The sequence below is a fragment of the Sphingobium anseongense genome (genome assembly GCF_037725245.1).
Classification (GTDB): domain Bacteria; phylum Pseudomonadota; class Alphaproteobacteria; order Sphingomonadales; family Sphingomonadaceae; genus Sphingobium.
In genome coordinates, this window is sequence record NZ_JBBJUL010000003.1 from 112357 (window position 1) to 224120 (window position 111764).

The window sequence follows — 111764 nt, forward strand, 5'->3', positions numbered from 1 at the left end:
GGTCAGCGCTTCGGTCGACTATGTGTGGAGCTTTGGCCTGTCGACCGGCGCGACCGTGACGATTGTCGGCGACAGCTTCGACAATCCTGCAAACACCCGCCGCCTGGACGGCTATGCGCTGGCCGGCGTCCGCGCCTCCTTCCCGATCGGTGACCATCTGGAAGTGTATGGCCGCGTCGATAATCTGTTCGACGAATCCTATGAGACTGCCTTTGGGTACGGTACCTACGGTCGGTCGGCCTATGGCGGCGTGCGTGTCCGTTTCTAGGACACAGGACGACCAGCAGGTTCACGCCGCCCGGATGCGAAAGCTCCAGGCGGCGCACAACCGGATCGTCGCGGCCAAGACGGTCGAAAAGGGGCTGGTGATGGTCCACACCGGCACGGGCAAGGGCAAGACCACCGCCGCGCTGGGCCTTGCCATCCGCGCCATGGGCCATGGCCAGCGCGTCGGTATCGTCCAGTTCATCAAGGGAGCGATGAGCACGGGGGAAAAGGCGATATTCGACGCCTTTCCCCATTCGGTAGAGTTCAAGCCGATGGGCGAAGGCTTTACCTGGGACACGCAGGATCGCGCTCGCGACATCGCGGTCACGCGCACCGCGTGGGAGGAAGTCAGGCGGATGATCACCGACCCGGCCTATGACATGGTGATCGCCGACGAACTCAATATCGTGCTGCGCTACGATTACCTGCCGGTCGATGAGGTGCTGGACGCTCTGGCGCGGCGGCCGGCGATGAAGCATGTGGTCATCACCGGCCGCAACGCGCCCCAGGCGCTGATCGACGCGGCCGATCTGGTGACGGAGATGACGTTGGTGAAGCATCCGTTCCGCGAACAGGGGGTTAAGGCGCAGGCGGGGATCGAATTCTAGTGCCTGCCCGGCGCGCCTCGACTCGCCTGACGGCGAAGCACGCGCATCTGCGCGATCAGGCTGCGTGCGGCGGTAACATAGCTCGGACCGCCGCAGACCGTCCACGCCTGCGGCAACGACAGGCGCGGGATCGCGTCCAGCGCCGGATGATGCAGCATTTCCGTGCCCTGATCGACGACCTTCTGCGTCGCGCTTTCGATGATCAGCCAGTCGGGGCGGGCCGCGACCATTTGTTCGAGGGGAATCTGCGCCAGGCCCGGCTTGCCAAGGCGCGCCGCAAGGTTGATCAGGCCCACCCGACCCATCAATTCGTCCACCAATGTGCCCGTACCGGTCATGTATCCGCGTCGCTGATAATAGGCCGCGACTCCGGCGTCGGGCAGCGGGCGCAAGCCGGCAAGATCGCGATCGATCCGCGCGATCAGCGCCTCCCCGCGCGCGCGATGGCCGACCGCCGCCGCCACCTGCCGGATCTGAGCGACGATGGCGGCATGATTTTCGGCGCTTTCCAGGCCCAGCATCCGGGTGCGCAGCGTGCGCGGCGCGTTGACGATGCCGCCCGCCCCGTCGGGATAGCCGATCAGCAGGTCGGGGCGGATCGCCAGCACCTCCTCACGCGCATCGCGCAGGATCGGCAGGCGCATCGCCTGGGTCGCGCCCGCCGACAGATCGGGGTCGCGCGCGTTGTGGCTGAGCGCCGCGATCTGGCCGGGGTCGGCCAGCGCCATGACATATTGATCGCTGCACAGGTTGAGCGAGACGATCCGGCGCGGCGGGGATTGGGGCGCAGCGGCGCCGATCAGGCCGAACGCGCCGAACGCAAGGAAGCAGGATCGCAATCGCATGGGTCGGCACTAGGCAGCCGCGATGGCACGCGCAAGCCATGACCGCGCGCCGCCATCCGCTGCTCATCCCCCTGCTCATCGCGCTGATCCTGTTCGCCGCCATCGGTTCGCTGGCGCTGGGCGCGGTGCCGCTGTCGCCCGCGCGAATCGTCGCCGCGCTGGTCGGCCATGGTGACGAGGTCGCGACTGCGATCCTGGTCGACCTGCGCCTGCCGCGGCTGCTGCTGGGCCTGCTCGTCGGCGCGATGCTGGGCCTCGCAGGAGCCGCGTTGCAAGGCTATCTGCGCAATCCGCTTGCCGAACCATCGGTACTGGGTGCGTCCAATGCGGCCGCACTCGGGGCTGTCGGCGCGCTCTATTTCGGCCTTGCCGCCTGGCATCCGGCGGCCCTGCCGGCGCTGGCGATCCTGGCCGGGCTGATCGCGCTGGCGCTGCTGTTCCTGCTTGCGGGTCCATCGGAAAGCCCGTTGACGCTGATCCTCGCGGGCATCGCCGTATCGACCATCGCGGGCGCGGGGATCAGCCTGGCGCTCAACCTCTCGCCCAATCCGTTCGCGGCGATGGAGATCATGAGCTGGCTTTTGGGATCGGTCGAAAATCGCAGCTATCCTCATGTCTTGCTGGCGCTGCCCTGCGTGGCGATCGGCGCGGCGATCCTGCTCGCCGACGGGCGCACGCTCGATGCGCTGACGTTGGGGGAGGAAGGGGCGCAGGCACTGGGCGTCAACCTGTCGGCGGCGCGGATCCGCCTGCTGCTGGGCGTCGCCATCGGCGTGGGCGGCGCGGTTGCCGTGTCGGGCTCGATCGGTTTTGTCGGGTTGATCGTGCCGCATCTGGTCCGCCCGTTGACCGACCGTTCGCCATCGGCGATCCTGCTCCCGTCGATGCTTGGCGGCGCGGCGCTGCTGACGCTGGCGGATATCGGCGTCCGGCTGATCCCGACCAATAACGAGCTAAAGCTTGGCGTGCTGACCGCCTTTCTGGGTGTGCCTGTCTTCCTCGTCCATCTGATGCGGGAGCGGCGGCTATGGTAAGCCTGCGCGCGAAGAATCTTTCGGTTCGCCTGGGCCGTCACGCGGCGCTGTCCGATGTCGATGTCGCGCTCGAACCCGGCAGCCTGATCGGCATCATCGGTCCCAATGGCGCGGGCAAGTCGACGCTGATCCGGGCGATGCTCGGCCTGTTGCCGGCGCAGGCGGGGTGCGTAACGATTGACGGGCAGGACGCCGGGCGCATGGACCGGCGCGCTATCGCCCGCAGTATCGCGTATCTGCCACAGGGCCAGACGCTGCACTGGCCGCTCGCGGTCGAACGTCTGGTGGCGTTGGGCCGGCTGCCGCATCTGGGACCGATGTCGCGGCTGACGGCGACCGATGCGGCTATTGTCGATGAAGCGATGGCGCGGGCCGACGTCGCGCATCTCAAGGGCCGGGTCGCCACCGAATTGTCGGGCGGCGAGCGCGCCCGCGTCCTCCTTGCCCGTGCGCTCGCGGTGGGCGCACCCGCGCTGGTCGCCGACGAGCCGCTCGCGGCGCTTGATCCGGGGCATCAGATCGACGTGATGGACATGCTCGCGCGGGAAGCGCGGGGCGGGGCGCTGGTCGTCACCGTGCTGCACGACCTGACAATGGCCGCGCGCTATTGCGACCGGTTGTTGCTGCTCGATGGCGGCCGCCTGGTTGCCGACGGCGCGCCGATGGACGTGCTGACGGCCGAAGCGCTGGCCGCGGTCTATGGCATATATGCGCTGGTCGAAGCGCGTGACGGTGTGCCGATGATCGTGCCGTCGCGGCGGATTTAAGCGCCCGCCGTCGCCGACAGCGCCAGCATCGCATCTATGTCCAGATGCTGTTCCAGCGCGGCGGCGATGTCGTCCAGGGCGCGGTCGATGGACGCGGCATAGTCCGCGCCGCCGGCCTGTGCGCCCAGCCGTGCCAGCAGCGCCCGGCGCATATCCGCGCTGGCGAGCAGGCCGTGGACATAGCTGCCCATCAGGCGGCCGTCAGTCGAGACAGCGCCGTCCACGCGACCGTCTTCCAAAGTGACGAAGGGGTGATTCGCGGTGCTCGTCACGCCCATATGCATTTCATAGCCCGAGAGGTTTGCGTCCAGCGCGCGGCCCCGCACCGCGCGCAGCGCCTTGACCGGTTCAAGCACGGTATCGACATCCAGCAGCCCCAGGCCCGCGATGCCGTCTGCGTTACCCTCGATCCCGTGGGGATCGGATATGGTTCGCCCCAGCATCTGATAGCCGCCGCAGATCCCCAGAACCAGGCCGCCGCGCCGGTGATGGGCAAGGATGTCGATGTCCCACCCCTGTGCGCGCATGAAGCCCATGTCGGCAATCGTCGCCTTTGACCCCGGCAATATGATCAGGGCCGCGCTTGCCGGGATCGGCTGGCCGGGTGGCACCATCACAAGGTCGACGGCCGGTTCGAGCTTCAGCGGATCGAGATCGTCGAAATTGGCGATGCGCGGCAGGATCGGGCTGGCGATCACGATCCTGTCGCCTGGCTGTTCCGTGGGCCGCTCCAGCACCACCGCGTCCTCGCTCGGCAGGCGGGCGGTCGCCGCGAGCCATGGCACCACGCCGAAACCGCGCCAGCCCGACAGCGCCTCTATCTGTGCATAGCCGTCCTCGAACAGCGCCGGATCGCCGCGAAACTTGTTGATGATGAAACCGTGGATCATCGCGGCATCGCCGGGGTCGATCACCGTGCGGGTGCCGACCACCGCCGCGATCACGCCGCCCCTGTCGATATCGCCGATCAGCAGCACCGGCACATGCGCCGCGCGGGCAAAGCCCATATTGGCGATGTCGCCGGCACGCAGGTTGATTTCCGCCGGCGATCCGGCGCCTTCGACAACGACGATGTCGCACCGTGCCCGCAGCCGGGCATAGCTTTCGAGCACTTCCTTGAGCAGCGGGCGACGCGCCTCGCGGAAATTGCGGCCCATCGTCCCGCGCACCTTGCCGTGAACGATCAATTGGGAGGAACTGTCGGCCTGGGGCTTGAGCAGCACGGGGTTCATGTCGCTGTGCGGAGCGACGCGGCAGGCGATCGCCTGTAAAGCCTGGGCGCGACCGATTTCGCCGCCATCCTGCGTCACGGCGGCGTTGTTCGACATATTCTGTGGCTTGAACGGCAGGACGGACAGGCCCCGGTTGGCCAATGCCCGGCACAGCCCCGCGACCAGAACCGACTTGCCGACGTCGGACCCCGTGCCCTGAAACATCAAAGCGCCCATGCGATTCCCCCGGCAATGGCCCATAGCAGGAGACAGGCGCGGCGATAGATTGACAGCGCGCGCCGGATATCGGCGGCGGTCGCGCCGGCGCGGCCGTCGCCTATCCAGCCCTTGTCATGCCACAGTCCGTCATAGGCGACCGGCCCGGCCAGGCGCAGGCCAAGCGCGCCCGCCATCGCGCTTTCGGTCCAGCCGGCATTGGGCGACGCATGCCGTCGGGCGTCGCGCAGCATGATTTCGAAGCCGCCCATGCCGGCAATGCAGATCAGCAGCCCGCCGATACGCGCCGGGATCAGGTTCAACAGGTCGTCGGTCCGCGCTGCCGCCCATCCGAACGCGCGCCAGCGTTCCTCGCGATGACCGATCAGGCTGTCGGCGGTGTTGATCCCCTTGTAGACCCACAGGCCGGGCAGCCCCGCGACGAGCAGCCAGAAGAGCGGTGCGGCGATGCCGTCGCAAAAACTCTCGCTCAGGCTTTCGATCGCCGCCCGCGCGACCCCGGCTTCATCGAGCGACGACACGTCGCGCCCGACGATCAGCGCCACCGCCTGCCGCGCGGCTGGCAGGTCGCCGGTTTCCAGCGCCCGTGCGACCGGCAGCACATGGTCATGCAGGCTGCGCTGGGCGAGGCCCGGCCAGGCAAACAGCGCGAGCAGGGGCCAGAAGCCCCCGGCGGCGACCGTCAATATCCAGCCCGCGCCGCTGGCCAGGGCGATCAGCGCCAGGACGGTCCCAACGCCCAGCAGGCGTCGCGCGCCCGCCGAGCGGCAATGGTCGTTCCAGCGGCGTTCGCACCCGTCGATGATGCGCGCGAAGCTGCCGACCGGATGGCCCACGCGACGGTAGAGCCAGACCGGCCAACCGACCGCCGCGTCGATCATCAGCGCGGCGAGCGCAACCGGTTCAGCCATGTGCCAGCGCCGCATCCAGTCGTTCGCGCGCGGCGTCATCGGCAGGCAGGCCGAGGCGCAGCCAGTCCGGCGCGTAGGCGAAGGGTCGGGTCAGGATGCCGCGCATCGCCAGCCGTTCGAACAGGGCGCCGGCGCCGGGGGTTTCGATCAGGCGAAACAACGGGCAGGCGCCCCGCGCGCGCAATCCGTGCCGCGCGAGCAGCGCGTCCAGCGCCGCCGCTTCGCCAGCCAGCCTGTCGCGCATCGCCGCGATCCACATCGTGTCGGCATAGGCGGCCGCGCCGATCGCCTGCGCTGCGGTCGACACAGGCCAGCTTCCAAGCCGCGCCCGCATGTCCGCAACGATGTCCCGCGGGGCGATCAGGAAGCCCAATCGCAGCCCCGCCAGCCCGAAAAACTTGCCGAACGAACGAAGGACGATCAGCCGCCGGCCGTCGCCGACATGGCCGGCCAAACTTTCGCCGGAAATGGCATCGGCAAAGGCTTCATCGACGATCAGCCAACCGTCCGAGCTATCCAGATCCTCAACCAGCGTGCCGGCGCGCCGCAGCCGACCGTCGGGATTGTTGGGATTGGCCAGGATCAGGCTGCGTCCGGGCCTGGCGCCAAGATCGGGAAAGGCGGCGGCATGGGTCGGATAGGCAGGCGCGACATGGCCGCCCGGCAACATCGCACCCAGCAGTCGCAACCCGACCTCCGACCCCGGCAGCGCGCAGACATGGGCCGGGTCCGCGCCGAAATAATGCGCCGCCGTTGCTTCCAGCGCGCGCAAGTCCCCTTCATCGGGCAGGGCGCGCCAATCGATCGCGATGTCATTCGCACCCGACCAGGCGTGGGGGTTGATCCCGGTGGACAGGTCGATCCATGGTCGAGCCGCGTCGGGGAACTGCAAGCGCGCCGCGCCAAGCCGTCCGCCATGTCCCGCAAAATGCTGCAACTCGATCGTCCTCGCCATGAATCCGATTGTCTGTCGCGCGCTGCACTGCGAAGAACAAGTCCATATGACGCTATCTGTCGAAAATAGTCTGCTGGTTCTGGGGGGCGCGCGATCTGGCAAGAGCCGCCATGCGCAGGCGCGCGCCGAGGCAAGCGCGAGCGAGCGATTGTTCGTCGCCACAGCGCAGCCGTTCGATGATGAAATGGCCGAGCGCATCGCCCGGCATCAGGCCGACCGCGATGCAAGCTGGCGCACGATTGAAGCGCCCGTCGACCTGGCCGGGGCGATCGCCGCCGATTGCCAACCCGGCCGGGTGATGCTCGTCGACTGCCTGACCTTATGGGCTTCCAACCTGATCTTCGCCGAGCGGGACGTGGATGTGGAAACCGATCGTCTGGCGCGGGCCGTCGCGGCGGCGCGTGGCCCGCTGATCCTGGTTTCCAATGAAGTGGGCCTGGGCATCGTTCCAGACAATGCGCTCGCCCGACGTTTTCGCGACGTGGCGGGGCGCATCAACCAGGCGGTCGCGGCAGCCTGCGCGCAGGTTGAGTTTGTTGCCGCCGGCCTGCCGCTGCGCCTCAAATAGCGTTCATTCACCAAAGCTGCGCGGTGCGGGGTCGACGACGACGACGCTGCCCGCGCCGATTTCCGACACTTCCAGCATCCGTTCCGCGACGCCGCTCCGGTTGAACCGGAACGCGCCGTCAATCCCCGTGTAGCCGCCCGCATCGCGCAGTCGCGCGGTCGGGAAGGCGGACCCAGGCTTCCAGTCGCGCGCGATCCGCACGGTCAGCAGCACTGCGTCATAGCCCAGCGAGGAGAGGCGGAACGGGTCCTTGCCATAACGGGCGCGATATTTGGTCGCGAGCTGGCGATAGAAGGCGTCCGACACGCTGGCGAACCATGCCCCGCGCAATGCGGGATTGGCGGCCAGCGCATTTTCGGTGTTCCACAATTCCGTCCCCAGCAGCCGCGCGCTTGCGCCGCCATTCTTGCGCACGATCGGGGCGAGTTGCACCGCGACCCGCCCGGCATCGGCGATCAACAGCGCGTCGTAGCTGGACGATTCGTGCAATTTCCTTACCGCCGCCGTCATCGACCCCATCGTCCGGTCGAACGTCTGCATCGATACGACCGTGCCGCCCGCCTGTTCGACGGCCCGCAGCAGCGCCGTGCCCGATCGTTCGCCATAGGTGCCGCGCGGCACCAGCGCGCCGAAGCGCGACAGCCCCTTTGCGCGCGCAAAGTCGACCACGCGCTCGATCGATTGGTTGGGGCTGTAGCCCAGCAGGAAAACGCCGCTGCCAGCGACGCTCATATCGTTGGAAAAGCTGATGACCGGCACGTTCGCGCGGGCCGCGATCGGACCGATCACGCGAGCATCTTCGGAAAGGAGCGGTCCCAGGATCAGGCGGTTGCCATCGGCCAGCGCCTTGTTGACCGCCGCCGCCGCGCCCAGATTGGTATCGTAGGTGGTGATGCGAAGCTTGTCCGCCTTGGTATCCATCAGCGCCAGCGTTGTTGCATTGGCAATCGATTGGCCGACCCCGGCATTGGTCCCGGTCATCGGCACCAGCAAAGCGACGCGATGGCGCGCGGTGTCAGTGGGCAGGCCGGATGTCAGGTCGGAGCCGCTCGGTTGGGTGGGGCCGGCCGGCGTCGGCGTGGTCGGTCCCTTGGGCACTATCGACTGGCAGGCGGCGACCAACAGTGCGGTCGCGGCGAAGGCGATGCGTGCACGGCGCTTGAAGAAGGCGAACATGTTCGCTTGCCGGGGGGCATCCGTCTCTGTCATCTGGCATCCTTATGGAAACAGCATCCGCCTCTGGGCTTGATCCCGGCCTATATATCGTCGCCGGTCCGATCGGCAACCTCGCTGACCTCAGCCCACGGGCGGCCGACATATTGCGCCGCGCCGACGTGGTCGCCGTTGAAGATACGCGCGTCAGCGCCCGTTTGCTGCGTCATGCCGGGTCCGACCGGCCGATGGTCCCCTATCATGACCATAGTTCGGATGCCCTGCGCGCGCGGTTGATCGAGCGAATGGCGGGTGAATCGGTGGCGTTGCTGTCGGATGCGGGAACGCCGCTGATTTCCGATCCCGGCTACAAGCTGGTACGCGACGCGCGGGTGGCGGGGCGGCAGGTGACGACGTTGCCAGGACCAAGCGCCGCGATCGCCGCGCTGACCCTGTCGGGGCTGCCGACCGACCGTTTCCTGTTCATGGGTTTCCTGCCCGCCAAGGCCAAGGCGCGGGGCGACACACTGGCCGAAATCGCGGGGTTGCGCGCGAGCCTGATCTTTTACGAAAGCGGGCCGCGCCTGTCCGACAGCCTGGCCGCCATGGCGCAGGGGCTGGGCGACCGCGATGCCGCGGTGTGTCGCGAAATCAGCAAGACGTTCGAGGAAACGGTGACGGGCACGTTGTCGGCGCTGTCCGATCGTTATGCCGATGCGCCACCCAAGGGCGAAATCGTGGTCATCGTCGGTCCGCCCGGACAAGCGCCTGTGGCAAGCGCAGAGGATGCCGACGCGGCGCTGCGCGAGGCGCTGACGCGGCTGTCGGTGTCGAAGGCGGCAGGCGAGGTGGCCAAGAAGTTGGGGCTGGATCGGCGCACGCTCTACGACCGCGCCACGGAACTCAAGGAGTGAGCCGGCAAGCGGCGGAGAAGCGCGGACGGCAGGCCGAGCGGATCGCCGGCTGGTGGCTGCGGCTCAAGGGCTGGCATATCCTTGCCCGGCGCGCGCGGACGCCGTTGGGCGAAATCGATCTGGTGGCGCGACGCGGCGCCATGATCGCCTTTGTCGAGGTCAAGGCGCGGGCGACCACCGCAGAGCTTGACCTGGCGATCGACGAAAGGCGGCTGGCGCGGGTCGCGGCGGCGGCCGAAATATTGTGGCACGACCTTGCCCGGCCGGGGGACGATATGCGAATCGACGTGATCCTCCTTGCGCCCGGTCGCGCGCCTCGCCATTTGACCAACGTCTGGCACGGGGGCTGAGGGCCCCTCCCCATTAGAAAGAGCCTTGCACCCATGACGCAACTCAATCCCCTGACCGTCGCCGTGCAGATGGACCCGATGGAGAGTATCAACATCGGTGGCGATTCGACCTTTCACATCATGCTGGCGGCGCAGAAGCGGGGGCATCGCCTCTATCATTATCTGGCGCCCGACCTGACCTTTCGCGACGGGCGGGTGCTGGCGAAGGCGCGGCCGGTCAGGGTGCAGAAGGTGGCGGGCGATCATTACGCGCTGGGAGAGGCCGAGATGCTGGACCTTGGCCGCGATGTCGATGTCGTGCTGATGCGGCAGGATCCGCCGTTCGACCTCAGCTACATCACCGCCACCCACCTGCTGGAGCGGGTGCAGGACGAGACGCTGGTCGTCAATGATCCGGGGTCGGTGCGCAACGCGCCCGAAAAGCTGTTTGTACTGGATTATGCCCGGTTCATGCCGCCGACCATGATCACGCGGGACATTGCCGAGGTGCGGTCGTTCCTGGCCCAGCATGGCGAGATCGTGATCAAGCCGCTGTACGGCAATGCGGGCAACGCCGTCTTTCATGTCGGGCGGGAGGGCGCGAATCTGTCCGCGCTGGTGGAACTGTTCAAGGCTTCGTGGGTCGAACCGTTCATGGTCCAGGCTTTCATTCCCGGCGTTGCCCAGGGCGACAAGCGCATCGTGCTGGTCGACGGCGAGGTCGCGGGCGCGATCAACCGCATTCCCGGTGCGGGCGAAATTCGATCGAACCTCGCGGTCGGCGGATCGGCGGCGAAGACCGAACTGACCGATAAGGAGCGCGAGATTTGCGCCGCGATGGGACCGGCGCTTCGGGCGCGCGGATTGCTGTTCGTCGGCATCGACGTAATCGGCGGCGAGTGGCTGACCGAGATCAACGTGACGTCGCCCACCGGCATCGTTTCGATCGAAGCCTTCGACGGCACCGACACCGGCGGCATGATCTGGGATGCGATCGACGTCCGCCTTGCGGCGCGGGCCGTGGGTTGAGCGCGTGACCGATTGGGTCGTCCACCTGATCGACGCCGGCGGCTATTGGGGCATTTTCGTCCTGATGGTGCTGGAAAACATCTTTCCGCCGATCCCGTCCGAACTGATCATGGGCATTGGCGGCATTCGTGTCGGTCAGGGACGGATGGACATGTCGTTGCTGCTGATGGCCGGGACGTTCGGGACGACATTGGGCAATTATGTCTGGTATCTCGCCGGGCGGATGCTGGGGTTCGAGCGGTTGAAGCCTCTGGTCGATCGCCATGGCCGATGGGCGACGATGGACTGGAAGGATGTCGAAGCGATCGACCGGCTGTTTGGCAAATATGGTCAGGCGGCCGTCTTCATCTTTCGCTTCATGCCGGTCTTTCGCACGATGATCTCGTTGCCCGCCGGTCTGTTTCGCATGGGTCATGTCCGGTTCCTGATCTGGACGGCGGCAGGCGCGCTGATATGGAACCTGGTGCTTGGCTATGCGGGATTTTTGCTGGGCTATCATTTCCAGCAGATCGACAAATATATCGGCCCGGTCTCGACCGCCTGCATCGTTATCGCGGTGATCGCCTATGTCTGGCGGCTGGCGACCTGGAAACCGGCGGCCGGCCGCGAGGTTTGAGCGGGTCATTCGCTACGCCCTGGCGCTACGCCCTGGGATGAGCGTTGCGATAGACGTCGAGCAGGTGCGCGGCGTCGACCTGGGTATAGACCTGGGTCGAGGACAGGCTGGCGTGGCCGAGCAGTTCCTGCAAGCTGCGGAGATCGGCGCCGCGCCCCAGCAGATGAGTCGCGAAACTGTGGCGGAGCGCGTGTGGCGTGGTGCGGTCGGACAGGCCGAGGCGACCGCGTGCGCCCTGCACCGCGCGGCGGATGAGCGCGGGGGAGAGCGGGCCGCCACGGGCACCGCGAAATAAGGGCTGGTCGCGCTCGATGGGATAGGGACAGAGCGCCACATAGGCGTCGATCGCGTCGCGCAGCTGCGGCAGCAGGGGGACGATGCGCGTCTTGCCGCGCTTGCCGGTGACGCGCAGCGTTTGCCCGAGCGGCAGCACCGCGCCGGTAAGGCCCAGCGCTTCGCCGATGCGAAGGCCAGCGCCATAGAGCAGCAGCAGCACCGCCCAGTCGCGCGCGCCGACCCATGGCGTGCGCGCGCCTTCGGCAATGTCCTGCGCCAGCGTCACCGCTTCGTCGGGCGAGATGGGGCGGGGCAGGCCGCGCTTGACCCTGGGACCTTTGAGATGGGGCACGCGGCCATTGTCGCCGCCGGTAAAGGCGAGGAAGCCACGGACGGCGGACAATTCGCGCGCCGCCGACAGATTGCCGATGCCATCGCCCCGCCGGTCGGCGAGGAAGGCGCGCAGGTCGGCCTGGTCGAGCCGCGCGAGCATCGCCGCCGTGACCGGTTCGCCCCGGTGCCGCTGGAGGAAGCCGACCAGCCGTTCGGCGGTTGCGACATAGGCGCGGACGGTGTGGACCGACCGTCGGCGGTCGAGCGCGAGATGGTTGGCCCAAGGGTCGATAAGGTCCGGTGCCATGGCTTTAACTTCGCACATTTCCCACCCGATGCGATATAAAAGAACCCGACGCCGACATAATCATGCGAGCGTGTCACAGCAGCGCTCGGGCGTGGCCCGCGCGATGCGGACAGGGTGTATCAGCACGAGCCGCCGTAGGACAGCGCCCGCTGCGGCCCTTGAAATGCAGCGCGAAATGGGCACATGGGAAGGATGGAACCTCCCTTCGATCCGGCCGAGATACCGACCGGCCTGTTGATGCCGCTGTCCCCGCTGGTGGGCCGGTTGCTGGCGCCCAATCCGTCGCCCTTCACCTACACCGGCACCCAGACCTATCTGGTCGGCGCGCAGGACGTTGCCGTGATCGATCCCGGTCCCGACGACCCCGCGCATCTGGACGCTATAGAGGCGGCGATCGGCGGGCGAACGGTGGTCGCGATCCTGTGCACCCATACCCATCGCGACCACAGCCCCGCCGCCAGGCCGCTGGCGGCGGCGACCGGCGCGCCGATCATCGGTTGCGCGCCGCTGACGCTGGACGATGACGGCCCGCGCGCCGACGCGGCGTTCGACGCCGGCTATCGCCCGGACCGGATCATGGCCGATGGCGACCGGGTGACCGGCACGCAATGGACGCTGGAGGCGGTGGCGACGCCGGGCCATACATCCAACCATCTGTGCTTCGCGCTGGTGGAGGAAGGGGCGCTGTTCACCGGCGATCATGTCATGGGCTGGTCGACCAGCGTCATTTCGCCGCCCGATGGCGACATGAGCGATTATATGCGGTCGATGCAGCGGCTGGCCGACCGGCCGGACGTCGTCTATTATCCGGCCCATGGCGAGCCGGTGCCCAATCCGCAGCGGCTGGTGCGCGGCATGATGGGGCATCGCAAGCAGCGCGAGGGCCAGATCGTGCGATTCCTGACGCGCAATGGCGCGAGCGCGATTCCCGACATGGTGGCGGAGATGTACAAGGGCATCGACCATCGCCTGCATGGCGCCGCCGGACGATCGGTGCTGGCGCACCTCATCGACCTGGACGGGCGCGGCGTCGCTGCCGCGCTCGGGGATGGCAGATGGCAGATGCGTTGAAACGCCATGCCGGCGCCGCCGCGCTCGCGCTGTTGCTGCTGATCGGGGCGGCGGCGATGCTGGTCGGCTGGCAGCGTTATCATCGCGACTATGTCGTGACCGTGGCGGACGATGGATCGGCGGTCACGACCGTGGTGGCCGAAAAGATCGCGGGCATGAGCAGCCTTAAAGTGTCGCAACTGTCAGGCACGATCCAGGCGACGGCGCGCGACGTGCGCGGCTTTGGCCTGCTCACGTCCGACCAGCTGGTGAAAATGCCCTTTTCGGTCGATTATTTCATCGACGTCGGCAGGATCGGGCCGGGCGACCTGGAATGGGACGCCGACAGCCGCACCCTGATCGTCAACGCCCCCGACGTGAAGCCCGCCCGCCCCAATGTCGATGAAAGCCGGCGCACGCTGGTGCGGACCGGCGGCGTTTTCGTCACGCGCCAGGCGGGCGAGGAATTGAGCCGCCGCGCGTCGGTTCATGCCCAGGCCCGCGCCGAAACGTCGGCCCGGTCGCCCGAACGCATGGCGCAGGCGCGTGAATATGGTCGCGCCGCGCTGGGCAAGCTGATGGCAGCGCCGCTCGCGGCGGCGGGGCAGGGCGATGCGCGCGTCATCGTCACCTTCCCGCCCGAACGGGGCAATCGCAGCCGGGATCAGTGGGACGTGACCATGCCGATCAACGAGGTGCTGGCGAACGACCGGCAAGGCCGCTAGGGCGGGCCGCAAGCAATGAACGTCGCGGACGTCAAGGAGTCAGGGTAGAATGAACGCACTTACAGGCATCCCCAAGGGGCTGGACCTGCGCGCCGAGATCGACCGGCTGCGCAAGGAGCGCAACGCCGTGATCCTGGGCCATTATTATCAGAAGCCGGAGATTCAGGACCTGTCCGATTTCGTCGGCGACTCTCTGGAGCTGTCGCGCAAGGCGGCGGAGACGGACGCGGACGTCATCGCCTTTTGCGGCGTGCGCTTCATGGCCGAAACGGCCAAGATATTGTCGCCGCAAAAGATCGTCGTGCTGCCCGACATGGATGCGGGCTGTTCGCTGGAGGACAGTTGCCCGCCCGCCCAGTTCAAGGCGTTTCGCGAGGCGCATCCCGACCATATTGCCTTGAGCTACATCAACTGTTCGGCCGAGGTGAAGGCGCTGTCCGACATCATCGTCACATCCTCGTCCGCCGAGAAAATCCTGTCGCAGATCCCCAAGGACCAGAAGATCATCTTCGGTCCCGACAAGCATCTGGGCGGTTATCTCAAGCGCAAGCTGGGCCGCGACATGCTGCTGTGGCCGGGCGTGTGCATCGTGCATGAGGCGTTCAGCGAGACCGAGCTGCTCAAGCTCAAGGCGCAGCACCCGGACGCGCCGGTCGCCGCGCACCCCGAATGTCCGCCCTATATCGTCGATCATGCCGATTATGTCGGGTCGACCAGCGGCATATTGGACTTTGCCAAGACGATGCCGGGCGACACGCTGATCGTCGCGACCGAGCCGCATATCATCCACCAGATGGAAAAAGCGGTGCCGGAAAAGACCTTTATCGGCGCGCCGGGCGCGGACGGCAACTGCAACTGCAATATCTGCCCCTATATGGCGCTCAACACGATGGAGAAGCTGTATCTGGCGCTGCGCGACCTGACCCCGCGCATCGAAATGGACGAAACGCTGCGGCTGGGCGCGAAGAAGAGCCTAGACCGGATGCTGGACATGGCCAGCGCCACGGTGGGGCAGGGGGATCTGGGCGCGCGGTGAGGTGCGTCAGCTGCGATATGCGAGCCGATGATCGCTGAGCAGCGGCTTGTGCCAGAGCGTTTCGCAAGGGAAAGCGTCGAACGCCGGGTCGCGCGTCAGCAGGGTCAAGCCCTCCAGTTCGGCCTGCGCCGCCAGCATACGATCGAAAGGATCGCGATGCGGCGCCGGATAGGCGCCGGCGCGCAGGCCATGGCGCATCGTCAGGTTGAGTTGCTGGAAGTCGGCATCCGCAACCGCCGCTTCGTAGCGATCGAGATAGGGTAGCAGTTGGGGCAATTTGCCCAAGCGCGCCTTGGTCGCGATTTCCCAGGCATTGACGCTGCTGACGAAAATCTGGTCGGCACCGCTTTCGATCATCGAATCGATCGTGTCGGGCAGCAGGCGCCGATCCGTCCACCACCAGATCAGCACATGGGTATCGAGCAACAGTCTCAATCGCCATGCCCTTCCCACAGCCGCAGTTCGTCTTCGGGCAATGGATCGAAAATCTCGTCGCCGACGCTGAAGAGGCCAGCAAATTGGCCGCCCCTACGCTTGGGACGGTCCCGCGTGGCGTCGATCGGGACCAGTTTCGCATAGGGCTTTCCTGCCTTGGCGAGGATGATTTCCTCACCGGCGTGCGCGCGCTCCAAAAGCTTGGAAAAATGCGTTTTCGCTTCATGGACATTGATAGTGGACGTCATGCCTCATATATGGACTTAGTCCATGGACTAAGTCAAGTGTCAAAACAGGTTGCGACGCGCCACATGGCCCGTCTAGGGAGGGGACCATGACCTTTTCCCTTCCCGGTTTCGACCTTGCCGCTTTCATCGCGTCCACGCTGGCCGAGGATATGGGGCCAGACCGGCGCGACGTCACCAGCGAGGCGGTGATTCCCGCCGATGCCATGTTCGAAGGCGTGATGGATGCGCGCGATGCGGTCGCTCTGGCGGGCATGCCTGTCGCGGTGGCATTTTTCCGGGCGCTCGATCCTGACGTGGTGATCGAGCAACTGCGCGAGGATGGTGACCAGGTCGCGGCAGGGACCGATATCTTGCGGATTCGCGGCCGGGCGCGGGCGATGCTGACGGCGGAGCGGTCGGCGCTCAATACGGTGCAGCATCTGAGCGGGATCGCGACGATGACGCGCGCCTATGTCGACGCCATCGCCGGGACGGGCGCGACGCTGCTCGACACGCGCAAGACGATACCGGGACTGCGTGTCCTTGAGAAATATGCGACGCGGATGGGCGGGGCGACCAATCATCGCATGGGGCTGTGGGATGCGGCGATGATCAAGGACAATCATGTCGCGGTCGCCGGGTCGGTTGACGAAGCGGTGCGCCGCGCGGTCGCCGCCGGGGTCGAGCGGATCATCGTCGAGGTCGACCGGATCGACCAGATCGAACCGGCGCTGGCCGCCGGGGCGACGCATCTGCTGCTCGACAATATGGATGTGGCGACGCTGCGCGCGGCGGTGGTGAAGGTCGACGGGCGCGTGCCGACCGAAGCGTCGGGCGGGGTGACGCTGGAGACGATCAGGGCGAAAGCCGGGACCGGCGTAACCTATATCAGCGTCGGTCGCCTGACCCAGTCGGCGCCGGCGGCCGACATCGGGCTGGATTTCGCGGCTGCCTAACCGTCGATGATGACCGTTGCCGGATGGTGGCGATCAAGATGGCGGCGGATGAGGCGCAGGTTCTTCGTGTTCGATTTGTAGAGAAAATCGAAGATGTCGCCCGCGAACGGGATCGCCCCCACCAGCGTGTCGACGCCGACATTGGCGGCCATGCGCGTGAGTTGCCATTTCGACATGCCCAGGTTGCGCGCTTCCCACACCATCCATGCGCCCATCGCGGCGGTGGCGAGGTCGCCCACGACCGGCACGAGGCCGACCAGGCTGTCGAGGCCGACGCGGCGGTTGGTGCCGGGGATGACGAACAGCCCTTCGAGCAGCGCTTCCATCGTTTCGACCCGTTTGCGGACCGACGCGGGATCGCGGCCGAAACCGGGCAGGTCGCGGGCGATGCGATCGAACTGATCCTGGGACATGGCCATGGCGCGTTGCTCCTTCCCGCTTCAGTTGGGGTCGCGCAGCAGGTGGTTCAATGGGTGGCGCGCGCGCGGCGAAGGCGTAAAGCCGGCAAGTCGACGCGACACCAGCGACCAGCGCACCGGCGCGCCCAGCGCGATATAGCCATTATGCGCGACCATCAGCGCTTCGGCCTCGGCAAGCAGCGCCAGCCTATCCGCCATGGTCGACGCGAGGCTGGCCTCCTGCATCTTTTCTTCCGCCAGCGGACTGCAATTGATCCGGCGCATGCAGCCGATGCGGCCCAGATACCAGATTGCGCTGTCATAGGGGGCGACTTCGTCGATCAGGCGCAGGTCGGCATTTTCGGCCGGCGCAACCCGCTGCGCCGTCAGGCCGATCTGCGCCAGGTCGGTGGCGAGCAGGCCGAACAGCAGCGTCGATCCTGGGCCGGAAGGCAGGGCGATACGCAGCGGCGGCGGCGCGCCATGGCCGTCGCGCCAGCGGACGATCGCGGCGCGGGCCTGGGTGCGGCGTTCTTCGATCGACAGCCCGGCCCAGGCGGGGGCGGTGGGCGGGCGGGGCAGGTCGAACTGCTGGGGCAGGAACTGGTCGCCGACCGCCCAGCGGCCAAGGCCGAGCAGCGCGGGCAACCGCTCCCGGTCGATGGCCATGCTGATGGCGGCGCGCACCGCGCCATCCTCGACCAGCGGGCCGGTGCGGGCAAAGCTGAGGCCCAGCAGGCCGTGGACCGGATCGGTGCGGATCGCGCGCGAATCGATCCGTGCCGCCTGCACCAGCGGCAGGTCCGAAAAGCGGCCGCCCAGCACCAGCGACACCTGTTCGGCGCGGAAGCGGACGACCGCGAGCGCCGCGCGATCGGCGCGCAATATCCGGCGATCGGCGGGCGGGACGATGCGGTCATCGCCGGTATCGGTGGCATCCCCGACCGGGGTCAGCATCAGCGCGCGCGCCCAGCGTTCCTGCCGATAGGGACCGGTGCCGCCGTCACGCGACAGGATCGCCAGCTGCGGCTGGGCGAGCAGTTGCAACAGCATCGGCCGCGCGGCGGACAGGCGGATCTCGATAACCTCGCCGGTCATCGGCACCACTTCCTGAACCGCGTCGAACGGGCCGTCCGGATCGAGCGCGCGGATCGATTCGATCCGCACCTCCAGCATGCGCGCGACTTCCTTCGCGGTCACGCGCGCGCCATTGGGCCAGGTCGCGCGGCGCAGGCGGAAGATGTAGCTGCGCCCGTCCTCCTCGACGATCCAGCGCTGGGCGAGCGCGGGCAGGATGTCGCCCGCCGCGTCGAACGCGACCAGTCCCTGCGCGGTCGATTCGAGGATCAGCTTTGACGCGGGGCTGGGCAGGCCCTTGAGCGGTTCGGCAAGCTGCGCGCGGGTGCCGATGACGCTGACCACCACCGGGCCGCTCTCCCGCTCCGAACAGGCGGCGAGCGCGGTAGCGAACATGAGGATGAGCAGGTGGGCGAAGGGACGCGGGGACATGGCGCAAGGGTAGAGGATCGCGGCGGTTCGGGAAAGCGCGGCGGATCAGTCCCGCCCGGCCAAATCATATAGCGGGCGAATTTCGATCTCGCTGGGTCCGGGCATGGGATTGGGGCAGCGTTTCGCCCAGGCGACGGCTTCGTCCATGTCCCTGACATTCCACAGCCAGAAGCCCGCGACCAGTTCTTCTGGCCGGGCGAACGGGCCGTCGATGACGGTGCGGTCGGGGCCGTCGAAGGCGATGCGCTTGCCCTGCGACGAGGGGGTCAGGCCGTCGGCCATGATCAGGATGCCCGCGTCGCGCAGCGCATCGTTGAAGCGGCCCATCGCATCCATCATCGCGGCGGATTGCGGCGTGGGGACAAAGCCCTGTTCACTGTCCTGCGTCGCTTTCACCAGCACCATCACGCGCATCGCCTGCCTCCCTTGGGATCGGAGGGCGCAATGTTGCCCGATTGCCGGCCGCCGGCAAGCGCGATCGGCGCGCGCGGGGCAAACAAAAGGGGGCGGCCCCTGCAGGCGCCGCCCCCCTTGTGCCGCCCGGCGGACCGGGCGAAGCCGCAGGAGCTTACTTGAGTTCGACGGTCGCGCCGGCTTCTTCAAGCTGCTTCTTGACCTTCTCGGCCTCTTCCTTGTTCACGCCTTCCTTGATCGCCTTGGGAGCGGACTCCACCAGCGTCTTGGCTTCGGTCAGACCCAGGCCGGTGATGGCGCGGACTTCCTTGATGACGTTGATCTTCTTGCCGCCGTCGCCGGTCAGGATGACGTCGAATTCGGTCTGCTCTTCAGCGGCGGGAGCAGCGGCGGCGGCCGGGCCGGCGACGGCGACGGCGGCAGCGGCGCTAACGCCCCACTTTTCTTCCAGCGCCTTCGACAGGTCGGCGGCTTCGAGGACGGTCAGGGCCGAAAGCTGTTCGACCAGTGCGTTGATGTCTGCCATGTGAAAATTCTCTCTTTCTGACGGGGCACGCGCCCCTTTGGACTATGATGGTGCGGGGAAACCTCAGGCGGCTTCCTTCTCCGCATAGGCGTTGAAGACCCGAGCGAGCTGCGAAGCCGGGGTCTGGATGACGGTGGCGAGCTTGGTTGCCGGCGCCTGTACGAGGCCGATAATCTTTGCACGCAGTTCATCCAGCGACGGCATCGATGCGAGCGCCTTGACGCCCTCCACATCGAGCAGCGTTGCGCCCATCGCGCCGCCAACGATCTCAAGCTTGTCGTTGGTCTTCGCGAATTCGACCGCTACCTTGGCGGCAGCGACCGGATCGGCCGAGGTGGCCAGCGCAACCGGACCGGTCAGCAGGTCGCTGATCGGTTCATATTGCGTGTCCTTCAGCGCGATCACGGCGAGCTTGTTCTTCGTAACCTTGAACGTCGCGCCGGCGTCGCGCATCTTTTGCCGCAGGACCGTCGACTGGGCGACGGTCATGCCAAGGTTGCGTGTGACCACGACAACCCCGATTTCGGCAAAAGTAGCGTTCAGCGTGGTGACGACCTCAGATTTCTGATTACGATCCATGCCATTCTCCACTTCATCCCCGCCGGACCATCCGACAGGGAAAACCCGCACAACGACGCGCAAGCGCCGACGCACGGGGCATTGGTCCGAAGGGGAGAGATCGACTGGCCCGCGTCCGAGTGTCCGAACAGGGCAGACCCGAAACGGCGGTCGGCCGTCCGGCAAAGAGCTTTTCCCCGTCTAGGCTGGGGATTAAGAAGGACATATTTCCTTCACCAGCGGTCTCGGACGGTGAACCCCGCAAGGGGTCCGGTGCCGCGCCGTTAGCCGATTGCGCCCGGCTTGTCACGTTGTTTTGTGGGGTGCCTGATCATGAACGGGTCGCCCATTGCGCGGCGGGGCGGCGCGTCCTAGATGCTCTGCGATGATCCGTTCGCGCCTTTTGCCCTCGCTTGCCCTGTTGCTGTCTGGATGCGTGGGCGCGCAGGGGGGCTATCCCTCGCTCGCCAAGCGGCCGATCGAGGGTGCGCCGATGGCGCAGCCCGCGCCGGTCGTCGCGCCGCCGGTCGCCGCCGACCCGGCACTGGCGCAGGAAGTCGCGCGCTATGCGGCGCAGGCGCAGGCGGGGCAGAGCGCGTTCGACGCGCGGCTGGACGCCGCCGACCGGGCGGCGCGCGCGGCTGCGGGCGCGGGCGTTTCGAGCGAGGCGTGGGTGGTGGCGCAGCAGGCGATCAGCGCGCTGGAGCAGGCGCGCAACGACAGCGTATCGGCGCTCGCGAGCCTGGATGTGCTGTATGTCGCGCGAGCCAATGCGGAGGCCGATGGCAAGGCGGTGGCGGGCGGCATGGATGCGATCGACACGGAGCGGGCGGCGGCGCTTGCGATGGTCGACGCGCAGAACGACCGGATCGACGCGCTCAAGGCCCGGCTGGCTCAGCCCTGAGGCCTGGTCCCGGCGGCCCCGACCGCGCGCTTGTGCGCCTTGCCGTTCTGGACATAATGATCGACGCCCTCGCGCATGTCGGCCAGCGCCGCGTCGGGCAGGTCGCGCATGTAGCGCGCGGGGCGGCCGGCCCATAGCTGGCGATGGGGCACGGTCTTGCCGGGCGAAAGCAGCGCGCCCGCCGCGAGCATGCCGTCGCTTTCGACGATGCAGCCGCTCAGGACGATCGCGCCCATGCCCACGAAGGCGCGGTCGCGCAGCACGCAGCCGTGGATCATCGCCATATGGCCGATCAGCACGTCTTCGCCGATGATCGTTGGCCAACCTTCGATCGGAGAGCCTTCGCCCGGCGAATCGCAATGGACGATCGAGCCGTCCTGGATGTTGGTGCGCGCGCCGATGCGGATATGATTGACGTCGGCGCGGATCACGCAATTATACCAGATGCTGACGTCCGGCCCGATTTCGACATCGCCGATGATGCGGCATCCGGGCGCGATGAAGGCGCTGGGGTGGATGACGGGCGCCTTGCCGTTGAAGGGCAGGATGGTGGTGTGCGGATGATCGGTCATGCTTTGCCTTCCAGCAGGCGCGCGGCGTGAAGCGCATGATAGGTCAGAACCCCGGTGCAGCCCGCGCGCTTGAACGCCATCAGCGTTTCGAGCACCAGCGCATCGCGATTTCCCGCGCCCGCGGCAGCGGCGGCCTCGATCATCGCATATTCGCCCGACACCTGATAGGCGAACACCGGAACGGCGAAGCGGTCCTTCACCCGGGCGATGATGTCGAGATAGGGCAGGCCGGGCTTGACCATCACGCTGTCGGCGCCTTCGGCCAGGTCGAGCGCGACCTCGCGCAGCGCTTCTTCGCCGTTGGCGGGGTCCATCTGATAGCTTTTCTTGTCGCCCTTGAGCAGGCCGCCGGAGCCGACCGCGTCGCGGAACGGGCCGTAAAAGGCGCTCGCATATTTGGCGGCATAGGCCATGATCTGCACATTGGCGTGGCCTTCCTCCTCCAGCGCATCGCGGATCGCGCCGACGCGGCCGTCCATCATGTCGCTGGGGGCGATGATGTCCGCGCCCGCCGCCGCCTGGTTCAATGACTGGCCGATCAGCACGTCGATGGTGGCGTCGTTGACGACATAGCCGGCAGGATCGAGCAGCCCGTCCTGGCCGTGCGCGGTATAGGGGTCGAGCGCGACGTCGGTGAGCACGCCGATGTCGGGCACCGCATCCTTGATCGCGCGGATCGCCCGGCACATCAGGTTGTCGGGATTGAGCGCTTCGGCGCCATCGTCGCTGCGCCGGTCGCCCTGGATATTGGGAAACAGCGCGATGCAGGGGATGCCGGCGTCGCGGGCTTCGCGCGCGCGGGCGACGATCAGGTCCACCGACCAGCGCGACACGCCGGGCAGCGATGCGATGGGCTGTTCTATCGCGGCGCCATCGGTCACGAACAGCGGCCAGATGAGATCGGCGGGGGACAGGCGATGTTCCGCATGCAGCGCCCGGCTCCACGCAGCGGCGCGGGGACGGCGCAGGCGAAGCGCGGGATAGGAAGCGTTGGTCATGGCGGCGGTTTAGGCGGGGCGGGGCGGGGGATCAAGTTTGGAAGGGCGAAGGCCCCAAGTCCGTCGCGGACCGGACATTGGCGGGTCGCGAGCATCGGTTCGTCGCAGGTCGAGGTCGAAGTAGCGGCGCAATCGCGGGCGCCATCATGCCGTTCATCTGTGAGAAAGGTTGATTTGAACAGGCATGGCATTCATGGTGGCCAGGCAAAACTCCGCATTGGCCGTCATGAGAAGCAAATGGAGGGGTTGTGACTGCCGCATACGCCATCGGTGGCCGGCGGTCCGACGATAAGCTGCGATCCGCAGGCTGACTTGTCGAATTTTGAAGGATTTGAAGTGAGAGCCATGTCTAAAACTCCAATGGCCGTGATGACGGCCGCCATGCTGGCAAGCGTTGCGTCAGGCAGCCTGTCCGCGCAGACGCAGGAAATGTCTGAGGGTCCTCTGGCCGTGACCGTGACCTATGCCAGCCCGCCGCCCAGGTCTGAAATGGCCCAAGGGCCGGAAGTGGAGGGCATCATCTCCGCGCGCAGCGGCGACAAGGTGCAGGTTACGGACGCGAACGGGGTCAAAACGGTGGTCATCGTCGACGATGACACCAAGATCAGCGCCAGCAAGGGCCTTCTGGGCCTCAGTCGCAGCAAGCTTCCGGCAACGTCGCTGCTGACCGGCCTGCCCGTCACCATCAAAACCCTGCAATGGTCCCAGGGGCTGCTGGCAAGCCAGATCAAGCTGCAGAACAAGGACCTCAAGACCGCTGCGATGATCCACAACGGCACGGACCAGCGCTTTGGCGAACAGACCGCCGCAACCGAAGCGTTGCGCGGCCGCATGGGCGATATCGGCCAGTATAATATCAAGGGCACGACCAACGTGAACTTCGATACGGGCAGGGCGGTATTGAGCGCGCAGGCAAAGAGCGACCTGTGCGCCGCGGCGACGGCCGCCGAAGGGATAGACAATGCTCTGCTGCTCGTCGTGGGGTATACCGATTCCACCGGAAGCCCGGAATTCAATCAGGTGCTGAGCGAAAAGCGGGCGGCCAGCGTGGTCAATTACCTCCAGCAGGCGTGCCGCTGGAAGCCCTATCGCATGCTGACTCCCACCGGCATGTCCGAAGCGGACGCGCTGGCGGACAATGACACGGTCGAAGGCAAGGCGCAGAACCGGCGTGTCGCGGTGAACATCCTGGTCAGCAAAGGCCTCGACGGTCTGTGAGGTGCGCGGGGTGGGCGGCGCCCACCCCGGATCATCGGGCTGGAGGCAGCCCTTCGCTCACGGCCCAATGGGCGGAAACCGGCATTGACGGCTATTGTGCAAACCGCTTGAAGAAGCTGTCGTCATTCCACGACGGTCGCGTTTTCGCGTTCGCGATCCGCATCGTCAGCGCCGCGACATAATTGTTCATGCGCACGGCCTGGTCGGTCATCACCGGCTGCTGCGCGTCGTCGAAGGGCGAATGGTAGATGTTGGCGCGCCAGGCCTTTTCCTTTTCCGCCTCCGCCGTGCCCGCCTTGAAACCATATTTGAAGAACAGCGCCGGAATGCCTTCGCGAATGAAGGCATATTGGTCCGATCGGATGAAGGTGTTGCGGTCGGGGAAGGGATCGGGCGCGATCGGCAGGCCCAGCGCCGCGCCGACGACTTCCGCATCCTTGCCGAGCGTGCTCTGGTCATAGCCGAGCGGGGTCACGCTGGTCAGCGGGAAGATCGGCAGCGCCATGTCGAAATTGAGGTCGGCGACGATGCTGTCCCGCGGCACGGTGGGTCGCCGCGCGAAATAGCGCGCGCCCAGCAGGCCCTTTTCCTCCGCCGTCACGATCGCGAACAGGATCGAGCGTCTGGGGCGGGCCTTCTGGCGGCGCAGCTGGCGCGCGATTTCGATCAAGGTCGCTACGCCCGAGGCATTGTCGAGCGCGCCGTTGTAGATGGCGTCGCCCCGGATCGGGGTGCCGACGCCCAGGCCGTCGACATGCGCGGACAGGACGACATATTCGTTTTTGAGGCGGCGGTCGGCGCCGGGCAGCACGGCGATGACGTTGGGCGAGGCAAGGTCCGCGCGGCGGGTGACGACGCTGGCCTTTAGCCGGACGGCGAGCGGGAAGGCGGCGACCGGGGCGGCGGCATCGGCGGCGGCGGCGATGGGCGCGAAATCCCGTCCCGATCCGGCGAACAGCAACGCGGATTTCGCCGGATCGAACTGCGCGCTCAAAAACGGCGTCGCGGTGTCGCGCATGGCCGGGTCGCTGAAATACATGCCGGGCTGCGAAGCGAGCGCCATGCGCCTGTCCCAGGGGATTTCGACCTGCCTGGGGGTGACCAGCTCAATGAGGCCGAGCGCCCCCCGGCTCGCGAGCCAGGTCGCGCGTTCCGAGCGGGCATGGGATTTGAGCGCGCCCGATATGGTGGCGGGGCCGCCCGACAGGACGACGACGACCTTGCCGGCAAGATCGAGGCCGGCGAAGTCGTCATGGCCCGCATCGGGCAGGTGCAGGCCGTATCCCGCGAACACCATCGGCGCGTCCAGCGCCTGCGGCGCTGCGCCGCCGCGCCCCGAAATGATGATGTCGCCGGGCACCGACAGGGGGCGCTCGCCCGATGGCCCGACCAGCGCGGCGCTGCTGCGGTCGGCGATCACCACCTGTTCGGTGAAGGCGATCGGCTGGCGATAGCCGTCGACTCCGGCGGGCTTGAGGCCGAGCGCCTGGAACTGTCCGATGACGTAGCGGACCGCCTTTTCATGGCCGGGCGACCCGGTCAGCCGCCCCTCCAGCGCGTCGCTGGCGAGATAGTCGACATGCGCCCACCATGCCGCGCCGCGATCTTCGGGCGGGGCGGCGGCGGTCGGCGCGGCGAGCAGGAGAAGGGGAGTAAGGGCAGCGAACGGGCGGCGCATGGCAAATGGTCCTTCGGTTTGAACGATCCTTGTCCGACCGCGGCAAGGCTTTGTCGAGGAATGACGAACGAACATGCGTCGGGCCGCCGTGCGACACCGGCTTTGCCTTTGCCGTGGCCTGCCGGTAATGATGGCCGCCATGATCGCAAGGGACGGGGCAATGCAGGGCGGCAAATCGGGAAGCGTGCTGGTTGCGGCGGCGCTGGCGGTCGCGGCGCCGGGGGCGGCGCGCGCGGATAGCCAGACCTTTGTCGTCACCAGTTTCGACACGTTGCGGGTCGAGGGGCCGGTGCGTGTCGAGGTCAAGACCGGCGCGGGCGTGGCGGCGCGGGGCGAGGGCGCGCGCGCGACGCTGGACCGGGTGCGGCTCGACCTGTCGGGGCGGATGCTGACGGTGAAGCTGATGCCGTTGCGGCCGGGCGAGAAGGCGGCGGGCGTGGCGACGCTGCGGCTGTCGACCGGCGAGCTGCGGCGGCTGGTGCTGGGCGGGGGCGGTTCGATCAGCGTCGACCGGATCAAGGGGATGTCCGCCGATATCGCGACGAACGGCAATGGCGACGTGCGGGCGGAGTCGATGGATGTCGACCGATTGACCGTTGCGCTGGCCGGCGGCGGTCGCGTGACGCTGGCCGGCAAGGCGGGCGTCGCCGATATCCGCGTGTCGGGGCCGGGGCAGGTGGCGGCCGATGGGCTGGTGGCGCGGCAGGCGCGGCTGTTCAACGACGGGCCGGGGACGATCGGCGTGACGGCGGCGGTTTCCGCGCAGGTCAGGGCGACCGGATCGGGCACCGTGACGGTGCTGGGCAAGGCCGCCTGCACCGCGACCAACAACGGCACCGGGCAGATACATTGCGGCGGCGCGAGCTATTGACGATCAGTCGGGCAGGCGCGCGACCTCGATCGACTGGGCGTTCATCATCGCCTGGCCAAAGGCGGTCATGAAGGCGATGTCGGTGGCGTCGCGGCCGACCGCGATGCGTATCATGGCTTCGAGCGGGGCGAGCCGGGTGGCGTCGACCAGATGCCAGGCGCCGTCGAGCCAGACTTCGACGACGGCGTGGAAATCGGGCGGCTCCAGCCCCCAGGCATAGACCGAGACGAGGCGGGCGGGGATATCGCGCGAGCGGATGAGGGCGGCGGTCAGATGCGCATAGTCGCGGCACACGCCCTGTTGCGAAACGAAGGTGTCGGCAGCGGTGGTGGCGCCGTCGGAACTGCCCGAAACATAGGCGAGATTGTCGTGGACCCAGTCGGCGAGCGCCTGCACCAGCGCGCCGCCCTCCAGCCCTTCGAAATGACCGCACACGAAGCTGACGAAGCGGTCCGCCTCGCAATAGCGGCTGGGCCAGATGAAAGGCAGCACATCTTCGGGCAGGCTGGCGAGCGGCGACTTGCGCAGCCGTTGCAGCACCTCTGGCCGGCGATCGACGGCGACGGTCGCCTTGTAGGTCGCGACCATGCGGCCGGGATTGGCGCGGGTCCAAGTGCGCAGGCCGATGCCGCTGCCGCCGCCAAGATTGGACAGCGGCCCCGAACCGGTGATGATGAGCGATTCGTCCGTGACCTGCTGATCGGCCATCTGCGCAGCGTTGAGCGCCAGCAGCACGTCGGTCGGCTCGGTAAAATCATAGTCGAGCACCGCGTTGATGCTGAGGCGCATGAAATATCCTTCCAGGGGTCTTTAAACGATCAGGCTACACCATATGACAGCGGAAAAGGACGCGGATGTTGCGGACAGCAAGCAAATCGCGCCGCCGATCGGCGATCATGTCCGGCGCACGGTAAAAGGCCCGCCGGGCCGATGCCTGCGACGGGCCTTTTCCAATGTGATGCGGAAAAAACGGAACGAATGACCACCGCCTGCCGGCTGTACGGGCCGGACAGGCCAAGCGCGGTCTATTCGCCGTCATCCTCCGCACCGGGTCCGGTCATCAGCGCTTCGGCAACCTCTTCGGTCTTGCTGCGAATCGCCTGTTCGAGGCGATCGGCCATGTCGGGATGCGCCTTGAGGAACGTCTTGGCGTTTTCGCGGCCCTGGCCGATACGAACCGAATCGTAGGAGAACCAAGCGCCCGATTTTTCGACGATGCCGGCCTTGACGCCCAGGTCGAGAATTTCGCCGATCTTCGAAATGCCCTCGCCATACATGATGTCGAATTCGACCTGCTTGAACGGCGGAGCGACCTTGTTCTTCACCACCTTGACGCGGGTCGCGTTGCCCACGAAGTCGTCGCGGTCCTTGATCTGGCCGGTGCGGCGAATGTCGAGACGGACGCTGGCGTAGAATTTGAGCGCGTTGCCGCCGGTCGTGGTTTCGGGGTTGCCGTACATGACGCCGATCTTCATCCGCACCTGGTTGATGAAGATCACCATGCATTTCGACCGCGAGATCGAGCCGGTCAGCTTACGCAGCGCCTGGCTCATCAGCCGGGCTTGCAGGCCGACATGGCTGTCGCCCATCTCGCCCTCGATCTCCGCGCGGGGTACCAGCGCCGCGACCGAGTCGATCACCAGGATGTCGATGGCGTTGGAGCGCACCAGCGTGTCGACGATCTCCAGCGCCTGTTCGCCGGTGTCGGGCTGCGACACGATCAGTTCGTCGATATCGACGCCCAGCTTCTTGGCATAGCCGGGATCGAGCGCATGTTCGGCATCGACGAAGGCCGCGGTGCCGCCCGCCTTCTGCGCTTCGGCAATGGCGTGGAGCGCGAGCGTGGTCTTGCCCGAACTTTCCGGGCCATAGATTTCAATGATTCGCCCCTTGGGCAGGCCGCCGATGCCAAGCGCGATGTCGAGCCCGAGCGAACCGCTCGAAATCGCCTCAATCTCCAGCTTTTCGCGGCTGCCCAGCCGCATCGCGCTGCCCTTGCCGAAGGCGCGGTCGATCTGCGAAAGCGCAGCTTCCAATGCTTTCTGTCTGTCCATGGTCCCTGTCTTCTTGGAATCGATGAGTGAAAGCATAGCGGTCATCTGCCTATCCCCTGTCAAGCGGGTCGCACCGGCGGGCGCCGGCGTCCGGGCATGATGTATCGCTTTTGTTCTATTAGAACAAGAGGGGAACGGAAATTTCCTATTCCGGGGTCAGCGCCCGTTCCAGCGCCCGTTCGACGGCGCCGATGGTGAAGGGCTTGGCGAGCGTCGGGCGCATGGCGTGGTGATTGGGCAGGTCGTCGGCCATGCCCCCGGTCGCGAACACGAAGGGAATATTCTGCTGCACCAGGATATCGGCGATCGGCCACGCCTTTTCGCCCTGGAGGTTGCAGTCGACCAGCGCCGCGTCGAAGCCGCCCTGGCGCGCATGGGCGCAGGCTTCCTCGACCGAAGTGGCCACGGCATGCAGGCGATAGCCCAGCGTTTCGAGATAATCTTCCAGCATCATGCCGATCATGGCTTCGTCTTCGACGACCAGGATGGATCTACTGTCGGCCATGGGGATTCGTTGCTCCACTGAAACAAGGCTGGCTATCGCATCGCATGAACCATGCCTAGCGGAAAAGCCTTGATCGAGATCAGGTCATTTCGATCCCGGTTCCGGTTCCGGCCCGTGGCCCGCGAGCGCATCGCGCGCGGCTTCGGCCAGCTGGTTGACCGAAAAGGGCTTGGGCAGGAAAGCGACATTGGCGATGTCGATCGAGCGGCGCAGCTGTTCTTCGGCATAGCCCGACATGAACAGCACGGGCAGATCGGGGTGAGTCTGGCGCGCATGAGCGACCATCGTCGGGCCGTCCATATTGGGCATCACCACGTCGGAAATCAGCAGGTGGATCGGTTCGTCGCCGGCCAGTTGCTCCAGCCCCTGTTCGCCATCGGCGGCGGTCAGCACCTTGTACCCCTGCCGCGTCAGCGCGCGCTCGGCGACGGTGCGGACCATATCCTCATCCTCCACCAGCAGGATCGTGCCGGTGCCCCAGGTTTCGCTGCGCCGCGCCGGCGCCCGGGGCTTTTCCGCCGCCAGCGCCGCCGCGGCATGGACGGGCAGGTAGATGATGAAGCTCGCCCCCCGGCCCGTTTCGGATTCGGCGAAGATATAGCCGCCCGATTGCTTCACGATGCCATAGACGGTGGAGAGGCCAAGGCCGGTGCCCTTGCCCAGTTCCTTGGTGGTGAAAAAGGGTTCGAAGATCTTGGACAATATGTCGGGCGCGATGCCGAGGCCGGTGTCCGACACGCGCAGCGCGGTGTAATCGCCCACCGGCAGGATCTGCTGGCGCATTTCGCGGACCTTGACGGCGGGGACGGCATAGGTCTGGATATTGACGGTGCCGCCATCGGGCATCGCGTCGCGGGCGTTGACCACCAGGTTGACGATCACCTGTTCGAGCTGGCCGGGATCGGCCCGCACCGCGCCCAGATTACGGCCGTGGCTGACCTCCAGCTTCACATTTTCGCCCAGCAGGCGTTTCAGGAGATTGGACACGTCGGCGACGATGTCGGGCAGTTGCAGCACCTGCGGCCGCAGCGTCTGTTGGCGGGAAAAGGCGAGCAGCTGGCGCGTCAGGCTGGCGGCGCGGTTGCTGTTCGACTTGATCTGGGTGATGTCGTCATAGTCGCTGTCGCCCGGCGTATGGCGCATCAGCATCAGGTCGCAATGGCCGATGATCGCGGTCAGGATATTGTTGAAATCATGGGCGACGCCACCCGCGAGCTGGCCGATCGCCTGCATCTTGGTCGCTTGCGCGACCTGGCGCTTGAGGTTGCTCTCTTCGCTGTTGTCCTTGAGGCTGAGCAGCACCGCCGCGTCGCCAAGGCCCCGGACCCCGGCCAGGCTGAGCGCGACCGGCTCGTCGGGCTGGCCGCGCATCCGCACCGCGATGTCGCCCGACATTTGCGGGCCGATGGCGAAACGGCGCACCGCGTCGGCCACCGCAGCCTGATCCTCGCGCACCACCAGGTCGCCGGGATAGCTGGGCGTTTCGCCGCTTTGCAGCCCGGCGACGCGCGCGAAGGCATTGTTGACGAACAGCATCCGCCCGTCGCGATTGGCCATGGCCAGGCCAAAGGGCAGCAGCGACAGCAGCGTTTCGATATAGGCGAGCGCCGAGGTGCCATCGCCCGCGCTGGTCGGTTCGTCGATCAGCAGGATGAGCAGCGGGCCGTCCTGCGCGATCGACTGCTGTCCCGGCCGGCGCAGCGGCACCTGGAGCAGGCGCAGCGGCAGCCCGCCCTTTTCCTCGCGCGCGAAAAACAGCCGCCCCTTGTCGTCGACGCGCATATGGCCGGCGAAATCGCGGCCGGTGATGTTGGCGTCGATCCGCCCGGCGGCGCGGAGGAGGAAGGCGGCGTTGGCGGCGCGGATACGCCCTTCGCCGCCGATCAGCGTGGCCATGATGCCCGCTTCGGTCAGGTGGCGACCGGCTTCGCCCGTGATCAGGCGATGGATGTCATCGACGGCGCTGGGCTGGCGCACCGGGCTGAACCGCCACAGCAGATAATCCTCCGACCGGCCGGTGCGGGTGATGTCGACGTCGAGCCGCAACGCGCCATGGCCGATCCCTTCCACACGCGCTTCGCCGTCGCGCCAGGCGGCGCGGCTGGCCTGGGCCAGGTTTTCAGGCGGCGCCGCGTCGCCGAACAGGCCGGGCGGGGTGGGGTAGCCGGGAAACCATTCGCCGAACAGGTCGCTGGCGCAGACCAGCCGGCCGGTGCGATCGGTCACGGCGATGGCGATGCCGGCGGCTTCGGCGGCGGCGCGCGCGACGGTCCAGTCGGGGCTGTGGTCGCTGCCCGCGACCGGGGTGGGGTAGAGCCGGCGGGCGAGCACGACCAGCGCGGCAAGGCCCAGCAATGTCGCGCCGAAACCCGCCGCAAGGGCCAGGTCGCGCACGGTGAACCAGATCAGCGCCGCCGAGCCGCACGCGGCGAGCAAAAGCAGGGGAAGGAAGGCGCGAGCGGGCGGAATGTCCCCCAGCGCGCCATATTGCCTGTCCGTGCGCGCAGCCATGGCTGGCGATCCCCCGTCAAATTCAGCCTTGCGCCTCCGTCAGGCGGGAGCGGTTTCCTCCAATGCGCTGCTTTCGTGCCGCTTGCCAATCCTCAATTTGCGCGCCTGCCATTTGCGGCCCATGCGGTGACGCCAGAACCAGTCGGCGATGAAGAAGCCGATCACCCCGGCGGCAATCGATATCAGCGCCAGGCCGACCAGCATCGCCGGCGCCGCTTCGGAAAACAGCCAGGCGCACCATTGGCGGATCGAGGCATGATCGTTGACCAGCGTCATGAAGCCCGACGCATCGGCGGTGCGGCCAAGCAGCCAGTTGCCGATATAGACCGACGCCCACAGGATCAGCGGCGTCGTCGCCGGATTGCTGAGGAAAGTCATCGCGGCGGCGACCGGGATATTGGCGCGGAAGGGGAGTGCGAGCAGCGCCGCGCCGGCGATCTGGATGCCGGGAATGAGCAGGAAGATGCCGACCAGCAGGCCGAGCGCCACGCCGCGCGGCACCGACCGGCGGGTGAAGCGCCAGAGCGAGGGTTCGAGCACGCGATGGGCGACGGGCGCGAGGAAGCGGTTGTCTTCGAGCGATTCGCGGGTGGGGGCGTTGGCATGCCACCAGCGGCTCAGGCGCCCGAACCCTCCATTGCCATCCATCAGCCGTGCGCCTTCATGATGCGTTGCTGGTCGCGCTTCCAGTCGCGATCCTTGATGACCTCGCGCTTGTCGTGAGTCTTCTTGCCCTTGGCCAGCGCCAGTTCGATCTTGGCGCGGCCCTGGCTGTTGAAATAGATCATCAGCGGCACCAGCGTCATGCCCTTGCGTTCGACCGCGCCATGCATCTTGGCGATTTCGCGTTCGTGCAGCAGCAGCTTGCGCGGGCGGCGCGGCTCATGATTCTCGCGGTTGCCGTGGCTATATTCGGGGATATTGCTGTTGACGAGGAAGACATGCTTGCCCTTCACCTCGGCATAGCTTTCGGCGATATTGCCCTCGCCGCCGCGCAGCGCCTTCACTTCGGTGCCCTGCAAGGCGATGCCGGCTTCGAACACATCCTCGATGAAATATTCGAACTTCGCGCGCCGGTTTTCGGCGACGATTTTTTTCTTGTCGAAGGTGGCGGGGCGGGGACGGGCCATAAATTCCTGAAATCAGCTCACTTCATCATATAGGGCCGTGGCCCGTACTAGACCAGACCGGCAATCTCCAGCGCCCGGTCCACCGCCGCCCGGCTCGATTCCGACGGCCAGGTGATCGGCAGGCGGACTTGTCCGGGCATGTCCGGGCGGACGCGCGAGAGCGCATATTTAATCGGGCCGGGTGAAGAATCGCTGAACAGGGCATCGTGCAGGGGATAGAGACGATCCTGGAGCGCCAAGGCGCCATCCCAGTCGCCGCCAAGGCAGGCTGCCTGGAAATCGGCGCACAGCCGCGGCGCGACATTGGCGGTGACGGAGATGCACCCCCGGCCCCCCATCGCGTTGAATCCGAGTGCGGTTTCGTCATTGCCCGACAATTGGCAGAAATCGGGACCGCAGGCGAGCCGCTGCGCGGTGACACGCCCCAGATTTCCGGTAGCGTCCTTGATGCCGACGATCGACTGATAATCCTGGCGCAAGCGGTGCAGCACCGGTACGCCGATGTCGGTGATGGTGCGGGAAGGCACGTTGTAGAGCACGATCGGCAGGTCGCAGCGTTCGGCAAGATAGGCGAAATGCTGGAACAGGCCGTCCTGATTGGGCTTGTTGTAATAGGGGGCGACGACCAGCGCGGCGTCGGCGCCGGCACCCTGCGCCGCGTACATATGGTCGAGCGCGATGCGGGTGTCGTTCGATCCGCAACCCGCGATCACGGGCACGCGGCCCGCCGCCTGGTCGACGCAGATGGCGACGACGCGATTATGCTCCTCCACCGTCATGGTGGCGCTTTCGCCGGTGGTGCCGCAAGGAACCAGCGCGGCGCTGCCCTGTTCGATCTGCCAGTCGACGAAGGCGCGAAACGCCGGTTCGTCAATCGCTCCGTCGCGAAAGGGCGTCACCAGAGCCGGAATCGACCCGGAAAACATGATTAAACTCCTTCAATTCTCCGGCTTTCCGGGGCATGATCGGTTGGCGGCGCGATATAGCGCGTCGTTCAGGGCCTGATAAGGATGCAATGCCGATAATGTCCAGCATGGTCACACGTCCGGCCCTCCAAAAATCAGCATTGGTTCGCATGTCCATCATTGCCCTGTTGCTTTCGACCGTTGCCAGCGCGCAGGATGCGGCACCCGTGGGACAGCCTGGCCCTGTCTATCCGGCCGGCGCCGTGGTGCAGCCGTTGCCGGCGCAGGGCCAGGCCACAGGCGCGTCGCAGTCGCCGCCCTGGAGCCAGGTCAGCAGCCGGGTGGGCGTATCGGCCGATGCGGCGATCAACGCGACGATCGGCCAGTGGCGCGCGCTCCAGCAAAGCGATGCGCTGGGCTTTTCGGCCTATGCCAGTTTCATCATCGCCAATCCCGGCTGGCCGGGGGAGGACAGGATGCGGCGGCTGGCGGAAACCGGGATCAGCGCCGACAGCTTCGATCCCCTTCAGGTGGTCGCATTCTTCGCGCGGTTCCCGCCGCGCACCGCCGTTGGCCATGCCCGCAATGCGCAGGCTTTGAGCGTGCTTGGCCGGCGGGGCGAGGCCCAGCTTGCCGCCCGCAACGCCTGGATCGGCGGAACGCTCGGCCCCATGGACGAAGCGCGGCTGTTCACGCTGTTCGGCTCCACCCTGACGCCGGCCGACCATGACCAGCGCGCCGACATGCTGCTGTGGAGCAACGATCTGGCGGGCGCGCAGCGGATGATGCCCTATGTCTCGCCCGCGCGGCGGCCGGTGATCGACGCGCGCATCGCCTTTCGTCGCAGGTCGCCCGATGCGGCGATGAAGATGCAGGCCGCCGAAGCCTATGGCTCGAACGATGCCGGTTTTATCGCCGACAAGGCGATGTGGCTGCGCGACAGCGGCAACTGGATCGCGGGACGGCAATATCTGGCCAACCGGCCGGCGCTGACCTTTCGCCCCGCCAATGTCGAAAAATGGTATGAGGTGCTGTTGACCCATGCCCGCGCGGCGGCGGCGGACAGCCAGTGGAGCTTTGCCTACAGCATCGCGGCCAAGCTGGACGATGCCTATGCGCCCGGTGTCGAGGTGCGCGAACGGCCGATCGGCGAGCGCGACGATTATACCAGCCTGGCCTGGCTGGCCGGAACGACCGCCTTCTACAATCTCAACCGTCCGAGCGACGCGGTGGCGATGTTTCGCAGCTATGCCATGGGAGCAAAGTCGCCGCAGACCCAGTCCAAGGGCTATTATTGGGCGGGGCGCGCGGCGCTCGCGGCCAATGATCAGGCGTCGGCCAACGGCTATTTCGCGCAGGCGGCGCAATTTGCCGACCAATATTATGGCCAGCTGGCGCTCGAACGGCTGGGCCGGCCGGTGCCGCCCCCGGCGGCGATGCGCGCTGTCGAGCTGTCACCTTCAGATCGCGCCGCCTTTGCCAGCCGGTCGGTGGTGCGCGCGGTCAAGGCGCTGGGGGCGATGGGTCTGTGGGAAGAGCAGAGCAAGTTTGCCCGCGCCATCGCCAACAATGCCGACAGCGACACCGAACATCTGTTGGCGACCGAACTGGCGCAGACGATCGGTCGCCCGGACATGAGCGTCATGGTCGGCCGGCGCGCCTTGTCGAACGGGCTGAGCGGATATGGCCATGCCGCCTTCCCGCGCGTGCCGGTGCCGCCGTCGGCGCAATCGAGCTGGACCATGATCCATGCCATCGCCCGGCAGGAAAGCCAGTTCGACAAGCAGATCGTCAGCCATGCCGGCGCGCGCGGGCTGATGCAGCTGATGCCCGGCACCGCGCGCGAACAGGCGGGCAAGATGGGGCTGGGGGCGGGCTCGCTCAACGATCCGGCCTATAATATCATGCTGGGATCGGGCTATTTCGAGCGCATGTTGAGCTATTATGGCGGCAGCTACCCGCTGGCGGTCGCGGCCTATAATGCGGGGCCGGGCAATGTGAACAAGTGGATCAGGGCCAATGGCGACCCCCGGTTGCCGGGCGCGGACATGCTGCGCTGGATCGAGATGATCCCGATCTTCGAGACGCGCAACTATGTCCAGCGGGTGCTGGAAAATGCCGTGGTCTATGATGCGATGAACCCGGAGCGGTCGCGGTTCCGGGGGACGACCGCGGTGCTGAGCCGCTATCTTGGCAAACAATCCCCCGGTTGAGGCGGCGTGACCCAAAAAGTGGCGTGGGGGGCGTGCGTTCAACCGCGTCTCGACTTCGACCGACCCGACCGGCTAGGGATGGCCGACGATGACCACCCCCTATCCCAACTACATCACGCCCGAAGGCTATGCGAAGCTGCGAGCCGAATATGACCATTTGCTGGGCACCGAGCGGCCGGCGATCGTCGAGGTGGTGAGCTGGGCGGCGGGCAATGGCGACCGCAGCGAAAATGGCGACTATCTCTATGGTCGCAAGCGGATGCGCGAGATCGACGGGCAACTGCGCCGCCTGGCCAGGAAGATGAAAGACGCCAAGGTCGTCGATCCGCGCGCGCAGCCCGACAAGTCGAAAGTCTATTTCGGCGCGACCGTCACCATCGCCGACGAGGATGACAACCGCCGCACCGTGACCATCGCCGGCAATGACGAGGCGGACGCCGATCATGGCCGCATCGGCTGGGGCTCTCCCATCGCGCGCGCCTTGCGCGGGGCGGCGGTGGGTGACCTGCGCCGCGTGGCGCTGCCCGCGGGCGAGCGGGAATATGAGGTGATGGCGATCCGCTATCCCGACTGAGCGGGATCAGCCGAGCGGCGCTGACGCCATCTGCCGCAGGCGCGCATAGAGCCAGGCGATGACGCCCGCGAAGAGCAGCAGCGAAAGCGGCACGCCCCACGGATTTTCGGCCATGATCGCCATCGGCGCATCGCTGTCGGTCGCGGCGACGATCCCGGCGAAGGCGACGCCGAACAGGCTTTCGCCGACGATGAAGCCGGTCGCCATCAACACGCCCATGCGCTCGGCAAATTCGGGATGCGCCTGTGCCCGCGCCCAGCGATTGTAAAAATGGCCGATCGCCGCGCCGACCGGGATCAGCAGGGTGAGCGCCATCGGCAGGTAGATGCCCATGCCGACCGCGAGCGGGGGCAGACGCAGCTTGCCCGCCTTGCCCAGCAATTCATCGACCAGCACGACCGCCGCGCCGATGCCCGCGCCGATGCCGATCAGGCCCCAGTCGAGATCGCCGCCCAGCACGCCCTTGGCAAGCGCGGAGATCAGCGCCGCCTGGGGCGCGGGCAGGGCGTTGGGGCCGGCCCCCGGCGCGCCGGCAAAGCCGAACGCGCTGTTGAGCAGGTCGAGCACCGGCGGGATCACCAGGCTGCCGAAGATGACGCCGAAGATCAGCGCGAGCTGTTGCTTCCAGGGCGTCGCGCCGACGAGCTGGCCGGTCTTGAGGTCCTGAAGATTGTCGTTGGAAATGGTGGCGATGCCGAACACGATGGCGGTGGTGAACAGCGCATAGGCGACCAGCGCCTCGCTTTGTCCCGGCGCGCCGCCCTGGCCATAGATCGCCGCGAGCAGCAGCGCCGCGCCCAGCACGGCGAGGATGCCGACGCCCGAAATCGGGCTGTTGGACGCGCCGATCAGGCCCGCCATATAGCCGCACACCGACGCGATGACGATGCCGGCGACCAGAATATAGAGCAGCGTGCCGCCGATCACGAGCGCGGGCTGATCGGCGATCGGGCCGCCGCGCGCGAAGCTCCACAGCAAGGCGCCGATGGGCAGCAGCGAGGCAAGGATGGTGCCGGCGACGATGCCGATCGGCAGGTCGCGCTCGCCAAGTTCGAGAAGGCCTGCGCCGCCTGCCTTGCGGACCTTGGCCGCCGCCATCGCCGACCGGATGCCGCCGACGATCGGTCCCAATATCTTGAGCAGGGTCCAGATCGCGGCGACGCCTATGGTGCCTGCACCGATGAAGCGCGCCTTCATGCGAAAGGTCGTGCCGACCAGATCGGCCAGGTCCGCGCCAGCCGGCAGGGGCGAGGTGAGAGTGGGCACGATGCCGACCCAACTGATGAGCAGGCCCACGAACATCGCGACGCCCACCGACAGCCCGACCAGATGGCCGACGCCGATCAGCGCCATCGAAAAGCTGGTGGACATGGCGGTGGCGCCCGTGCCCAGCTTGAAGAAGGTCGCCGCTTCCTCTGCCAGCAGGCGCGTCTTGGCGAGGATGGTGAAGCCGGCGGCGGCGAGCGTGCTCATGACGATGGCGGCAAGGCCGCGCCTGTTTTCCTCAAGCCCCTCGCGCGAGCCGGCGCCGACCTTGAGCACTTCGGCGGCGGCGACCCCTTCGGGATAGGGCAGGTCCGATCCGGTGACGAGCGCGCGGCGCAGCGGGACCGAATACATCACCCCCAATATGCCGCCGAGCGCGCAGGTCATCACCGATGTCCAGTAGGGGAAGCCCTGCCACCAGCCGACGATGACCAGGCCTGGCAGGACGAAGATGATCGCCGAGAGCGTGCCCGCCGCCGATGCGATGGTCTGGACGATGTTGTTTTCCAGGATCGTGCCGGTCGCGAACAGCCGCAGCACCGCCATCGAAATGACCGCGGCGGGGATGGAGGTGGCGAAGGTCAGCCCGATCTTCAATCCCAGATAGACGTTGGCGGCGGTGAACAGCAGGGTGATGAGCCCACCCAGGATTACCCCGCGCAGCGTCAGTTCGGCCATGGGCGCGGTCTTGATGGCGGCGGTCATGGCGGCTCCCCTGCGTGGATATGGGCGACGTTGCCAAAAGGAGTAATATTGTTACTCAAATTTGGAGCAAACGGAAAGTGCCAATATGCGAGCCTTCGGTCGGCGCGATCGCCGCACTCTGGCCTTCGTCACGCCGATCAGGGTTCAGACCGCCGTCAGCACCCCTGCATAGGCCGGGTCTTCCAGCGCCCGCCCCGCGCCCATCGCCACGCACACCAGCGCATCGGGCGCAACCTTCACCGGCAGGCCGGTCGCTTCGGAAATCGCTTCGTCGATGCGGCCGAGCAGCGCGCCGCCGCCGGTCAGGGTCACGCCTTCGTCGATGATGTCGGCCGACAGTTCGGGCGCGGTCTGTTCCAGCGCCGCCATCACCGTCGCCTTGATCTGGCCCACGCCTTCGCTCAGCGCCTCGGCGATCTCCGCCTCGCTGATGCGGATTTCCGCGGGCCGGCCATTCACCAGGTCGCGGCCCTTGACGCTCAGGATCCGGCCATCGCCTGCGGGCGGGCAGGCCGAACCGATCGCGTGCTTCACGCGCTCGGCGGTGATTTCGCCGATCATCAGGCTATGGTGGCGGCGGATATGGGACGCGATCGCATCGTCCAGCCGGTCGCCGCCCATCCGCACCGAATTGCTGTAGGCGATGCCGCGCAGCGACAGCACGGCGACTTCGGTCGTGCCACCGCCAATGTCCACCACCATCGCGCCGCGCGGCTCTGTGACCGGCAGGCCGGCGCCGATCGCCGCCGCCATCGGCTCGTCGATCAACTGCACCCGCGACGCGCCGGCATTGGTGGCCGCCACCCTGATCGCCCGGCGTTCCACCATGGTCGATGCGGTGGGCACGCAGATCACCACTTCATGCCGTCGGCGCAAGCGGCTGTTGCCGCCGATCGCCTTGGCCATGAAATGCTTGATCATCTGTTCGGCCACGTCGATGTCGGCAATGACCCCGTCGCGCAGGGGGCGAATGGCCTGGATGTTGGCGGGCGTCTTGCCCATCATCAGCTTGGCTTCGTTGCCGACTACCTTGACGCGGCGCACGCCATTTATGGTTTCGATTGCGATCACCGACGGTTCGTTGACCACGATCCCCCGGTCGCGGACGTGGACGACGGTGTTCACGGTGCCAAGGTCGATTGCCATGTCATACGCGGAAGACGAAAATAAACGGCTGATTTTCATGCAGGACTCAGGTTCGGCGGCCCGGGATAAGCGCGCGACGGTATTTGGCCGCGCTATCGCGCGTGTGGACGCCCCGCGTCAATGGCAGGTCGCCTGTCCGGCCTGATCATGCGTTCGTCGGAGCAGGCGGGCCATGACCGCGCATCGGGCAGGCGCGGGTCGGACCCGATAAATCATTGGCCGCCACACCGCGCGCGGGCTATCGTCAGGGCATGGACTTTGACGACCTGATGACCCGCTATTTCGCGACGAGCGACCCGGATGCGATCACGCCCGCGCTGATGGATGGGGGAATGGAGCGGATGCGGGTGGATTTCGGCATGGAAAAGGATGCCGGGCGCAGGTTCGGCCTGTGGGCGCTGATGCACATGCTGGGCGGAGCGCCCGACCTGGACGTTGCGTTCAAGGATGCGGGCGAGCGCGACGCTGCCCGCAATTTCATGGACCTGGTCGACCGCGCCGCCGACCCATGAACGCCTGTCCGCTGCGTCGGCGCGGGATCCACGGGATGGGGCAAGGGGGAAAGTGGCGGGCCTGTTTCATCCCGCCTTTTCCACATTCAGTCTTCCAGACCGAACGCGATTTTCAGAACCACCTGAAACCGCTCGACCTTCTGGTCGGTGATATTGCCGCGGGTTTCGACCACCTGAAACCATTGAAGGTTGTCGAGCGTCTCCGCCGCTTTTGCGATCGCGCCAGTGATTGCATCTTCGACGCTGGTTTCGGACGTGCCGACAACCTCTATGATCTTGGCTACGTGGTTGTTCATATCGCTCTCCTGATGATCGGCCGCGGATGCCGGCGGCCGGGCAATCAGTGTAATTCCGGGCGTTGTTGCTCGGTTCCCCCGCCCGGAAAAGAAGCTGTGCGAAGGCGGTTCGAAGCCCGCGCGCCTAGTCAGGCAAAGCGGCTCTTGGGCACATGGGTGATCCGGCAGGCAAGGTCGGCCTCGCCCGAGGCGACGATATAGCGGCCGGGCGCGCTGGCGCCATCATCGCCATCGGCAATGCCGGTGGTGAAGACGATATCGCGCAGATACATCTGATGTTCGATCGGCCGGGTGAGCGCGGGATTGGCTTCCAGCAGCGGCCGATGCCCGGTGCGCTTGACGCGGGAAGGATCGTCGGCGTCGAGCATCGACCAATAGGTGCGGTAGATGCCGACGATGCCGTTCGGTTCGACCCCGTGCCACAGGCTGAGCCAGCCATCGGCGGTGCGGACCGGCGGCGTTCCCCCACCCATGCGCGCGGTCGCCACGCCGTCCGCAGCGGGCCGGATGCCAGGTTCGCGATACGGTTTCCAGTGGCGGGCGTCCGGGGAGGTGGCGAGGTTGATCGATGGCCCCGCGCGCCACGGACTGCCAGGCGGATAGGCGAAATACAGGTCGCCCAGCGGCCGCGTCTGCGCCCAGTAGCGCCCGTCGATCAGCCCTTCGAAAATCAGCATGTCCTTGTTCTGGTGATCGAGCACGATATCCTCGAACCGCCATTCGATGCCGTCCGTCGAGCTGTAGAGCGTGGTCGAATGCCGCTCGGGACTGACCGAACAACTGGTCATCAGCCACTGGTCCGGCAGGCGGCTGATCCGCGCATCCTCTATGCCATAGCATTGATGGCTGCCCTGCGGGGCGATGGCCCGGTCATAATGGATCGCTTCGATTTCCAGCCCGTCGGGCGACAGCTCCACCGGCAGCAGCCAGGACAGCGAGGTCAGCGCCATCACCTTCCAGCCTTCGCCGCGCAGCATGAACTTGCGCGGATCGCTGGTATCGACCCGATCCAGCGGCCAGAGGTCGAGCAGATAGCGGCCGCCGGCCGGGGGCGCGCCTTCGGCCGGGTCGCCGGTCCAGCGGATGGCCCGGACCTTACTGTCGCGGATCGGATCGCGCAGCGCCTGCGCGACGCGCGCGATCATCATCAGATTGCCGTTGGCAAGCCGCATCAGGCCCGGATTGAACACGCCCAGCACATAGGTTTCAGCGTCGAGATGACCCGCGAGCGGCGAGCGCGCCAGATCGATATCGTCGGGCACCAGCACCAGCCGGTCGATGGCGAAGTCGCTCATGAGCCGCCCCGTGCCCTCAACCTTCCTGCCGCAACCGTTCGACCAGTTGCTGGATCTCGTTCGGTTCCAGCAGCCAGGTGCGCGTCTTGCGCCCTTCGCGATGCACCGGCTGGGTCAACAGGATGCGCGCCTGTTCCCTGGCGGCGGGCTTGAAAATCGCGAAATGCCGAGCGCAATCGCGGATCGTCCCGATCAGCGGCGCCTTGCCGTCCAGATCGATCATCGTCGCGGGCTGGTCCCAGGGGATCATGGGGCGCGTTCCTTCCTTGGCAATCGTCTAGAAATCGGGCTTCTCATAATGGGCGGGCGGCGTGATCACTTCCATCCGCTCCGACAATAGCGGGCGGAAGGATGGGCGCGACTTGAAGCCCGCATACCAGCGCTTGACCGTTTCATGGCCGTTCCAGTCGATCCCGCCCAGATAGTCCGCCACCGACAGATGCGCCGCCGCCGCGATGTCGGCGAGGCTGAGCGTCCCCCCGGCCATCCAGCTGCGATGGTCGAGCAGATAGTCCATATAATCCATGTGCGTGTTCGCGCGCTTCATCGCTTCGCGCAGGATGCGCGCATCGGGCGGCGCGCGCTCGATCAGCCGCTTCTTCATCCGCTCGTGCAGCAGCGGGCCGACGACGTCGCCATAGAAATTCTGGTCGAAAAACGCGGTCAGCCGCCGCACCTCCGCGCGCCCGGCGGCGGTGCCCGAGATCAGCGGGAATTTTTCCACCGTCTCCTCGAAATATTCGCAGATCGCCTGGCTGTCGATCAGCGCCGCGCCGGTCGCCTCGTCGACCATGACGGGTGTCGTGCCGGCGGGGTTGAGATCGAGAAACTCGTCGCGCATCAACCAGGGGGATTCGCGCACCAGATCATAGCCCACGCCCTTTTCGCCCAGCAGCAGCCGGACCTTGCGGGAAAAAGGACAAAGCGGAAATTGGAAAAGCTGCCACATGACTGCCCCTGTTAGGCGCGGGCGGCGTGAGGTGGAAGCGCCAAAATGTGCGCCTGGTATATGGCGCGCCGCATCCGGTCGGCACCGCCCCGGTCGCCCGGTCACGCCAGGTAAAAATTTTTTATCCTTGAAATTGCCTTCTTGCCTTTTGCGGGTGCCGCCTTTGTCCATGCGTCGCGCGTGGCGGAGGCGGTCGCCCGACGCGCCCCGATGCGGATCGAGTCTCTAATCTGTCATTTACCCTCTTGCGCGCAGCGTATGCTGTGGCACTATCGGTGGTATTGGAACGACGGGGGTTACCCAATAGATTGTATCGCAGTGCCGGAAGCCTTCTTCCGGCATCTGGGCGTTTTCGTCCCTGCGATCCGGTCGATTGAACCCAAAGTCAGTGCCGCCGTTCGACAGGCATGCTAGGATGGGCGTCTTTCGCGAACCGGTGTGGCCGACTCGAACGAAAACGGAACAAATGGGGTGGGTATATGGATTTTCGCGAGAGCCAGGGCACAGGGTCGCAAGACATTGGGTCGCAAGACATAGGACCGCAGGATATGGGAATATTGACCGAAGACAGGGCGCCGGCCGCAGCGGCGATTGCGGCACCGGCCGCAGCGCAGGCGCCGCGTTCATCCTCGTCGGTTGAGGCGCGTCGCTTTGCGGTAGTGACCGACGCTTCGCGCGACCAGCTCCTGACCGATTTCGGCAAGGATACGCTCAACGACCGCTATCTGCTGCCCGGCGAATCCTATCAGGACCTGTTCGCCCGCGTGGCGGCGGCCTATGCCGATGACGCCGACCATGCCCAGCGCGTCTATGATTATATCAGCCGCCTGTGGTTCATGCCCGCCACGCCCGTGCTGTCGAACGGCGGCACCGGCCGGGGTCTGCCGATCAGCTGCTATCTCAACAGCGTCGACGACAGCCTGGAAGGCATCGTCAACACCTGGAACGAGAATGTCTGGCTCGCATCGCGCGGCGGCGGCATCGGCACCTATTGGGGCAGCGTGCGCGGCATCGGCGAGCCGGTCGGCCTGAACGGCAAGACCAGCGGCATCATCCCCTTCGTCCGCGTGATGGACAGCCTGACGCTGGCGATCAGCCAGGGCAGCCTGCGTCGCGGCTCGGCTGCCTGCTATCTCGACATATCGCATCCCGAGATCGAGGAGTTCCTCGAAATCCGCAAGCCCAGCGGCGATTTCAATCGCAAGGCTCTCAACCTGCACCACGGCGTCCTGTTGACCGACGAGTTCATGGAAGCGGTGCGCGACGGCGCCGAATTCATCCTGCGCAGCCCCAAGGACGGGTCGGAGCGCGGCAAGGTGGACGCGCGCTCGCTGTTCCAGAAGCTGGTCGAAACGCGGCTGGCGACGGGCGAACCCTATATCGTCTTCAACGACACCGTGAACCGGATGATGCCCAAGCATCATCGCGACCTTGGCCTCAAGGTTTCGACATCGAACCTCTGTTCGGAAATCACGTTGCCCACTGGCCGCGACCATCTGGGCCAGGATCGCACGGCGGTCTGCTGCCTGTCGTCGATGAACCTGGAAACCTGGGACGAATGGAAGGACGAAAAGTTGTTCGTCGAGGACATCATGCGGTTCCTCGACAATGTGCTGCAGGATTATATCGACCGCGCCCCGCCCGAAATGGCGCGCGCCAAATATAGCGCCAGCCGCGAACGCTCAGTGGGGCTGGGCGTCATGGGCTTCCACAGCTTCCTTCAGGCCCGCAACATCCCGTTCGAAGGGGCGATGGCCAAGAGCTGGAACCTGCGCATCTTCAAGCAGATCAAGGGCCAGGTCGACGAGGCGTCGATGCAGCTGGCGATCGAGCGCGGCCCGTGCCCGGACGCCGCCGACATGGGCGTGATGGAGCGTTTTTCCTGCAAGATGGCGATCGCGCCGACCGCCTCGATCAGCATCATCGCCGGCGGCACCAGCGCCTGCATCGAGCCGATCCCGGCCAATATATACACCCACAAGACGCTGTCGGGCAGCTTTTCGATCAAGAACCCCTATCTCGAAAAGCTGCTGGTCGAAAAATCGAAGGATTCGACCAATGTGTGGAATTCGATCCTGGAAAATGGCGGCAGCGTCCAGCATCTCGATTTCCTGTCCCCCGAGGAAAAGGACGTGTTCAAGACCAGCTTCGAGATCGACCAGCGCTGGCTGCTCGAACTCGCCGCCGACCGCACGCCCTATATCGACCAGGCGCAGTCGCTGAACCTGTTCATCCCGGCCGATGTCGAGAAATGGGATCTGCTCATGCTCCACTTCCGCGCGTGGGAACTGGGCATCAAGTCGCTTTACTATCTGCGCTCGAAATCGGTCCAGCGCGCCGGTTTCGCCGGCGGCGTGGAAGCCGACAACACGATCGACGCGCCCAAGTTCGAGCTGGAAAGCACCGACTATGACGAGTGTTTGGCCTGTCAGTGATGTAATTCCCTCTCCTTTCAGGAGAGGGAGGGAGCCGCGCAGCGGCGGAAGGGTGAGGATGATGCGGAACTATCGCGATCTCGCCTCAGGCTTGGTCGCCCGCGTCCGCGCCCTTCGCCGCAATGCCACCGACGCCGAAAAGCGCCTGTGGTCCGCCCTGCGAGAAAAGCTGCCCGCGGTGAAATTTCGTCGTCAGGTACCACATGGCTCCTATGTCGCGGATTTTCTTTGCTTCTCGGCCAGGCTGATCGTCGAGGTCGATGGCGCGACCCACGCGGACAGCATCGAGCAGGATGCGGCCCGCACCGGCTATTTCGAGGCGCAGGGCTACCAAGTCCTGCGTTTCTGGAACCATGAAGTCATGGACAATATCGACGGCGTCGTAGCGGTCATCGCGGCGCGATTTTCGCCCTCACCCTCCCACGCCTGACGGCGCGGGCCCCTCCCTCTCCCGGTGGGAGAGGGGAAGAACAGATTGCTCGGAGTAACCCCATGCCCCTTCTTCAAGCCTCCAAGGTCTACAAGCCTTTCGAATATCCCTGGGCTTACGAATATTGGAAACGCCAGCAGCAGCTGCACTGGCTGCCCGAAGAAGTGCCTTTGGGCGAGGATTGCCGCGACTGGGCGCAGAAGCTGTCCGATCATGAGCGCAACCTTTTGACCCAGATCTTCCGCTTCTTCACCCAGGCGGACGTGGAAGTGCAGGATTGCTACCACGAAAAATATGGCCGGGTGTTCAAGCCGACCGAGGTCAAGATGATGCTGACCGCCTTTTCCAACATGGAAACGGTCCACATCGCCGCCTACAGCCATCTGCTCGACACGATCGGCATGCCCGAAAGCGAATATAGCGCCTTTCTCCAATATAAGGAGATGCGCGACAAGCACGACTATCTCCAGCAGTTCGGCGTCGATACCGACGAGGATATCGCCCGCACGCTCGCCATGTTCGGCGGCTTTACCGAGGGTTTGCAGCTGTTCGCGTCCTTCGCGATGTTGATGAACTTCCCGCGCTTCAACAAGATGAAGGGCATGGGCCAGATCGTCACCTGGTCGGTGCGCGACGAGACGCTGCATTGCGAGGGCATCATCAAGCTGTTCCATGCCTTCTGCGCCGAACGCAACTGCCTGACCCCGGCGGTCAAGGAAGACATCATGGACATGTGCCAGAAAACGGTGCGGATCGAGGATGCCTTTGTCGACCTGGTGTTCGAAATGGGTCCGGTCCCCGGCATGACGCCCAAGGACATCAAGAAATATGTCCGCTACATCGCCGACTGGCGGCTGGGGCAACTGGGTTTGAAGCCCATCTACATGATCGAGGATCATCCGCTGCCCTGGCTCGCCCCGCTGCTGAACGGCGTCGAGCACGCCAATTTCTTCGAAACCCGCGCTACCGAATATTCCAAGGGCGCGACCCGCGGCCAGTGGAGCGAAGTGTGGGACAGCTTCGACCGGCGCAAGAAGCTCAAGGCCAATGACAGCGCGCCCGAAGACGGCGAAGCCGACATGTTCAAGGCGGCGGGGATCGCGGCGGAGTAGAATTCCCGCACCCGGCGACGGTTCGAAAGCCCGACTTTGGCAATGGCGGCGCGGATATCCGCGCCGCCATTGCCTTTTGCCCGCCAAACGCCTAACGGCGAGCCTTGCTGTGGCGCTGACCCGGCTCAACGCGTTCATGCTCGATGATGGTTTCGGGTCGAACGCCCGCTATCGATCGAGACAACATGCCTTTCACGACCCTGCCAACGCTTCTGTCCGAAGCGCTCTCCGCCCGTGGCTATGCCGCGCCCACGCCCGTCCAGGCCGCCGTGCTCGAAGAGGAAGCGCGGGGCCGCGACCTCGTGGTGTCGGCCCAGACCGGATCGGGCAAGACCGTCGCCTTCGGCCTTGCCATGGCCGACGAACTGCTGGGTGAAGCGGGCCGCGCGGGCCATGCCGGCGCACCCATTTCCCTGGTGATCGCGCCCACGCGCGAACTGGCGCTACAGGTCAGCAAGGAGCTGATCTGGCTTTATGGCGGCGCCGGCGCACGCATCGCCACCTGCGTCGGCGGCATGGATGCGGCCAAGGAGCGGCGTGCGCTGAGCCAGGGCGCGCACATCGTCGTCGGCACGCCGGGCCGGCTGCGCGATCATCTCGATCGCGGCGCGCTCAACCTGACCGCGCTGCGCGTGGCGGTGCTCGACGAAGCCGACGAGATGCTCGACATGGGTTTCCGCGAGGAACTGGAGGCGATACTCGATGCGACGCCCGAAGGCCGCCGCACGCTGTTGTTTTCGGCGACGATGCCCAAGCCCATCGCCGCGCTGGCCCGCCGCTACCAGCGCGATGCGCTGCACATCAATACTGTGGGGGCCGAGCGCGGCCATGGCGACATCGCCTATCAGGCGGTGACCGTTGCGCCGTCGGATATCGAAAAGGCCGTCGTCAACCTGCTGCGCTATCATGACGCGCCGACCGCGATGCTGTTTTGCGCGACGCGCGAAACGGTGCGCCATCTGCATGCGAGCCTTACCGAACGCGGCTTCGGCGCGGTCGCGCTGTCGGGCGAACATAGCCAGAATGAGCGCAACGCCGCGCTCCAGGCGCTGCGCGATCGCCGCGCCCGCGTCTGTGTCGCCACCGACGTTGCCGCGCGCGGCATCGACCTGCCCAGCCTCAGCCTGGTCGTCCATGTCGAACTGCCGCGCGACGCTGAGACGTTGCAGCATCGGTCGGGTCGCACCGGGCGCGCCGGAAAGAAGGGCACCGCCGTGCTGCTGGTCCCCTATCAGCGCCGCCGCCGCGTCGAATCGATGCTCAAGGGCGCCAAGATCAACGCCGAATGGATCAACGCGCCGACGATGGACGATATTCGCGTCAAGGATCGCGAACGGTTGATGGCCGCGCTGCTGGAACCGGCCGAACTGGACGAGGAAGACCGCGCGCTGGGCGCACAGTTGCTGAGCCAGCGTCCGGCCGAGGAAATCGCGGCGCTGCTGGTGCGCTCGCATCGCGCGTCCATGCCCAATCCCGAGGAACTGGTCGATGCCAGTTCCGGCCCGCCGCCGCGCGAAGGGCCGCGTCCCGGTTTCGAGGATACCGCCTGGTTCCGCATGCCGATCGGCCGGCAGGACAATGCCGATCCGCGCTGGATCCTTCCGCTGCTGTGCCGTCGCGGCCATATCACCCGTGGCGAGATCGGCGCGATCCGCATCACCGGCAACGAAACCCTGTTCGAAATTCGCAGCGATAGCGCGGGCCGCTTCATGGCTTCGGTCAAGCGCACCGCGCAGGTCGATGGCGATCCCGAAGATGCGCTGCCGATCGAAGCGGTCCAGGGCGCTCCCCGCGACGAGGCGCGACAGAACCGCCGTGGCGACCGCGCCAATGACGGCCCGCCGCAGCGCCGTTACGACGCGCGCCCGACGCTTGGCGCGCGCCCCGGCGCGCCCGGTCGTCCCGCCGGCGCGCGGCCACCCTTCAAGGGCAAGCCCGGCGGCGGCAAGCCCTTTGGCGGCAAACCGTCGGGCGGCAAGCCCTACAAGGCCAGGCGCCCGGACTGAGGCCTGTCGCTGATGCCGCGCATTCTGGTCGATGCGGACGCCTGCCCGGTCAAGGACGAGATCTACAAGGTCGCCTTTCGCCATGAGGTGCCGGTCACGATCGTCAGCAACAGCCCGATCCGGGTGCCCGCGCACCCGCTGGTCGCGCGCGAGGTGGTCAGCGACGGCTTCGACGCCGCCGACGACTGGATCGCCGAGCGGGCAGGGAGCGATGCGGTCGTCATCACCGCCGACATCCTGCTCGCCGACCGCTGCCTCAAGGCCGGCGCGCAGGTGATCGGCTCCAACGGCAAGCCGTTCACCATGGCGTCGATCGGCGGCGCCATCGCCACCCGCGCGATCATGGCGGATTTGCGCGCCGGCGGCGATGCCATCGGCGGGCCGCCGCCCTTTTCAAAGGCCGACAGGTCGCGCTTTCTACAGGCGCTGGACGAGGTGCTGGTGCGGATGAAGCGCGGGCGCTGAGCGCGATTCATTCGTCGCCATAGATCGCCACGAACCGTTCGCCCGCGCTGGTGGCGACGCCGCGATAGAGACCCGGCGTGTTGAAATGGCAGGCAAAGCGCCCGTCCGGCGCGGCGACGATCACCCCGCCGACGCCGCCCATCGCCGCGATTTCGGCGAAGGTCGCCTGCGCCGCCGCCCGCGGTTCTTCACCCAGCATCCGCATGCGCGCGGCAATCTCGTGCCCCACGCCGACGCGGATGAAAAATTCGCCCGCGCCCGTCGCCGACACGGCGCAGCTTCTGTCGTCGGCATAGGTGCCCGCGCCGATCAACGGCGAATCGCCGATCCGCGCCCAGCGCTTGCCGGTCAGCCCCCCGGTCGAGGTGGCGGCGGCGACATGGCCGTCGCTGTCGCACGCGACCGCGCCGACCGTGCCATATTTCATGTCGACATCATAATGGCCGTCGCCGGGACGGGCCTTGAGCTCATCCAGCTGGCGCGCCCGTTCGGGCGTCATGAACCATGCCGGATCGACCTGTTCCACCTGTCGTTCGATTGCGAAGCGGTCCGCTCCCTCGCGCGCCAGCAGGACATGGGGACTGCGTTCCATCACCGCGCGGGCGAGGGTGACGGGGTTGCGCGTGGCGGTTGCCCCCGCGACCGCGCCGGCATCGCGCGTCGCCCCGTCCATGATCGCCGCGTCCAGTTCGATAGTGCCTTCATAGGTGAACACCGCGCCGCGCCCGGCATTGAAATGCGGATCATCCTCCAGCACGCGCACCGCCGCTTCCACCGCGTCCAGCGCGCTGCCGCCGGTTGCCAGCACGGCTGTCCCCGCATCCAGCGCGGCGTCGAGGCCGGCGCGCGCCACCGCGTCCTGCTGCGCGGTCAGGTTCGCCCGGCTCATCGACCCCGCGCCGCCATGGACGAGCAAGGTCCAGCCGGGGCCGGCGGGGGCAGGGTCGTTCATGGCGCATGGTTCCTTTACCGAATCTCTCTTGCCCGCCCTAGCAAAGCGGCGCCGCTGCGATAACCGGTCGTGACCGTTGCGGCCGCGTCGTCGACTGCGCGCTTCTAACCGGCGGGATAAGCGCCTATAGGGGCTGCCATGAAAACGGAGCTTCCCCATGTCCGAGCATAATCCCGGCCTGCGCCCCTGGCGCGACATCGCACGGCGGGCATGCCGGCAGATCATGGTCGGCAACGTCCCGGTCGGCGGCGGCGCGCCCGTCACCGTACAGACGATGACCAATACGCTGACCCATGATGTGAAGGCGACGATCGACCAGATTCGCCGGTGCGAAGAGGCGGGCGTGGACATTATCCGCCTATCCTGCCCCGACGAGGAATCGACCGCGGCGCTCAAACAGATCGTGCGCGCCGCGCGGGTGCCGATCGTCGCTGACATCCATTTCCATTACAAGCGCGCGCTGGAAGCGGCGGACGCGGGCGCGGCCTGCCTGCGGATCAATCCGGGCAATATCGGCAGCTCGCAGCGGGTCAAGGAAGTGGTGGACGCGGCCAAGGCCAATGGCTGCGCGATCCGCATCGGCGTCAACGCCGGGTCGCTGGAAAAGCATCTGCTCGAAAAATATGGCGAACCTTGCCCCGAAGCGCTGGTCGAAAGCGCGCTCGACCATATCAAGCTGCTCCAGGACCAGGATTTCCACGAATATAAGGTCGCGGTGAAGGCGAGCGACGTGTTCCTAGCCGTCGCCGCCTATGCGCAACTGGCCGATGCGGTCGATTGTCCGCTGCACCTGGGCATTACCGAGGCCGGCGGGCTGATCGGCGGGACGGTCAAGAGCGCGATCGGCATCGGCAACCTGCTGTGGGCCGGGATCGGCGACACCATCCGCGTATCATTGTCCGCCGAACCGGAAGAGGAAGTCCGCGTCGGCTATGAGATACTGAAATCGCTCGGCATCCGTACCCGCGGGGTCAAGGTGATTTCCTGCCCCAGTTGCGCGCGGCAGGGGTTCGACGTCATCCGCACCGTGCAGGCGCTGGAAGAACGGCTCCAGCATATCAACACGCCGCTGTCGCTGTCGGTGCTGGGCTGCGTCGTCAATGGCCCCGGCGAAGCGCGCGAGACCGACATCGGCCTGACCGGCGGCGGCGCGGGCAAGCATATGGTCTATCTGTCGGGGATTACCGATCACACCGTGCAGGACGAAGGACTGGTCGATCATATCGTCGCGCTGGTCGAAGCCAAGGCGGCGGAGATCGAGGCGGAGAAAGCCGAGGCCGAAATGACCGATGCAGGGACGGCGCAAGCGGCGGAATAGCGCCGCCAGCCGCATTTCATGCCGTCAATGTCCCGTACTCTTCCCTTCATCGTCTGCTGCGCGGGCGTCGCCCTGTTCGCGATGATGGACGCGGCGATGAAGGGCCTGAGCCTGTCGATCGGCCTTTATAACGCGCTGTTGTGGCGCGCGGTCGCGGGCAGCTTGCTGGGCCTTGTCCTCATGGTCGCGCTGCGGCAGCGCTGGCCTGCGCTGCCGGTGCTGCGCATCCATCTGTTACGGGGCACGGTGGTCGCCTTCATGGCGCTGTCCTTCTTTTGGGCGTTGATGCGGATGCCGCTGGCCGAAGCGATCGCCCTGTCCTTCATCTCGCCGCTGATCGCCTTGTATCTCGCCGCCCTGCTGCTCAAGGAGCGGGTGGGGCGCGGGGCGATCGGCGCGTCGCTGCTGGGGCTGGGCGGCGTGGGGGTGATCCTGTCGGGCCGGATGAGCGGCGGCTATGACGCCGACGCGCTGGCCGGCGCCGGGGCGGTGCTGTTTTCGGCGGTGCTGTTCGCATGGAACCTTATCATCCAGCGGCAACAGGCGCAGGTGGCAAGCCCGGTCGAGGTTGCCTGCTTTCAGCATCTGGTCATGCTGGGCGTGTTCGCGCTCGCCGCGCCGAAGCTGGCGCTCGCGCCGCCACCGGGCACGGTGCCGGTCATCATGCTGGCCGCCTGCCTTGCCTTTGTCTCGCTTGCCGCGCTCGCCTGGGCCTATGCGCGGGCGGAGGCGCAATTTCTGATCCCGGTCGAATATAGCGCGTTCCTGTGGGCGGCGCTGGCGGGATGGCTGGCCTTTGGCGAACGGCTGACGCTGACGACGCTGGTCGGTGGGGCGCTGATCGTCGCGGGCTGCCTGATCGCGGCGCGGGCGGGACGGCCGCCGCATGTCGAACCGGGCATCGCCTGACGCAAGCGTTGCAAGCGATATGGGCGCGGACTCTTGACGCCGAGTCCCCACTCGGCGACAAGTGGCGCACGGAACATTTGGGGGACAAGGGAAAGCCATGGCTGTCAGCCGCGGGGTGAAGCGCACGCCGGAATGGCGCGAGATGCTCAAGCGCAGCCTGATCCGCAGCGGTGCGTTGATCGGCGCGATCGCGCTGATGATCGCGACCCTGTTCCTGGCGCTCGCGCTGTTGAGCTATACGCCGAGCGACCCGTCGATCATGACCGTCGCGGGCGAAGGCGTGCGCAACGTCATGGGTGCGCCGGGCGCATGGGTCGGTGACCTGCTGCTGCTGCTGCTGGGCGTCCCGGTCGCGCTCGTCCTGCCGTTGATGGCGATCACCGCGCGGCGCATGTGGGGCGATCTCGACATGGCGGGATGGAAGGCGCAATTCGGCAAGTGCCTGGTGGGCATCGCGTTTATCGGCATCGCGCTGTCGCTGTTCCAGCCCGAACCGCTGGTGGGCCTGCCGTCGGGCTGGGGCGGGATGGTCGGCCTGGCGACCACCAAGGGCGTGATGAGCCTGACCGCGCAGGCGCCCCAGGCGTTGCGCGGCTGGATCCACGGCGTCGTCATCCTGCTGGCGCTGATCGCGGGCGGCTATATCTGGTATCGCAGCCTGGCGCTGGAAAAGCCGCTGCTGGAACTGCGCCGGCCGACGCTGCCCCGGCTGATGCTGCCGCGCCCCAGTTTCGGATCGGCGAACGTCGAGGACGACGACGAGCCGGTGCCGCAGGATCGGATCGTGGCGCCGCGCAAGGCCGTGTCCAACGAACCCAAGCCACCCATCACCATCCAGACTCCCAAGCCCGCCCCGGTGCAGCGGGCGATGGCGCCGGTCAGCCAGGACGACCTGTTCGGCAACAGTTCGCTGCCCTCGCCCGACCTGCTCAATCCGGTGCCGGTGAACCAGGGCATGAAGATCGACAAGGCGGCACTGGAGCGCAACGCCCGGCTGCTCGAAAGCGTGCTCGACGATTTCCATGTGAAGGGCAATATCGTCGAGGTCCGCCCCGGCCCGGTCGTCACCATGTACGAACTGGAGCCGGCGCCCGGCATCAAGGCGAGCCGGGTGATCGCGCTGGCCGATGACATCGCCCGCAACATGTCGGCGCTGTCGGCGCGCGTCGCGACGATTCCGGGGCGCACCGTCATCGGCATCGAACTGCCCAACGCCAATCGCGAGGGTGTGTCCTTCCGCGAGCTGATCACATCCGAACAGTTCGGCCAGGAAGCGACGCTGCCGATCATCCTGGGCAAGAATATCTCGGGCGAACCGATCATCGCCGATCTGGCGCCGATGCCCCATCTGCTGATCGCCGGTACGACGGGATCAGGCAAGTCGGTGGGTTTGAACGCGATGATCCTGTCGCTGCTCTACCGCATGACGCCCGATCAGCTGCGCCTCATCATGATCGATCCCAAGATGCTGGAACTGTCGACTTATGACGATATTCCGCATCTGCTCGCCCCGGTCGTCACCGCGCCGGACAAGGCGATCCGCGCGCTCAAATGGGCGGTCGAGCAGATGGAGGATCGCTATCGCATGATGGCGTCGATTTCCGTCCGCAACCTTGCCAATTACAATGAAAAGGTGCGCGCGGCCAAAGCCAAGGGCAAGCCATTGGGCCGCCGCGTCCAGACCGGTTACGACCCCGAAAGCGGCAAGCCCATCTACGAGGAGGAACAGCTCGATTTCCAGCCGTTGCCGCAGATCGTGGTGGTGGTCGACGAGCTGGCCGACCTGATGATGACCGCCGGCAAGGAAGTCGAATTCCTGATCCAGCGGCTGGCGCAAAAGGCGCGCGCGGCGGGCATCCACCTGATCCTGGCGACGCAGCGGCCGTCGGTCGACGTCATCACCGGCGTGATCAAGGCGAACCTGCCGACCCGGATCAGCTTCTTCGTCACCAGCAAGATCGACAGCCGCACCATCCTGGGCGAGCAGGGGGCCGAGCAGCTGTTGGGCAAGGGCGACATGCTGTATATGGCGGGTGGCAAACAGCTTACGCGCGTCCATGGCCCGTTCGTCAGCGACGACGAAGTCCGCATGGTCGCCGACCATTGGCGCGCGCAGGGCCAGCCGGACTATATCCAGGCGGTGACCGAGGAACCGGAAGAAGGCAGCTTCGCGCTCGACGGCGTCGACCTGGGCGACGACAGCCCGGACGCGCAACTCTATCGCAAGGCGTGCCAGCTGGTGTTCGACAATCAGAAGGCATCGACCAGCTGGCTTCAGCGGCAATTGCGCATCGGCTATAACAGCGCCGCGCGCCTGATCGAGCGGATGGAAGAGGATGGCCTGGTCGGCGCGCCCAACCATGTCGGCCGCCGCGAGGTGTTGCGCGACGAAAATGGCAATCCGCTGTGACAGTCAGGCCGCTGTGACAGTCAGGCCGCTGTGACAGTCAGGCCGCTGTGACAGTCAGGCCGATTTAGCAGGCAGGCGGCCGTAACAGGCCGAGATTATCGAGATGTCGCGACCGCCGTAACGGGCCGCTGCGGTCTGGTGCGGGGACGCCTTGGAGCAGCGTGCGAATAGTCGCGGCCACCTGATGTCCGTTCGGGCTGAGCGAGGGCGCTTCGCCTGCGGCTCAGGGAACGGGCATGATCAAAGGCCGGATGCGCCAGTCCCGCCCGATGCGAGGAGGAGGCGCGGCCCAGGCGAGCCGGGACCGCGCTTGCCTGCCTCAGCGCAGAACGAAAGCGTTCTTCTCACCGAACTTGTGTACCGACGAGGACCCGACAGGAAAGGCGTCGAAGATGCTGCGGTCGATGCTCATCCCGGAGAACTGCTCCATGAGGACCGGCTCGGTGCAGCATTCGAGCAGCTTGCGGTTATTCTCCTGGAATTCGGGAACCTGGCGAAGCTCCATCGCGACATCTTCGTCCCATGACGCGAAAACGACGAATTCGTTGGGATCGCGGGCCCAGCCCTGGAATGCGAAGATGCAACCGCGATAGTAGAAAGGCTTGGCTTCCTCGCAGACATTTTCGAACAGGTCGAGAAACTCCTGACGACGTTCGGGATTCACCTTCCAACGAACCAGGAACGCATTGCGGTCGCGAGTAAAGGGTGATTTTTCAGTCATGAGCTTCTCCTATTCTTGATTGCGACCGCTCGAAAGCAGCATCCCGGCGCGCCGCGTTCAGATGTCCGATCGTAATTCGAACCCGGCGGGAACACCATTGCCGGCGACCTCGATCATGCTCGGCCGGGCATGATGAAAACGCAAACTTTCTCCAGATCTAGGATATAGTATCTGCACTTCCATGCCGGGCTGGTCAACGCCAATCATGCTGCTGCCTGTTCGTCAAAAAATTCACGTACCGGTCGCGCACGCACCCCGGTCAGTGCCCCAGGCCCATATCCTGTTCGTCCGAAACAAGGCCGGGGAAAGTCCGAAGATAGGTAACGAATTCGCCGGTTACACCCTCTTCACGCAGAAACGCGACGGAAACCGGCTGCGGCGGGGACATATAGGCCGGATCGGCACGCACCCGCTCGGGAAAATCATGGCGCAAAATGCCCGCGCGGCCAATCGTCACGAAATCGCATCCGGCGTCGATCAGGCTCGTCGCCGTGGCGGCATCCATGATCTTGCCGGCCGCGCCGAGGCGGACATTGCCGCGTGGTATGTCAGTGAAATAGCTCAGCAGGCTGCGCCCCTGAAACGCTTCCTCATGCGGTTCCTTGGCCACGTCCCACAGCGACATGTCGAGATAGTCGATCTGGCCCTGCTGCATGATCTCGCCCGCCAGTTCCCGCACTTCGGCCAGTTGCATGCCAAACCGCTCGGGCGACAGGCGCAGCCCGACCTGAAAATCGGGGCGGCACCGGCGGCGTATGCCGTCGATCACTTCCAGCATCAGGCGGGCGCGATTTTCAATACCGCCGCCATAGCGGTCATCGCGCCGATTGATCGTGGGCGACAGGAATTGGGCGAGAATATAACCGTGCGCGCCGTGGATCTGGACGCCATCGCAGCCCGCCGCGTCGGCCCGCAGCGCCGCCACGATGAAATCCTCCCGCAGCTGTTCCACCTCATCCAGGCTGAGGCTTCGGGCGCCGTTGCGCGCACTGTCGGACGGCGCGACGGGGGTGCCGACCAGTGCCGCGTCGGCGCGTTCGCCACCATGGTAGAGCTGCACCGCCGAGACGCCGCCATTGGCGCGGACGGCGGCAGCGAACTGCGCCAGCCCGTCGACATGCATGTCGTCATAGATGCCAAGCTGGCCCGGATAGCCTTGCCCCACATGCTGAACCGGCGCGGCGGCGGTCATCACCAGCGCGAACCCGCCCGCCGCACGCATGGTCAGCCAGCGGATTTCCGGTTCGGACAGGCGGCCATCCGCATGGCTTTGCTGGTTGGTGAGCGGAGCGAGCATGAGCCTGTTCTTGAGGGCAGGGCCGCGTGCCATCGGCAGCGGCTCGAACAGCGTGCTATGCGACATTCCATTCTCCAGTCGGGATGACCATGGGGTTGTCCCGGTTCCATCTACATCGGTTGCGTCGGATGGCGACGACGCAAATATTCGGCCGTGCTGCTGAATCCTTCACGCGGCCGCCGGTCGCCCGTTCCTGATGGCGCCGGGCGATGCCGTCCGCCGCCGCCACTTAGGACATCCTGCCTGCCCCGACAAGTCGGTGCCGCCATTTCTGCTGCCGGCCCGCACGCTGGCCGCGCGAGCGGCGTGGGTCCCCCGCGTGGCGTCCCAGCCGCACGTCGGCGCGGCCGGAACCGTCCCCCCTTTCATGCGCCGATGAACTCGTCGGCGAAGTCCCGCAACAGCGTCATGCCTTCATCGACCGAATAGCATTTCGGGCTGAATATGATCTCATCGAGGCCGATCGCTTCATAGTCCGGCAGCGCTGCCTTGTGCTCGTGAAGCAGGGCGATGTCGGTTGCGCCCAATTGCCGGTAGAGTTCGGACATGGCGCGACCGCTTTCCGCCATATATCCGCTCAGTTCGTCGAGGATCTGGCGATATTCGGCCAATGTCTTCCAGTTGATGTAAAAGCCGTCCCCCAGTTTCGCGACCCGGCGAAGGGCAGGGGATGTTTCGCCGCCGATGATGATCGGGGGGTAGGGTTTCTGCGTTGGCAGGGGATTGATGCGTCCGCCGTTGAAGCTGGTGAATGTGCCCCGGAAAGCGTCCTCGCTCCCCGACCATAGCAGCTTCATCACCTCGATATGCTCGTCGGTGCGCTGGCCGCGCTCGGCAAAGGGAATGCCCAGAGCGTTGAATTCCTCGCGCATCCAGCCGATGCCGGCGCCGTAGAAAAATCGGCCGCCGCTCATGAAGTCCAGCGTCGCTATGGCCTGCGCCTGCTGGATCGGCGGACGGTAAGGCGTGACGGCAATGCCCGTACCCAGCCTGATGGTCTTGGTTGCGCCCGCGACGACGCCCAGGAAGACGAGCGGATCGTACCAAGGCGTCTGCGATTCGAATGCGCCCGCCGGATATACCGAATCGTCGAAATCATTGGGCATCAGCACATGCTCGCCGACCAGAATCGCGCTGTAGCCGAGGCGTTCGGCTTCCTGCGCGAAAATCATGACATCCGCGGCGGTGGGCGTGCGACCAAGCAACTGACTGCAACATATTCCGTACTTCATCATGAACCTCTCAATCTTATGATTTTCATGGCCAGGCCGGCGGGAGGGCGGTCAGCGCCAAGGTCGTTTATCGCCAGCGTGCCGCCTTCACAAAGCGATGGGGGTGCGGAAATAGGTGCGGACGATATAGTCGCGATGGTCGAGCAATATCCGTGGCACCGGCTGTTCCAGATAGATTTCCAGCAACGGGCCGATGCCCCGGAAATAATCGGGCATCGTGCACAGATCCGCGCTCATCGGCGCGAACAGGTTGCTGAACGAGGGCCAGTATATGTCGGCTGCGGTCAGGCGATCGCCGAAGAAATAGGGCTGGCCTCGGGCCGCTTGCGCCTCGAGCCTGCGCACCATGGAATCGAGGATCGCCAGGACGCGCTTGCGGGCATAGTCGTTAGTGACGGGCGACACATATTTTTTACGCATCAGGCTGTTGCCGTCATCCTGATCCCTGGGTCCGCGCTCGCCCGACAGGAGCATCAGGCGCGCATTCCATCCAAGACCGTCTTCCCCGCAAATTTCATGGCAAAAGCCCATGACCGCGATACGCTCGTCCTGATCGGCGGGAAGCAGGCGCGGCTCGGGCTGCAACTGTTCGGCAAGGACCAGCTTTTCGGCCCAGCCGATGCGCGGCTTGTCATCATGATACATCAGCACGGGTGCGGAAGTCTGACCCGTCCAGGCCCGGAGCGGTTCATTTTCCTGTCCCGGCTCCTGCGGCACCGCGATATAGTCTATGCCCTTGATGTCGAAGATCGCCTTGATGGCGACGCTCCAGGCGCCGGGCACCCCGCGCGTGAAGGCGACCCGCAGTCCGGGCATCGTCCGGGCCTGTTCGACCGGAACATAATTCACCGTCGCATCTGTCGTCATTTCGCTCTCTCCCGCAGCGCCGCGCGCCATCGTACCGTTGAATATCGTCATCGGATCGCCGCGATTTGCCATGCAAAGCCGCTCTGCCCGTTTAGCGTCTGCCGGTGTCGGCGTGCCGCCATCCTTTGTCTCTGGAACCTACATACTAAGCAATATGCGTTCATATACGAAAGCGGCAAATGCGGTCGGGTCGGTTGATCTGGCGATCGGCCTGATTCAACCATAGATGTGGTCGGAGGACGGGCAGATGCGAACGGCTTGGCCGCCGCTGCCCCATTTCGCGTCGCACGGAGGAAGTCGGGTGTTCAAGATCCTATGGCTGATGAAGCGCAAGCCCGGCACGTCCATGCAGGATCTGATCGACTATTATGAAGGCACCCATGCGGTGCTGGGCACCGAATTCTGGAAGACGACGAAGCTGGCGCCGAAAAAATATATGAGGCGATATCTTCATCCCGCCCAGGCCGTGCTGACGCCGGCGGCAGAACCGGGGGTGGAACCGGGGGCGGAGGCGCCCTATGACGTCGCGACCGAAATGTGGTTCGACCGGCGCGAAGATTTCGACATGTTCATGGCGGCGGGCACGACCCAGGCGGCGATGAAATTATTCATCGACGACGAACTCAGATTTCTCGATCGTGAAACGACCGTCACGTTCATTCTGGAAGAACATGAAACGGATCTGTGCGCGATCGGCTGACCGATCCGCCGCCGCCGCGGTCGTGATCGGCCGTCAATCAAGCCCCAATCCCAGGGGGTATCGCCAGTACGATGCGCGGCATGCCGACGATCGGGCGATGGGGCCGGAACGGAGCGGTCGCCCCATCCCGGCCATCAAGCTCCTGTGCGATATCGCAAGCGCGATACTGATGCCGATACGGCGCGCCGGATTATGCCGGGACGGATTCCTGGGCCTTCTGCTTTTCGAAATAGCGTCTGAAACCCTTGAGGATGGCGTCCGAATAGGTCCGCTCGATGAGCGATACCATCAGGTTCAGGTCCGCTTCCTCGATGATGTCGAATTCCGACTTGAACGTCATCAAGGTTTCGCCGGTGGGCAGAACGTCCAGCATCGTCGTCGCCAGATAGTTGCGGAACTCGCTGCGCAAGACCGCACCGTTCGGGTTGGGCCGGAACACCATGTCGTAAACGATGCGCTTGGTGACATCGTCCTGAAGCCACAGCTTTTCATCGACGGCCGAGCCGGTGACATGCCGCACGACGCGCGTGCGCGGCACGGCGTTGGGCTCTCCGACCAGTTCCACGCTCGCGATGTTGGGACCCGGACGACCGCCATCTTCCGGCTTGATCCACCAGCGTTCAAAGCCCGCCCAATCGGTCAGCAGTTCCCAGACGGCGTCGATGGGGGCATCGACAATCCCGCGAAACTCGGCATGGCCTCTCTTATACTTCTGCATATCCTGTCTCCAAAAACAGTCCTTGACCGGGCCTGCCACGGGACGCGGTGCGCCAGGATGCGCCACGCGCGAACGGGCCTAGTATTGGCATACTACATATTCGACTATATCACCCTGTCAAGGGTGGGTTCCGCGTGCAGACATGCTATCAAGCAACCCGCTTTTTGTCCTGCGGCGCCGCGCTTTACCGGTATCGCAGCGATCGAATCGACATTTGAGGAACGCCGGAGCAAACGGATCGAAGCCCGGTCATTGACGTCCAGGAATATAGGGAGGATTTATGCTGAATTCCGACGACAGGTTAGCCTTGCTCGAACTGGTCAACAGATATGCCTATCATATCGACCTGTGGCAGGTTGACGCCTGGGCCGGCCTTTTCCTTGAAGATGGAGTCCTGGACGAAAGCGTCATGGGCATGGGGCGCTACGAAGGGCAAAAGGCGATCGCAGCCTATGGCGCGGAGCTGGAAGCCGATGTCCTGCACGTCGTCCACCTGATGATGAACCACGTCATTCTCGATGCCCAGTCCGACCGCGCGTCGGGCACCGTGTTCGCGCTGGTCGAAGCCAATACCCGCAGCACCGGGCATGCGCGCTATTATATCCGCTATGAAGACAGCTATGTCAGGACCGCGGCAGGATGGCGCTTTGAACTGCGGACGATCCACCCGCTGTTCCCGCCGCAGAATCTGTCACCCGCCTGAAACCAGGCCGACCAGCACGCCGCAAGGAAGGCGTGCTGGTCGGCAAGAAGATCGTCGAGGGCCGCTTCTCAATAGCTTTTGGGAAGATCCAGCACCTTTTCCGCGATGAAGCTCATGATGAGCTGTTCCGTGATCGGCGCGAGGCGCGTGAACGCCACTTCCCGATACAGCCGCTCGACATGATATTCCTTGGCATAGCCAAAGCCGCCATGGGTCGCCATCGACTGCCAGCAGGCATCCTGTCCGGCACGGGCGCCCAGGAATTTGCCGGCGTTCGCTTCCGCGCCGCAGGGCAGGCCGCTGTCATAAAGTTCGGCACCGCGGATCACCATCTGCCAGGCGCTTTCCAGATACATCCAGCGTTCCGCCAGCGGATGCTGAATACCCTGATTCTGGCCGATGGGCCGGTCGAACACGACGCGCTCGCGCGCATATTTCGCGCCCCGGCGCAGCGCATCCTGGCCGACGCCGATCGCTTCCGCGCCGATCAGCACCCGTTCGGGATTGAGGCTGTGGAGCAGATAGGAAAAGCCCTTGCCCTCCTCGCCGATCCGGTCTTCTTCGGGAATGAACAGGCCATCGATGAAGATCGCATTCGAATCCACCGCCTTGCGCCCCATCTTCGGGATCTTGTGGACGTCGATCTTGGTCCGGTCGAGGTCGGTGTAGAAGATGGTCATGCCATCGGTCGGCCGCGCGCAATCTTCGATGCGGGTGGTGCGCGTCAGCAGCAGGATCTTGCTGGCGACCTGCGCCGTCGATGTCCACACCTTCTGCCCGTTGACGACATAGCCGCCGGGAACCTTCTCCGCGAACGTTTTGATCCGGGTGGTGTTGAGGCCGGCGTCAGGCTCGGTCACGCCGAACGCGACCTGGTCCTCTCCGGCTATCAGCCGGGGGACCCAGCGCGCCTTCTGTTCGGGCGTACCCTTGACGACGATGGGATGCGGACCAAAAAGGTTGACGTGGATCGCCGACGCTGCGGTCATGCCGCCGCCATGGGTGGCGACCTCGTTCATCATGATCGCCGCTTCAGTCACGCCGAGGCCGGCGCCGCCATATTCTTCGGGCATGGTGATGCCCAGCCAGCCGGCTTCGGCCATCGCCTTGTGAAACTCGAACGGGAAAACCCCGTCCTCATCGCGAGCGAGCCAATATTCGTCATCGAAACGGGTGACGACGGCGCGCACGCCTTCGCGGATGACATCGCGCTCTTCCTGCGTGGGGAGGGGGCGGGGTGAGGACATGCTTATACTCCTGCCAACGTTCTGCGTGCGGCTTTAAGGTGAGGGATATCGTACATTTTTCCACCGATGCCCAGCGTGCCCGCATCCGGCGACGCGGCAAAGGCGTCGACGATCGCCTGTGCTTCGGCGATCTGTTCGGGGGTGGGTGAAAAGGCGGTGTTGATAACGGCCACCTGGTCGGGATGGATGGCGATACGGCCGACGAAGCCGTCCCGGCGGGCGCGGCGGCAATCCCTTTCCAGTCCCACAGGATCGCGGAAATCGGCATAGAGCGTATCGAGGGCCAGCACTTCCGCGGCGGTCGCGGCGAACAGGCATTGCGCGCGCGCCACCTGGTAGGGGAAGGTCCAGCTGCCGTCGTCTTCCTTGTTGTCGGTGGCGCCGATCACGGCGGCCAGATCCTCCGCGCCCCAGGTCATGGCGACAAGGCGGGGATGGGCCGGGGCATAGCTGCCAAGGTTGAACATGGCCTGCGCCGTTTCGGTCGCGACGACCGCCAGCTTGACCGTTCCCGGCGCCATGCCCGCCTGGCTTTCCAGCCGATCCAGTTCCGCGCCGATGCGGTCCAGGTCGTGCGCGGAGTTGGCCTTGGGAATGAGCAGCCCGTCCAGCCCCGGCTTCACCACGGCGGCCATGTCGTCGAAGGTCATGCCGGTATCGAACGGGTTGACGCGGACGAAGAAGCGCCAGGACCGCGCCGACCGGTCATCGAGCAATCCCGAGACATGGGCGCGGGCCGCGTCCTTCATCGACGGCGCGACCGCATCTTCCAGGTCGAGGATCAGCGCATCTGCGCCGACCGACGCGCCCTTGGCGAATTTGCGTTCGCTGTCGCCGGGTACGAACAGCATCGATCGAAGCTTCATGCGGGGCGTCCCATCATCAGCGCGTTGCGCTTGGTCGAACAGACGATTTCATCATGCTGGTTGAAGCCGATATGTTCGAAGGTGACGATGCCCTGGCCGGGCCGCGAGGCGCTGGGACGCAGCGCGTCGACGCGGGTTTCGGCACGAATCGTGTCACCGGCGAAAACGGGCCTGGGGAATGTGGTGTCGCTCATGCCCAGATTGCCCACGGTGGTCCCGAGCGTCGTATCCTGAACCGAAAGTCCGATGACGAGGCCGAGGGTGAAAATCGAATTGACCAGCGGCTTGCCGAACTCCGTGCCGGCGGCATAGGCGTGGTCGATATGGATGGGCGCAGGATTATAGGTCATCGACGAAAACAGCATATTGTCCATGTCTGTGACGGTCCGCCGGATCTCATGCCGAAACGTCTGGCCGACTTCAAACTGATCGAAATATAAACCCGCCATTCTCTTAGCTACCCCCGCCTAGGCCCTACATACTAGATGCTGATTGACAGCATGTCGGCCACTTGTAAATATTCCATCTTTGGCCTGGCGTCACAAGGCCACGATCATGAAAGTTCCGAAAAATGCCTATCGAACTGGATGCCGACGCGCTGGTGGCGATGCTGCCGTCTGGCGGACGAACGCTCGTTTCAGGCTGCTCGGCGGAATCCCTGTTGCTTGCCGACGCGGTGGAGCGGGCCGGCGATGGGCTGGGTCGTATCATTTTCACCGGAATTTTCGTGCCGGGATTGAACCGCCGCACCTATCTGGCCAACCCATCCTGCGTCACCGAGACATTCTTCCTGACGCCGGAGTTGAAGGCGGCTGGCCAGGCCGTGACGTTCCTTCCACTCTGCTATGCCGATATTCGGCAGCGTCTGCTGAACGATCCTCCCGATGCCGCCCTGATGATGGTGTCGCCCCCCGATGAGGAGGGGATGTGCAGCTTTGGTTCGACCGTCGACTTCCTGGCGGAGCTATGGCCGCGGATTCCGGTGCGGCTTGCCCATATCAATCCGCTCATGCCGCGCACGAAGGGGCAGGCGCAAATCCCGCTGGCCGAAATAACGGCGATGGTCGAAGCGCCCCAGGCGTTGCTCGGCACGCCCGACAGCGGCAGCGATGCCGTGGCGGACGCGATTGCCGGCCACATCGCGCCCCTGATCGCCGACGGCGCGACCTTGCAGACCGGCCTTGGCAAGGTGCCGGGCGCGGTATTCCGGGCACTGACGGGTCGGCGCAACCTGCGCGTTCATTCGGGGCTGATCGGCGATGCCGTCGTCGATCTGGAGGAAGCGGGCGCGCTCGCGCCGGGCGTGGCGGTGACGGCGGGCGTCGCCATCGGCTCCGAACGGCTGTACCAGGCGATCGGCCGCCCGACCTATCGCTTCGCGCCTGTATCTGTCACGCATGATGCCGCGACCATCGGCGCGATTCCCGATTTCATCGCCATCAATTCGGCTACCGAAGTCGACCTGTTCGGTCAGGCCTATGCAGAAGTGGGTCCCAAAGGCTTCATGTCCGGCCCAGGCGGCGCCACCGATTTCGCGCGCGGGGCGAAGGTCGCGGGAGGGTTGCGCATCGTCGCGCTTTCCGCAACCGCCGCCAAGGGCGCGATCAGCCGCATCGTGGCACCCAATGCGGGGGCCGGGCCGGTGTCGCTCGGCCGCATGGATGTCGACATCGTCGTGACCGAGTTCGGCCTTGCCGATCTGCGCGGCGGTACTCATTCCGAGCGCGCCGCCGCGCTGGTCGCCATCGCCGCCCCCGACCATCGCGACCGGCTGACGGGCGAATGGCGATCCTTCTTCGACAAACTGTGATTGGGTCGAACGCGGTTCAGCGCTTCCTGGACAGTTTTTCCTGCATCGCGCGCATCAGTTCCTTCAATTCCGCGCCCTGGAACAGACCGCTGACCGCCAGCCGCTCGGCATTGCGGCCCTGCGCCCTGTCAAGATCGGTGGCCAGTTCAATGGCAAGCTTGCCCGCGCCGAACGCTTCCGGCGGCAGGGCGGCGAGAGACTGGCAGAAGGCAAGTGCCTGCTCGTTCAATTCGTCCTGGCCATGCACTTCGTGAAGTATGCCGATCGCCAGTGCGCGTTCCGCATCGATCTGCCGATTGGCAAGGACGAGCCAGCGCGCCCAGTGCGGCCCGGCGATGCGTACCAGGCGGCTGGTGCCTCCCGATCCCGGAAGTGCGCCGAAGCTGATTTCGGGCAGGCCGAATCGGGCTTCGGTGCTGGCCAGGCGGAAGTCGGCGCAGAGGGAGAGTTCAAGCGCGCCGCCCAGGCAAGGCCCCTGGAAAGCGACCACGATCGGCTTTTCGATGGCTTCCCACTCATCGCCCAGCCCGTGGAGGCTGCCGGCGCCCTGCCGATACCAGCTGCGGAAAGCCTTGGGGCTGGTGAGCGACGCGTCGGGGGCGAGCCCTCCATTGAGATCGATCCCCGCCGAAAAATATTTTCCGTTCGCGGTCAGAAGCATCGCGCGCAACTCGTCACGGTCACGCAGCCGTGCCGTGGCTTCGCGCAGGCCGTCCAGCATTTCCATGCTGATCGCGTTATATTTTTCCGGCCGGTTGAACGTGACGTGGATCACGCCCTGATCTTCGGTGATGGCGATTTCGGGGTTGGGCATTTGACAGTCCCTGTATAGTATGAGCGAACTAATAGGATTTCGCGATGGCCTGCACCATAAGTTGCGCCGTCGCAAGAGGGAAGAAAGGTCAGGATATGGAGAAGGCTTTTGACGGCGGCGTGGCTATCGTCGCGGGCGGGAGCGGCGGCATAGGGTCGGCGATCTGCGAGCATCTCGCCGCTGCCGGGGCGAATGTCGCCCTTACCTACCGGTCGCGCAAGGAAGCGGCCGACGCTGTCGTGGAAAAGGTGCAAGCGGCTGGCGCCGAAGCGCTGGCGATGGCGGTGGACCACACCGATCCCGACGCGATGAAGGCATTTGTGGATGCGGCGGCGGACCGTTTTGGCCGGGTCCATTCGGTGGTTTATGCCGCCGGTCCCCACATTCCGATGAAATTTCTGAATGCGATCACGCCCGCCGAATGGAAGCAGGTGTTCGACAATGACGTGAACGCCGCGTTCAACCTCGTCTGGGCTACCCTGCCGCATCTCAAGGCGGGCGGCGGCGGATCGCTGGTCGCGGTCATTACGGCCGCCGTCGAGAAAGTGCCGATGCGGGACATCTGCTCGGCCGCGCCCAAGGCGGCGATCGAGATGCTGTTTCGCGGCGTGGCGCTGGAGGAAGGGCGCTTTGGCATCCGTTCCAATTGCGTCGCGCCAGGCTTCATCGACGCGGGCCTTGGGCATGAGCTGATCGCAAGGCCGGGCATAGAGGATTGGATCGACGGGCTGCGCAAGATGCTGCCGATGAAGAAGTTCGGCGGGGCCGAGGATATCGCCGAGGCCGTCACATTCCTGCTGTCGGACAAGGCCAAATATATTACCGGGCAGTCGCTGGCCGTCGACGGTGGCCTGCAACTCTAGGAAGCAGGGACGGGCGCTGCGCGGCCGTTGCGCGTAAAGCCCGTCCTCCCGTCATGCAGTTTCCAGCACAGCCGCGATTGAGCAGGAAAGACGAGGACGATGGATCTGGGCATCAGCGGGCGCAGCGCCATCATCAATGGCGGTAGCGCGGGATTGGGTTTTGGAACGGCCATGGCGCTGGGCGGGGAGGGGGTCAACCTCTTCATTTCCGCAAGGAATGAGGAAAGGCTGCAACGGGCGTGCGAAAAAATTCGCAGCGCAACCGGCGCACGGGTGGAAGCGATCGTTGCGGATCATGCGACGGTTGAAGGTCGGCAACTTATCCTCGATCGCTGCCCCCACCCGGATATCTTTGTCGGCACCTGTTCGCCGCCACCCTATATCGAGAATTTCCGGCAGATTTCCGACGAGGACTGGCGCGCGAACCTCGACATGACCTTCATCTCGCCGGTCGAGTTCATTCGAGCCATTGTCGATGGCATGTGCGAACGGGGATGGGGCCGCATCCTCAATATCGCCACCGCAGCGGTGAAATTTCCGCATCCCTGGCGCATTCTTTCCGGCGCGCCAAGGGCGGCGCTGGTCAATTATACGGTCGCGGTCGCTCGTGTCGTCGCCCCCCACGGCGTGACGATCAATTCCCTGCTGCCGGCGATGCACGACACCGATGGCATCCGCGATATCTATGCCGCTCGCGCCGTCGAGAAGGGGATCAGCCTGGAGGCGGAACTGGAGGATGCTATTCGCACGATCGGCATTCCGGTCGGCCGGTTCGGATCGGAAATCGACTTCGGCGCGATTGCCGCGATGTTCTGTAGCGCGCAGTCCAATTACATCACCGGCCAGAGCCTGGTGATCGACGGCGGGGTAACCAACGCGACATATTGAGGGTGCCGATGCGTCTTCGCGCCTAGCCGATTGGCCGGACGGGAAGACGCATCGGCAGATGCGCCTATGCCGTTCAGGCGGTGCCCGCCCGATTCATCTCAATCGTATCGTCATGGGTCAGTTCGTCATAGCGCGCCATGAACTGGGTGATGAGCGCTTCGCGATTTTCCGGTGCGCGCTTCTTGTCGGCCGCAGCCAGAGCCGAATTCAGTTCATCGAGCGTCAGTTCGGTGCAATAGGCGGGCGTACCGGGCTGCTGCCTCCACGAGTCGGCCAGCGAGCCCGCGTCCAGCGCGTCGAAGCCGGTGTCGTCGACCAGTTGCATCGCGACTGCCTTTGCCTTTGCATCGTCGCCCGCGACGGGCAGCGCGATCCGCCCGGCGGCGCCGGCCGGCTTGCCTCTTTCGGCCAGCGTGGCGGCCAGCACCGCATTCCATGCCTTTATGACCGGGCGGCCGATCTGCTGGCTGACCCAGACGCTTTCCGGCGTGCCATTGTCGAGGCCGTCGAGCGTGCCGTCGCGGAAGGGGTAGTAGTTGGAGGTGTCGATCACCGTCACATCGGCGGGCACGTCGGCGAACAGACTCGCCAGATGATCAGCATAGCTGAGGAACGGGATCGACAGGATGATCGCGTCGACATCCTTGACCGCATCCTGCTTGTGGACGGCTTGCGCGCCGGTTGCGTCGGCGAGTTCGCGCAAGGTTTCGGGGCCTTTGGAATTGGCGACCTTGACCTGATGCCCAGCTGCGGCCAGTTTGCCCACCAGGCTTGCGCCGATATTGCCTGCGCCGATGATACCGATCTTCATGGATAATCCTTCATTCTGATTTTGCGTCGTGTGGATGGGTTATGAAACGCATTGCCGATCCTCAGGCGTCGTACCGCTGCGCCTGCACGGGCACCGAACTTTGCCGGGGCATGAAATTGATGGTTTCGAGGTCGATGTCGAGCGAGACGAGACGGCCCGAAAAGGCGTCGGGATCGGCTTCGCCCGAAACGTCGGGATTGCCCCAGCCGTGGCACATCGAAATGACGCCGGGCTGAAGCCCCCCATCCCTGCGGACACGCCCGATCACGACTCCGCCGGTCCGGCCGGTCAGCTTGACGGTGCCGCCGTCGGAAACCCCGAGCCCCGCCATATCCTGTTCATTCATGTAGATGGGATTGGTGGGGAAGCGGCGACGGGTCTGCCCGGACTGGGTATAGGCGCTGTTCATCACCTCGATCAGCCGCCGGGGTATCAGCCGATAGGGATAGCCCGCGACATCGTCCTGGGCCTGATACACGGCCTGGATCTCGGCCTCGACATCGGGCGGGCACAGATCGAGCCGCGCGCCATTATCCTCCCCTGCGGACTGGACCACCGTTTCGGCCTGCGTGAAATGGATGCCGCCCGGATTTGCCTGCAATTCGTCATAGCTGCCGCGACCCGCATCGGCGAGCCAGCGGACCATGTCCTCCGCCGTGGTCTGATCGGTGATTTCCAGTTCCGGTCCGGGAATGTCGCGATGGGCGAGACCAAAGGCGGGCCGGCGCATATGCATGGTTTTGCCCATGCGGCGCGCCATGCCATGAAAGAATTCCCAGTCGTCAATGACACCGGCTGGCCTTTGCAGGAACGGTTCGGCGATCTGGGCAAAGGTGGTGGGCAGCATATATTCGAGCGCCAGGTTGAAATCATGATGCTCGTAATGGCCGCTGGTGGCGATCACATAATCGGCCATGCGGCTCGTCACATTGTCGCGCACGTCGAGCGATACCAGCAGGTCGAGCTCGCGCAGCATCGGAATCGTGCGATCGGGTTCGGGCAGGGCCTTGACCAGATTGCCGCCGACATGGATCAGCGCGCGGATGCGCCCCTTTTCGTTGCCGACGACTTCCGCCGGTAACTGCGAGGTGGGATATTCGCCGCCCAAAGGGCCTATATCGACAGTGCGAAGCCTGACGCCGGATTCCCATGTCCGGTTGGGCGGCAAAACGCCCTCGCCAGGTGCGGGGCCGGCAAAATAGCCGGCGTTGCCCACCCGGTCGCCCGCCTTGCGATATCCGCCGCAGATCGCGTTCAACGCCTCGACCAACTGCTCTGACAGGTTGGAATTGAGCGCCATGGCCGTTCCGGTCCCCGTCACCGCCGATTTGCGCTTGGCGCTGGCGAAGATGCGCGTGGCTTCATGCAGGGTGTCGACGTCGATGCCCGTGCGCGCGGCCACATGATCGGGCGTGAACGGCGCCACGGCGGCGCGCAGCCGGTCAAGCGAGGTCGTGAACCGGGCGCAGAAGGCCTTGTCTTCCAGCCCCTCCTCCAAAATGATGCGGATCATGCCGGCGAACAGCGCAGGGTCTTGGCCGGGCCGCACCGCCAGATGCAGATCGGCCGAACGCGCCAGCTCGGTCTTGCGGGGATCGACGACGATGAACTTCGTGCCCGCCTTGCGCGCGTCGCGCACATGCTTGATCGGGTTGGGCGAAGGCAGGCCGTAGCAGGCGTGCGACGCGGCCGGGTTGGAGCCGATCACCATCAGCACGTCGGCGTCGGGTATCTTGTGCTTGCCGGCGAGGTACATGCCCATGCGTCCCGCCGTCACCCATTTCGACGACTGGTCGACGGTCATGCTGGAAAAAAGATAGGGCGATCCGATCGCGTCCATCCACGCCTTTGCCGCCGGGACGCTGAGCACATTGCAGTTTGCGCCGGTGCCGTAATAGAGCGCCACCGATTCGATGCCATGCTCGGCGATGATCCGGTCCAGCTTCGCGTGAATCTCGTCCATCGCCGTTTCGGCGTCGATATTCTCGACGGTTCCGTCGGCGTTGCGGCGAGTGCTGCTCAGCAGCCGGTCCTCGCCATTATGGAAGTCCTTGGTGGCGGCGCCCTTGATGCAGAAATAGCCCTGTGAAACGGGGTGGTTCCGGTCGCCCCGGATGTCCTGGATCACGCCGTCCTCTTCGGTCACGACCAGCCCGCATGATGCTGCGCAGTTGCGGCAATAGGTTGTGTGCGTCGCCATCAGTTCATCCTCTCGTCGTTCCGACGACAATCTTCGCTGTCGCCCGTTCTTTTTCGATCCCGCTCAAAACGGCAATTGGCGCGGTTCCAGGAACAAGCCTCGCGCCTCTGCGCACAGGCGGTCGCCATCGTGCAAGGTGCCGTTCACATAGGCCTTGCGCCCGTCGATCTTTTCCAGCCAGGTGGTGTAGCGCAGCTCCTTGTAGAGCGGCGTCGGCGATCGGTAGCTGATCTGAAGATCGACGGTCAGTCGTACCACACCCGCCTGAACCACGCCCAGCAATTCGTCGAAGGTCGCGGCGATGAACCCGCCCTGAAGCATGCCGGGCGCCCCCTGATGCGGATGGCCATAGGTCGCATAGGCTTCGGCCCTGTCACCGTTCAGCACCAGCCGGAACGGCGGCGCGAGCGGATGCAGCCTGCCGGTGAAAGGACCCAGTTCGCTCAATTCGCCCATGCCGGTCAACGCGCCTTCGATCGACCGGACGTGCGCCGGGCGTCGCGGATGCTCCGCCAGCAGCGCGGACGCGCGCCTCACACAGGCTGCGACATCTTCGAATACGGCGTCCTGCGCCATCGAGCAGGAAAAATCGTCAAGCAGCGAGCGGATCGACTCGGCCGCCGCCAATCGGCTGGTCAGGGCATGAGCCTGCGCCTGCCTTTCGATTTCCGCATTGTCGATGATGCTGCCCATGGCCTATCCCGGTTCGAAAGAGCAACGATGTGCCGGTCGCGTCCGGCGGGCATCGCGCATATACGGGCGGCGCGCTTGCGCATCGCTGCCCATGATGATGGCACGGTTCAAAAAGGTTGGCAGTTCCGCAGAAGGCGCTATTCACCGCCAGGACACAAAACGAGCCACAGCTTCTCTGACCTTTCTTGTTCCTAAATCCTAAATGGTCTAGGGGAAGTCAACATCAAAGCAGCCGGGGGAGCCCAGAATCGTGAATCTCGACCTTTTGCAGCGTTTCAAGCTGGACGACAAGAATCATGATTATAGCGTCAGCGAAACCATTCTCTACGCGCTGGGGCTGGGATATGGCAGCGATCCGACCGACGAGGAACAGCTGGCTTTCGTTTATGAAAAGGGTCTGAAGGCTGTTCCGGCGATGTGCAACACGATCGCGCATCCCGGCTTCTGGATCGACAGGCCCGAACTGGGGATCGACTGGGTCAAGGTGCTCCATGCCGAGCAGGCGTTCGAAATCCACTCGGAAATCCCCGTGGAAGGTCGCATGCGTGGCGAATATTCGATCCTGAGCATCGAGGACAAGGGCGCCGACAAGGGTGCGATCATGAAGATGCAGAAGCGTCTTTTTGACCGTGACAGCGACCAGTTGTGCGCGACCGTGACGCAGACATTGTTCCTGCGCGGCGATGGCGGCCAGGGCGGGTTCGGCGATCCGGGTCCAGGCCTCGCGCCGCTGCCCGAAGGCGAGCCGGATTTCGTCATGGACATTCCGACCATGCCGCAGATCGCGCTGATCTATCGCCTGAGCGGCGATCTCAATCCAATTCACGCCAGTCCTTCGACAGCGCGCAAGGCAGGGTTCGACCGGCCTATTCTGCATGGGTTGTGCACCATGGGCCTTGCCGCGCGCGCCGTGATCAGCCGCCTGTGCGATGGCGACCCCGCCCGCCTGCGGTCGATGGAAGTCCGGTTCAGCAGGCCGGTGTTCCCCGGAGAGACAATTCGGGTGGAATTTTACCTCGGCGGCGATACTGTCCGGTTCCGCTGCCGCTCGGTCGAGCGCGATCTGGTGGTGCTCGACCGGGCGAGCGCCCATGTCGAGGGCGCAAAGAATTAGTATATTGACACTAATTGCTAAAACTGTAGTCGATACGACATCAAAAGAAGATGGGATGGAACATGGCTCAATCGAAAATTCTTGAAGGCAAGGTCGTGATCGTGACCGGAGCCGGCAACGGCGTCGGCGCGGAAATCGCGAAGATGGCGGCGGCTTGCGGCGCCAGCGTGCTGGTGAACGACCTTGGCGGCGCCGCCAGCGGCGGCGGTGCGGACAGCACGCCGGCGCAGCGCATCGTCGATGAAATCACGGCTGCCGGCGGCGTCGCCGCGCCGAGCTTCCATTCGATCGCGACGTGGGAATCGGCCGAAGAGATCATCCAGGACGCGATCAAGGCGTTCGGCAAGATCGACGCGGTGATCAACAATGCGGGCATCTTGCGCGATGTCATCTTCCACAAGATGACCAAGGAAGATTGGGACCTGGTTCGCGCCGTCAACCTCGACGGCTATTTCTACGTCTCGCGTGCGGCCGCTCCCTATTTCAAGGAGCAGGGCAGCGGCGCGTTCGTGCACATGACCTCGACCAGCGGCCTGATCGGCAATATGGGCCAGGCCAACTATGCCGCCGCCAAGCTTGGCGTTGCCGGTCTGTCGAAGTCCATCGCCATCGACATGCAGCGCTTCAACGTGCGTTCCAACTGCATCGCGCCGTTCGCTTTCACGCGCATGGTCGGCACCATCCCGGCCAATGACGAAGCCAACCGCAAGCGCCTCGAAATCGCCAAGCGGATGACGCCCGACAAGATTGCGCCGCTCGCCGTCGGCTTGATCAGCGATGGCGCCGCCGACGTCAGCGGCCAGATCTTCTCGTCGCGCATGAACGAGGCGATCCTGTTCAGCCAGCCGCGTCCGATCCGCACCGCGCAGACCTCCGACGGCTGGACGCCCGAAACCATCGTCAGCCATGTGCTGCCCGCGATGAAGCCGAGCTTCTATCCGCTCGACATCTCGTCGCACGTCTTCACCTGGGATCCGTTCTGATCCCGATGGGCGACGACGCGCCATATCTGGTCGACCGGGCCGATGGAGTTCTCACGCTGAGCTTCAATCGCCCGGCGCAGGGCAATGCGATCCCGCAGGAAGCCGTGCCGGGATTGACCGAACTGTTCGCCTCGATCTCCAGCGATCCGACTGTTCGGGTGCTGCTGGTTCGCGGCGAGGGGGCGCATTTTTCCGCCGGCGGCGACGTGCGCAGCTTTGCGCGGGCCATAGAGCAGCCGGTCGAGGCGCGACGCAGCGACTTCACATCGCGGCTGAACGCGGTGCGCGGCATGGTCGAGGCGTATCTGTCGATCGAAGTGCCGGTCATCGCGGCCTGCCAGGGCGCCGTGGCCGGGGCGGGCCTGATGTTCGCGCTGGGCGCGGACTATGTCGTCGCGGACGAGACGGTGACCTTTCTGTTCTCGCATCAGCGAGTGGGCCTGCCGCCGGACGGGGGCGTCAGCCTCTTGCTGCCGCGCGTGGTCGGCCAGCGCCGTGCGGCCGAACTGATCCTCACGGCTGCAAGGGTGGGCGCGGACGAGGCATTCCGCATCGGCCTTGCCACCCGGATCGTGGCCGCGAGCGAGTTGGCGAGCGAAGCTGCGGCGCAGGCGAAGCGGTTCGCCCGCGCGCCGGTGGGCGCGGTGCGACAGGCGAAAAAGCTGGTCGCGTCGAGCGGCGAGCAGTCGGCTGCGGCGCAGCTGAGTGCGGAACGGGATGCGATCGTCGAAGCGGTCGGCACCGCCGATTTCGAGGAAGGGGTTCGTGCCTTCATCGAAAAGCGGCAGGCCGTCTTCCCATCCGCATCGGATTGACGCACATGATCGGCCCCGGCCCGCGCTGAGCCGCGCGGGCCGGGCTGAAGACATCTGGCATCAGGCCGGAGACGTGACATTTCGCGGGACTGGCGGTTCTATGGGTCTTTGCGAGCGTTCGGTGAGCACCTAACTACACGAGTGGAGTTCCGATGGCAGACTTTGGTATTAAGCGGTTCGGCGGCTATGTCCCGCGTCTGCGGATCGAACGGTCGCATATCGCCGAGGCGCACAAGTGGATGGCGCCCGGCCTGCGCGGCCAGGCGAAGGGCTCGCGCGCCTTTTTGAGTTGGGACGAGGACGCGGTCACCATGGCGGTGGAAGCCGCGCGCGACTGCCTCAACGGCGGCGGCGCAGGCGGGATCGAGGCGATCCATCTGGCGTCGACCAGCCTGCCCTATGCCGATCTTCAGCACGCGTCGCTGGTGGCGAGCGCGCTGGGGTTGCCAAGGGAGATTTCGAGCAGCGATGCGGGGCATTCGCAGCGCGCCGGAACATCGGGCCTGTTGCAGGCGCTCAAGGTGGGCGAAAATGCATTGTTCATCGCGAGCGACGCGCCCGTTGCCAAGCCCGCCAGCACGCAGGAACTGAGCTACGGCGCGGGATCGGCGGCGTTCCTGCTGGGATCGGGCGACGATGTCGCCGCCAAATTGATCGGCGCGGGAAGCGTAACCGCGCCGTTTGTGGACCATTTCCGCGCTGCCCGGTCGCGCTATGACTATTTCTGGGAAGAGCGCTGGGTGCGCGATGAAGGCTATGCCAAGCTCGCGCCCGCGGCGATCGCCCAGGCGCTGGCGAAGGCCGGCATCGCGGCGAGCGACATCACCCATTTCGTCATGCCTTCGATGCAGCGCGGCGCGGCCGATGCGGTCGCCAAGAAGATCGGTTTTGCCGGCAAGCCGGCGGACGGCCTTGAAAATGGCGTTGGCTATGCCGGTGCGGCGCATGCGTTGCTGATGCTGGCCAACGTCCTGGAAACGGCGAAGGCGGGCGACAGGATCCTGCTGGTCGGTTTCGGTCAGGGCGCCGATGCGCTGGTCTTTGAAGTGACCGGCGCGATCGAGGGTGCAAGGCCCCGGCGCGGTATCGCCGCCGCCATCGCCGACGGCATCGCGACCGACAGCTATTTGCGGATGCTGTCCTTCTACGATGGCATCGACCTGGAATGGGGCATGCGTTCGGAGAAGGTCGCCAAGACGGCGCTTACCGAGCAATATCGTTCGTCCGATCAGATTGACGGCCTGGTGGCGGGCAAGTGCGGGAAATGCGCCACGATCCAGTTCCCCCAACTCGAATATTGCGTGAATCCGGAATGCAACGCGCCGGCCAGCCAGTTCGAGGATTATTCGCTTGTCGATGCCCCGTCCCAGGTTCTGACCTACACCGCCGACTGGTTGTCCTATCACCCGGCGCCGCCGCTCTATGTCGGCTTCGTGCAGTTCGACAACGGTGCCAGGATCCTGATGGAGATCGTCGATGTCGGACCTGAAGGCCTTGAGGTCGGAACGCCCTTGAAGCTGAGCTATCGCATCAAGGAGCGCGATCGCGCCCGCGATTATAACCGCTATTTCTGGAAAGCCTCGCCTACCGGCCAGGCGGGAGCATAAGCATGGCGACAGGCATCAAGGACAAGGTTGCGATCCTGGGAATGGGCTGTTCGCAGTTTGGCGAACGCTGGAACACGGATTCGTCGGCGCTCATGCGCGAGGCGTTCGACGAGGCGCTGGCCGACGCCGGTATCGAACGGTCGCAGATCGAGGCGGGATGGTATGGCAGCGCGCTCGACAATGTGAATGTGGGTAACTCGCCTATCCCGGCTTCCACCGCGCTTAGGCTCGACGGCATCCCGTTCACGCGCGTCGAGAATATGTGCGCGACCGGGACCGAGGCGCTGCGCGGCGCGGCTTACGCCGTGGCGTCGGGCGCGGTCGACATCGCCGTCGCGATCGGTGCGGAAAAGCTCAAGGATACAGGCTATGGCGGCCTGCCCATCCCGTTCAAGGGCACATTCAACGATATGTGGATGCCGATGGGATCGTCGCCGGCGGGCTTTGCCCAGCTGGCGGCGGGGTATCGCGCGAAACATGGTCTGGCGAAGGAAGACCTCAAGCGGGGCATGGCGCATGTGTCATGGAAGAGCCACCAGAATGGCGTGCGAAGCCCCAAGGCGCATCTACGCAAGGCGGTGCCGATGGAAACCATCCTGAACGCGCCGATGATTTCCGACCCGTTGGGACTGTTCGATTGTTGCGGCGTGTCCGATGGCGCGGCTTGCGCGATCGTGACGACGCCCGAAATCGCGCGTGCGCTGGGCAAGAAGGACCTGGTGACGGTCAAGGCGATCCAGCTGGCGATCAGTTCAGGGATCGAATCCCAGATGAACACATGGGATGGCAGCTATGTGCGCAATACGCGCAACGCCGCGACTCGCGCCTACAAGGAAGCCGGGATCACTGATCCGCGTACCCAGCTGAACCTGATAGAGGTTCATGATTGCTTTTCGATCACCGAACTGGTGACGATGGAAGATCTGTTCATTTCGCAAGAGGGCAAGGCGGTCAACGACATCCTCGACGGGTTCTACGACGCGGACGGGCAGGTGCCGTGCCAGATCGACGGCGGTCTGAAATGCTTTGGCCACCCGATCGGCGCCACCGGGCTGCGCATGACCTATGAGGTCTATAGCCAGCTTCTGGGCCGGGCCGGGGAACGGCAGCTGTCTTCGCCGTCGATGGGGCTGACGCATAATCTGGGCGGTGTGCCCTATCAGGGTATCGCGTGCATCTCGATATTGGGTCTCAACTGATGAAGCGCACTCTATTCTCTTCCGACCACGAAATGTTTCGCGACACGGTTCGCAGCTTCGTGGAAACCGAAATGGTGCCATTCCACGCCGATTGGGAGAAGGAACAGCGGGTTCCGCGCGACGTCTGGCTCAAGGCGGGCGAGGCGGGCATGCTGTGTTGCGACATTCCCGAAAGCTACGGCGGCATCGGTGCCGACTGGCTGTATAATGTGGTGGTGATCGAGGAGCTGGCCAAGGCCGGCATGTCCGGGCCGGGCTTCATGGTCCATTCCGAAATGGTCGCTCCCTACATCCTCGCGTGGGGTTCGGAGGAACTCAAGCAGACCTGGCTGCCCAAGATGGTGACCGGCGAGGCGATCGGTGCGGTGGCGATGACCGAACCCAATGCGGGCAGCGATCTGAAAGCCATTCGCACGCGTGCGGTCCGCGAGGGTGACGATTATCTGATCAATGGCCAGAAGACCTATATATCCAATGGCCAGAATTGCGATTTCGCCCTTGTGGCGTGCAAGACCGACCCCGAAGCAGGCGCAAAGGGTGTCAGCATCGTTCTGTCGCCTGCCGACACGGCGGGCTTTGAACGGGGGCGCAATCTCGAAAAGATCGGCCTGAAGGCGCAGGATACCTCGGAACTCTTCTTTGCCGATATGCGCGTGCCCGTGGGCAATCGCCTGGGCAATGAAGGCGGCGGCTTTGCGATGCTGATGACCAAGTTGTCGCAGGAGCGGCTGACCCAGGCGATCCGCAGCATCTGTGTCTGCGAAGCGGCGATCCAGTGGACGGTCGACTATACCGCCGAGAGAAAGGCTTTTGGCCACACGATCGCGGATTTCCAGAATACCCAGTTCGTGCTCGCGCAGCTTTCGGCCGAGACGACGGCCTTGCGGGTATTCACCGACTGGTGCATTGAGAGCCACCTCAAGGGCGAACTCAGCCCGGTCGATGCCGCAAAAGCCAAGTTGCTTGTCACCGACCTTCACAACAAGGTCGTTAACGAGTGTCTGCAGTTTTTCGGCGGCTATGGCTATATGACCGAATATCCCATCGCGCGGGCGTTCATCGATGCGCGGATTGCGCGCATCGCCGGTGGCGCTGCGGAAGTGATGAAACAGATTATCGGCCGTGACCTGTTCGCGGGCAAGCGTTGATTAAGGAGGACAGGATGTCAAACCTACCCAAAGCGGACGCAGCGACATTGCTCGCCATTTACAACAAGGCGTCGCTTATTCGGCACAACGATCTTCGCGTGATCAAGGCGATGAAGGCTGGCCTGCTGGTGACGCCTTATTATTCGCCGGCCGGGCAGGAAATCATTCCGTCGGCCCTGTCTGTCAATCTCAATGACGGCGACACGATCTGCACCATCTATCGCGGCACGCATGACATGCTTGCGAAGGGTTTTCCGCTTGAGCCGCTTTGGGCCGAGCTTGCGGGGCGCGTGACCGGCAGCTGCAAGGGCAAGGGCGGCACGATGCACCTTACCCATCCCGAAAGCGGATGCATGGTGACGACGGGCGTCGTGGGTTCTTCGATGCCGATCGCCACGGGCCTTGGCTGGGCCGCCAAGCTCGACGGCAAGGGCCATGTCGCGGTCGCCAATTTCGGCGATGGCGCCGCCAATATCGGCGCGTTCCACGAATCGCTCAACCTGGCGGCGCTGTGGAAGCTGCCGGTGATCTTCATCTGCCAGAATAATCGCTATGCCGAACATACCAGCTTCGCCAACTCGACTGCCGTCGATGAATTGTCGAAGCGGGCGGCGGGCTACGGTATGGAAGGCGTGACCGTCAACGGCAACGACGTCGATGAAATGTATGGGGCCGCGAAGATCGCCGTCGATCGCGCCCGTGCCGGTGAGGGTCCCACCTTCATCGAAGCCAACACGTTCCGCTTCAATGGCCATCTGATCGGCGACGCCGCCGGTTACATTCCCAAGGAAGAGCTGAAGACGGCCAAGGACAATGACCCCTTCGCCACGTTGCGCAAGCGCGTGCTTGCCGACGGCGCCGCCAGCGAAGCCGAGCTCGATGCGATCGACGCGGATATCAAGGCCCGCATCGAGGCGGCGGTCGAAGCTGCATTCAAGGCCGACCTGCCCGATGTCGCCGAACTGAAGCGCGACGTGTTCGCCTATGAACTGGCCTGAGGAATCGACACGATGACAACGCAGACCCTGAATACCATCCAGGCCGTCAATCTCGCGCTTCATGACGCGATGGCCGCCGATCCCAAGATGCTAGTGCTGGGCGAAGATGTCGCCGACCGGGAAGAGGGCGGCGTCGTTGGCGTCACCAAGGGCCTTTCGACCGCATTCGGCGATGATCGCGTCAAGTCGACGCCGATCGCCGAACAGGCGATCATCGGCGCGGCGATCGGCGCGTCGCTCGGCGGCTATCGCGTCGTTGCCGAAATCATGCTGATGAACTTCACGACGGTAGCGATGGACATGATCGTCAACCATGCGGCGAAGCTGCGCTTCATGTCCGGTGGTCAGACCCATGTTCCCATCGTGATCCGCACGATGACCGGGGCCGGCATGTCGAACGGTGGCCAGCACAGCGACTATCTCGAAGCCTGGTTCGCGCATACGCCGGGGATCAAGGTCGTGGCGCCCTCCAACCCGTCCGATGCCTATGGCCTGCTCAGAGCCGCGATCGAGGATGAAGATCCTGTGATCTTCATCGAGAATCTGCCGGGCTACTGGAATACCGGACCGGTGACGCGCGAAGTGATTCCGCTCGGCAAGGCCCGGATCGCGCGCGAGGGCAACGATCTGACCATCGTCACCTATGCATCCATGGTCGCGCCCGCGCTCGCCGCAGCCGAAAAGCTGGCCGCCGACGGGATCGAGGTCGAGGTTGTCGACCTGCGCACGATCGCGCCTTGGGACAAGGAAACGGTGCGCGCTTCGGTCGCCAAGACCGGACGGGCGCTGATCGCGCACGAAGCGGTGAAGGAATTCGGGGTCGGCGCCGAAATCGCCGCCGATCTGGGCGACCATTTCTTCGGGAGGCTGAAGGCTCCGGTCAGGCGCGTCGGCGGTGCATTCTGTCCGGTGCCCTATTCCAAGCCGCTCGAAACCGCATTCGCCCCCTCGGCGGCTGATATCGAAAATGCAGTGCGCGGCCTGGTGGCCGGAAAGGAGTCCTAAATGGCGGTTGACATCATACTTCCCAAGCTGGGTTTTTCGATGACCGAAGGGCAGTTGGCCGAGTGGCTGGTCCCGGACGGCGGACAGGCCGTCGAAGGCGAGCCGCTGTTTTCGCTGGAAAGCGACAAGTCGGTCAACGAGGTCGAAGCCCCTGCGTCGGGGACGCTGCGGATCATCAAGGAACCGGGCGAAACCTATGAAGTAGGGACGGTTCTCGGCACGATCGAATAATCATGAGCCTGGAAAGCCTGATTGCATCCCTGCCGGGGTGGCCTGTGGCCGACTTTTCCGAATATGGGGAAGTCGAAATTCGCAAGCTGTCCAATGTCCAGAAGCTGACCGGCAAGTTCCTGGGCCGCAACTGGGTCGCGATTCCCCATGTCACGCATCACGACGAAGTGGACGTGACCGAAACGGAATCACGGCGAGCGGCGTGGAATGGCGAGAATCCGGACGCGAAGGTGACGCCTGTCGCCTTGCTCGTCCGGGCGCTCGCCACGGTGTTGCGGGACTTCCCCCAGTTCAATGCTTCGCTTGGCGATGATGGACAAACCGTCATCCTCAAAAAATATGTGCATATCGGCGTCGCGGTCGACACGCCCGGCGGATTGCTGGTCCCGGTGATCCGCGACGTCGACAGGATGAGCCTGGCCGATATTGCCCGTGCCGTATCGGCGATTGCCGAGAAGGCGCGGACGAAGGGCCTGTCGATGGCGGAAATGTCGGGCAGTTCGATGTCGCTGACCTCGCTGGGCCATATCGGCGGCACCGCCTTCACACCGATCATCAATGCCCCGGACGTCGCCATTCTGGGTGCGACCGCCATTCAGTTGCGCCCGGTTCCGGGGGACGATGGCGCGGTCATCTGGCGCAAGAAGCTGCCGCTGTCGCTCAGCTACGACCATCGGCTCATCAATGGCGCGGACGCGGCGCGCTTCGTCAAGGCGATCGAAGTCGCCTTGGGCAGCACCGCACTTTTTGCATAACCGGTCGACCGGTTGCACCAGGGTTCGATAGGAGAGGCCTAGAATAATGACGTTCGCCAGGACAGAGACGCAGCAGATGTTCGGCGACATGCTGGGCCGCCTTCTCGACGTCGAAAATGACTTCGAAGAGCGACGGCGGCGGTTGTCGGCGGAAACGCCCGACCGGCTGGCGCTTTGGCCTGCGCTTGCCGAACAGGGCATCCTGGGCGCGACGGTGCCCGAAGAAGCCGGCGGCTTCGGCGGCAGCATGCGCGACTTGGTCGTGATCATGGAAGAGGTCGGTCGCAAGCTGGTGGTGGAGCCGGTTCTGGCGAGTGCTTTGACCGGCGCCATCCTGCATGCGGGCGGCGAGGACATTTCCGGCCTGATCGCCGGTGAAACGATCACCGCTTTTGCCCATGAAGAAGGATATGATCCCTTCGCCCTGCCCGAAACCCGCGCCGTCAGGGCCGGGGACGGCTATCATCTGCATGGCCGCAAGATGGTGGTGCGTCATGCCGATCTGGCGCATCAGTTCATCGTCAGCGCGACGCTGGATGGAGAGGCTGGCGTTTATCTGGTCGAGGCCGGCGCGCAGGGCCTGGTGCTCGACAGCTATCGGATGATCGATGGCGCGTCGGCCGCAACGGTCGAATTGTCCGGCGTCGCCGCGCGGCGGATCGGCGGGAGCGACCTGATCGTCGCGGCAATCGAGCGCGGCGCCATCGCGCTCGCCGCCGAAGCCGTCGGCATCATCTGTGCTGTCAACGCGGCAACCTTCGCCTATCTTGGCACGCGCAAGCAGTTCGGCGTGCCGCTGGCCAGCTTCCAGGCGCTGCAACATCGCTCGGCCGACATGTATGCTGCCGCCGAAGAAGCGCGCATCCTGACGGAACGGGCGATAGAATCCTTCGACGCGGGCGCGGCGGACCGCTCCGCCCTGGCATCGGCGACCAAGGTGCTGGTGGACGATGCGGCGCGCAAGGTCGGGCATGAGGCCGTGCAGATGCATGGTGGCATGGGCGTCAGCGATGAACTGGACATCAGCCATTATCTCCGGCGTCTCGCCGCGATCCGTGCCGAATTGGGAAGCGCGGACCTGCATCGCGCGCGCTTTGCCGGGCTGGGCGTCAATGTCGTCCAGGAAACGCCGTTCCGGGCCGAGGTCCGCGAATTCGTGCGCGCGCATCTGCCCGAGGATATCGCGCGCAAGGGCGCTCTCGGCCTTGAAATTCACAAGGACGATTATGTCCGCTGGCAGAAGATCCTGCATGAAAAGGGGTGGTTCGCCGCCGGCTGGCCGGTCGAACATGGCGGCGCGGGCTGGACCATCGACCAGCAGCTTATCTTCCTTCAGGAATCGGCTCTCAACAACGCACCCATGATCATCCCCTACGGCGTGAACATGATCGGGCCGGTGTTGCAGGAATTCGGCAATGCCGAACAGTGCGCGAAATATCTGCCCGGCATCCTGTCGAGCGATACATGGTGGTGCCAGGGCTATTCAGAACCAAATTCAGGCTCTGACCTGGCGTCTTTGAAGACCAGCGCGGTGCGCGAGGGCGATCATTATATCGTCAACGGCACGAAGATGTGGACGACCGAGGCGCATTGGGCCGACATGATGCATTGCCTGGTGCGCACGGACCGGGAAGTGAAGGCGCAACGCGGCATTTCGATGTTGCTGATCGACATGAACAGCCCCGGCATTGAGATCCGGCCGATCGTCACCATCGATGGCCAGCATCATACCAACCAGCTGTTCCTCGACAATGTCCGGGTGCCGGTCGAAAATCTGGTGGGCGAGGAGGGGCAGGGGTGGACCATCGCCAAGTTCCTGTTGTCGCACGAGCGAGTGGCGATCGCCGACACCGGGCCGAAATTGCGCCTGCTTCAGAACATCAAGACGATGCTGGCCGAAGTGCCGCCATCGCCGCCGCGCGCGCGGCTCGCTGAAAAGCTTGCCGGGGCGGAGATCGAACTGCTCGCGCTTTGCTGCATGGAGCAAAGCTATGTGTCGAGATGGGCCGAAGGCGCTTCGCGCGATGGTCCCGAAGCATCGGTCCTCAAGATCCGCAGCACCGAAATTCTCCAGCGCCTTTCCGAGATCGCGCTGGAAATCGAAGGGCCGCTGGGCGGCGCGCACGACCCGCACGATCTCCACCTGGCGCCCCATGGCCAGTTCACGCCGTCGCAGCGTGCGAGCCTGATGGGTCATCAATATCTATATGGTCGCTGCTGGTCGATCTTCGGCGGCACCAACGAAATCCAGCGCAATCTGATAGCAAGATCGCTAGTCTCTGGTTGATTGGTCGCGCCAACAGGAGTGAATGTTGCGATGTCAAGTTGTTATGATGGTCTTCTCGAAGGAGAAGATCGCGCGCTGGCCTCAGGGCCGCTTGATGCGCTGATCGCCAGGTCCGAACGCATGACGATGGCGGGCTTTGGCCCTATCGTCACTTATTCGCGCAAGGTGTTCATTCCGCTGACGAAGCTGTGTCGCGACGTTTGTCACTATTGTACGTTCGCTTCCACCCCGTCCAGGGTCGATACCGCCTATATGTCGCGCGAAGCCGTGCTGGCGGTTGCGCGGGCGGGTGCGGCCGCCGGATGCCGCGAGGCGCTGTTCACGCTCGGCGACCGGCCCGAGGCACGCTATGCGGCCGCGCGCGAGGCGCTCGGCCAACTCGGCCATTCGACGACCCTGTCCTATGTCGAGGAAATGGCGCGCGCCGTCCTGGACGAGACCGGATTGTTGCCGCACATCAACGCGGGCCTGATGGACGATGCCGATTATGCCGCGCTTCGGCCGGTATCCGCGTCGATGGGGCTGATGCTGGAGACGGTTTCGGAACGATTGTCGCAAAAGGGCGGCCCTCATCACGGTTCGCCCGACAAATGGCCGGCGCACCGGCTGGCGTCGATCGAGGCCGCAGGACGGGCGGCGGTGCCCTTCACCACCGGTCTGCTCATCGGCATCGGCGAAACGCGCGAGGAGCGGATCGAGGCGCTGATCGCGATCCGCGACCTGCATCGCCGCTATGGTCATATCCAGGAAGTCATCATCCAGAATTTCCGTGCCAAGCCAGGCACGCTGATGGTCGATCATCCCGAACCGTCGCTGGAAGACCATCTTTGGACGATCGCTATGGCGAGACTGGTTCTGGGACCGGACATGGTGATCCAGGCTCCCCCCAATCTGCATGCGCCCGAAGAGCTGGCGGCGTTGCTGAGGGCCGGGGTCAATGATTGGGGTGGCGTGTCGCCGGTGACCCCCGACCATGTCAATCCCGAGGCGCCCTGGCCGCACCTTGCGCTGCTGGAGCAGGCAACGGTGGCGGCTGGCCGCGTGTTGCGGGAGCGGCTGGCGATCGGTCCGGCCTATGCGCTGGAAGCCGACCGCTGGAGCGAACCGGCGATTGCCCGCAAGGTGCGCCAGTCGATCGACGCGCGCGGATTGCCGGTGACGGACGGATGGCATGCGGGCACGGGTGACCTGGCCCCCGCGCTGGCGAGCGGCGGCGCGACCGCGGGGTCGGCCGAGATCGATGCGATCATCGCGGCGGCGCGTTCGGGCGAGCGACTGGACGAGGATGCGATCATCCGCCTGTTCGAAGCCGACGGTTCCCATGTCGAGCAGATCACGCAGGCCGCAGACCGGTTGCGGCGTGAAGTGGTTGGGGACGCGGTCACCCATGTCATCAATCGCAACATCAACTATACCAATATCTGCCTGTACAAATGTGGGTTCTGCGCCTTTTCCAAGGGCAGCACCAAGGCGATGCGCGGACCGGCCTATCGGCTCGACCTGGAAGAGGTTGGTCGTCGCGCTGCCGAAGCGTGGGATCGGGGCGCGACGGAAGTCTGCCTTCAGGGCGGCATCCATCCCGACTATGACGGCAACACCTATCTGTCGGTAATCAAGGCGGTTCGGGACGCCGCGCCGGGCATACATATCCATGCCTTTTCGCCGCTGGAGGTAACGCATGGCGCGACCACATTGGGCCTCAGTCTGGAAGATTATCTGACGCAGCTTCGGGACGCGGGACTTTCGACGTTGCCAGGCACGGCCGCAGAAATATTGGACGATGAGATCCGCGACATCATCTGCCCCGACAAGCTCAATACGCAGGAATGGCTGGAGGTCATGCGGACCGCCCATCGCGTGGGGCTGCGTACGACGGCGACGATCATGTACGGGCATGTCGAAGGCTATCGGCACTGGGCCCGCCACCTGTTGCGGGTGCGCGATCTTCAGGTCGAAACCGGCGGCTTTACCGAATTCGTTCCGTTGCCCTTCGTGCATATGGAAGCGCCGATCTGGCGCAAGGGGCGGTCGCGCTCCGGGCCCAGCTTCCGCGAAACGATATTGATGCATGCAGTGGCGCGGCTCGTGCTCAACCCCGTGATCGTCAATATCCAGGCGAGTTGGGTGAAACTCGGCGCGACCGGCGTGGCGGCGGCCTTGCGGGCCGGCGTGAACGACCTGGGCGGAACATTGATGGACGAATCCATTACCCGGGCGGCCGGCGGCCTCAACGGGCAATTGTGCGACCCGGCGCAGATGGCCGCCTATGCGGCCGAGGCGGGCCGTCATAGCGTTCAACGCACGACATTATACGGCCGCGTGGCTGCCCGCGAGCTGGAAGCCGCGGAATAATCTTAACCTAGAAGGACAATTTGATATGGTCGGTAAAATTGCGGTCGTCGGTGGCACTGGCAATCTGGGTGCGGCGATTGCGTGCCGGCTCGCCAAGGCGGGCCATAGCGTCGTCATCGGATCGCGCTCGGCCGAAAGCGCCGAACGCGCCGCCGGCGAACTGGGCTGCGGCCTGATCGGCAAATCCAACGCCGACGCGGCCAAAGAGGCCGATCTCATCATCGTGACTGTCCCGTTCGCTGCCCAGGAAGGCACGCTGACCGACATCGCGCCCCATTGCGCGGGCAAGATCGTCGTCGATACGACCGTACCTCTGGTCCCGCCCAAGGTGATGCGCGTCCAGCTTCCCGCCGAAGGCAGCGCCGCCCAGCGCGCGCAGAATCTGCTCGGCGAAGGGGTCAACGTCGTCTCTGCCTTCCACAATGTCGGTGCCGCCAAGCTTGCCGCCAACGAGGATCTCAATTGCGACGTGCTGGTGTTCGGCGATGACAAGGCGTCGCGCGAACAGGTTGTGCAGCTGTCCGAAGCCATGGGCCTGCGCGCGTTCCACGCCGGCGCGCTGTGCAATTCGGCCGCTGCCGAGGCACTGACCTCGGTACTGATCTTCATCAACAAAAATTATGATGTCGGCGAAGCGGGCATCAAGATCACCGGCAAGAGCTGACTGTCGCCGGCGGGGCCTCGTTCGTCAGCATAGCTTGACCGGCGACGGCCCCGCCCCGCCCTTTCCGCGGTTCGTTGCCCCATTGGTTTTGAACAGGGAGCAGGATCATGGACGCCTCCGCAACAGTGCCGCACGCGCACGAAGACGCCGTCCAGCGCATCGCCACCGAGGAAGTCCCTTGGTTGCCCTATTCGCTCATCCCCAACACCTTTTTCCGCGTGCTCAAGGTGGATGAGGTCAACAATATCGTCGTCCTCAATTTCAAAATGCCGCCGGGAACCGTGACCCCGGTTCACAGTCATCATTGCACGGCCACCGCCTATACGCTCAAGGGCGAGTGGTTCTATGACGATCTGTGCTTCCGCGAGGGCGATATCGCTTTTGAAACGACTGTCGAAGTGCACCAGCCGATCACGCGCGACAATGAAGCGATTTTGCTGACGACCCTGATCGGCGGCAAGGGGAACGACAAGCTGCTGGAGGATCACAACCCGGACGGCACCACCACATTATTGCGTACCCGGCTGTTCAAGGCATGCGAGCGGATCACGCCCGAAGCCTATGCCGCGCTGGACTTCGACGCCTTGCTCAACTGACGCGGCGGCACTCTTTGCGGTCACATCGCCCGTGCGGTCATCGGTGGGGAAGCGTCGTTGCGGTGGAGGCTTCCCCGGCAGCGTTCATTCGGCGGGCACGGCCTGGCGGTTGCCCGGTAGCATGGCGTTGAAGAACGCATCGACTTCCAGATCGGTTGATGATCGCCGCATTTCCAGCAGCTCGACGGCGTTGCCGACGCAATAGCGGGTCTTGGGGCTTTCAGCTTCCAGCGCCTCGATGATGACCGCCGCGACCACATCCGGGGCCACCGCGACCGAATCGCCCGTCTGCGAAAAGGCGCGCTGCTGGGCGAAATAATCGCCGTAGTTGCGTTTTCCCTCCTTATCGAGCTGCGCCAGGCCCTTGTCGAGCAGCGCGGCAAAGCCATGTACCATGGCGGTGGCAATGGCGCCCGGCTGGATCAGGGACACAGGGATGTCCCATTGACCCGCTTCAAGCCGCATCGTGTCGACCAGCCCTTCGAGCGCATATTTCGAGGCCGCATAATAGCCAAGGAGCGGGAACGTCACCTTGCCGGCCATGGAGCCGACAAAGATGAACCGGCCCTGGTTGTCCCGCAACAGCGGCAGGGTCGCCTGATAGATAGCCAGATTGGAAATCGTATTGATCTCCATCGTGCGCCGGAACACATCCAACGGCGTCGTTTCGAGCGGGCCGCAGGGGTTGATCCCCACGCAACTGATCACGGCGGCAAGCGGCTGATCGCTGCGTCCGAGTGCTTCCCTGACCTGGGCGATCCCGGTATCGGCGGAGGAAAAATCGGCGATGAACAGGTTGGCGGCGTCAAATCCGCCCTTTGCCATGGCGTCGAGATCGGCCTGATCCAGCGCGGAGCCGAGCACATCATAGCCCCCGTCGAGCAACCGGCGCGTCAGGCATCGCCCCACGCCGCCCGATGCGCCGATCACCAAAATCTTGCCCGATCGTGCTGGTGCTACCGACATCTTTTATCTCCATGAAAAGAACCGCCGATCAGCATTATCTGCTCCTGTCTCCGCGCTGCCTATGCGGAAGATCGGCCTCACTGGGCTATTTCCCATGAGCGGCGGGCTTGCAAGGAAAATGCTGAGGCTATCCCGGCGACCGCAAGGAACCAACGTCAGCCGCCATGATTGGTGTGACTGAAAAGGAGCCGTACATGACGAAGGACAAAACCCGCCCGGACCAGCCAGCGTCGGAAGACGCCGATGTCCGGGGCCCCGGCCTCGATCATGTCGGCGACGAAGACGCGAGCCAGTTGCCCGAAGACGAGACGTCGATTCGGCTGCCGATCGAAGAAGGGGATTTCGACGCGCAGCCGCGCTGAGAGATGCGGCGCCGCTCGCAAGGATGCCAGCGCCATTTCCATTATCTGATCGCGATCCCCGCAGCGCCGGTGTGGTGGCGCACGGGCGATTGCTCCCTCGCTGGCCGGGCATTCATTTGCCGTGTCGCCAGCGGCAGGGTGGTATATTGTCGCCACAGGCGGGTTGAAACATTGCCTCGTCAGGCTTACGCCATATCTATTGACGGACAAACGCATTGCCTTGCGATGCGTGAAGCATTAGGTCCTACATACTGTTTTCAGAAACGACGAGGGATGCCATGGATTACGATTATCGGACGGGATTCATCACCTATCCTGACGCTGAGCCTGGCAGTCCGGCGGCGAAAGCGCCCTACATCGACCATGGCACCGAGCGTGTGGACCCCAAGCGGTTCTACAGCAGCGAAGAAGCTGCGCTCGAATGGGACAGGATGTGGACGAAAAGCTGGCTCTTCGTCGGCTTGACCCAGGACCTTCCCGAGATCGGCGACTGGTTCAAGGCCGATTATGGCAAGGAATCGTTCGTCATCGTGCGGACCGGCGAAGGCGATGATGGCATCGTCGCCCATTACAACGTCTGTCCCCATCGCGGCAACCGGATCGTCCATACCGATTTCGGCAGCGCAAGCGGGGGTGAGGGCGCGTGCGTGTTCACCTGTGATTTTCATGGCTGGAAATTCGGCCTGGATGGCAAGAATGCCGAAATCCGCGACGAGATGATTTTCCGCAAGGAAGCGATCGCGCATCGTCCGGGGCTGAAATCCGTCAAATGCAGCGTGTGGAACAGCCTGGTTTTCATCAATATGGATCCGGACAGCAAGTCGCTGCTTGAGCATCTCGACGTCATCCCCGAACATCTGGCGCCCTACCCGTTCGAGAAATATCGCGTGCTGCGCGATATCGAAACCTGCTGGGATGCGAACTGGAAGACCGCTCTCGACGCGTTTATCGAATTCTACCACGCCGACGACGTCCATCCGCAGGTCGCGCCGTTCACCGAGACGCTGGGTTGTCAGTACGATCTGTACGGCAATGGCAACAGCCGGATGATCATTCCGATCGGCAGCGTTCCGGTGCGGTTCGAGGATCGTGAGACCGTGCCCGACGGCATGAAGGCGTTTCTGCAATTTTACGGCGGCAATCCTGATGATTTCCTGCATCTGCAGGGTCATGAATATAACAAGGCCTTTGCTCAGACGCGGCGTAAATGGGCCGAGCGGCACGGATACGAGCATTTCAAGGATCTGACCGACGATCAGGTCAATGACGACTGGAATTATTTCGTCTTTCCGAACGTGACGATCAACGCGTTCAGCGATTCGTTGCTGCTCCAGATCTTTACGCCGCATGCGACCGACCCGCGCAAGAGCCATTACCGCGCCATTTCGCTGTGCCTGCCGGTCGGCGGGTCGCAGGACATGGTGATGGATCCCGGCCAGTTCGGCCCTGAAGCCGTTTCGCCTCCCGGCTGGGATGGATCGATCCGGCCCGAGAAGATCGTTCCCCAGACTCTCGCCGACTTCGGCTCGGTGCTGGCGCAGGATGCGGTTCGCGTGCCCGAAGTGCAAAAGGGCATCGAGTCTGCCGCGTTCGACGGCTATGTCCTGTCGGAATCGGAAAACCGTATTCGGCACTATCTGGCGGAACTGGACCGTCTTATCGGGCGGAGCTGAAGCCATGGACATGACCACCCCACCTGGCAATTTGTTCGAAAGCGTCGAGAACGTCGAAATCAAGCTCTCGCGGACCAAGACGTGGAGCGGGCTGGAGACCGATGCCGCATATTTTCCCAAGGAGCGCGACAGCGCCTATGAGGAAAATCTCGGTGATCCGGGGAGCTATCCCTTCACGCGGGGGGCCTATCCCCAAATGTATCGCAGCCGCATGTGGACGCTGCGGAACATCGTCGGCTACGGCTCGCCGGAAGATACCCGGCAGGGTCTCGAAATGGTGCTGGCGGCCGGTGGGACCGGCGTCAGCATCGTGCCCGACCCGTTGACCACGCAAAGCGTCGATCCCGATCATCCGGCGTTCGGGCCGGAGGTGGGGCTGGAGGGCTGTTCGCTTCCGACCCAGCGGGATGCGGCGCGGCTGCTCGAAGGGCTGGATCTGGCCAAGGTCGACACCGCCTGGCATTGGGCGGCGATGGCCTATCCGTTGATTGCTTCGGTGCATGTGAAGCGCGGCCAGCCGCTCTCCACCTTGCAGGGTTCCAACATGCCCGACATGCTGCAACAGACGCTGTGCGGATGGGGCAAGCATCTGGTTCCGGCCGAATTCGGTCACCGCATTGCGGTCGACGAGATCGAGTTCAGCGTCCGCAACAGCCCGAAATGGGCGCTTGGGATGCCGCAGGCCTATGACCTGCGTGAACGCGGATTGTCGCCGGCGGGCGAGATCGCTCTTGGCATGGCCATGATCAACAAGACGATGGAAGACCTGATCGATCGCGGCCTGACCGTGGATCAGGTCGCGCCCAGCCTTGCCTGGGTGTCGACGTCGGATATCGATTTCTTCGAAGAGATCGCCAAGTTCCGGGCGCTGCGCCGCTATTGGGCGCGGACGATGAAGGAGCGGTTCGGGTCGCAGGACATGCGCGCCCAGCGCCTGCGGATCGCGTGCCACACGTCCGGCAAGTCGCTGGTGTACAAGCAGCCGCTCAACAACCTGACGCGCACGGCGATACAGGGGCTTGCCGCGCTCTGTGGCGGGGTGCAGTCGCTCGAAGCCTGCACATTCGATGAACCGGTATGCGTGCCCACTCACGAAGCGCGTGAGCTTGCCACCCGGCAGCAGCAGATACTCGCCAATGAAGTAGGCGCGGCGCGCGTCGCCGACCCGTTCGGCGGCAGCTATTATATCGAGGCGCTGACCGACAAGGTCGAGGCCGAAGCCATCGCCATGCTTACGCGGATCGAGGAAATCGGCCTGATCGAAGCGATCGCCAGCGGCAAAATCGAAGAGATGATGGACGATTTCAACTTCGACCTTCAGCGCGAGCTGGATAATGGCGATCGCATCATCGTCGGCGTCAACCGGTTCGTGCCGGAAGATGAGCCGTCGCCGACCCGGTTCAAGTTCGACCGCACCAACACCTATGCCCATATCCGCCGTTTTTCCGAACTCAAGCAGCAGCGCGATCAGGCCAATTGGTCGACGTCGTTGAAGAACGTCTATAATGTCGTTCGGGATGGCAATAATCCCATGCAGGCCATGATCGATGCATTCATCGCCGATGCCAGCATTGGCGAAATCTGGGGCACGGTGCGCGTCGCCAACGGCCATCCCTTCGACCCTTATGGTCATCTCCAGGCACCATTGAGCTATACATGAGCAAACCCAATACCGTTCGCTGCATGCTCGGCATGCTAGGCACCGATGTGCATTCCAAGGGCATACGCACGCTTGCCCGACTGCTGGACGAGGCAGGGGGCATCGATGTCGACTATATCGGCGAGCATAACAGCGTCGAGGGCATGGCGGACGCAGTGGTTGATCGCAAGATCGACATTGTCGGCGTCAGCTTTTCCTCGGCCGCCTATGTCGAATATACGCGCCAGCTCATCGAAGCGATGAAGGCCAAGGGCGTCGGGCATATTCCCGTGATGCTGGGCGGCATGATCCACCCCGACGATGTTGCCGAGTTGATGGAAATGGGAGTCGCGGGCGTTTTCGGCGCTGGGTCGAAGACCGAGGATATCGTCTCGTTCGTTCAGAATGCCGGCGCGCCGAAAATATGACCGGCTATGTCGATGTCTGTGCGTTTGAGGATATCCCCAATGGCAAGCATCTGGCATTCAATATCGATGGTCTGTCCATCCTGATCTTCCGTATCAACCCGGATGTGTTCGCGCTGGAAAATCGCTGCACCCATCTCGATTTTCCGTTGGAAGGCGGGCGGCAGATCGGATCGGACATCATCTGCCGCAAGCATGGCGCGCGCTTTGACATAAAGACCGGGAAGGCCGTCGTCGGTCCTGCCGTGGACCCGCTTCGCCGGTTCGAGGTGCGGGTGCGGGGCGGGCGGATCGAAATCCAGCCCCCCGTGCCGCTCAGCCGTCATCCGTTCGTCCAACGGGTCGGCTGACACCGGAAATCCAGCGCCGTCATCGCGCCCTGTCATGGATGGCGATGCGTCCGGCAGCCTCGTCGGTCATCGCCCCCCGTTGGTTCCACGCTATGCCCACCGCTTCGAATTCTTCACGAACATTGCCGATGCCCGCGCCAAGGACGGCGCGGTCTTTCGACAGGTGATCGAGTGTGGCGAAATATTTCGCCACGAAAAACGGGCTGTGGAAGGGCAGGACGAGGATCGACGTGCCCCGCAGGACGCGCGAGGTCTTGACCGCCAGCGCCGACAGGATCGACAGCGCGCTGTAATAGGGCGCTTCGCCGATGCGATCGCGCACATAGCCGACATTGACCAGATGCTCTGACGTCCAGAGCGAATGGAAGCCATGCTGCTCCGCCACGACACCGATTTCGATCAACGCGGCAACGTCGGCGACGCCCCAATTATTGGGAATGGAGAGGCCGATCTTCACGCTTCACGCCCGTGCGGCAAACAGCCTCGCCTGTGTTTCGCTAACCCGACCTGTCGCCGCCGCCGCCGGCATAGGCGAATGTTGACTTCCATAGTATGATCCTACTAAATATCTCGCCGGCCTTGAGTATCGGCGAAGCGTAAAGTGCTCATGGCGGGAACGTCAAATCGCATCATGCCGAAAACGGCGGTTCCATAAGGAGAGGCATTCATGACGGTAAGCGCGATAGTTGCGGCCGATGTGGTCGAACGGGAGCGGATCAGGGACTGCCTGGCGCGATATTGCCATGCCATCGACCGCCGCGACGCCGATCTCCTCAGGTCCTGCTATTGGCCCGAAGCCGTCGACGATCATGCGACATTCGTCGGCACAGTCGATGCCTTCGTCACCTATGCGATGGAAAGCCTGGCTGCGATGGTTCTCACCCAGCATAATCTGGGACAAATCCTGATCCGCCTGGACGGCGACACCGCGGTCTCCCAATCCCTGCTTACAGCCTATCACCGCATGGACATTGGCGGCGAGCACCGCGACATTACGTTGGGCGGACGATATCTCGACCGTTGGGAAAAGCGCGATGACGAATGGCGGATCATCCATCGGGTTCTCGTTGCGGACTGGATGAAGGATTTCGGCGCATCGGCCGACTGGTCCAACGGCCTGGCCGGCGCTCCGTTCGTCAGCGACCATGCCGTCGGCAAGGCCGAGGGCGACTTCAGCGAAACCTTGTTCCCCCGGCAAAACATTCGCCCATGAGCATGTATGACGGCCGGCGACTGCGATTGACAGAGGAACTGCTTGCCCGGCTGAACCCGATCCTCCCATTGATCAAGGAGCGGATCGCGGCCGGGGATGTGGCGCGGGACACGCCCGCCGAAACGATAGCGGCACTTGCGGCGGCAGACCTGTTTCGCCTCTTTCAGCGGAAGGAATGGGGAGGCCTCGAAGCTGATCCGCGAACCTTCTTCGCGATCCAGAAAGCCATCGCGGAGGTATGTCCGTCGACGGCATGGGTATATGGCGTCCTGTGCGTCCAACCGTTCCGGATCAGCCTGTTCGACCGGCAGGCGCAGGCGGACATATGGGGGGATGACGGCGGCGCGCTCATCGGCTCCGCATCCAGCCCGGCCGGAGTCGCAACGCCCGTCGAAGGCGGCTTCCGGCTCAGTGGCCGCTGGACTTTCTCTAGCGGCATTTCGCATGCGCAATGGGCGCTGCTGGGCGCCCGTCGGCCCGACTTGCCCGCCGCGGCCGCCGACTGCCGGTCCGCGCTCAATATATTCCTGGTGCCGTGCGCGGATTTCGAGGTCGTCGATGTCTGGCGCTCGTTCGGGCTGCGGGCGACAGGCAGCAACGATATCGTCGTGCAGGACATATTCGTACCTGCGCACCGGACGCTGACGCTCGACCCGGGCATACAGAATCTGCGCCGGGACGCGCGGCCCGGCCCGGCTCTTTACCGGATGCCCTGGCATTATCTCTTCTCGGCCTCCATATCCTATTTCGGCATCGGTGCCGCGCGCGCCGCGCTCGATGGCTTTCTGGCGATCATCAGAGGCCGGGTCTCGATGATGACCGGAAAGGTCGCGCGGGAAGATCCGGCGGTTCAACAGGCCGCGGGCCGTCTCGCTGCGGAAATCGACGCAGCCAGTGCAATGTATGACCGGCATGTCCGGCAGCTGCTCGATCATGACACGGACGACATAATGATGTCGATGCCCGACGCCGTCCTGCTTCGCGCCCAGCTCACTGGCGGCCTGCGCAAGCTGACGGCGCTGGTGGACGATCTGATGATGCTGCAGGGCGCGCGCGCGACCGATATGAACTCGCCGGTCACGCGGGCCTGGCTCGATCTGAGCGCCGCGCGCGCGCATCTGGGCAATGATCCGACGATCCCGACGACGATGCTGGGGGCGATGCTGATCGGAAAAGGCTAGCAGGCCGAGGGTCTTCGCCTATGAATGCGCCGGTTGATCGGGGTGCGCGAATTCGAAGTGGAATATGAACCGCAGATGGAAAATTGTAATGTCCGGCAAAACAGCTTCGCAGTGACCTGCGCAGGCAGGATCGGACACCCAGGCGGGAGAATGCCGGCGCCATCGGTTCGCCGACTATCTGATATCAGGGCAACAAATATGCCAACGCATCAAGGCGGGAGCGAGTAGGATGAGAGGATTGAGCGGCAAGGTTGCAATCGTGACCGGAGCGGCTTCGCCGATCGGCATGGGTTTTGCCACGGCGAAGCGGCTGGCCGAAGAGGGCACGCGGGTGGTCATGACCGACATCAACCATGCCGAAGTGGCCGCGCGTGCCGCCGAACTGCGCAGTGAAGGTCATCGGGCAATCGCCTGCGCGCACGACGCGACCGATGAAGCCGCGTGGGAAGAAGTGTTGCGGGCGACGAAGGCCGAATTCGGCGTACTCGATATCCTGGTCAACAATGCGGCCATTTCTGCGATCAATCATGTTGTCGATATACCGCTGGACGAATGGCGGCGCGTGGTGGACGTCAACAGCACCATGGCGTTTCTGGGGTGCCGGATGGCTGCGCGGGAAATGCAAGCCACGGGCAGGGGTGGAGCGATCGTCAATGTCGTGTCCATCGCCTCGATCGTCGCCGGGGAATATGGCGGCGCCTATTGCGCGAGCAAGGGTGCGGTCCAGATGCTGACCAAGGTGCTTGCGATCGAGACGGCCAAACAGGGTATCAGGGTCAATTCGGTGCACCCCGGCTATACCGCGACGGCGATGCTGGGTGACGCGAATGACGAGGGCGCGTTCGCGCAGACGATCGCGAATATTCCGGCCGGTCGGCTGGGGCAGGCGGCTGAAATGGCCTCGGCGATCGCGTTTCTCGCGTCGGACGATGCGGCCTATTGCAATGGCAGCATGTTGGTTGTTGATGGCGGATTGACGGCGCAATAAGGGAAGCCGGCTCCCCGCGCATCCGACAAGCGCGCGAACGCCGGCGCGTCGAACAAAGCCGGATGAACAAGCGACGCTCATGGCAGGTCGAACGAAGGAGAAGATATGGACAGTGAAAAAAAGCTGGCGATCCGGCGATACTGCGATGCGGTCGGCAAGGGCGATGCAGAAGCGATCAATGCCCTGACGACCGAAGATTATGTCCATGAATTTCTGGGCAGCACGGTGCTGCGCGGCAAGCGCTCGCGGTCGGAACTGCTCGATCAGTTGGTGGCGTTTTCGTCGGCTCTGGCTGTACCGGGCGAATTCGTCTTTCAGGAGATGGTCGAGGAAGGCGACATCGTCTCGGCGATGTTCTCGGGCAAATGCGAACTGGTCAACGGCAAGCGCTTTGACGGCGATTACGCGGTCTTCGTCCATTTCAAGGGCGACAAGATCGCGTTGATGCGCGAATTGATCGACACGAAGCTTGCCGACAGCGTTCTCGCCTGAACGACGCGGCCAGCACGATTTTTGATACAGATTTTTGATACAGATTATTTCAAGAAGGACCCAAAATGTTTGATCTGACAGGCAAGGTAGCGATCATCACGGGCGGCTCCAGCGGCATCGGTGCCGCGGCGGCACGAACATTTCACCAGCTGGGCGCCAGCGTTACCATCGGCGACATCCAGGCCGAAGCAGGCGAAGCGCTGGCCGCGGAGTTGGGCGACAGGGTCCGCTTTTCCCGGCTCGACGTTACCAAACAGGATGACTGGGAACGCACCATCGACGAAACCGAGGCCGCATTCGGCCCGGTGAATGTGCTGGTCAACAACGCGGGGCATTCGGGTCACTGGAAGCCCGCATCGGAATTGACGCTGGAAGAATTTCGCAAGGTGTGCGCCATCAATCAGGAAGGCGTTTTCCTGGGCATGAAGCTGGTCCTGCCGTCGATGATCCGCGCCGGTGGCGGCTCGATCGTCAACAATTCGTCCGGCTACGGACTGGTGGGCGCCGCCAACAACCTGGATTATTGCGCGTCCAAATTCGCGGTGACCGGCATGACCAAGGCTGCCGCGATCGAGTTCGCGCCGTCCAAGATCCGGGTCAATTCGATCCACGCGGGCGTGGTGCTGACGCCGATGGTTCGGGACACGATGGCGTCGTTGGGAGCGGATGGCGATGTTTTCATCGCGCGCATGCCGCTCAATCGCGGCGCGGATCCGTCGGAGATCGCCAGCGTTATGGCATTCCTGGCGTCGGAAGCAGCAAGCTTCATGACCGGCGCGGCCGTTCCAGTCGACGGTGGCCTGACCGCTCAATAATCAGGAAAGCGCAGCGGGCGGGATGGCGAATTCGCCGACCCGCCCGCCATCTGCGCACATCACGCGCCCTGTTCGCTCGCTCTTTCCCTGGCGAAATGGCTGTCGAGGCTGGAGACGATGGCGATATATACGTTGTGGAGCATTTCACCATATAGCGGCCCGTTTTCGGCCGGGATGACATCGAAATTCGACGACACGGTCATCATGCATCCGCCATCGTCCAACTCGTCCAGCGACCAGGTCGCCATATAGTTGCGGATGCCGGGAACGAAATCGTCGGTGGCATCATAATAGAGCCGGTGCGCGACCGGATCGGCAAGCAGCAGCACCTCGCGATTTTCATCCGGCGCCCCGTTTTCGACCGCGCCTTCGCCACGGGACATGACGCGCGTGCGCGGCACCACGTCCGGCTCGCCCTCAAGCCAAGAATCCATCAGCTTCAGGCCCTCGGCATTGTTGCCGTCCTGATACCAGAACAATGTGCCCCAATTGGTTATCAACGCCCACACATCTTCGATATTCGCGTTGATCTTGCCCTGATGATATCCCGAAACTCTATGCACTTTGACCACAGACATATCTCCGCTCTTGAATGTGATTGTCGCGCCCGCCTTTCGCGGGGCTTCACTGACCGATAGCACCGTCAATAGAGGCCATGACTTCGCCCATCAATCACCTTTGTCGGCCATTCCCATATCGCCGCCACGCCACTGCCGACCTTTTGCCAATATCGGTCCGGCGCGCGCGCGACGAGGCGGTGGTTGACGCGATTAGAGCACCTGATAAGCTAGATACTAATAACTAGACCCCGGGGGGCTTTGGAATTGAGCGTCGAATCCACACCTGAGCGAATTTTGTCGACTGCGCTGAGGCTCTTCAACAGCAACGGCGTGGACCGGGTAGCCATCTACAAAATCGCGTCGAACCTGGGCATCAGTCCCGGCAACCTGACCTATCATTTCGCGAAAAAGCAGGACATCATCTACTCCCTGATCGATCGGCTCGAACTGGAGGCGTCCGAAGTGCTCTCCCGCCAGCGCGACCCCAGCGCCCGGCATCTCGCCCAATATATGGTGAACCTGTTCGGCCTGATGTGGCGCTACCATTTCTTTTTTGAATCGCTGACCTATTTCACCGCCACCGATCCGCATCTGGCCGAAAGCTATCGCCGTATCATGGCGACCGCGATCGACGGGTCCATACAGCGGATCGAAGATGCGATCGCCTGTGGCGATATCGCGCCGATGGTCGAGCCCAATAGCCCCAAGATCCTGGGCGAAAATATGTGGGCGGTGTGGGTCAATCGCCTCGGCGCCGCTCGGCCGGGGCATGATGAAGCATGCGACAGCGTCATAGCCATTTATGATTGCTGTATCCATCATATTAGCCTGATCCAGCCCTATGCCGGCAAAACCTATATATCCAAGCTGCATGAATCGGTCAGAGAATATCTCAATATTGAAGCCGAACCTTACACAGTCGTCGAATAATATAGCTGTTTCCTTGCTAATCCCGGACAGCGGATGGAGCAACATATCTACAGGAGAAGATGAAGATGAGTACGGAAGATCGCCTGGCGTTGCAGGAACTCAATTATAGTTACGCCTATTTCATCGACAGCCTGGAGCCTGACAATTGGGCGAACATTTTTACGCCCGATGGCGTTCTCGACGAAAGCGCGTTTTTTCCCGACGCCCTGTTCGAGGGGCGTGATGCGATCCGCGCTTATGGGGAAACGATCCGCGGCAATGTCGCGATGATGGTCCACCTGATGACCAATCACATCATCCGCGACCTTACGCCCACGACGGCGACCGCCACGTCCTTTGCCCTGGTCGAAACGATGCGCAAAAACGGCGAGCGTTTGCGCTTCCATGTCAAATATGAGGACGAGTATCTGAAGATCGGCGACAGCTGGAAGATCGCGAGGAAAACCTTGCGCAAATCCTTCACGCACGAGAATGTTGTCGGAGCGGAGTAGGCATCGCGGCTTCGGGGGCGGATGGCCGCTCCCGATCCGCTGAAGCTGCCCCAGGGCGTGAACTGGGTGCAAAAATCAGGGCGCTGCACGATAGGTTGGCATCGTGCAGCGCCCTGAATGCTTTTCAGGTCAGGTCGGGCGAGACCGAGATTACAGCGCCTCGACTATGGTGACGTTGGCCTGACCGCCGCCTTCGCACATCGTTTGCAGGCCATATTTGCCACCGCGCGCGCGCAGCGCATGCACCAGCGTTGCCATCAGCTTGGCGCCCGATGCGCCAACCGGATGGCCGAGTGCGATAGCGCCGCCATTGACGTTCATCTTCGCCGGATCGACACCGGTATGCTTCAGCCAGGCGAGCGGCACTGGCGCGAACGCTTCGTTGACTTCGAACAGGTCGATGTCGTTGAGGGTCATGCCAGCGCGCTTGAGCGCCTTGTCGGTAGCAAATAGCGGCTCTTCCAGCATGATGATGGGATCGCCCGCCGTCACCATGAAGCTTGCGATTCGCGCGATCGGCGTCAGGCCATATTCCTTCAACGCTTTTTCCGACACGATCATGACGGCAGCTGCGCCATCGGTGATCTGCGATGACGTGGCCGCCGTGATCAACCCGCCGTCCAGCACGGTTTTTACGCCCGCCATGCCTTCCAGCGACACGTCCCAGCGGATGCCTTCGTCCTTGACATGCATTTCGGACGTTCCATCGGCCAGCGTAATCGCGATCGGCACGATTTCGGCGTCGAAGGCGCCGGAATTGGTCGCGGCGATCGCCCGGCGGTGGCTTTCGACACCAAAGGCGTCAAGCTCGTCACGGGTCATGCCCCACTTCTTGGCAATCATTTCGGCGCCGCCGAACTGGCTGAAATCCTTGACGCCATAGCGTTCGCGGATCGCATCGATCATCGGCGTCTTGCCTTCGGCGCTATTGGTCGCGGAACCCAGCGGAACGCGGCTCATGCTTTCGATGCCGGCGGCGATCACCACGTCCTGCGTGCCAGACATGATCGCCTGCGCCGCGAATTGCATGGCCTGCTGGGACGATCCGCACTGCCGGTCGATGGTGATCGAAGGCACGGTTTCGGGCAGTTTGGATGCGAGGACGGCAAAGCGCGCGACCTGCCGCGACTGCTCGCCGACTTGCGAGACGCAACCCATGATGACGTCGTCGATCGCTTCGGCCGGGACGCCGGATTTCGCGACGACTGCGTTGAGAACTTCGGCGCCGAGTTCGACCGGATGCCGGCCGGACAGGCGTCCATTGCGCCTTCCGCCAGCGGTTCGAACGGCGGCCACGATATAGGCGTTCATATGCTTTCCTTTAATATCCTGCCCAATCCACGCGCCCGGTCAGGCAGGCGCTGAAAATCCTTCACGGCGCCGGGCTTTGGTCCATCGTCTCATAAGCGCCTGACCCCGCCGTGCAAAGAGCTAGGTTGCCCATACTATATTTTTTTGTCGAGGGGCAGCGCGGCCGCTTGTCGCTGGCCCAGCGCGAACTCAGGTGATCGCCTCACGCGCAATAGGGCGGCCGAGCAGAAACCCCTGTCCAATGAAGCAGCCCTGTTCCAACAGCAGCGCGGCCTGGGCCTGGGTCTCGACGCCTTCGGCCACGACGTCGAGATTCATGCTGACGCCCAGATTGACGATGGCATCGACAATTGCCGTATCGCTGCGGTCATGGCCGATATCGTTGACGAAGCTGCGGTCGATCTTGAGGACGTCGACGGGAAATTGCTTGAGATGACTGAGCGATGCATAGCCAGTGCCGAAATCGTCCAGCGCGATCCTGATCCCGTTTGCCGACAATTTGGTGAGGGCGCGCTTCACATTGTCGCCGCCCCGGCCCAGGAACACCGTTTCGGTAACTTCCACTTCGAAAAAATCGGGCGGGACGTTGTGCCGCGCCAGATGATCCAGCACGCGCTCGGCGAAATCATCGGCCGAAAAGTCCGACGCCGATGCATTGACCGCCACACGTCCGCAGTCAACGCCCGCGTCGATCCAGTTGCGCATGTCGGCAGTAACCAGCGTCATCATCCGTTCGGTCAGCGCGATCGCCACCTGCGGCGTTTCGAACGCCGCCAGGATCGATGCCGGACCTTGCAGGCCAAGGCGCGGATGGCGCCAGCGCAGCAGCGCTTCATAGCCGAGGATGCGGCCCGTGCGCAGGTCGACTTTGGGCTGGTAGAAAGGAACGATCAGGTCTTCTTCGAGCGCTTCGCGCGCCATGCTGATCATCGATGCGCGTTGCTGCGTTTCGGCGCGCAATTGCGAATGAAATATGGTCAGCTGACCCCGGCCCCGCGCCTTGGTGGCGTAAAGCGCCAGGTCGGCCGCCTTGAGCAGCTCCGCCGCTTCCTCGCCATGGTCGGGAAAGACGCTGGCGCCGATACTCGCATTGCATTCGACATGGCGACCGTCGTGCATGAAGGGGACGGCCAGCCTTTTCCTCAGATCGGTCGCGCATCGCTCGACGGCTGCCGGGTCCGCCAGCGACGGCGCGATCACCGCGAATTCGTCTCCGCCCAGGCGGCCGACGATGGCGTCATCGGGCGCCCATTGCATGATGCGCGCGGCGAAGTTGCGCAACAGCGCATCGCCGCCATCATGCCCCAGCGTGTCGTTGGTGCGCTTGAGATCGTCGACATCGAGCAGCATCAGGCCGAAATGCGCGCCATTCGCTCGCCCCTTGCGCGTAAAGTCCTCCAGTGCCTCCTGCCACAGCGCCCGGTTGCGAAGGCCGGTCAGCGGATCGTGAGTCGCGGCCCAGCGGATCCGTCGCTCCGCATCACGCTGCTCGGTCACGTCCTGAAATGTCACCACCAGGCGGGACAAGTCGCTGCCTGCCGATACGCCATTCCAGCCGGTGCTTTTGAGCCACCGCGTTTCGCCGGTGTCCGCGCGCCTGATACGCAGCGTAGCTTCGAAATGATCGGGTGCGGCGCCCGTCGAAACGGAGGCCATGATGTCGCTCAGCCGGGAACGGTCGTCGGGATGGACCAGCGCGAGCGCCAATTCGTTGGTGGGTTCGGCGTCCGGGCTGACACCCAGCATGGCCTTGAGTTCGGGCGACCAGGTGCGCGTGCGGGTGGCCGCATCATAATCCCAGATGCCAAGGTTGGCCGATTGCACCGCCAGCCGGAACCGTTCTTCGCTTTCCGCGAGAGCGGCTTGCGAAAGATGCTGGTCATGAACGTCATCCAATGTCCCGTACCAGCGGAAGATATTGCCATGATCGTCCAGCCGGGGCGCGGCCCGTGCGCGCATCCAGCGATAGGACCCGTCGGGCAGGCGGATGCGGTATCGTACATCGACCGGCGTCGCCGTCGCCACGCTTTGGGCCCATGCGGCCTCCACGCCCGGCCTGTCGTCGGGATGGAGGGCATTGACCCATCCTCGTCCCTTCGCACGATCGGGATCTTCCCCGGTCAGGTGCAGCCAGCGTGGCCCTATTTCCTCGATCTCGCCTTCGGGTGAAGCCGTCCAGGGCAATTGCGGGTTGAGCGCGACCGCCCAGCGATAATGCGCGTCGCTTTCCTCCACCGCCTTTGCCAGGCGATCCTGCTCCTCGATCATCAGCGCGTGAATGTCGGTGGTCACGCCGTGCCAGCATTCGCGACCGTCGGCGTCCCGATCGAAGCGCAGATGGTTGAGCGTCCAGCACCATGATCCGTCGGCTTGCCGCAGGCGCAACCGCACAGGATCCGGCCGGTGCGACCCCAGCGCCGCGGCGATCAGCAGCCGGCGATCGGCCGGATGGACGAACGCGCGCCAGCGCCGCCCGTGCAAGGCCGCTTCGGACCGGCCGATCAGGCGGGTCGCTTGCCGGCCTGCTACCTTCAGGCGGCCGCGATCATCGGCGACCCAGCGGAGCCGGGCGGGTGCCAGCGTGTCGAAAACGGCGCCGGACAGAATATCGTGCCGATACGGAAATGAAGGCAGGCGAGCGGCATCGCCGTGCGAAAGTTCGGTGCTGAAGGGGCCAAACCTGCGTTCGGCAAATCGATCCATTATGGTTCTCGGCGATGGTGGCCGAATGTCTTTAGCGGGAAAGAATGAACAAAGTCTGGCGCCGCGCCGGCGATAATCTGGATCAATCCGTTCCTGCGGAACGCTGCCGCGCGTCGCGCGCTTATCCTTGCAGATGATTTAGGAATGACAACGCAATGGCAACCCGACCCCTTACGATCGAACGATCTTCGCAATTTCTACAGGATGATTTTCAACGGCAACTTAGTCGATGGAACCGACGACGCCTGGCTCCCGCCTTTCCGACAGCCGACTGGCGCCGGCAAGCCGACGAAGACCATGCGATCATGCGCCTGGAACATGCGTTCATCGAAGAGTTGCGCGCCGAAGTCGCCGACGAAGCGCAGAACGTCCCTCGCGAACCTGCTGCGTTCATCGCCTGGTTCGAAGATTTGAAAGAGCATGGTCCGGGCCAGAATGACGATCTGTTCCCCTGGCTGGCCGATCATGCGACCCGCGATGAGTTACGCTGGTTCCTTGGCCAGGAAACCGCAGGTGAGGCGGGCTTTGACGACCTTGTCGCCTACACGCAAATCAAGATGCCGGCGCGGCCCAAGCTGGAATTGGCCCGCAACTATTGGGACGAGATGGGGCGCGGCAATCTCAAGGGGATGCACGGGCCTATGCTCGCGCGGCTGGTCGACATTCTCGACCTTGAAACCGCGATCGACGCGACCGTGTGGGAAAGCCTGGCGCTGGCCAACGCCATGACGGCGATGGCGACGTCGCGCCACTATGCCTGGCACAGTATCGGCGCGCTTGGCGTGATCGAACTGACAGCGCCTGGCCGGTCGGCCTGTACCGCGCGGGGACTGCGTCGTATCGGTTTGACCGAATCCGAGCGCCGCTATTTCGATCTGCACGCTGTGCTGGACGTGAAGCATAGTCGCGACTGGAACGATGAAGTGATCGCGCCGCTGGTGGCCGAAGATCCCGACCGGGCGCCGGCCATCGCGGAGGGCGCCCTTATCCGCCTGCGCTGCGGTGGGCGGTGCTTCGCCCGCTATCGGACGCATTTCGGACTGTCATGACGATGACTGGCGCGGCGAAAACCATTTTGCTGGTCGAGGAAAACAGCGCGAGGGCCAGCATGATCGCGCGCCTGTTGCGGCAGGCCGACTACAGGGTCGATGGACCTTACAGGAATGTGTCGGACGGCATAGCCGCTCTGGCCGCCCATTTTCCCGATGGCGCGATAATCGACGCCGATCGGGTCCGGGCCGGCGAAGACTTGCTGGCGGGCGACCTCGATCGTTACGGCATACCCTATATAATATGTTCCAGCGATCCAGCCTCGCGATCCGCCATCGGTCGGCATCCCGCCGCCATGCTGATTGATCACCGCGATATACCTCGCCAGCTCCTCAAGATACTGAGCGATACGCTGCATTAGGCGTTTGGCGGTCGCGGGCTGGGAAGGCAGGTTTTCGGGTTGAGCGATAGCGGCCATGACAGGCGGGTCGTTGCCTGCTACGGCGCGCGCCATGCTCAATTTGAACGCTATCACCGTGCGGCTGGGTGGCCGCATCATTCTGGACCGCGCCAGCGCCGCGTTGCCGCCGCGCAGTCGCGTCGGCCTTATCGGCCGCAACGGCGCTGGCAAATCCACGCTGATGAAGGTCATGATCGGCCAGCTCGACCCCGATGAGGGGGGATGCGAGATGCCGCGCGGAACCCGGTTGGGCTATATCGCGCAGGAAGCGCCATCGGGAAAACAAACGCCGTTCGAGGCGGTACTGGCCGCCGACAAGGAACGCGCGGCTCTGATGGTGCAGAGCGAGACGTGCGAGGACCCTGACGAGCTTGGCCATATCTACGAGCGGCTGATGGCGATCGACGCCTACACCGCCCCGGCGCGCGCCTCTCGCATTCTGGTCGGTCTTGGCTTTGACGAAGAAATGCAGGGGCGACCGCTGGACAGCTATTCGGGCGGCTGGAAGATGCGCGTCGCGCTCGCCTCGCTCCTCTTCTCCGAGCCGGATCTGCTGCTGCTCGACGAGCCGTCGAACCATCTCGATCTCGAAGCGACGCTGTGGCTCGAAAATTTCCTCAAAAGCTATCGTGGCATGATCGTCGTCATCAGCCATGAGCGCGACCTGCTCAACAATGTCGTCGACCATATCCTCCATCTGGAGGGCGGCAAGGTGACGCTCTATCCGGGCGGCTATGACGCGTTCGAGCAGCAGCGGGCGGAAAGGCTGGCGCAGCAGGAAGCGGCGCGGACCAAACAGGCGGCCGAACGCGAAAAGCTTCAGGAATATATCGCCAGGAACAGCGCGCGCGCTTCGACCGCAAAGCAGGCGCAGTCGCGGCAGAAGGCGCTGGCGCGGATGCAGCCGATCGCCGCCGCGATCGAGGACCCGACGCTGGCCTTCACCTTTCCCAGCCCGCCCGAACTGCGCCCGCCCTTGATCACGCTGGACATGGCGGCGGTGGGTTATGGCGACACGCCGATCCTCAAGCGGCTCAATCTGCGGATCGATCCTGACGATCGCGTCGCGCTGCTGGGCCGCAACGGCAACGGCAAGACGACGCTTGCCCGGCTGATCGCGGCGCAGTTGCCGCCGATGGAGGGCGAGGTCAATGCGTCGTCCAAGATGAACGTGGGCTATTTCACCCAGTATCAGGTCGAGGAACTGGATGTCACCGACACGCCGCTCGAACATATGACGCGGGTGATGAAGGGCGCGACGCCAGGTGCGGTGCGGGCGCAATTGGGGCGCTTTGGCTTTTCGGGCGAGCGTGCGGTGCAAAAGGTGGGCAGCATGTCGGGCGGCGAGCGCGCGCGGCTGGCGCTGGCGCTCATCACCCGCGATGCGCCGCACCTGCTGATCCTCGACGAGCCGACCAACCATCTGGACGTCGACAGCCGCGAGGCGCTGGTGCAGGCGCTCAATGCCTATACCGGCGCGGTGCTGATCGTCAGTCATGACCGGCACATGGTCGAACTGGTCGCCGACCGGCTGGTGCTGGTCGATGCGGGCGCGGCCACCGAATATAGCGGCACGCTGGAGGATTATACCGACTTCATCCTGGGCAAGGCCGGGACGTCCGGGGGCGGGGACGCGCCCAAGGTGGACCGCAAGGCCGACAAGCGCGTGGCCGCCGAATGGCGCGAAAAGCAGAAGGTTCTCAAGAACGCCGTGTCGCGCGCCGAAAAGGAAATGGCCGCGCTCGCCGCCGAACGCAGCCGCATCGACCAGGCGTTGTTCGACCCCAAGGCCGCCAGCGGCGCCGAGGCGAAGATGACCGCCGGCCAGTTGATGGTGAAACGCGCCGACATCGAGACGAAGCTGGGCGCGGCGGAAGAAATATGGATGGAAGCAACCGCGGCGCTGGAGGCGGGGTAGCCTCGATCAGCGCTGGTCCTTGCGCGCGGTAAAGGCGAAATCGACCGCTACCTTGGCGTCCAGCCCCTCGCTGCTCGCGCCATTGCCGACACCGAAGGGCGCGCGGGCGATGGTGGCAGATCCAGCGACCTTGCGGCTTTCGCCCGTGCCGGTGAGGGTGAAGCGGATCGCCTGGGGCCTGGTGATGCCTTTGAGGTCGAGCGTACCCGTGGCGCGATAGCCGTTCGCCCCGGTCCGTTCGGCGCCCTTTGCCGTGAAGGTTGCGGTGGGGTGCGCGGCGACGGCGAAAAACTCTTCGCCCGGCAGCATCCCGTCCTGATAGGCATCGCCGACGCTGGCGCTCGCCATGTCTATGCTGACGCGGATGTCTGCGGTTTCAGGGCGCTCAGGGTCCATCACCATCGCCGCGGTCCATTTGCCGAAGCTGCCCTTGATCGTATCGCTGCCATTGCCGACCGCAAAGCCGATGCGGCCGCCGGGCTGTAGCGTCCATGCAGGCGGAGGGGCGATGCTATCCTGCGCGACCGCCTCTTCGCTTGCGTCGACCGCATTTGCCGGCAGGGCGGCGTTTTCTGATTCTGTCAGTGCAGCGGCATTGTCGGCGCTGGCGGCGTTGTCGGGCAGCGGTTCGGCGGCGGTGGCGCGCGGGGCAGGCCCTGCTGCGGGCACGATGGCCTTGCCCAGCAGCAGGCCGGCCGGCACCAGCAGCGCGAGCAGCCACAAAAGCGCGGTCGAGCGTAGCGGGATCATCCGCCAGACGAGGCCGTCGCGCAGCAGAAGCTGGTGCCGCAATGCACCTGCGACATGCAGCAGGAACAGCAGGATGCCGAACCATGCGAGCAGGCCATGGCCCCCCTCGGTCAATTCATGCGCGGCCGCGGGCAGGGGCAGGTGGGGCAGGGGGATGATGCCGAAAAGCAGCGTGGGCACCTTGACCTTGGCGGTGGATACCAGCGCCCAGCCGGTCAGCGGCGCGCCCAGCATGAACAGATAAAGTCCCAGATGCACGGCTTTGGCCAGTGCCCCTTCCCACCCCCCTTCGGTCGGGGCGGGCCGGGGTTTGGTGAAACGCACCGCGATACGGACAAGGGTCAGCAGCAGGATGGTGATGCCTACCGTCTTGTGGAGCTGGTACAGCGCGAAACCACGCGCGCCCAGATCCTCCAGCGCCCAGCCGACGCTGATCTGAAACGCGATGGCGAAGGCAATGATCCAGTGCAGGGCCATCGCGATGCGGCTGTAGCGTTGCATGGCATTCCTCATATTGGCTGCGGTGTGACAAGGGCTAGGATAAGGGGGCGCTCCTGTCCACCGCGGCGGGAAACGATTAAAATGCGGTCGGCCGCTCAGCCTGGCGTCTGGTCGATGATGCGGGCGACGGCCATGTCCGCCGTCACATTCCCGACGGTGCGGAAGATGTCGGGAACCGTCTCTACCGCCAGCAGCAGCGGGAGGGCGTCGACCGGTACGCCCATGGCGAGGCAGATCGGCCCTGTGGTGGTAAAGAAGCTGACCTGGCTGGGAAGGCCCACCGCCGCCAGGCTGACCACGGCGGCGACAGCGACGCCGACCACGAGCTGAAGCGGGCCGATGGCCACGCCATTCATCGCCGCGACGTAAAGCGCGATGCCAAGATTGGCGGGCGGGCTGGTGATGCGGAACAATGATACCGCAAGCGACAGGACGATGCTGCGGATTTCGGGGCGGAGTTGCAGGGGGCCATCGCTCGCCGCGATCATGGCGGGAAGCGACGCGATGGAACTTTGGGTCGAAAAGGCGATCGCCTGCACCGGCAACGCGGCGCGAATGAAGCGCCCCGGCGCGATTTTCCCCATGATGATCGCCAGCGGATAGACGAGCAAGGTAATCCCGACGCAGAGAATGACAATGAACAGGATATAGTGAAGGAGCGTCCCGGCGGTTGCCAGGCCCGATCGGCTGCCCGCGACCAATGCCAGCGCGAACACCCCGACGGGCGCAAGCCACAGGACCCAGCCGACCAGCACCAGCAGCGCATCGCTCATGGCCGACAGCAGGCCGTTGATGCGCGCGCGCGGCTCCGCCCCGATGCGGGTGACCGCAAAGCCGAAAGCGAGCGCGAAGATCACGACCGCGACCACCTGGCCCTCGGCGGCTGCCTTGATCGGATTGGCGGGTATGAACCCCAGCAACCATTCCGCGGAGGGACGGACGTCTTCGACCTGGGTGGCCGGGCCAGCCGAAGCGATGGCGTCCGCAGCGCCGGCAGGAACAGGCCACCAGTAAAGCAGCGCCGGGCCGGCGAAGGCCGCGACGCTTGCCGCCCCGACGAGCAGGATGGCGAACAGGATGATGGATCGGGCGGCCGGGCCGCCCGCGCGCGCCGTGGTCGCCGCCTGGGCGACGCCGGTGACCAGCAGGGCGAAGATCAACGGGATCAGCGGCATCTGGAGGGCATTGAGCCATGCGCTGCCGACAGGCCGGGCGATGGCGATCGCGCTATCATTGGCCGCGCCGCCCCATTCGGACAATGCGATGCCGCCGGCCAGGCCCAGCGTCAGGGCGATCAATATGCGAACGGTCAGCGACATCATGGCTCCCTGATCGCCGCCAGCCTATCGCACGCCCGGCAAAAAGAAAGCCCGGCGACCTTTCGACCGCCGGGCGAGATAGGCGCGCTTGGGAGCCTTCGCCTAAAAAATGCCGTCAGCGCTTTTCGGGCGGCAAGGTGATCTTGATATCCTCGCCCGACTGGCCGGGGAAATTCACGAACATCGCATCGACGAGGTTGGGGACCAGATAGGTCAGCTTGTTGCTGAGCGACTGGGCGCTGGCCTTGCCTTCGAACAGGCGGAGATTGTCGGCGGACCGGTCGATCTTCATGGTCAGCGCGCTGGTATAGACGGTATAGCTCGACACGTCATTGAAGCCGCCGGCGCCGAACAGCCAGGGATCGTAAAAACCATAGCCCCATGGTCGGCCCCAGGCGCCGCGATAGCCACCGCCCCAGCCGCCCCATCCGCCGCCCCATCCGCCGCCCCAACCGCCGCCGCCCCAACCGCCGCCGCCAAAGCCGGTGCTACGAACCTTTTCACGGCCATTGTCGACGTCATAGGCGACGCGGACGATAAGATCGGCGCGGGCCGGATCGTTCGAGGGCACATAGCCGGTCTGGGCCAAGCGCTGCGACACGAAGCTGGCATAATGGGCAAATTCCAGGCCGCCGGCCAGGCGCGGATCGTCAGCGACGATGGTGAATGTCTGCCCTTGCGCCGCCGGAAGCTGCTGGAAACGCGCGACATCCGCCTTGAACGGGGTCGCGCATGCCGAAAGCCCCGCCAGGGCCAGAGCGGGCGCGGCGAAAAGGCCAATCCTCTTGAACATGGTCATGGTCTACGTCCTGTTGCGGGCGACGAGCCCGAAAAACATTCTTGCGCCCTGCCATAGCGAAACGCAACTGAACAACCATTGAACGCGCGAACAAGCCGAACGGGCGCAAAAGATGTTCTGTTTCAAGGACGTTGTCGCCGGCAAAAAGCCGTCAGCGCATCAGCCCCATGGCATCATAAGCGGCGCGCAACGTGGGTTCGGCAGCGGCCGAAGCCTTCGCCGCGCCCTTTTCCAATATGGCATCCAGCGCGTCGTCATCTGTACGCAGCTGCAGGAAGCGTTCGCGGATCGGGCGGAGCGATTCGACCAGCACTTCGCCCAGCGCGGGCTTGAACGCGCCGAACCCTTGACCCGCAAACCGGGCGCACACCGCATCCGCCGTGATGCCGGCAAGCGCGGCATAGATGCCCACCAGATTGGTCGCTTCGGCCCGGCCGGCCAGACCCTCGGCCGTTTCAGGCAGCATCTCCTGATCGCTCTTGGCCTTCCTGACCTTGGCCATGATCATGTCGTCGTCATCGGTCAGGTTGATGCGGCTCATGTCGCTGGGGTCCGACTTGGACATCTTGGCGCTGCCGTCGCGCAACGACATGATCCGCGCGGTTTCCTTGGGGATGATCGGGGCGGGCAGGGTGAAGAGATCGACGCCGAAGTCGGTGTTGAACTTGGTGGCGATGTCGCGGCACAGTTCCAGATGCTGCTTCTGGTCTTCGCCTACCGGCACGTGCGTCGCATTGTAGGCGAGGATGTCGGCGGCCTGGAGCACGGGATAGACGAACAGGCCGACCGATGCGCCTTCGCGGTCCTTGCCCGCCTTGTCCTTGAACTGCGTCATGCGGTTGAGCCAGCCGATCCGCGCCGTCCCGTTCAGCAGCCAGCACAGTTCCGCATGGGCGGGCACGCGCGCCTGGTTGAACAGCACGCTGCGATCGGGATCGATTCCGGCGGCGACCAGCGCGGCGGCCATGTCGCGCACGTTGCGGATACGCTGCTCGCGGCCCTCGTGCACGGTGATCGAATGCATGTCGGCCAGGAAAAAGAAGCATTGGGACTGAGAGTCCATCTCATCCTGCATCCGCACCCAGTTGCGGATCGCGCCCAGATAATTGCCAAGGTGGAGGTTGCCGGTGGGCTGGATGCCGGAAAGGACGCGCATGGGGTTGGTCAGCTCGCTTTGGAGGGGCGGCGAAACGCTGCCCGTAATTCGGAAATCGCATAGGCGCGCAAGGCCAGTGCCGCCGCGCCATAGACCATGCCGCCGATCCCGCACAACAGCGCAAGGGCGATCGTGCGCTCGGCGACGCTGCGCGCCATATAAGGGTCGAGCAGCGGGTTGAGGAGATGGAGCGCCCCGCCCATGACCGCGCTTGCCAGCACGATCCGCACCGCCTTGGCGCGAAAGCGGGCGTCCATGCGCATCTGGCCGCGTCGATGGAGCAGCCAATAAAGTATCAGCACGTTGACCCAAGCGGCGATCGCGGTCGAGATGGCGACGCCGACATGGCCGAGCGGCCAGATCAGCGTCAGGTTGCCGACCAGATTGAACAGCATCGAAAAAACGGCGACCCGCACCGGCGTCCTGGTATCCTGCCGCGCATAGAAGCCGGGCGTCAGCACCTTGATCAAGACATAGGCCGGCACGCCCACCGCAAAGGCCGCCAGCGCGCCCGCCGCGCCCGCCGTGTCGGCGGCGGTGAACGCGCCATGCTGGAGCAGCCCGCGAATCAGCGGCGTCGCCGACACGCACAGCGCGACCGCGGCGGGAAGCGCGAGGAAAAGCGACAGCTCCATCGCCCGGTTCTGGGTGTGGCTCGCCGCCGCCTCGTCCCCGCCGCCGATCTGGCGCGACAGGGCGGGCAGGATCGCGGTGCCTACGCCAATGCCGATCAGGCCGAGCGGAAGCTGGTTCAGCCGGTCGGCATAATAGAGATAGGATACCGCGCCTTGCGGCAGGAAGCGGGCGGCTAGGCTGGTCGAGACGAGGAGGTTGAACTGGATCGCCCCGGCACCAAGGGCCGCCGGGCCGATGAGCGCGAGCATCCGCCTGACCTGCGGCGACAGGCGAGGGCGCGACAGGCGCAGCACCACGCCCGCGCGGCGGCAGGCCCAGATCAGCCAGAGTAACTGGAGCAGACCCGACACCGTGACGGCGATCGCCTGCGTATGCGCGGTTTCGACCGGCGTGTCGCCGCGAAAGAACAGGATCGCGACG

Annotated in this window: 113 protein-coding genes (2 of these 113 only partly in view); 61 read left to right on the top strand and 52 right to left on the bottom strand. The window is 64.6% G+C overall.

The genetic code is table 11. The features are described 5' to 3' along the window. Both WG908_RS05085 and cobO read left to right on the top strand, forming a co-directional pair. Nucleotides 1-268, top strand: partial view of a TonB-dependent receptor plug domain-containing protein gene (locus tag WG908_RS05085; protein WP_340185493.1) — the end only. Its footprint begins 1610 nt before the window's first position; 268 of the gene's 1878 nt are visible here — the last part of the coding sequence; its start codon lies beyond the left edge, outside the window; the stop codon is at nt 266-268. Beyond that, entirely contained in the window at nt 255-875 is a 621-nt protein-coding gene (gene cobO / locus WG908_RS05090; protein WP_340185494.1) for a cob(I)yrinic acid a,c-diamide adenosyltransferase, read from the top strand. The genes WG908_RS05085 and cobO overlap by 14 nt, the downstream gene beginning before the upstream one ends. On the opposite strand, the gene WG908_RS05095 is transcribed toward cobO, so the two are convergent. After that, nucleotides 872-1720 carry an ABC transporter substrate-binding protein gene (locus tag WG908_RS05095; RefSeq protein WP_340185495.1) on the bottom strand — a complete coding sequence of 283 codons (849 nt, stop codon included), beginning with the start codon at nt 1718-1720 and terminating at the stop codon, nt 872-874. The genes cobO and WG908_RS05095 overlap by 4 nt on opposite strands. A 38-nt stretch (nt 1721-1758) precedes the next feature. On the opposite strand from WG908_RS05095, the gene WG908_RS05100 reads away from it, so the two are divergent. Both WG908_RS05100 and WG908_RS05105 read left to right on the top strand, forming a co-directional pair. Then, nucleotides 1759-2754 (top strand): FecCD family ABC transporter permease, encoded by a 996-nt coding sequence (locus WG908_RS05100; RefSeq protein WP_340185496.1) that lies wholly within the window; start codon nt 1759-1761, stop codon nt 2752-2754. Then, a complete protein-coding gene (locus WG908_RS05105; RefSeq protein ID WP_340185497.1) occupies nt 2748-3521 on the top strand; it encodes an ABC transporter ATP-binding protein in 774 nt (257 codons plus the stop codon). The genes WG908_RS05100 and WG908_RS05105 overlap by 7 nt, the downstream gene beginning before the upstream one ends. Here the strand turns inward: WG908_RS05105 and WG908_RS05110 are convergent. Genes WG908_RS05110 through WG908_RS05120 form a run of 3 tightly spaced genes read right to left on the bottom strand, consistent with a single transcriptional unit; the run spans nt 3518 to nt 6835 of the window. After that, on the bottom strand, nt 3518-4969 hold the full coding sequence (locus WG908_RS05110; RefSeq protein WP_340185498.1) for a cobyric acid synthase: 1452 nt from the start codon (nt 4967-4969) through the stop codon (nt 3518-3520). The two genes, WG908_RS05105 and WG908_RS05110, sit on opposite strands and share 4 nt — an antisense overlap. Then, complete coding sequence (gene cbiB / locus WG908_RS05115; protein ID WP_340185499.1) at nt 4957-5880, bottom strand: adenosylcobinamide-phosphate synthase CbiB; 924 nt, start codon at nt 5878-5880, stop codon at nt 4957-4959. Before cbiB ends, WG908_RS05110 begins: the two co-directional genes overlap by 13 nt. Next, the gene (locus WG908_RS05120) at nt 5873-6835 is read right to left on the bottom strand and encodes an aminotransferase class I/II-fold pyridoxal phosphate-dependent enzyme (RefSeq protein WP_340185500.1); all 963 of its coding nucleotides are present in this window, start codon (nt 6833-6835) and stop codon (nt 5873-5875) included. The genes cbiB and WG908_RS05120 overlap by 8 nt, the downstream gene beginning before the upstream one ends. Nucleotides 6836-6881: 46 nt before the next feature. On the opposite strand from WG908_RS05120, the gene cobU reads away from it, so the two are divergent. Beyond that, on the top strand, nt 6882-7403 hold the full coding sequence (gene cobU / locus WG908_RS05125) for a bifunctional adenosylcobinamide kinase/adenosylcobinamide-phosphate guanylyltransferase (protein WP_340185501.1): 522 nt from the start codon (nt 6882-6884) through the stop codon (nt 7401-7403). Between the two features lie 3 nt (nt 7404-7406). Here cobU and WG908_RS05130 read toward each other — a convergent pair whose 3' ends face one another. Further along, nucleotides 7407-8612, bottom strand: coding sequence for a penicillin-binding protein activator (locus WG908_RS05130; protein WP_445326665.1), 1206 nt, complete (start codon nt 8610-8612; stop codon nt 7407-7409). An 11-nt stretch (nt 8613-8623) separates the two neighbouring features. Between WG908_RS05130 and rsmI the strand changes: the two genes are divergently transcribed. The 4 genes from rsmI to WG908_RS05150 are packed head-to-tail and all read left to right on the top strand — an operon-like array spanning nt 8624 to nt 11443. Further along, nucleotides 8624-9469: a 16S rRNA (cytidine(1402)-2'-O)-methyltransferase gene (gene rsmI, locus WG908_RS05135; RefSeq protein ID WP_340185502.1), complete on the top strand. Its 846-nt coding sequence runs from the start codon at nt 8624-8626 to the stop codon at nt 9467-9469. After that, nucleotides 9466-9819 carry a YraN family protein gene (locus WG908_RS05140; RefSeq protein ID WP_340185503.1) on the top strand — a complete coding sequence of 118 codons (354 nt, stop codon included), beginning with the start codon at nt 9466-9468 and terminating at the stop codon, nt 9817-9819. Before rsmI ends, WG908_RS05140 begins: the two co-directional genes overlap by 4 nt. A 33-nt stretch (nt 9820-9852) precedes the next feature. Continuing rightward, nucleotides 9853-10827: a glutathione synthase gene (gene gshB / locus WG908_RS05145; protein ID WP_340185504.1), complete on the top strand. Its 975-nt coding sequence runs from the start codon at nt 9853-9855 to the stop codon at nt 10825-10827. A gap of 4 nt (nt 10828-10831) precedes the next feature. Next, entirely contained in the window at nt 10832-11443 is a 612-nt protein-coding gene (locus WG908_RS05150; RefSeq protein ID WP_340185505.1) for a DedA family protein, read from the top strand. A gap of 25 nt (nt 11444-11468) precedes the next feature. Here the strand turns inward: WG908_RS05150 and WG908_RS05155 are convergent, their stop codons facing one another. Next, entirely contained in the window at nt 11469-12359 is an 891-nt protein-coding gene (locus tag WG908_RS05155) for a tyrosine recombinase XerC (protein WP_340185506.1), read from the bottom strand. A gap of 192 nt (nt 12360-12551) precedes the next feature. On the opposite strand from WG908_RS05155, the gene WG908_RS05160 reads away from it, so the two are divergent. From WG908_RS05160 to nadA, 3 genes are read left to right on the top strand one after another with little or no spacing between them, the layout of a single operon-like run. Continuing rightward, nucleotides 12552-13430, top strand: coding sequence for an MBL fold metallo-hydrolase (locus tag WG908_RS05160; RefSeq protein ID WP_340185507.1), 879 nt, complete (start codon nt 12552-12554; stop codon nt 13428-13430). Continuing rightward, nucleotides 13415-14134, top strand: a complete 720-nt coding sequence (locus WG908_RS05165; RefSeq protein WP_340185508.1) for a DUF4230 domain-containing protein — start codon at nt 13415-13417, stop codon at nt 14132-14134. The genes WG908_RS05160 and WG908_RS05165 overlap by 16 nt, the downstream gene beginning before the upstream one ends. A gap of 49 nt (nt 14135-14183) precedes the next feature. Continuing rightward, nucleotides 14184-15170, top strand: a complete 987-nt coding sequence (gene nadA / locus WG908_RS05170) for a quinolinate synthase NadA (protein ID WP_340185509.1) — start codon at nt 14184-14186, stop codon at nt 15168-15170. 6 nt (nt 15171-15176) lie between these two features. Here the strand turns inward: nadA and WG908_RS05175 are convergent, their stop codons facing one another. Together WG908_RS05175 and WG908_RS05180 are read right to left on the bottom strand one after the other, a co-directional pair. Then, on the bottom strand, nt 15177-15605 hold the full coding sequence (locus WG908_RS05175) for a type II toxin-antitoxin system VapC family toxin (protein ID WP_340185510.1): 429 nt from the start codon (nt 15603-15605) through the stop codon (nt 15177-15179). Then, on the bottom strand, nt 15602-15853 hold the full coding sequence (locus WG908_RS05180; protein WP_340185511.1) for a type II toxin-antitoxin system Phd/YefM family antitoxin: 252 nt from the start codon (nt 15851-15853) through the stop codon (nt 15602-15604). Before WG908_RS05180 ends, WG908_RS05175 begins: the two co-directional genes overlap by 4 nt. 86 nt (nt 15854-15939) lie before the next feature. Here WG908_RS05180 and nadC point away from each other — a divergent pair, with 86 nt between their 5' ends. Beyond that, complete coding sequence (gene nadC / locus WG908_RS05185; protein WP_340185512.1) at nt 15940-16788, top strand: carboxylating nicotinate-nucleotide diphosphorylase; 849 nt, start codon at nt 15940-15942, stop codon at nt 16786-16788. On the opposite strand, the gene WG908_RS05190 is transcribed toward nadC, so the two are convergent. The 5 genes from WG908_RS05190 to rplJ all read right to left on the bottom strand — a co-directional run bounded on the left by WG908_RS05190 (nt 16785) and on the right by rplJ (nt 20214). Continuing rightward, a complete protein-coding gene (locus tag WG908_RS05190; RefSeq protein ID WP_340185513.1) occupies nt 16785-17207 on the bottom strand; it encodes a DUF4112 domain-containing protein in 423 nt (140 codons plus the stop codon). The two genes, nadC and WG908_RS05190, sit on opposite strands and share 4 nt — an antisense overlap. A 21-nt stretch (nt 17208-17228) precedes the next feature. Beyond that, nucleotides 17229-18695, bottom strand: a complete 1467-nt coding sequence (locus WG908_RS05195) for an ABC transporter substrate-binding protein (protein WP_445326666.1) — start codon at nt 18693-18695, stop codon at nt 17229-17231. 45 nt (nt 18696-18740) lie between these two features. Then, nucleotides 18741-19109, bottom strand: coding sequence for a YciI family protein (locus WG908_RS05200; RefSeq protein WP_340185514.1), 369 nt, complete (start codon nt 19107-19109; stop codon nt 18741-18743). 154 nt (nt 19110-19263) lie between these two features. Further along, nucleotides 19264-19635, bottom strand: coding sequence for a 50S ribosomal protein L7/L12 (gene rplL, locus WG908_RS05205; protein WP_006956160.1), 372 nt, complete (start codon nt 19633-19635; stop codon nt 19264-19266). Nucleotides 19636-19698: 63 nt separating this feature from the next. Then, a complete protein-coding gene (gene rplJ, locus WG908_RS05210) occupies nt 19699-20214 on the bottom strand; it encodes a 50S ribosomal protein L10 (RefSeq protein WP_340185515.1) in 516 nt (171 codons plus the stop codon). 364 nt (nt 20215-20578) lie between these two features. Between rplJ and WG908_RS05215 the strand changes: the two genes are divergently transcribed. Then, nucleotides 20579-21097, top strand: a complete 519-nt coding sequence (locus WG908_RS05215; protein ID WP_340185516.1) for a hypothetical protein — start codon at nt 20579-20581, stop codon at nt 21095-21097. Here WG908_RS05215 and WG908_RS05220 read toward each other — a convergent pair. Then, on the bottom strand, nt 21088-21669 hold the full coding sequence (locus tag WG908_RS05220) for a gamma carbonic anhydrase family protein (protein ID WP_340185517.1): 582 nt from the start codon (nt 21667-21669) through the stop codon (nt 21088-21090). The two genes, WG908_RS05215 and WG908_RS05220, sit on opposite strands and share 10 nt — an antisense overlap. Next, nucleotides 21666-22667 (bottom strand): porphobilinogen synthase, encoded by a 1002-nt coding sequence (gene hemB, locus WG908_RS05225; protein WP_340185518.1) that lies wholly within the window; start codon nt 22665-22667, stop codon nt 21666-21668. The genes WG908_RS05220 and hemB overlap by 4 nt, the downstream gene beginning before the upstream one ends. A 345-nt stretch (nt 22668-23012) precedes the next feature. Between hemB and WG908_RS05230 the strand changes: the two genes are divergently transcribed. Further along, on the top strand, nt 23013-23885 hold the full coding sequence (locus WG908_RS05230) for an OmpA family protein (protein WP_340185519.1): 873 nt from the start codon (nt 23013-23015) through the stop codon (nt 23883-23885). Between the two features lie 91 nt (nt 23886-23976). Here the strand turns inward: WG908_RS05230 and WG908_RS05235 are convergent, their stop codons facing one another. Then, entirely contained in the window at nt 23977-25563 is a 1587-nt protein-coding gene (locus WG908_RS05235; RefSeq protein ID WP_340185520.1) for a M28 family metallopeptidase, read from the bottom strand. A 139-nt stretch (nt 25564-25702) separates the two neighbouring features. Between WG908_RS05235 and WG908_RS05240 the strand changes: the two genes are divergently transcribed. Next, a complete protein-coding gene (locus tag WG908_RS05240) occupies nt 25703-26434 on the top strand; it encodes a GIN domain-containing protein (protein ID WP_340185521.1) in 732 nt (243 codons plus the stop codon). Nucleotides 26435-26437: 3 nt separating this feature from the next. Here WG908_RS05240 and WG908_RS05245 read toward each other — a convergent pair whose 3' ends face one another. The 7 genes from WG908_RS05245 to dapA all read right to left on the bottom strand — a co-directional run bounded on the left by WG908_RS05245 (nt 26438) and on the right by dapA (nt 33560). Beyond that, nucleotides 26438-27223, bottom strand: coding sequence for a transglutaminase-like domain-containing protein (locus WG908_RS05245; protein WP_340185522.1), 786 nt, complete (start codon nt 27221-27223; stop codon nt 26438-26440). 236 nt (nt 27224-27459) lie between these two features. Then, a complete protein-coding gene (gene recA, locus WG908_RS05250; RefSeq protein WP_340185523.1) occupies nt 27460-28533 on the bottom strand; it encodes a recombinase RecA in 1074 nt (357 codons plus the stop codon). Between the two features lie 100 nt (nt 28534-28633). Further along, entirely contained in the window at nt 28634-28993 is a 360-nt protein-coding gene (locus WG908_RS05255) for a response regulator (protein ID WP_340185524.1), read from the bottom strand. A gap of 84 nt (nt 28994-29077) precedes the next feature. Next, nucleotides 29078-31504, bottom strand: coding sequence for an ATP-binding protein (locus WG908_RS05260; RefSeq protein WP_340185525.1), 2427 nt, complete (start codon nt 31502-31504; stop codon nt 29078-29080). A gap of 39 nt (nt 31505-31543) precedes the next feature. Next, nucleotides 31544-32152, bottom strand: a complete 609-nt coding sequence (locus WG908_RS05265; RefSeq protein WP_340185526.1) for a DUF2062 domain-containing protein — start codon at nt 32150-32152, stop codon at nt 31544-31546. Then, nucleotides 32152-32634, bottom strand: a complete 483-nt coding sequence (smpB, locus tag WG908_RS05270) for an SsrA-binding protein SmpB (RefSeq protein ID WP_340185527.1) — start codon at nt 32632-32634, stop codon at nt 32152-32154. Before smpB ends, WG908_RS05265 begins: the two co-directional genes overlap by 1 nt. Before the next feature lie 47 nt (nt 32635-32681). Then, nucleotides 32682-33560, bottom strand: a complete 879-nt coding sequence (gene dapA, locus WG908_RS05275; RefSeq protein ID WP_340185528.1) for a 4-hydroxy-tetrahydrodipicolinate synthase — start codon at nt 33558-33560, stop codon at nt 32682-32684. A 98-nt stretch (nt 33561-33658) separates the two neighbouring features. Here dapA and WG908_RS05280 point away from each other — a divergent pair, with 98 nt between their 5' ends. Continuing rightward, on the top strand, nt 33659-35752 hold the full coding sequence (locus tag WG908_RS05280) for a lytic transglycosylase domain-containing protein (RefSeq protein ID WP_340185730.1): 2094 nt from the start codon (nt 33659-33661) through the stop codon (nt 35750-35752). Between the two features lie 88 nt (nt 35753-35840). Then, nucleotides 35841-36326, top strand: a complete 486-nt coding sequence (gene greB / locus WG908_RS05285; RefSeq protein ID WP_340185529.1) for a transcription elongation factor GreB — start codon at nt 35841-35843, stop codon at nt 36324-36326. Nucleotides 36327-36332: 6 nt separating this feature from the next. Here greB and WG908_RS05290 read toward each other — a convergent pair whose 3' ends face one another. Both WG908_RS05290 and WG908_RS05295 read right to left on the bottom strand, forming a co-directional pair. Then, the gene (locus WG908_RS05290; RefSeq protein WP_445326671.1) at nt 36333-38270 is read right to left on the bottom strand and encodes an OPT family oligopeptide transporter; all 1938 of its coding nucleotides are present in this window, start codon (nt 38268-38270) and stop codon (nt 36333-36335) included. A gap of 171 nt (nt 38271-38441) precedes the next feature. Beyond that, the gene (locus WG908_RS05295; RefSeq protein WP_340185531.1) at nt 38442-39482 is read right to left on the bottom strand and encodes a rod shape-determining protein; all 1041 of its coding nucleotides are present in this window, start codon (nt 39480-39482) and stop codon (nt 38442-38444) included. A 212-nt stretch (nt 39483-39694) separates the two neighbouring features. Between WG908_RS05295 and WG908_RS05300 the strand changes: the two genes are divergently transcribed. Next, a complete protein-coding gene (locus tag WG908_RS05300; RefSeq protein ID WP_340185731.1) occupies nt 39695-39955 on the top strand; it encodes a hypothetical protein in 261 nt (86 codons plus the stop codon). 86 nt (nt 39956-40041) lie between these two features. Here the strand turns inward: WG908_RS05300 and WG908_RS05305 are convergent, their stop codons facing one another. From WG908_RS05305 to WG908_RS05320, 4 genes are all read right to left on the bottom strand, one after another. Continuing rightward, nucleotides 40042-40251 carry a dodecin gene (locus tag WG908_RS05305; RefSeq protein ID WP_340185532.1) on the bottom strand — a complete coding sequence of 70 codons (210 nt, stop codon included), beginning with the start codon at nt 40249-40251 and terminating at the stop codon, nt 40042-40044. A 128-nt stretch (nt 40252-40379) separates the two neighbouring features. Further along, nucleotides 40380-41546, bottom strand: coding sequence for a glycoside hydrolase family 130 protein (locus tag WG908_RS05310; protein WP_340185533.1), 1167 nt, complete (start codon nt 41544-41546; stop codon nt 40380-40382). Nucleotides 41547-41562: 16 nt separating this feature from the next. After that, a complete protein-coding gene (locus WG908_RS05315; RefSeq protein ID WP_340185534.1) occupies nt 41563-41796 on the bottom strand; it encodes a hypothetical protein in 234 nt (77 codons plus the stop codon). 27 nt (nt 41797-41823) lie between these two features. Further along, nucleotides 41824-42495: a glutathione S-transferase family protein gene (locus WG908_RS05320; RefSeq protein WP_340185535.1), complete on the bottom strand. Its 672-nt coding sequence runs from the start codon at nt 42493-42495 to the stop codon at nt 41824-41826. 548 nt (nt 42496-43043) lie between these two features. Here WG908_RS05320 and WG908_RS05325 point away from each other — a divergent pair. From WG908_RS05325 to WG908_RS05345, 5 genes are all read left to right on the top strand, one after another. Further along, the gene (locus WG908_RS05325; RefSeq protein ID WP_340185536.1) at nt 43044-44930 is read left to right on the top strand and encodes a ribonucleoside-diphosphate reductase subunit alpha; all 1887 of its coding nucleotides are present in this window, start codon (nt 43044-43046) and stop codon (nt 44928-44930) included. A 58-nt stretch (nt 44931-44988) separates the two neighbouring features. Continuing rightward, nucleotides 44989-45360, top strand: coding sequence for an endonuclease domain-containing protein (locus tag WG908_RS05330; RefSeq protein WP_340185537.1), 372 nt, complete (start codon nt 44989-44991; stop codon nt 45358-45360). A 62-nt stretch (nt 45361-45422) separates the two neighbouring features. Further along, the gene (locus WG908_RS05335) at nt 45423-46472 is read left to right on the top strand and encodes a ribonucleotide-diphosphate reductase subunit beta (protein WP_340185538.1); all 1050 of its coding nucleotides are present in this window, start codon (nt 45423-45425) and stop codon (nt 46470-46472) included. 185 nt (nt 46473-46657) lie between these two features. Further along, on the top strand, nt 46658-48478 hold the full coding sequence (locus WG908_RS05340; protein ID WP_340185539.1) for a DEAD/DEAH box helicase: 1821 nt from the start codon (nt 46658-46660) through the stop codon (nt 48476-48478). Between the two features lie 12 nt (nt 48479-48490). Beyond that, on the top strand, nt 48491-48943 hold the full coding sequence (locus WG908_RS05345; protein WP_340185540.1) for a YaiI/YqxD family protein: 453 nt from the start codon (nt 48491-48493) through the stop codon (nt 48941-48943). 7 nt (nt 48944-48950) lie between these two features. Here the strand turns inward: WG908_RS05345 and WG908_RS05350 are convergent, their stop codons facing one another. Continuing rightward, nucleotides 48951-49895 carry an isoaspartyl peptidase/L-asparaginase family protein gene (locus WG908_RS05350; RefSeq protein WP_340185541.1) on the bottom strand — a complete coding sequence of 315 codons (945 nt, stop codon included), beginning with the start codon at nt 49893-49895 and terminating at the stop codon, nt 48951-48953. A 157-nt stretch (nt 49896-50052) separates the two neighbouring features. On the opposite strand from WG908_RS05350, the gene ispG reads away from it, so the two are divergent. The 3 genes from ispG (at nt 50053) to WG908_RS05365 (ending at nt 54532) form a co-directional block, all read left to right on the top strand. Beyond that, entirely contained in the window at nt 50053-51213 is a 1161-nt protein-coding gene (gene ispG / locus WG908_RS05355) for a flavodoxin-dependent (E)-4-hydroxy-3-methylbut-2-enyl-diphosphate synthase (protein WP_340185542.1), read from the top strand. A gap of 27 nt (nt 51214-51240) precedes the next feature. Next, on the top strand, nt 51241-52122 hold the full coding sequence (locus WG908_RS05360; RefSeq protein ID WP_445326667.1) for a DMT family transporter: 882 nt from the start codon (nt 51241-51243) through the stop codon (nt 52120-52122). Nucleotides 52123-52219: 97 nt separating this feature from the next. Further along, the gene (locus tag WG908_RS05365; protein ID WP_340185544.1) at nt 52220-54532 is read left to right on the top strand and encodes a DNA translocase FtsK; all 2313 of its coding nucleotides are present in this window, start codon (nt 52220-52222) and stop codon (nt 54530-54532) included. 319 nt (nt 54533-54851) lie between these two features. Here WG908_RS05365 and WG908_RS05370 read toward each other — a convergent pair whose 3' ends face one another. The 4 genes from WG908_RS05370 to WG908_RS05385 form a co-directional block, all read right to left on the bottom strand. Then, the gene (locus WG908_RS05370) at nt 54852-55253 is read right to left on the bottom strand and encodes a putative quinol monooxygenase (protein ID WP_340185545.1); all 402 of its coding nucleotides are present in this window, start codon (nt 55251-55253) and stop codon (nt 54852-54854) included. Between the two features lie 259 nt (nt 55254-55512). Next, the gene (locus tag WG908_RS05375) at nt 55513-56616 is read right to left on the bottom strand and encodes an NADH:flavin oxidoreductase (RefSeq protein ID WP_340185546.1); all 1104 of its coding nucleotides are present in this window, start codon (nt 56614-56616) and stop codon (nt 55513-55515) included. Between the two features lie 299 nt (nt 56617-56915). Further along, on the bottom strand, nt 56916-57785 hold the full coding sequence (locus WG908_RS05380) for an LLM class F420-dependent oxidoreductase (RefSeq protein ID WP_340185547.1): 870 nt from the start codon (nt 57783-57785) through the stop codon (nt 56916-56918). A gap of 84 nt (nt 57786-57869) precedes the next feature. Beyond that, nucleotides 57870-58721, bottom strand: coding sequence for a glutathione S-transferase family protein (locus WG908_RS05385; protein WP_340185548.1), 852 nt, complete (start codon nt 58719-58721; stop codon nt 57870-57872). Nucleotides 58722-58950: 229 nt separating this feature from the next. Between WG908_RS05385 and WG908_RS05390 the strand changes: the two genes are divergently transcribed. After that, nucleotides 58951-59349 carry an EthD domain-containing protein gene (locus WG908_RS05390; RefSeq protein ID WP_340185549.1) on the top strand — a complete coding sequence of 133 codons (399 nt, stop codon included), beginning with the start codon at nt 58951-58953 and terminating at the stop codon, nt 59347-59349. Between the two features lie 190 nt (nt 59350-59539). Here WG908_RS05390 and WG908_RS05395 read toward each other — a convergent pair whose 3' ends face one another. Further along, entirely contained in the window at nt 59540-60067 is a 528-nt protein-coding gene (locus WG908_RS05395; protein ID WP_340185550.1) for an SRPBCC family protein, read from the bottom strand. Between the two features lie 280 nt (nt 60068-60347). Between WG908_RS05395 and WG908_RS05400 the strand changes: the two genes are divergently transcribed. Beyond that, nucleotides 60348-60770, top strand: coding sequence for a nuclear transport factor 2 family protein (locus WG908_RS05400; RefSeq protein ID WP_340185551.1), 423 nt, complete (start codon nt 60348-60350; stop codon nt 60768-60770). A 68-nt stretch (nt 60771-60838) separates the two neighbouring features. Here the strand turns inward: WG908_RS05400 and WG908_RS05405 are convergent, their stop codons facing one another. The 3 genes from WG908_RS05405 to WG908_RS05415 are packed head-to-tail and all read right to left on the bottom strand — an operon-like array spanning nt 60839 to nt 63332. Beyond that, nucleotides 60839-62017: an acyl-CoA dehydrogenase family protein gene (locus WG908_RS05405; protein WP_340185552.1), complete on the bottom strand. Its 1179-nt coding sequence runs from the start codon at nt 62015-62017 to the stop codon at nt 60839-60841. A gap of 2 nt (nt 62018-62019) precedes the next feature. Further along, nucleotides 62020-62883 (bottom strand): HpcH/HpaI aldolase/citrate lyase family protein, encoded by an 864-nt coding sequence (locus tag WG908_RS05410; RefSeq protein ID WP_340185553.1) that lies wholly within the window; start codon nt 62881-62883, stop codon nt 62020-62022. Then, on the bottom strand, nt 62880-63332 hold the full coding sequence (locus tag WG908_RS05415; protein WP_340185554.1) for a MaoC family dehydratase: 453 nt from the start codon (nt 63330-63332) through the stop codon (nt 62880-62882). Before WG908_RS05415 ends, WG908_RS05410 begins: the two co-directional genes overlap by 4 nt. A gap of 122 nt (nt 63333-63454) precedes the next feature. Between WG908_RS05415 and WG908_RS05420 the strand changes: the two genes are divergently transcribed. Beyond that, complete coding sequence (locus WG908_RS05420) at nt 63455-64693, top strand: acetyl-CoA hydrolase/transferase family protein (protein ID WP_340185555.1); 1239 nt, start codon at nt 63455-63457, stop codon at nt 64691-64693. Between the two features lie 16 nt (nt 64694-64709). Here WG908_RS05420 and WG908_RS05425 read toward each other — a convergent pair whose 3' ends face one another. Beyond that, nucleotides 64710-65507, bottom strand: coding sequence for an enoyl-CoA hydratase/isomerase family protein (locus WG908_RS05425; protein WP_340185556.1), 798 nt, complete (start codon nt 65505-65507; stop codon nt 64710-64712). Nucleotides 65508-65602: 95 nt separating this feature from the next. Between WG908_RS05425 and WG908_RS05430 the strand changes: the two genes are divergently transcribed. Then, nucleotides 65603-66370 (top strand): SDR family NAD(P)-dependent oxidoreductase, encoded by a 768-nt coding sequence (locus WG908_RS05430; protein ID WP_340185557.1) that lies wholly within the window; start codon nt 65603-65605, stop codon nt 66368-66370. A gap of 99 nt (nt 66371-66469) precedes the next feature. After that, nucleotides 66470-67258 carry an SDR family oxidoreductase gene (locus WG908_RS05435; protein WP_340185558.1) on the top strand — a complete coding sequence of 263 codons (789 nt, stop codon included), beginning with the start codon at nt 66470-66472 and terminating at the stop codon, nt 67256-67258. A 73-nt stretch (nt 67259-67331) separates the two neighbouring features. Here the strand turns inward: WG908_RS05435 and WG908_RS05440 are convergent, their stop codons facing one another. From WG908_RS05440 to WG908_RS05450, 3 genes are all read right to left on the bottom strand, one after another. Then, nucleotides 67332-68069, bottom strand: a complete 738-nt coding sequence (locus tag WG908_RS05440) for an NADPH-dependent F420 reductase (protein ID WP_340185559.1) — start codon at nt 68067-68069, stop codon at nt 67332-67334. A gap of 61 nt (nt 68070-68130) precedes the next feature. Next, nucleotides 68131-70269, bottom strand: coding sequence for a molybdopterin-containing oxidoreductase family protein (locus tag WG908_RS05445; RefSeq protein ID WP_340185560.1), 2139 nt, complete (start codon nt 70267-70269; stop codon nt 68131-68133). 63 nt (nt 70270-70332) lie between these two features. After that, nucleotides 70333-70962, bottom strand: a complete 630-nt coding sequence (locus tag WG908_RS05450; protein ID WP_340185561.1) for a PaaI family thioesterase — start codon at nt 70960-70962, stop codon at nt 70333-70335. A 250-nt stretch (nt 70963-71212) separates the two neighbouring features. On the opposite strand from WG908_RS05450, the gene WG908_RS05455 reads away from it, so the two are divergent. The 14 genes from WG908_RS05455 to WG908_RS05520 all read left to right on the top strand — a co-directional run bounded on the left by WG908_RS05455 (nt 71213) and on the right by WG908_RS05520 (nt 86716). After that, on the top strand, nt 71213-72076 hold the full coding sequence (locus WG908_RS05455) for a MaoC family dehydratase (RefSeq protein WP_340185562.1): 864 nt from the start codon (nt 71213-71215) through the stop codon (nt 72074-72076). 62 nt (nt 72077-72138) lie between these two features. Next, the gene (locus WG908_RS05460) at nt 72139-73059 is read left to right on the top strand and encodes an SDR family NAD(P)-dependent oxidoreductase (protein ID WP_340185563.1); all 921 of its coding nucleotides are present in this window, start codon (nt 72139-72141) and stop codon (nt 73057-73059) included. A 5-nt stretch (nt 73060-73064) separates the two neighbouring features. Continuing rightward, entirely contained in the window at nt 73065-73874 is an 810-nt protein-coding gene (locus WG908_RS05465) for an enoyl-CoA hydratase/isomerase family protein (RefSeq protein ID WP_340185564.1), read from the top strand. Between the two features lie 152 nt (nt 73875-74026). After that, nucleotides 74027-75481, top strand: coding sequence for a 3-oxoacyl-[acyl-carrier-protein] synthase III C-terminal domain-containing protein (locus WG908_RS05470; protein ID WP_340185565.1), 1455 nt, complete (start codon nt 74027-74029; stop codon nt 75479-75481). A 2-nt stretch (nt 75482-75483) separates the two neighbouring features. Then, complete coding sequence (locus tag WG908_RS05475) at nt 75484-76680, top strand: acetyl-CoA acetyltransferase (protein WP_340185566.1); 1197 nt, start codon at nt 75484-75486, stop codon at nt 76678-76680. Further along, entirely contained in the window at nt 76680-77828 is a 1149-nt protein-coding gene (locus tag WG908_RS05480; protein ID WP_340185567.1) for an acyl-CoA dehydrogenase family protein, read from the top strand. The genes WG908_RS05475 and WG908_RS05480 overlap by 1 nt, the downstream gene beginning before the upstream one ends. Before the next feature lie 14 nt (nt 77829-77842). Beyond that, nucleotides 77843-78826 carry a thiamine pyrophosphate-dependent dehydrogenase E1 component subunit alpha gene (locus WG908_RS05485; protein ID WP_340185568.1) on the top strand — a complete coding sequence of 328 codons (984 nt, stop codon included), beginning with the start codon at nt 77843-77845 and terminating at the stop codon, nt 78824-78826. 12 nt (nt 78827-78838) lie between these two features. Next, complete coding sequence (locus WG908_RS05490; RefSeq protein WP_340185569.1) at nt 78839-79831, top strand: alpha-ketoacid dehydrogenase subunit beta; 993 nt, start codon at nt 78839-78841, stop codon at nt 79829-79831. Next, nucleotides 79832-80062 carry a biotin/lipoyl-containing protein gene (locus WG908_RS05495; RefSeq protein WP_340185570.1) on the top strand — a complete coding sequence of 77 codons (231 nt, stop codon included), beginning with the start codon at nt 79832-79834 and terminating at the stop codon, nt 80060-80062. It begins immediately after the preceding gene. A 2-nt stretch (nt 80063-80064) separates the two neighbouring features. Further along, nucleotides 80065-80817, top strand: a complete 753-nt coding sequence (locus WG908_RS05500; protein ID WP_340185571.1) for a 2-oxo acid dehydrogenase subunit E2 — start codon at nt 80065-80067, stop codon at nt 80815-80817. Nucleotides 80818-80863: 46 nt separating this feature from the next. Beyond that, nucleotides 80864-83104 carry an acyl-CoA dehydrogenase family protein gene (locus WG908_RS05505; RefSeq protein WP_340185572.1) on the top strand — a complete coding sequence of 747 codons (2241 nt, stop codon included), beginning with the start codon at nt 80864-80866 and terminating at the stop codon, nt 83102-83104. 30 nt (nt 83105-83134) lie between these two features. Next, nucleotides 83135-85456: a 5-amino-6-(D-ribitylamino)uracil--L-tyrosine 4-hydroxyphenyl transferase CofH gene (gene cofH / locus WG908_RS05510; RefSeq protein ID WP_445326668.1), complete on the top strand. Its 2322-nt coding sequence runs from the start codon at nt 83135-83137 to the stop codon at nt 85454-85456. Nucleotides 85457-85481: 25 nt separating this feature from the next. Continuing rightward, entirely contained in the window at nt 85482-86120 is a 639-nt protein-coding gene (npdG, locus tag WG908_RS05515) for an NADPH-dependent F420 reductase (protein ID WP_340185573.1), read from the top strand. A 107-nt stretch (nt 86121-86227) separates the two neighbouring features. Next, nucleotides 86228-86716, top strand: a complete 489-nt coding sequence (locus WG908_RS05520) for a cupin domain-containing protein (protein ID WP_340185574.1) — start codon at nt 86228-86230, stop codon at nt 86714-86716. An 84-nt stretch (nt 86717-86800) separates the two neighbouring features. Here WG908_RS05520 and WG908_RS05525 read toward each other — a convergent pair whose 3' ends face one another. Beyond that, nucleotides 86801-87682: an SDR family NAD(P)-dependent oxidoreductase gene (locus WG908_RS05525; RefSeq protein WP_340185575.1), complete on the bottom strand. Its 882-nt coding sequence runs from the start codon at nt 87680-87682 to the stop codon at nt 86801-86803. Between the two features lie 194 nt (nt 87683-87876). On the opposite strand from WG908_RS05525, the gene WG908_RS05530 reads away from it, so the two are divergent. The 5 genes from WG908_RS05530 to WG908_RS05550 all read left to right on the top strand — a co-directional run bounded on the left by WG908_RS05530 (nt 87877) and on the right by WG908_RS05550 (nt 92131). Further along, nucleotides 87877-88044, top strand: coding sequence for a hypothetical protein (locus tag WG908_RS05530; RefSeq protein WP_340185576.1), 168 nt, complete (start codon nt 87877-87879; stop codon nt 88042-88044). A 278-nt stretch (nt 88045-88322) separates the two neighbouring features. Then, the gene (locus tag WG908_RS05535; protein WP_340185577.1) at nt 88323-89717 is read left to right on the top strand and encodes an aromatic ring-hydroxylating oxygenase subunit alpha; all 1395 of its coding nucleotides are present in this window, start codon (nt 88323-88325) and stop codon (nt 89715-89717) included. 10 nt (nt 89718-89727) lie between these two features. Next, nucleotides 89728-91377 carry a methylmalonyl-CoA mutase family protein gene (locus tag WG908_RS05540; RefSeq protein ID WP_340185578.1) on the top strand — a complete coding sequence of 550 codons (1650 nt, stop codon included), beginning with the start codon at nt 89728-89730 and terminating at the stop codon, nt 91375-91377. Then, entirely contained in the window at nt 91374-91784 is a 411-nt protein-coding gene (locus WG908_RS05545) for a cobalamin B12-binding domain-containing protein (RefSeq protein WP_340185579.1), read from the top strand. The genes WG908_RS05540 and WG908_RS05545 overlap by 4 nt, the downstream gene beginning before the upstream one ends. Continuing rightward, nucleotides 91781-92131, top strand: coding sequence for a Rieske (2Fe-2S) protein (locus tag WG908_RS05550; RefSeq protein WP_340185580.1), 351 nt, complete (start codon nt 91781-91783; stop codon nt 92129-92131). Before WG908_RS05545 ends, WG908_RS05550 begins: the two co-directional genes overlap by 4 nt. A gap of 19 nt (nt 92132-92150) precedes the next feature. Here WG908_RS05550 and WG908_RS05555 read toward each other — a convergent pair whose 3' ends face one another. Continuing rightward, entirely contained in the window at nt 92151-92588 is a 438-nt protein-coding gene (locus WG908_RS05555) for an LLM class flavin-dependent oxidoreductase (RefSeq protein ID WP_340185581.1), read from the bottom strand. 210 nt (nt 92589-92798) lie between these two features. Between WG908_RS05555 and WG908_RS05560 the strand changes: the two genes are divergently transcribed. The 5 genes from WG908_RS05560 (at nt 92799) to WG908_RS05580 (ending at nt 96820) form a co-directional block, all read left to right on the top strand. Then, complete coding sequence (locus tag WG908_RS05560) at nt 92799-93344, top strand: nuclear transport factor 2 family protein (RefSeq protein ID WP_340185582.1); 546 nt, start codon at nt 92799-92801, stop codon at nt 93342-93344. After that, nucleotides 93341-94525, top strand: a complete 1185-nt coding sequence (locus tag WG908_RS05565; protein ID WP_340185583.1) for an acyl-CoA dehydrogenase family protein — start codon at nt 93341-93343, stop codon at nt 94523-94525. Before WG908_RS05560 ends, WG908_RS05565 begins: the two co-directional genes overlap by 4 nt. Before the next feature lie 238 nt (nt 94526-94763). Then, on the top strand, nt 94764-95513 hold the full coding sequence (locus tag WG908_RS05570; protein ID WP_340185584.1) for an SDR family NAD(P)-dependent oxidoreductase: 750 nt from the start codon (nt 94764-94766) through the stop codon (nt 95511-95513). A gap of 105 nt (nt 95514-95618) precedes the next feature. After that, entirely contained in the window at nt 95619-96005 is a 387-nt protein-coding gene (locus tag WG908_RS05575) for a nuclear transport factor 2 family protein (RefSeq protein ID WP_340185585.1), read from the top strand. A 65-nt stretch (nt 96006-96070) separates the two neighbouring features. Continuing rightward, entirely contained in the window at nt 96071-96820 is a 750-nt protein-coding gene (locus WG908_RS05580) for an SDR family NAD(P)-dependent oxidoreductase (protein WP_340185586.1), read from the top strand. Nucleotides 96821-96879: 59 nt separating this feature from the next. Here the strand turns inward: WG908_RS05580 and WG908_RS05585 are convergent, their stop codons facing one another. Further along, nucleotides 96880-97398 carry an SRPBCC family protein gene (locus WG908_RS05585; protein WP_340185587.1) on the bottom strand — a complete coding sequence of 173 codons (519 nt, stop codon included), beginning with the start codon at nt 97396-97398 and terminating at the stop codon, nt 96880-96882. A 276-nt stretch (nt 97399-97674) separates the two neighbouring features. Between WG908_RS05585 and WG908_RS05590 the strand changes: the two genes are divergently transcribed. Both WG908_RS05590 and WG908_RS05595 read left to right on the top strand, forming a co-directional pair. Next, nucleotides 97675-98310 carry a TetR/AcrR family transcriptional regulator gene (locus tag WG908_RS05590; protein ID WP_340185588.1) on the top strand — a complete coding sequence of 212 codons (636 nt, stop codon included), beginning with the start codon at nt 97675-97677 and terminating at the stop codon, nt 98308-98310. A gap of 59 nt (nt 98311-98369) precedes the next feature. Further along, on the top strand, nt 98370-98801 hold the full coding sequence (locus WG908_RS05595) for a nuclear transport factor 2 family protein (RefSeq protein WP_340185589.1): 432 nt from the start codon (nt 98370-98372) through the stop codon (nt 98799-98801). 150 nt (nt 98802-98951) lie between these two features. On the opposite strand, the gene WG908_RS05600 is transcribed toward WG908_RS05595, so the two are convergent. Beyond that, complete coding sequence (locus WG908_RS05600) at nt 98952-100112, bottom strand: acetyl-CoA C-acetyltransferase (protein ID WP_340185590.1); 1161 nt, start codon at nt 100110-100112, stop codon at nt 98952-98954. Nucleotides 100113-100301: 189 nt separating this feature from the next. Continuing rightward, nucleotides 100302-102815, bottom strand: coding sequence for a sensor domain-containing protein (locus WG908_RS05605; protein WP_340185591.1), 2514 nt, complete (start codon nt 102813-102815; stop codon nt 100302-100304). A 155-nt stretch (nt 102816-102970) separates the two neighbouring features. Between WG908_RS05605 and WG908_RS05610 the strand changes: the two genes are divergently transcribed. From WG908_RS05610 to WG908_RS05620, 3 genes are all read left to right on the top strand, one after another. Further along, complete coding sequence (locus WG908_RS05610) at nt 102971-103864, top strand: iron-containing redox enzyme family protein (RefSeq protein WP_340185592.1); 894 nt, start codon at nt 102971-102973, stop codon at nt 103862-103864. Further along, a complete protein-coding gene (locus WG908_RS05615) occupies nt 103861-104226 on the top strand; it encodes a response regulator transcription factor (protein WP_340185593.1) in 366 nt (121 codons plus the stop codon). Before WG908_RS05610 ends, WG908_RS05615 begins: the two co-directional genes overlap by 4 nt. 91 nt (nt 104227-104317) lie before the next feature. Next, nucleotides 104318-106183, top strand: coding sequence for an ABC-F family ATP-binding cassette domain-containing protein (locus WG908_RS05620; RefSeq protein ID WP_340185733.1), 1866 nt, complete (start codon nt 104318-104320; stop codon nt 106181-106183). A 6-nt stretch (nt 106184-106189) separates the two neighbouring features. Here WG908_RS05620 and WG908_RS05625 read toward each other — a convergent pair whose 3' ends face one another. The 5 genes from WG908_RS05625 to murJ form a co-directional block, all read right to left on the bottom strand. Then, nucleotides 106190-107434 carry a YceI family protein gene (locus tag WG908_RS05625; RefSeq protein WP_340185594.1) on the bottom strand — a complete coding sequence of 415 codons (1245 nt, stop codon included), beginning with the start codon at nt 107432-107434 and terminating at the stop codon, nt 106190-106192. A gap of 95 nt (nt 107435-107529) precedes the next feature. Then, entirely contained in the window at nt 107530-108753 is a 1224-nt protein-coding gene (locus WG908_RS05630; RefSeq protein ID WP_340185595.1) for a dicarboxylate/amino acid:cation symporter, read from the bottom strand. A 115-nt stretch (nt 108754-108868) separates the two neighbouring features. Then, nucleotides 108869-109552 carry a DUF4136 domain-containing protein gene (locus WG908_RS05635; protein WP_340185596.1) on the bottom strand — a complete coding sequence of 228 codons (684 nt, stop codon included), beginning with the start codon at nt 109550-109552 and terminating at the stop codon, nt 108869-108871. A gap of 151 nt (nt 109553-109703) precedes the next feature. Further along, a complete protein-coding gene (trpS, locus tag WG908_RS05640; protein ID WP_340185597.1) occupies nt 109704-110708 on the bottom strand; it encodes a tryptophan--tRNA ligase in 1005 nt (334 codons plus the stop codon). 8 nt (nt 110709-110716) lie between these two features. After that, nucleotides 110717-111764, bottom strand: the 3' portion of a protein-coding gene (gene murJ / locus WG908_RS05645; RefSeq protein ID WP_340185598.1) for a murein biosynthesis integral membrane protein MurJ. Its footprint extends 539 nt past the window's final position; the window shows 1048 of its 1587 coding nt (coding positions 540-1587); its start codon lies beyond the right edge, outside the window — the gene reads right to left on this strand; the stop codon is at nt 110717-110719.

Excerpts from the sequence above, each read along its gene's own strand:
- WG908_RS05095 (WP_340185495.1), bottom strand. The coding sequence starts at position 1,720 with ATGCGATTGCGATCCTGCTTCCTTGCGTTCGGCGCGTTCGGCCTGATC.
- WG908_RS05100 (WP_340185496.1), top strand. The coding sequence starts at position 1,759 with ATGACCGCGCGCCGCCATCCGCTGCTCATCCCCCTGCTCATCGCGCTG.
- WG908_RS05105 (WP_340185497.1), top strand. The coding sequence starts at position 2,748 with ATGGTAAGCCTGCGCGCGAAGAATCTTTCGGTTCGCCTGGGCCGTCAC.
- WG908_RS05110 (WP_340185498.1), bottom strand. The coding sequence starts at position 4,969 with ATGGGCGCTTTGATGTTTCAGGGCACGGGGTCCGACGTCGGCAAGTCG.
- cbiB (WP_340185499.1), bottom strand. The coding sequence starts at position 5,880 with ATGGCTGAACCGGTTGCGCTCGCCGCGCTGATGATCGACGCGGCGGTC.
- WG908_RS05120 (WP_340185500.1), bottom strand. The coding sequence starts at position 6,835 with ATGGCGAGGACGATCGAGTTGCAGCATTTTGCGGGACATGGCGGACGG.
- cobU (WP_340185501.1), top strand. The coding sequence starts at position 6,882 with ATGACGCTATCTGTCGAAAATAGTCTGCTGGTTCTGGGGGGCGCGCGA.
- WG908_RS05130 (WP_445326665.1), bottom strand. The coding sequence starts at position 8,612 with ATGACAGAGACGGATGCCCCCCGGCAAGCGAACATGTTCGCCTTCTTC.
- rsmI (WP_340185502.1), top strand. The coding sequence starts at position 8,624 with ATGGAAACAGCATCCGCCTCTGGGCTTGATCCCGGCCTATATATCGTC.
- gshB (WP_340185504.1), top strand. The coding sequence starts at position 9,853 with ATGACGCAACTCAATCCCCTGACCGTCGCCGTGCAGATGGACCCGATG.
- WG908_RS05155 (WP_340185506.1), bottom strand. The coding sequence starts at position 12,359 with ATGGCACCGGACCTTATCGACCCTTGGGCCAACCATCTCGCGCTCGAC.
- WG908_RS05160 (WP_340185507.1), top strand. The coding sequence starts at position 12,552 with ATGGAACCTCCCTTCGATCCGGCCGAGATACCGACCGGCCTGTTGATG.
- WG908_RS05165 (WP_340185508.1), top strand. The coding sequence starts at position 13,415 with ATGGCAGATGCGTTGAAACGCCATGCCGGCGCCGCCGCGCTCGCGCTG.
- nadA (WP_340185509.1), top strand. The coding sequence starts at position 14,184 with ATGAACGCACTTACAGGCATCCCCAAGGGGCTGGACCTGCGCGCCGAG.
- WG908_RS05180 (WP_340185511.1), bottom strand. The coding sequence starts at position 15,853 with ATGACGTCCACTATCAATGTCCATGAAGCGAAAACGCATTTTTCCAAG.
- nadC (WP_340185512.1), top strand. The coding sequence starts at position 15,940 with ATGACCTTTTCCCTTCCCGGTTTCGACCTTGCCGCTTTCATCGCGTCC.
- WG908_RS05190 (WP_340185513.1), bottom strand. The coding sequence starts at position 17,207 with ATGGCCATGTCCCAGGATCAGTTCGATCGCATCGCCCGCGACCTGCCC.
- WG908_RS05195 (WP_445326666.1), bottom strand. The coding sequence starts at position 18,695 with ATGTCCCCGCGTCCCTTCGCCCACCTGCTCATCCTCATGTTCGCTACC.
- WG908_RS05200 (WP_340185514.1), bottom strand. The coding sequence starts at position 19,109 with ATGCGCGTGATGGTGCTGGTGAAAGCGACGCAGGACAGTGAACAGGGC.
- rplL (WP_006956160.1), bottom strand. The coding sequence starts at position 19,635 with ATGGCAGACATCAACGCACTGGTCGAACAGCTTTCGGCCCTGACCGTC.
- rplJ (WP_340185515.1), bottom strand. The coding sequence starts at position 20,214 with ATGGATCGTAATCAGAAATCTGAGGTCGTCACCACGCTGAACGCTACT.
- WG908_RS05215 (WP_340185516.1), top strand. The coding sequence starts at position 20,579 with ATGATCCGTTCGCGCCTTTTGCCCTCGCTTGCCCTGTTGCTGTCTGGA.
- WG908_RS05220 (WP_340185517.1), bottom strand. The coding sequence starts at position 21,669 with ATGACCGATCATCCGCACACCACCATCCTGCCCTTCAACGGCAAGGCG.
- hemB (WP_340185518.1), bottom strand. The coding sequence starts at position 22,667 with ATGACCAACGCTTCCTATCCCGCGCTTCGCCTGCGCCGTCCCCGCGCC.
- WG908_RS05230 (WP_340185519.1), top strand. The coding sequence starts at position 23,013 with ATGTCTAAAACTCCAATGGCCGTGATGACGGCCGCCATGCTGGCAAGC.
- WG908_RS05235 (WP_340185520.1), bottom strand. The coding sequence starts at position 25,563 with ATGCGCCGCCCGTTCGCTGCCCTTACTCCCCTTCTCCTGCTCGCCGCG.
- WG908_RS05240 (WP_340185521.1), top strand. The coding sequence starts at position 25,703 with ATGATCGCAAGGGACGGGGCAATGCAGGGCGGCAAATCGGGAAGCGTG.
- WG908_RS05245 (WP_340185522.1), bottom strand. The coding sequence starts at position 27,223 with ATGCGCCTCAGCATCAACGCGGTGCTCGACTATGATTTTACCGAGCCG.
- recA (WP_340185523.1), bottom strand. The coding sequence starts at position 28,533 with ATGACCGCTATGCTTTCACTCATCGATTCCAAGAAGACAGGGACCATG.
- WG908_RS05255 (WP_340185524.1), bottom strand. The coding sequence starts at position 28,993 with ATGGCCGACAGTAGATCCATCCTGGTCGTCGAAGACGAAGCCATGATC.
- WG908_RS05260 (WP_340185525.1), bottom strand. The coding sequence starts at position 31,504 with ATGGCTGCGCGCACGGACAGGCAATATGGCGCGCTGGGGGACATTCCG.
- WG908_RS05265 (WP_340185526.1), bottom strand. The coding sequence starts at position 32,152 with ATGGATGGCAATGGAGGGTTCGGGCGCCTGAGCCGCTGGTGGCATGCC.
- smpB (WP_340185527.1), bottom strand. The coding sequence starts at position 32,634 with ATGGCCCGTCCCCGCCCCGCCACCTTCGACAAGAAAAAAATCGTCGCC.
- dapA (WP_340185528.1), bottom strand. The coding sequence starts at position 33,560 with ATGTTTTCCGGGTCGATTCCGGCTCTGGTGACGCCCTTTCGCGACGGA.
- WG908_RS05280 (WP_340185730.1), top strand. The coding sequence starts at position 33,659 with ATGTCCAGCATGGTCACACGTCCGGCCCTCCAAAAATCAGCATTGGTT.
- greB (WP_340185529.1), top strand. The coding sequence starts at position 35,841 with ATGACCACCCCCTATCCCAACTACATCACGCCCGAAGGCTATGCGAAG.
- WG908_RS05290 (WP_445326671.1), bottom strand. The coding sequence starts at position 38,270 with ATGGCCGAACTGACGCTGCGCGGGGTAATCCTGGGTGGGCTCATCACC.
- WG908_RS05295 (WP_340185531.1), bottom strand. The coding sequence starts at position 39,482 with ATGAAAATCAGCCGTTTATTTTCGTCTTCCGCGTATGACATGGCAATC.
- WG908_RS05300 (WP_340185731.1), top strand. The coding sequence starts at position 39,695 with ATGGACTTTGACGACCTGATGACCCGCTATTTCGCGACGAGCGACCCG.
- WG908_RS05305 (WP_340185532.1), bottom strand. The coding sequence starts at position 40,251 with ATGAACAACCACGTAGCCAAGATCATAGAGGTTGTCGGCACGTCCGAA.
- WG908_RS05310 (WP_340185533.1), bottom strand. The coding sequence starts at position 41,546 with ATGAGCGACTTCGCCATCGACCGGCTGGTGCTGGTGCCCGACGATATC.
- WG908_RS05315 (WP_340185534.1), bottom strand. The coding sequence starts at position 41,796 with ATGATCCCCTGGGACCAGCCCGCGACGATGATCGATCTGGACGGCAAG.
- WG908_RS05320 (WP_340185535.1), bottom strand. The coding sequence starts at position 42,495 with ATGTGGCAGCTTTTCCAATTTCCGCTTTGTCCTTTTTCCCGCAAGGTC.
- WG908_RS05325 (WP_340185536.1), top strand. The coding sequence starts at position 43,044 with ATGGGAATATTGACCGAAGACAGGGCGCCGGCCGCAGCGGCGATTGCG.
- WG908_RS05330 (WP_340185537.1), top strand. The coding sequence starts at position 44,989 with ATGATGCGGAACTATCGCGATCTCGCCTCAGGCTTGGTCGCCCGCGTC.
- WG908_RS05335 (WP_340185538.1), top strand. The coding sequence starts at position 45,423 with ATGCCCCTTCTTCAAGCCTCCAAGGTCTACAAGCCTTTCGAATATCCC.
- WG908_RS05340 (WP_340185539.1), top strand. The coding sequence starts at position 46,658 with ATGCCTTTCACGACCCTGCCAACGCTTCTGTCCGAAGCGCTCTCCGCC.
- WG908_RS05345 (WP_340185540.1), top strand. The coding sequence starts at position 48,491 with ATGCCGCGCATTCTGGTCGATGCGGACGCCTGCCCGGTCAAGGACGAG.
- WG908_RS05350 (WP_340185541.1), bottom strand. The coding sequence starts at position 49,895 with ATGAACGACCCTGCCCCCGCCGGCCCCGGCTGGACCTTGCTCGTCCAT.
- ispG (WP_340185542.1), top strand. The coding sequence starts at position 50,053 with ATGTCCGAGCATAATCCCGGCCTGCGCCCCTGGCGCGACATCGCACGG.
- WG908_RS05360 (WP_445326667.1), top strand. The coding sequence starts at position 51,241 with ATGTCCCGTACTCTTCCCTTCATCGTCTGCTGCGCGGGCGTCGCCCTG.
- WG908_RS05365 (WP_340185544.1), top strand. The coding sequence starts at position 52,220 with ATGGCTGTCAGCCGCGGGGTGAAGCGCACGCCGGAATGGCGCGAGATG.
- WG908_RS05370 (WP_340185545.1), bottom strand. The coding sequence starts at position 55,253 with ATGACTGAAAAATCACCCTTTACTCGCGACCGCAATGCGTTCCTGGTT.
- WG908_RS05375 (WP_340185546.1), bottom strand. The coding sequence starts at position 56,616 with ATGTCGCATAGCACGCTGTTCGAGCCGCTGCCGATGGCACGCGGCCCT.
- WG908_RS05380 (WP_340185547.1), bottom strand. The coding sequence starts at position 57,785 with ATGATGAAGTACGGAATATGTTGCAGTCAGTTGCTTGGTCGCACGCCC.
- WG908_RS05385 (WP_340185548.1), bottom strand. The coding sequence starts at position 58,721 with ATGGCAAATCGCGGCGATCCGATGACGATATTCAACGGTACGATGGCG.
- WG908_RS05395 (WP_340185550.1), bottom strand. The coding sequence starts at position 60,067 with ATGCAGAAGTATAAGAGAGGCCATGCCGAGTTTCGCGGGATTGTCGAT.
- WG908_RS05400 (WP_340185551.1), top strand. The coding sequence starts at position 60,348 with ATGCTGAATTCCGACGACAGGTTAGCCTTGCTCGAACTGGTCAACAGA.
- WG908_RS05405 (WP_340185552.1), bottom strand. The coding sequence starts at position 62,017 with ATGTCCTCACCCCGCCCCCTCCCCACGCAGGAAGAGCGCGATGTCATC.
- WG908_RS05410 (WP_340185553.1), bottom strand. The coding sequence starts at position 62,883 with ATGAAGCTTCGATCGATGCTGTTCGTACCCGGCGACAGCGAACGCAAA.
- WG908_RS05415 (WP_340185554.1), bottom strand. The coding sequence starts at position 63,332 with ATGGCGGGTTTATATTTCGATCAGTTTGAAGTCGGCCAGACGTTTCGG.
- WG908_RS05420 (WP_340185555.1), top strand. The coding sequence starts at position 63,455 with ATGCCTATCGAACTGGATGCCGACGCGCTGGTGGCGATGCTGCCGTCT.
- WG908_RS05425 (WP_340185556.1), bottom strand. The coding sequence starts at position 65,507 with ATGCCCAACCCCGAAATCGCCATCACCGAAGATCAGGGCGTGATCCAC.
- WG908_RS05430 (WP_340185557.1), top strand. The coding sequence starts at position 65,603 with ATGGAGAAGGCTTTTGACGGCGGCGTGGCTATCGTCGCGGGCGGGAGC.
- WG908_RS05435 (WP_340185558.1), top strand. The coding sequence starts at position 66,470 with ATGGATCTGGGCATCAGCGGGCGCAGCGCCATCATCAATGGCGGTAGC.
- WG908_RS05440 (WP_340185559.1), bottom strand. The coding sequence starts at position 68,069 with ATGAAGATCGGTATCATCGGCGCAGGCAATATCGGCGCAAGCCTGGTG.
- WG908_RS05445 (WP_340185560.1), bottom strand. The coding sequence starts at position 70,269 with ATGGCGACGCACACAACCTATTGCCGCAACTGCGCAGCATCATGCGGG.
- WG908_RS05450 (WP_340185561.1), bottom strand. The coding sequence starts at position 70,962 with ATGGGCAGCATCATCGACAATGCGGAAATCGAAAGGCAGGCGCAGGCT.
- WG908_RS05460 (WP_340185563.1), top strand. The coding sequence starts at position 72,139 with ATGGCTCAATCGAAAATTCTTGAAGGCAAGGTCGTGATCGTGACCGGA.
- WG908_RS05465 (WP_340185564.1), top strand. The coding sequence starts at position 73,065 with ATGGGCGACGACGCGCCATATCTGGTCGACCGGGCCGATGGAGTTCTC.
- WG908_RS05470 (WP_340185565.1), top strand. The coding sequence starts at position 74,027 with ATGGCAGACTTTGGTATTAAGCGGTTCGGCGGCTATGTCCCGCGTCTG.
- WG908_RS05475 (WP_340185566.1), top strand. The coding sequence starts at position 75,484 with ATGGCGACAGGCATCAAGGACAAGGTTGCGATCCTGGGAATGGGCTGT.
- WG908_RS05480 (WP_340185567.1), top strand. The coding sequence starts at position 76,680 with ATGAAGCGCACTCTATTCTCTTCCGACCACGAAATGTTTCGCGACACG.
- WG908_RS05485 (WP_340185568.1), top strand. The coding sequence starts at position 77,843 with ATGTCAAACCTACCCAAAGCGGACGCAGCGACATTGCTCGCCATTTAC.
- WG908_RS05490 (WP_340185569.1), top strand. The coding sequence starts at position 78,839 with ATGACAACGCAGACCCTGAATACCATCCAGGCCGTCAATCTCGCGCTT.
- WG908_RS05495 (WP_340185570.1), top strand. The coding sequence starts at position 79,832 with ATGGCGGTTGACATCATACTTCCCAAGCTGGGTTTTTCGATGACCGAA.
- WG908_RS05500 (WP_340185571.1), top strand. The coding sequence starts at position 80,065 with ATGAGCCTGGAAAGCCTGATTGCATCCCTGCCGGGGTGGCCTGTGGCC.
- WG908_RS05505 (WP_340185572.1), top strand. The coding sequence starts at position 80,864 with ATGACGTTCGCCAGGACAGAGACGCAGCAGATGTTCGGCGACATGCTG.
- cofH (WP_445326668.1), top strand. The coding sequence starts at position 83,135 with ATGTCAAGTTGTTATGATGGTCTTCTCGAAGGAGAAGATCGCGCGCTG.
- npdG (WP_340185573.1), top strand. The coding sequence starts at position 85,482 with ATGGTCGGTAAAATTGCGGTCGTCGGTGGCACTGGCAATCTGGGTGCG.
- WG908_RS05520 (WP_340185574.1), top strand. The coding sequence starts at position 86,228 with ATGGACGCCTCCGCAACAGTGCCGCACGCGCACGAAGACGCCGTCCAG.
- WG908_RS05525 (WP_340185575.1), bottom strand. The coding sequence starts at position 87,682 with ATGTCGGTAGCACCAGCACGATCGGGCAAGATTTTGGTGATCGGCGCA.
- WG908_RS05530 (WP_340185576.1), top strand. The coding sequence starts at position 87,877 with ATGACGAAGGACAAAACCCGCCCGGACCAGCCAGCGTCGGAAGACGCC.
- WG908_RS05535 (WP_340185577.1), top strand. The coding sequence starts at position 88,323 with ATGGATTACGATTATCGGACGGGATTCATCACCTATCCTGACGCTGAG.
- WG908_RS05540 (WP_340185578.1), top strand. The coding sequence starts at position 89,728 with ATGACCACCCCACCTGGCAATTTGTTCGAAAGCGTCGAGAACGTCGAA.
- WG908_RS05545 (WP_340185579.1), top strand. The coding sequence starts at position 91,374 with ATGAGCAAACCCAATACCGTTCGCTGCATGCTCGGCATGCTAGGCACC.
- WG908_RS05550 (WP_340185580.1), top strand. The coding sequence starts at position 91,781 with ATGACCGGCTATGTCGATGTCTGTGCGTTTGAGGATATCCCCAATGGC.
- WG908_RS05560 (WP_340185582.1), top strand. The coding sequence starts at position 92,799 with ATGACGGTAAGCGCGATAGTTGCGGCCGATGTGGTCGAACGGGAGCGG.
- WG908_RS05565 (WP_340185583.1), top strand. The coding sequence starts at position 93,341 with ATGAGCATGTATGACGGCCGGCGACTGCGATTGACAGAGGAACTGCTT.
- WG908_RS05575 (WP_340185585.1), top strand. The coding sequence starts at position 95,619 with ATGGACAGTGAAAAAAAGCTGGCGATCCGGCGATACTGCGATGCGGTC.
- WG908_RS05580 (WP_340185586.1), top strand. The coding sequence starts at position 96,071 with ATGTTTGATCTGACAGGCAAGGTAGCGATCATCACGGGCGGCTCCAGC.
- WG908_RS05585 (WP_340185587.1), bottom strand. The coding sequence starts at position 97,398 with ATGTCTGTGGTCAAAGTGCATAGAGTTTCGGGATATCATCAGGGCAAG.
- WG908_RS05595 (WP_340185589.1), top strand. The coding sequence starts at position 98,370 with ATGAAGATGAGTACGGAAGATCGCCTGGCGTTGCAGGAACTCAATTAT.
- WG908_RS05600 (WP_340185590.1), bottom strand. The coding sequence starts at position 100,112 with ATGAACGCCTATATCGTGGCCGCCGTTCGAACCGCTGGCGGAAGGCGC.
- WG908_RS05605 (WP_340185591.1), bottom strand. The coding sequence starts at position 102,815 with ATGGATCGATTTGCCGAACGCAGGTTTGGCCCCTTCAGCACCGAACTT.
- WG908_RS05610 (WP_340185592.1), top strand. The coding sequence starts at position 102,971 with ATGGCAACCCGACCCCTTACGATCGAACGATCTTCGCAATTTCTACAG.
- WG908_RS05615 (WP_340185593.1), top strand. The coding sequence starts at position 103,861 with ATGACGATGACTGGCGCGGCGAAAACCATTTTGCTGGTCGAGGAAAAC.
- WG908_RS05620 (WP_340185733.1), top strand. The coding sequence starts at position 104,318 with ATGCTCAATTTGAACGCTATCACCGTGCGGCTGGGTGGCCGCATCATT.
- WG908_RS05625 (WP_340185594.1), bottom strand. The coding sequence starts at position 107,434 with ATGCAACGCTACAGCCGCATCGCGATGGCCCTGCACTGGATCATTGCC.
- WG908_RS05630 (WP_340185595.1), bottom strand. The coding sequence starts at position 108,753 with ATGTCGCTGACCGTTCGCATATTGATCGCCCTGACGCTGGGCCTGGCC.
- WG908_RS05635 (WP_340185596.1), bottom strand. The coding sequence starts at position 109,552 with ATGACCATGTTCAAGAGGATTGGCCTTTTCGCCGCGCCCGCTCTGGCC.
- trpS (WP_340185597.1), bottom strand. The coding sequence starts at position 110,708 with ATGCGCGTCCTTTCCGGCATCCAGCCCACCGGCAACCTCCACCTTGGC.